Source organism: Tamlana sedimenti (genome assembly GCF_038148895.1).
GTDB lineage: Bacteria > Bacteroidota > Bacteroidia > Flavobacteriales > Flavobacteriaceae > Tamlana.
Map to the genome: position 1 here is coordinate 57672 of NZ_JBBVGQ010000005.1, position 115343 is coordinate 173014.

Consider the following 115343-nt stretch of genomic DNA (forward strand, 5'->3'; position numbering starts at 1 on the left):
ACATCAGCACCGCTTCCTCCTTTTTCAAAATAGTGAATTAAATAAGGCTTGAATAATGGTTGCCAACTGAGCACTTGTTCAAAACTGGCATCTGTACAATCAAAACTGAACCCTCTAGGCGTAAACCCACCTGCATCACTTTCAAGTGCAAAAACATGGTTTTCGCCTTTTCGTTTTGCTTCTTCGGCATATTTATTTCCACCACGCAAACCGTTTTCCTCATTCATAAATAACACTACTCTTATGCTACGTTTTGGTTTTATTCCCGAATTCTTCAACAACCGCAACACATCCATAGATTGAACAACGCCCGCGCCATCATCGTGCGAACCATCCCCTAAATCCCAAGAATCCAAATGACCTCCAACAATCATATATTCGTTTGGGAATTCGCTCCCAGTAATCTCACCAATAACATTATACGATTGTACATCCTTTAACTGTTTGCAACTTTGCTTAAAATAAAATTTGGTTTCCTTATTCAATTTCAACATTGCGCTTAACAACTCTGAATCATTGGTGCTTATTGCCGCTGAAGGAATACGCTTTTCTACCGGTAAGTCCCCATAAGTCATGCTTCCGGTATGTGGTAAATCGTCCAAACGTAAATTCAGAGAACGTACTATCACACCAATTGCTCCATACTTCGTGGCCTCCATAGCCCCTTGGTAGCGTTGGTTGAAACACCCTCCATAAGCCTCAAATGTTTGGATTAAATCGGGTTGCATCGGGCGATTATAAAATACTATTTTGCCTTCTATATTCTCTTTTCCAAGTTTTTCAAGCTCTTCAAAATTCTTAACCTCAACCACATTGGCTTTTATACCCAATGCTGGTGTAGCAACCGAACCTCCCAAAGCGCATATATTCACATTGGTTGTTTTTCCTAGCGCACTTTCAATAAAAGCAAATTCTTTGGCTCCCCTAACCCATCTGGGCACCATTACGGGCTGCAACCAAACCTTATCGAGTCCTAATTTTTCAAGTTCCTCTTTGGTGTAAGCGACGGCTTTTTCTGCTCCTAACGAACCCGACAAGCGACTACCAATCTGATTGGAAAGATAATTTAACCAATCGTAACTTTTGCCATTGGCTAAGGATTGTGTATAAATGGTTTTTAAAACTTCTTGGTCCGTTTGGGCATTACCAATGGATATCAGGGAAAAAGTGAGCAAGGCTATTTTTAAAATCTTCATAAACTTGTTTTAAGCATAAAGATAATATTTCTACATAGTTGCGAAATAGCCTGAACTATAAATTTATGTTAATAGCATTTGGTGGTTGTGTTAACAATTGAATTCCTTCGACTGCGCTCAGGATAAACTCAATCCTTTTTTGAGGCACGAAAAAAAGATACAGTGGAAAGCGTGTTAAAATGCCCAAAAATATCTTTAAACAAATGCTTTACCATTTAAGTAAACATGCTCTATTTGATGATTTCCAAAAGCATAGGGAATAACATGACAAGAATTTATGGGCTTGGTTAAAATTAAATTTGCCCGTTTGCCAGTCGTTATAGAACCCACTTCCTTTTCTAAACCCATGGCATAGGCACCGTTTATAGTGGCTGCATTGATGGCTTCTTCGGGAGTCATTTTCATTTTAATGCACCCGGTTGACACCACAAAATTCATATTGCCCGAAGGTGATGAGCCTGGGTTATAATCTGTAGCTAAAGCCAAGGGTAAACCTACATCAATCATTTTTCGCGCTGGCGTATACGGAATGCCCAAAAAGAAGGAACAACCCGGTAACGCCACGGGCATGGTTTGAGTGCCCTTCAAAGCTTCAATATCTTCTTGTCCCATTTCCTCAAGATGGTCCACCGAAAGTGCGTGGTGCTTTACACCTGCATGCACACCACCAATGGATCTAAATTGGTTTACATGAATTTTTGGTATTAACCCGAACTGTTTCCCAACCTCTAAAATACGTTCAGTTTCATCAACCGAAAAATAACCTTCTTCACAAAATACATCAATATAATCAGCAAGTTTGGCTTCTGCCACCAACGGAATCATTTCATTGACAATGAGTTGTATATAACCTTCTTTATTGTTTTTAAATTCGGTTGGAACGGCATGTGCTCCTAAAAAAGTGGCTTTTATAGGCAGATTGAATTCTTCTTTTAAACGTTTGATAACGCGAAGCATTTTAAGTTCGGATTCTACACTCAAACCGTAACCCGATTTAATTTCGACGGCACCCGTGCCCAATGCGATAATTTCATTTAAGCGGACCTTAGTTTGTTGATATAAATCTTCTTCTGAAGTTTGCTGAAGTTTCTTAGCCGAATTTAAAATACCACCACCTCTTTTGGCAATTTCTTGGTAGGATAAGCCTTTTAATTTGTCTACAAATTCACTTTCACGGTTTCCTGCATAAACTAAGTGTGTATGCGAATCGCACCAAGCTGGCAATATTATTTTCCCTTTAGCATCAATGGTTTCATCAGTTTGAATATTGGGACAATTATCCATAACTCCGAAGTCTGCAATCAAACCATTTTCAACCAAAAGATAGGCATTTTTTACAGTTGGAAGCTCGTTCATAGCCTTTCCTGAAACAAATGCAACCGATTCATCCCGAACCTGAATGAGTTCTTTTATGTTTGTAAATAAGGTTTGCATTAAAATAAATTTTCCAATAAATCGTCTTCCACTAAGTTAGGCAAAGTTACCTTTAAATTGGGAGTGCGTTCCATTTCGCGTTTAATAGCAAATAAGGCTTCTTCATTTCTAGCCCAACTTCTGCGTGCAATCCCATTGTTTACGTCAAAAAACAACATACTTTTTAAACGTTCTTTTGCTTCCTTGGTGCCATCCAGCAACATACCAAAACCGCCGTTAATAACTTCGCCCCAACCAACACCACCGCCATTATGAATGGAAACCCAAGTAGCACCACGAAAGCTGTCGCCAATAACATTTTGTATGGCCATATCTGCGGTAAATTTACTGCCGTCATAAATATTGGATGTCTCTCGGTATGGGGAATCGGTGCCGCTTACATCATGGTGATCACGACCCAAAACAACAGGGCCAATATCTCCAGTTGCCACTGCATTATTAAAGGCTTCAGCTATTTTAGCCCTACCCTCTGCATCAGCATAAAGAATACGCGCTTGAGACCCAACCACCATATTGTTCTTTTTGGCATCCTTAATCCAAGTGATATTGTCTTGCATTTGAAGTTGAATTTCCTGAGGTGCATTTTCCATGATACCTTGAAGCACTTTCATGGCTATGTCGTCGGTTTTATCTAAATCCTCTGGTTTTCCAGAAGTACATACCCATCGGAAAGGACCAAATCCATAATCAAAACACATGGGGCCCAAAATATCCTGCACATAAGAGGGGTATTTAAAATCGATATTGTTTTCTGCCATCACATCTGCCCCTGCACGATAGGCTTCCAATAAAAAGGCGTTTCCGTAGTCGAAAAAATAGGTTCCTCTTTCAGCGTGCTTATTAATGGCTGCAGCATGCCGTCTTAAAGAGGCTTGTACTTTTTCCTTAAAAACTTCGGGGTTTTCACGAATCAATCGGTTGGATGCTTCAAAAGATAACCCAACAGGATAATACCCGCCAGTCCAAGGAATGTGCAACGACGTTTGGTCTGACCCCACATGGATAAAAATGTCTTCGTCATAAAAACGTTCCCAAACCTCTACTACATTGCCGATAAAAGCTATTGAAACGATTTCTTTTTGTTCTTGGGCCTTTTTAACTCGATTAACCAATTCATTCAAATTATCAACCAAAACATCCACCCAACCCTGCTCATACCGTTTTCTGGCTGCCTTTTCATTGACTTCGGCCGCAACAGTAATGCAGCCGGCAATATTCCCAGCTTTTGGCTGTGCCCCACTCATACCACCTAATCCTGCGGTTAAAAATATTTTTCCTGCAGGTGTTTCACCTTTCTGCAATTTCTTCCTAAAAGCATTCATAACTGTTATGGTGGTGCCATGGACAATACCTTGCGGGCCAATGTACATGAATGACCCTGCGGTCATTTGTCCGTATTGCGTAACACCAAGTGCATTGAATTTTTCCCAATCATCTGGTTTAGAATAATTGGGAATCATCATCCCATTTGTTACCACAACTCGTGGTGCGTTTTTAGACGATGGAAATAATCCCATAGGATGACCTGAATACATGTTTAGAGTTTGCTCGTCATTCATCCTTGCCAAATACTGCATGGTTAAAAGATACTGCGCCCAATTTTGAAAAACCGCACCATTACCCCCATAGGTAATTAATTCTTCGGGGTGTTGTGCCACAGCAGGGTTTAAATTATTTTGAATCATAAGCATGATAGCTGCCGCTTGCAACGATTTCGCAGGATATTCTCCGATACCACGAGCATACATTTTATAAGTTGGCTTAAATCGATACATGTAAATTCGACCGAAATCTTGCAATTCTTGAGCGAACTCCGGAGCCAATTCTTCATGCCACTTTTTAGGAAAGTATCTTAAAGCATTGCGAATAGCCAAACGCTTTTCATCGTTCGATAAAATATCCTTACGTTTTGGGGCTCTGTTAGCATCTGCCGGATAATTATATTTTGATGGCAATTCTTTGGGAATGCCTTGTAATATCTGTTCTTGAAACGTCATTTTTACTTTTATCTTAAATTGAAGGCTTTTTTCTTAACAAGCTCAATCATGTTATGGATGTCGTCTTTTAAAATTCTATCATCTTCTAATTTTGGGACTTTTATTCTGATGATTTTATGGTTTTCTTCAATGATATCTGAAAATGTATTTGGTCTTCTAAACTCCAAAGCTTGTGCGCCATACATCAATTCTATAGCCAGAATTTTTTCAAGATTTTCTAAAACCTGATTGAATTTACGCCCCGAAATACTGCCCATAGACACATGGTCTTCTTGCCCCAAAGAGGTGGGAATACTATCGGCCGATGGCGGAAAACACAATGATTTATTCTCAGTTACCAAAGCGGCTGTGGTGTATTGCGGAATCATAAAACCAGAATTCAATCCGCCGCCAGTAGTTAATAATCGCGGTAATCCAAACTTGCCTTCAATGAGTAAATAACATCTTCTATCTGAAATGTTTCCCAATTCGGCTGCAGCAATCGAACAATAATCTAAAGCCATGGCCAAAGGTTGCCCATGAAAATTGCCTCCAGAAATCGCTTCAGTTTCACTCAAAACAATAGGGTTATCGGTAACTGAATTCATTTCAATTTTGGTCAGTTTCAGCAAGTGATGATAGGCATTTCTTGAAGCGCCGTGTACTTGGGGAATGCATCGCATGGAATAAGGGTCTTGCACGCGTTCACAATTTTCATGCGAATCGACATTTTGGGACCTATAAAGCAACATCGTCATGCGCTCCGCAACTTCAATCGTACCTCTAAACGGTCGCAGTCTATGTAATTCGTCACGAAATGGCGCCGAACTTCCTTGATAGCCTTCAATACTGAAAGCACCACAAACATCGGCCAAATCCAATAGGTATTCCATCTTTTTCAAACCAATAATGGCATGAGCCAAAATAAATTGTGTCCCATTAATCAAAGCCAATCCTTCTTTAGCTTGCAATTCGATGGGTTTTAACTGATGTTTTTTTAACACCTCTTTTGCTGGAACAATTTCCTCGCCAACCCAAAATTCGCCTTCGCCAATCAATGGCAAAAACAAATGTGCTAATGGTGCCAAATCGCCAGAGGCACCTACCGAACCTTGCTCTGGCACTACAGGCAACAAATCGTTTTCAACAAAATAGATAATGCGCTCAATAACTTCCAATCGTATACCCGAAAACCCTTTGCTAAGGGCATGCACCTTGCAAATCATCATGAGTTTAGACAGTTGTTTGTCTATGGGTTTCCCAACACCAACCGCATGGGTTATGAGCAAGTTTTTTTGAAGCAGACTGGTTTCCTCTGGAGATATTTTAACATCACATAATGGACCAAAACCTGTATTAATGCCATATACAGGCTTGGTGGCATTTGCTATGGTTTCCACTTTTAGCCTACAATCATTAATGCTTTTAATGGCTTGCTCGGTTAGCGTTGTTTTTAAATCACCATTGGCAATAGCCAACACTTTATCTACCGTTAATTTGTCTATTCCGTATGCGAACATATTTAACTATCTATTTGTGACTGAATTTGATTTCTACAAAATTATTGATAATTTTGATGCTTAATAATACTATTTAATTCAATATTTAATAAGTATGAGTTATCAATTAGAACTACGCCACATAAACTATTTTTTAGCTGTAGCCAATGAATTGCACTTCAGGAAAGCCGCGGAAAAGCTGTTCATTTCACAACCAGGTTTGAGCCGACAAATAAAAGATATGGAAGAAAGTTTGGGTGTTAAGCTTTTTGACCGACACAACAGGCAGGTGAAACTAACCCATGTTGGACAGTACTTAAAAGAAGAACTCACCAAAAACCTAAAAAGTTTGGATGCTATTTTTCATCACGCCAAACTTTTGGAAGATGGTAAGGACGGGCAATTAAACTTTGGCTATGTGGGTTCTGCCATGCAACAAATTATACCCGATTTATTGGTAAATTTCACCAAAGACCATCCCAATATTCTCTTTAGTCTCAAGGAAATGGACAACACTAAACAAATTGAAGGATTACTTTCCCAAGATATAGATATTGGTTTTGTTAGACTAGAACGTGTTCCGAGAGGTTTGCAATTAAGACCTATTTTAAAGGAACCTTTTTGTTTGGTATTGCCTCAAGAACATCCATTAAATGCTTCAAATTTTAAACAGCTTTCTCAACTTAAGGACGAACACTTTATTCTGTTCGACCCCGAATACAGTGCATCCTATTACGAAAAAGTGATAGCCATTTTTGATGACAGCGGATTTTCACCCATCATATCCCACAACACCATTCACGCGGGTTCCATATACAAACTGGTTGAAAATAATTTTGGCGTTTCCATTGTTCCAAAATCCTTAGTAGACGAAAACAATTCTAAAATAAAATTCATTGAACTCAATAAAATTTCTCAAAGAACGGTACTTTCGGTCATCTGGAACAAAGACAACAGAAACCCCATTTTAAACAAAATTTTGACCCTAATTCATAACAAAAACATAAAATAGTCTAATTGACAAATAAAAGATTATCTTTGCCGCTTGAAACTCAAAAATTGAGTTAAATTCCTCAGGGTGAGGATGTGTTACTGGAAGTTTAGGTTTAAGTATGTCGATTCACTTCTTATGTAACACTGCATAACATAATCGAATACTTATACAAAAGAATGAGCACATTCCAAGATTTAGGTCTTAATGACAACCTATTGCAAGCCATTGCCGATTTAGGATTTACAAAACCCAGTGAAGTTCAACAAAAAGCCATTCCTATTCTATTGGAATCTGAAGGCGATTTAGTTGCTTTAGCACAAACTGGAACCGGAAAAACCGCAGCCTTTGGGTTTCCCATGCTTCAAAAAATTGATATTGACAGCAGAACTACTCAAGGTTTAATCTTATCTCCAACACGCGAACTTTGTCTGCAAATCACCAACGAAATGAAGCTTTACGGCAAGTACTGTAATGGCCTAAACGTAGTTGCGGTGTATGGCGGTGCAAGTATTACCGAGCAAGCCAGAGAAGTAAAGCGTGGCGCGCAAATTATTGTGGCTACCCCTGGTAGAATGAAGGATATGATTAGCCGAAATTTGGTTGATATCACTAAAATTGAATACTCCGTTTTAGACGAAGCCGACGAAATGTTAAACATGGGCTTCAAGGAAGACATTGATGATATCTTATCGCACACACCTGTTGATAAAAGCACTTGGTTATTTTCGGCAACCATGCCAAAAGAAGTGGCTGCCATTGCCAAAAACTTCATGTTCAATCCAAAGGAGATTACCGTTGGAAATAAAAACGAAAGTACCAGTCAAGTATCTCACGAATATTATTTGGTAAACGCCAGAGACCGCTACGATGCATTAAAACGATTGGCCGATGCCAATCCAGATATTTTTTCTGTGGTGTTCTGCCGTACAAAGCGAGATACCCAAAAAGTAGCCGAACAACTTATTGAAGATGGTTACAACGCAGGAGCACTCCATGGTGATTTAAGCCAAAACCAACGCGATTTGGTGATGAACGCTTTTAGAAAAAACCAAATCCAGATGTTGGTCGCAACCGACGTGGCTGCCCGCGGTATTGATGTGGATGATATTACCCACGTGATAAACTACCAATTGCCAGACGAAATTGAAACCTACACACACCGTTCAGGACGTACTGGTCGTGCTGGAAAAACCGGGGTTTCCATGGTTATTGTTTCAAAAAGTGAAGTGCGAAAAATTAAGAGTATAGAGCGCATCATTAAAAAGCAATTCGAGAAAAAGGAAATTCCTGATGGTATGGAAATTTGCGAAGTGCAATTAATGTCGCTTGCCAATAAAATCCACAACACGGAAATCAACCACGAAATCGATAAATATTTAACTAGTATCAACGCACTTTTTGCCGATACAACCAAGGATGAGTTAATCAAAAAGTTCTTTTCGGTTGAGTTTACCCGTTTTTACAATTACTATCAAAAAGCCAAAAACTTAAATGTTTCTGAAAATACAAGTGAACGTGATGGCGGTCGCGAATTTAAAGGTGGAGCCGATTCAACGCGCTACTTCATAAATGTTGGTGGAAAAGATGGTTTCGATTGGATGAAGCTGAAAGATTTCTTGAGAGAACAATTGGATTTGGGCAGAGACGATATTTTTAAAGTTGAGACCAAAGACAGCTTCTCATTTTTCAACACCGAAAATGAACTAAAAGAGAAAGTACTCTCCCATTTTACCGACTTTAAGCATGAGGGTCGCTTTGTAAATGTTGAAGTTTCTGAAAACCGAGGTGGTGGTAAAAAACGTGATGGCAAAAAAGGAAGAAAAAGACGCGAGGGTAAAAAAGGCCCAAAAAGAGAAGATTTTAAAGCAGGTTCAGGAAATAGAGGTGAAAGAAGACGTTCTGAAGGTAAATCGAAGCCAAGACGTTCCAATTCAGGTGATTTTGCAGCATCAAGGCCAAGACGTTCCAGAAGATAGTTAAACTTTTTTGTTAATGTTTAGTCAAAATAAACGCAGAAAAACTTTCCAAAGATTTTCTTTAGTAATTTTATCACTAAATTCGCGTTAATAAATGCTATGAAGAAACACCTACTGCTAATAACTTTTATACTTACTTCGGCTTTTGGTTTGGCTCAAGAAGCCGATAAAGTGTTAGGTGTTGTGATAAATGCTTCAGACGATACACCTCTTGAAAGTGTAAATATTGTTAACCTTAACCAGGTTATTGGTACTACAACAAATGCAGATGGTGAATTTCAAATTTCGGCAAAACCCAACGATACGCTTCATTTTTCCTATTTGGGTTTTAAATCCATAAAAGTTAGGGTAACCAATGACTGGCTAAAATTTGGGAGTTCAAAAATTGAATTAACCGAACTTGCCTTAGCGCTTGAAGAAGTGGTTGTTAACCAATTGAGATTAACAGGCTATTTGGAGGTTGACATCAAACAAGTTCCATTACCAAACGACAATTACCGATACAGTATTTCTGGCTTGGAAGGGACAGGTTACGAAGCTGGTAAAAAATCTACGTTGACCAAGGTTGTCGGTTCTATTTTTAACCCGGCCGATTTTCTGCACCGTATGTTTGGCAAAAAACCAAATGAACTGCGTAAGCTGAAAAAAATGAAGGAAGATGACGAAATCAGAAATTTATTGGCTTCACGTTTTGACCGCGAAATGCTGATGGTTTTATTGAATGTAGACCGTGTAGATTTAGATGAAATTGTGAACCAATGCAACTACTCCAAAGGATTTATACAAACAGCCAACGACCTTCAAATTCTCGATGCCATTAGTGAGTGCTATGAAGAATACAAGCTTTTAAATCGAGGGCGAAGCAACAGATTGTAAATAATAAAACAATATAAATGAAAAACGGAATCAAAAATTTTGATTCCGTTTTTTTATGCATTTGAATGTAAGGCTAACCCATTTTACTTTTCTAAAATTATTTTCAGGCTTGCCAACCCTTCCTCAAAATCTTTACCCACGGCCTTATCCATATTAAAAAACATAAAAAATACGTTTGAAGGTGGCTTGCTTTCACCTGAAAAACCCCAAACCACATTTGTTTTATTTAAGCCAAGAGCCTCGACTTTCAAGTAAGCATCCGATTCTGATTTCCAAGGTTTATAGAACCGCAATTTTGTTTTAAGGATATCATTTTCAACAACACCAACAATTTCCTGTTCCCCAGAACCCACATCTTTATTGCCTTCCCATTTTGCAACAAAACCTACCTCTCCATCAACCCCAAAAAACTCCTGTTTCATATTAGGGTCTTTCTTTTTCCACGGCGACCAGTGGTCCTGATTTTTTACATATTTTAAATAGTTATAAACATCTGAAATAGGCATATTGATGGTTATTCTTCTACTAACATCAAACTGCCTTGGCGCCACAAGGATTAAAATGATAAAAACAAAAGCAATTACCAAAAAAACATACAAAAGAATCATCATAACAATGGAGAATTAATTGGACTATTAAAGATAGTCAATTTTTGGCATCGTAATAGCGCTTTACAATGGCATCATAACTTTTTAACGTTTTCTTTATCCAATCCATTTGTTTTTCAAGTCGCTCATTTTCTGATAATTGCCAATGTATTTCAGTTTGCTTCAGTTTGGTGGTAACGTGTTGCAAAATAATGGCTGCCGAAACCGAAATGTTCAAACTTTCCGTAAAGCCAACCATAGGGATTTTCAAATAGCAATCGGCAGCATTCAGAACTTCTTCCGATAGGCCTTCTGTTTCTCTTCCAAAGAAAAAACATGATTTTTTTGTTTCGTCAAACTCGTGCAAAACGCAATCGTTGGTATGCGGTGTTGTGGCCACAATTTGATAGCCCTTTTGTTTTAAGTCTGCAATGCAATCTTTAACCGAATGATACCGATTTAAATCTACCCACTTTTGGGCGCCCATGGCAATTTCTCGGTCAATCCGCTTGGTATTACGTTCTTCGATTATGTTGACTTCCTGAATACCAAAAACGTCGCAACTTCTAATAACGGCACTGGTGTTGTGCAACTGGTACACATCTTCCGTGGCTACGGTAAAATGCTTCGTGCGTTGCGATAAAACATACTTAAAACGGTCAAGCCTTTTTGGGGTTAAATGGGTTTCTAAATGTTCCAGGAGTTTTAAATCTATCATAGCTTCAAAAATAAGAATTGTGTCATTACGAAGAACGAAGTGACGTGGTAATCTTTTTATTTAAAGTTCTATTTAAAAGATTTCTATATCGCACCCATGGCGTGATTCGCAATGACTTTAAAGTTATTATCTTTATGATATGAAACACCTTGTTGTACTTACAGGAGCGGGCATGAGTGCCGAAAGCGGCATTAAAACCTTTAGGGATGCTGACGGACTATGGGAAGGCCATGATGTTATGGAAGTGGCCACGCCCCAAGGTTTTGCGGCAAACCCCAGATTGGTTTTAGATTTTTACAACCAGCGCCGAAGACAACTTTTTGAAGTAAAACCCAACCAAGCCCATTTTGATTTGGCCGAACTTGAAAAAAATTATAAAGTAAGCATCATTACCCAAAATGTAGATGATTTGCACGAACGCGCAGGAAGCACCCAGGTGACCCATCTGCATGGCGAACTTTTAAAAGTGCGAAGTACCTACAACGAAACCGATATTTTGGAATGGAAAACCGATTTACTTTTGGGCGATACCTGTAAACTAGGTTACCAACTGCGCCCACATATTGTGTGGTTTGGTGAAGACGTACCCATGATTGAAAAAGCATTTGATATTTGTGAAACCGCAGATTTGTTGGCCATTATTGGCACCTCCATGCAAGTGTACCCTGCCGCAGGTTTAATGCATTATGTGCCACAAAACACCCCAACTTATTTTATTGACCCCAAACCCAATATTGCAAGCCAAAATAACTTAACCGTTATTTCAGAAACAGCTACTGTTGGGGTTAGACGGATGATGGGGTTGATTTAAAGGGCGCTTGTGAAATCAATCTTTATTCTTTTCCTCAATCCATTTGCCCATAAACTTACTGCTTTGCAAGGTATGGTGCTGTAGCATTTGCCCAGTAAAATTGTTTTGTCGTTTGTCGTCGAGTTGTTGCGATGTTTCTAAAATTGCCTTTAAAAACTTTTCTTGATGTTCGTTTTTATTAAATCGGGCATTGATAATCTCAAATCCGTTTTGCTGTTTTTCAGCCCAAAGTACCTCATTCTTATATAATTGCATTGCTTTTTCTGCAAAGGCTTCTGGCGTGTCTTCTATAAATCCATTGGGCGGTAACGCACTAAACATGCCTTCTGCCGCAATGGGTGTCATAACGCACGGCGTACCGTTTTGCATCGCGTCAACCAATTTGCCTTTTAGACCCGCACCAAACCTAAGCGGTGCTAAACATATTTTTGCACGCTGCATTACTTGGTTGACATCTTCAGCAAAACCTTTTATTAAAAACCCTTCTTTTTCGTTGTGCAGTTGATTCACTTTTTGCGAGGCATAAGCGCCGTAAACATGCAATTCAGCTTTTGGGAGTTGCTTGCGTATCAATGGCCAAATGGTTTCCTTTAAATATAAAACTGCATTATAATTGGGTTCATGCAAAAAATTGCCAATGGTTATAAAATGGCTTCGTTCTTGAAATTTTGGAAGCTTGTTAACATCTTCTTTTAAAATGACATCCAACATAAAAGGTAAATAAAACAACAGATTTTCATCAACTTTAAAATCTTGTTTAAGGATTTCCATTTCAGCTTCAGAAATGATTAAACTCAAATCACTTCGGTAAATACTAGCTATTTCGCGCTTTGCGTGGTCATTAAACAAATACGGCTTGTTGAAGACAACGCTATCTTTAAAAGCTTGCTGCCTGCCTTTTCGTAAACCATGCAAATCTTCAGTGTCTAAAATGCGAATGGCATTTGGGCAATGTTCGGCAACACGCCAACCAAATTGCTCCTCAACCATAAAGCGGTCAAAAAGTACCACATCGGGTTGCAGCCCTTTCAAAAATTCATCAAAACTGTAATGGTTTAATTTTATGGGTACTTGCGAAACCTCAATTGAGGTTAAGTCAAATGCGTTTTCACTTTTCGCACAGGCACTAGCAAAGGATATTTGGTAATTTTGCCCCTTAAAAAATTCAATAAGCTGCATCATTCGGCTACCGGCAGCAGAACTTTTTGGCTCTGGCCATACAAAACCAATAATAAGAAGTTTTTTAGCCACTAATTCAAGAATGTTTTATCTGGCAACAATTGTAAATCACAAAGTTATCTTACACAACGCTTTCACTTCCCCTTTGGGGAAGTATAGGATGGGGCTTCTACTCTGGCTCTGCAGCAATACTGTACTTAAACCGTACCATTTTTGCCCAATCTAAAACAGATTTTATTTGTTCGTCACTTAATCTAGCTTCAGTGTGCGTCCAAGTGTATGAAGGCAATGGCATATCCTTTTCTTCAACCATTTCAATGAGTTCTTCAAATTTATGGTCTTTTCGCTTAATGGAATTATCTACCCAATTAGAAAAATTAAAATGCTTTTTACCGTCCTTAACATGGGCAGCCAACCAATAATTTACAGGGGTAATATTGTTGTACCACGGGTATCGAGTAACATCGCTATGGCAATCGTAACAAGTCTCCTCTAAAATCAGTTTTACATCCTCTGGCGGATTGGTTTCAGCCAAAAAAGGTTCAATGGAACTTAAATCACCCTGATTTTTCTCTGGTCCGAAAAATTGGGCAACTACAAACAAGAGTGCCAATACCAAAAGTATTTTTTTTATCGTCTTCATTTTAATATTTTTAATTGCATATAAAAATAACAAAATCGTTTTGACTACCACCGAACTTTACGATGAATTAAATAACGTAGATCACTCCCACGGTAAAAGGTTGTTTTATGCCAATTTGGTGATTGGAAATCCCGATTTATTGCCCAAACTTTTGGAAATTCTTTTTAAAGTAGAAGATAAAATGTCTGATCGTGCAGCTTGGGTTTTCGAATTTGTTTGCAGGAAAAATATCGAACTTATCATCCCCCTTTTGAACACATTTACAGAAAATATCGCGAAAGTCCGAAGAGATTCCGCAGTGCGCCCAGTTGCCAAAATTTGTGAGCTTGTAGTTTTGGCTTATTATGATAAAGCAGATAACCCCTTAAAATCGGCACTGACCAACACGCACAAAGAGCGCATTATCGAAACCTGTTTTGACTATATGATCAATAACCAAAAAGTTGCTGTCAAGGCCTACTCTATGCAAACTTTATATCTATTGGGCAAAGATTATGATTGGGTTCACCCAGAACTAAGGTTAATTCTGGAACGCGATTTTTACGAACAAAGTGCCGCTTTTAAGGCACGGGCCAGGCATATTTTAAAGAAAGTGAAGAAAGGCTAAAAAGACCAAATACCACTGATGTGAAAAAATAAAATTTCCAATCAAATTAAGGGATCAAACTTACCTCTTCTAGCTTCGTACTTCTAACTTTCTTTCCTATCTTTGCAACCTTAAAATTCAAACCGAATATGTCATTATCACCACTCAACGCCATTTCTCCAATTGACGGGAGATACAGAAGTAAAGTAAGCGAGCTAGCCCCCTATTTTTCTGAAGAAGCTTTAATAAAATATCGTGTTTTAGTTGAAATAGAATATTTTATTGCACTTTGTGAAATTCCGCTAACTCAACTTAAGTCGGTCGACCATGGCATTTTTGATAGTTTGATGGCTATTTACCAAGATTTTTCAAAGGAAGACGCTTTGGCCATCAAAAAGATTGAAAGCATTACCAACCATGATGTTAAGGCTGTTGAGTACTTTATCAAAGAGAAGTTTGATAAGTTAGGTTTGAGCCAGTTCAAGGAATTTATTCACTTCGGGCTTACCTCACAAGACATAAACAACACGGCCATTCCTTTAAGCCTAAAGGAAGCCATGAACAACGTTTATGTACCCGAATATTTGATTGTTTTAAATAAGTTAAAAGATTTATCTAAAGATTGGGCATCAATTTCCATGTTGGCGAGAACGCACGGGCAACCGGCATCTCCTACCCGATTGGGAAAAGAAATTCAGGTTTTTGTAACCCGTTTGGAAGAACAATTCAATCTATTGAACGATATACCAAGTGCCGCTAAATTTGGTGGGGCAACCGGTAATTTTAACGCCCACCATGTGGCATACCCAAATATTGATTGGAAAGCCTTTGGAAGCAAATTTGTTCAAGAAAAATTAGGGTTGCAACATTCTTTCCCAACAACTCAGATTGAGCATTACGACCATATGGCCGCTTTGTTTGATACCTTGAAGCGCATAAATACGATTATCATTGATTTAGACCGAGATATCTGGACCTACGTTTCAATGGACTATTTCAAACAAAAAATTAAAAAAGGGGAAGTTGGCAGTTCGGCCATGCCGCACAAGGTAAACCCTATTGATTTTGAAAATTCTGAAGGTAATTTGGGTATTGCCAATGCTGTTTTTGAGCATCTTGCCGCAAAATTGCCAGTTTCAAGATTACAACGCGATTTAACCGACAGTACCGTTTTACGAAATGTTGGCGTACCATTTGGCCATACTCTTATTGGATTTAAATCTACCCTTAAAGGTTTGAACAAACTTTTATTGAACGAAAGTAAGTTTGCCGAAGATTTAGAAAACAATTGGGCCGTTGTAGCCGAAGCCATTCAAACCATATTGCGTCGTGAAGGTTACTCAAACCCTTATGAAGCTTTAAAGGGATTGACAAGAACAAATTCCAAAATAAACCAGGACTCCATTTCAAATTTTATTGATACCTTAGAGGTATCCAATACAATAAAAGACGAATTAAAACGTATTACACCCAGTAACTACACCGGAATTTAATTTATGTTAAGCGACAAGCAATCTTTAATACTTTCAGGAATAATGGCCATTGGCATTTTTGTTTTTGGAATTTTAGACATCTTAGATAATTTTGTTGTTTTAACACTCATGACCATTGCCTTCTTCACGATTATTCTCAATCTTCTTTACTTGAGCTCTAAATCGGAAGAAGAACCACAGGAGCAAGAATTAGATGAATAAAAAAAGACAACCCATAAAACTGGGTTGCCTTCTCATATCAACATAACTATATATTACTTGAAGAAATTTGTAATGCGCTCAATTTGAGCTTCTTCAAGATTTGCGTTTTGCATGGCGTTTATTAAGGTTATCATTTTATCGGGACTCATGTCGTCTCCCAAAATCCTAACAATGGCAAAGCCTAATTCTTTTGAATTTCCAAAGAGAATAACCTCATCTGCTTCGTCATCCGTTCCTATATACTTCACCTGTATTTTATTGCCTTTATCGCTAAATTCCATTAAATCGTTGTACTTGCTGTCACTCAAAATAGTCTTAACCTTGACAAGTTCGGCTTCGTAAGAAGTGACATCTTTTTCATTGGCTTTGTAGCCTAAAAAATTCAATTTATCCACCGAATCATATGCCTCCTTTTGTTCTTCAGTAAAACCAGATTTATCAATTTCTATCATCGATAATGGAAAATCCTGGGATATGAAGTTCTTGGCTTCTTGATGGTCTACATAATAGCGTTGCAAACTAACTTCATTACCGCAGCTTGATAAAAAAACTGCGGTAATTAAAGTATAAACTAAATATTTAAATGTTCGTTGCATGATTGATGGTTTCTTATTTTCCTTTTTCTAGATGCTCGCCACCAGGAATATTCATTTTTGATGTAAGCTTAGATATTTCGTTCAAATCGATATCGCCAGTTAAAGCAACAACAACGGTTTCAATTTTACGCTCCTTCCCATTAATTTCAATATTGCTTTCTATCTTTTTATCAATACCATTCACAAAAATTAAAAGCTCCTTAACATGGTCGGCATCCCTGCCTTCTTTTACATAAAAGTTAACCTCAGTGCCGTCGTCTCTTACTTCCATAAGCTCCTCTAAACTACTTGAACGCGATTTAACCCATTTGGCAATATCTGTTGATATTACTTTATTATCGGTTACTATGGTTTTAAAGCTGGTAATACTTTTTACCATATCCATGTAAGCCTTGGCTTCGGCATCATCGGTATCAATGCCAATTTTGGCTATCATTTGAAACATTTTTGGTTTAATGTTTACATAAGTTACATCTACATTTTCACTGTATTTTTCGAAGATGTCTTTTTGGGCCATTCCCACTAAAGGCATTAACATAATGGCCATTACGAATACGATTAATTTATTTTTCATTGTTCTTGTTTTTAAGTTGTTTTTTTCTGTTCGTTTCTTTTTTTGATTCATACTGAAACTGGTTCAGTACATGTTAATTTTTAAAAATTATATTTTTTGTGTTTTCGATTTCGTTGAGATACCCCAAAGTTGATGTTCCTTTGTTCATTTCATTTAAGTACCCAACGGTTGATGTGCCTTTGTTAAGTTTTTCAGAAATCATCGCTAACGATCTTGAAACCTCTTCAAAAGCTTTTTCTGGTTCACAGTACGTACCTACTAAATCCGTTTCACAAGAATCGACATTAAAAAGTGGCATCGTAAAATAAACCCCCAACATTAGAACCGCTACGGCTGCGACAGAAATCCATTTGTAATTAAATATACGTTTGGTGTTTAATGGAATGTCTTTAGTAAACTGTTCCTGCTGATTTACCAAAAAATACGCAAACATGGGTTTATAATGCTCTAAATGCGGCGCAACCGTGTCGCTGATAAAATAGTTTTTCAACACTTGCTCTTCTTTTAGGGTGGTTTCACCGTTTTCGTACTTTTCCAGTAATTTTTCTATATTATTTAATACCATAATTATGAGTAATAGTTAATTGTTCACGAATTGTTTTTCTCGCTCTTGATAAGGCTACACGTACCGCTGTATTATTCATATCCAGCATTTTGGCAATCTCATCAAAATCATATTCTTCTATATCCCTCAATTGAATAATCATGCGTTGCTGTTCTGGTAGTTCTTCAATAATTTTCGACACCCAATTTACACTGTCATTCAACTCAACTTGCTTTTGTAATGCTGTCTGCTTATCCTCGTAATTGCTATGTACAATCTTTAAGTTCTGCGCTTGCTTTGATTTTAACTTATCAAAACAATAATTTTTTGTCATCGTCATGGAAAAGGCTTCAACGTTTTTATACTCTTGAATCTTTTTCTTGTTATTCCACAATTTCAACAGAACTTCTTGAGTTGCATCTTCAGCTTCCTCTGTAGATACTAGCAATCGTTTGGCTAAACGAAACACTTTATCCTTAAAGGGCATTACTATATTTAAAAACTCTGTTTGAGTCATTCTGATTGGTTTACTGAAACAGCTTGGTTATTGCTATTTGATATTACGACGAACCACATTCCATTTTGTTACAAAAATTTTTTATATCGCAATAATGTAAGTATTTTTAGAGTTTTATAGACTACTTATATTAAAAATGCTTTATGAAAAATTTAAAAGCCCTAATCCTACTTTTTACAGTTTCTGTTCTGTCTTTCAGTTGTTTTGAAGATAACGATGATGTACCTATTACCACAAGTGAAATAAACGATTTTGTTTGGAAAGGCATGAATCTTTTTTACTTGTATAAAGACAATGTGCCTGATTTGGCCAATGACCGTTTTTCCAGCAATTCCCAATATGCCAACTATTTGGATGGTTTTAACAGCCCGGAAAGTTTATTTGAAAGCTTGATTTACCAAAGGCAAACCATAGACCAATTTAGCTGGATTACTCCAGACTATTTTGCCAATGAAGATCTTTTAAATGGCAAAGGGCTTACTAACGGTATGCAATACACCTTTATTAGTCGTTCAAGCACGGACCCAACAAGATATGGCATTATATTATATGTTTTACCAGATAGTGACGCTGATAACAAGGGTTTAAAACGTGGTGATATTTTTTATGCCGTAAATGGTACAGAGTTATACTATAATTCACCTGCAGACAACAATTATTCTCTATTAAACGATACAAACTACAGCATAGACCTTGGCACATACAACACCAATGGTACTCCTGATACGGCTGATGATTCGGTTACTCCGCTTGGAACATCTGTAGCATTAACCAAAGAGGAACTCACCGAAAACCCAATACACGTTAGCAAGGTTTTAAACGTTGGTGGCAAATCTATTGGCTATTTAATGTACAATGGGTTTAACGGAAGTTCTGCAGAATTAAACAATGTTTTTGCCACATTCAAATCTGCTGGCGTAACAGATTTGGTTATAGATTTAAGGTATAACCCAGGTGGATTTACCAGTAAAGCTATTTTGTTGACTAGTTTAATAACTGGCCAATTTACTGGTGAAGTACTTAATATAGATCAATTTAATAATGCATTACAAGCTGAGTTTGAAGCAAGCAATCCTGAATTTTTGGAAGACAAGTTTATTGACAATGAAAACGGTCTGTCGTTAAATAGTTTAAACCTGAGTAAAGTTTATTTTTTAACGACCAGATGGAGCGCTTCTGCAAGTGAGTTTACCATCAATTCTTTGACTCCATACATTGATGTTGTTCAAATAGGTTCAAATACGCGAGGTAAATATCAAGGTTCTTGGACGTTATATGATTCTCCAAATTTTCTAAAAGAAGGTGCCAATCCAAACCATACTTACGCCCTTCAACCGTTGATATTTAAATACTCAAACATCCAAGGTAATACTGATTTTATTGATGGACTTCCACCCGATACGATGTTAAACGAAACCAGATTGAACTTAGGTATTTTAGGTGATGAAAACGAACCGCTTTTAGCTGAGGCTATTTCGCAAATTACGTCAAGTGGCAAACAAATCAGCACCAAATCTGAAAGCATTGACGCCCATAGTCCATTTGAAGTATTGCAATCGGCCAATGGCAAATTAATAGATGATAGAGAAATTCCTTTGGATATCATTCAACCTATATTTTCTAAATAAGTACAAAATTTTAGATTTTCGTTTTTCATTTTAAACGAATTGTTTCTTAAAACAAAAATCCCCGAGGTATTGCCGCGGGGATTTTTGTTTTAAAATTTAATGAAACACCTTTTTTTAAGGTTTCTATAAATTAATATTTAGACCTAAACTTATGTTTCTTCCTTTGGTTGTGTAGCCCAAAATCTCGAAATAATCTTCATTGAACAAATTGCTAACATTTGCAAAAAACTTTAACCTATTTTCGATTAACCTGTGACTAAAATATAAATCGATTAAAGAAAAAGCGTCCAATTGCACATCTTGGTAGGTTGAAAAATCAGTATCTGTTCTTCTACCAACAAATTGATAGTTTATGGATGCAAATGTATTTTTACAAAAATTATAGCCCAAACTCGCATTGGCTTTATGCTTGGGCACTCGCAAGCGCACGCCATCTTTTACCTCAGTAAAGGTATAATTGGCACTGACCGTTAAACCTTTTATAAAGTTAACTTCTGTTTCTGCCTCAATACCGTGAACCGTTGCTTCTGTGCTAGCATTTTCATAAGCACTGGTATAGATAATCGTGTTCTGTTCCTTTCGGTTAAAATAAACGCCATTTAAACGAAATCCTTGTTTTTTGCTGAATTCAAATCCGCCTTCAATGGTTTTATTCTCTTCTGGTTCCAAGTTAGGGTTAGCGCCAAAAAAACCGAATAATTGAGATAAATTAGGCGCAATAAACGATGTGGCATAAGAGCCAAAAACCTTTGTATAACCATCGTTCACCGAAACGCTGTATGATGGATTTAGACTATACACAAAATGAGAGCCATATTCACTGTAGGTGTTATACCGCGCACCAGTATTAATGTTCAAACCAAAATCAGACACATAAACCATATTGATGTATGGATCTGTGTTGGTAAAGCCTTCCTCATCAACAAACAAACTTTTGTAATTGCCATAATTTACACCCAAAATGGTGTAGAAAGCATCATTAAAAACATATTTATTAAACGCATCCAACACATAACTTTCTGCTTCATGTATTGAAGAAAAATCAGAGATGGTCTCTCGGTCGATCTTGGTGTAAGCTGCATTAATTTGAAAACTTCCGTGTTCGTAGCTAATTTTCGGGGACAAACCTACTCGTTTTTGTCGCGAACTATATTTATAGTCCGTATCTGAAAAGGTGTAAGTTGGCGGAGGGAAACCATCAATATCAGATTTAAAATTATCGTAAGTCGCAAATGCGGTCAATTCAAAAGATTTACAAAACCCATAACCCAATTTCATATTTACGTTATACCTTGAAAAAGGGTCTTTCTCTGGGTTATCTGACTTTGCCCCTGATAACCCATCGGCATATCGGTTTCCAAAACTTGCCAAATAGGTCAGCTTCTTTACCGACCCATTAACCGAAACGTTATTGATAAAACTAGCTCCGTTATAATTTAAATCATCTTGGGTTTGGTTGGTCCCAACAACAGTTAAAAAACTCCCTGAAAAACTATCCTCTGAAACCTTTTTTGTCGTAATGTTTATCACAGCCGTAGCAGCCGCATTTCCATAAAGTGTACTGGCCGCCCCTTTTATGATTTCTATAGATTCAACAGTGTTTAAGTCTAACAGCCTCAAATCATAATCATTAGAAACACTTGAGGGGTCGTTTATTTGAATACCATCAATAAGCACTAAAACTTGTCGGTTGTTTCCACCCCTAATATAATTCCCAAGATTTTGACCTTCAACACCACGGCTTCCGTTAATTTCTATGCCACTTTTTGTATTGATTAATTCGGGAATGGAACGCCCTTGGTTGTTTTCAAGTTCTTTTCTGGAAATCTTAATAACCGTTTTACCTGAATTTTCTCTTTTCAATTCAAAACGGGAATCTGAAACTACAATTTCATCTAGCTGTTCTACCGTTGTTGAATCGATTTGGCTTTGCGAAAAACCAACCATAGACATACCAAAACACAGCACGCCTAAAACACTTGTTTTTTTGTTCATTTTAATGAATAATTACTCGAGAATCGCATGGATTATCATACGCAAACTTTTATCCCGAAAGTTTAACTTATATGTTTTGAAAAAGGCAGGTCTCCTGACTTGCGTATCCGTGCTGGTCTTCCCATTACGCCAAAGCGCAACAGTGACATTGAAGTTAACACGAATCTCTTTTGAAGAGATGCCCAATCAAGTTGGGCACTATGCTTACAGTTGCGGGAACAGTCCTGGAATTACACCAGATTCCCTTTTAATCTATCCACGTGAAATGGACAAAACCAAATTTCAATGCAAAAGTAATTTATTAAAAGAAATTGCACCCACTGAAATTATTTTTTCTTGCTCATTTTATAAACAAGGTAAATAAAGCCTAAAAGAAAATGAGCTATAATGACGCCAGCAACTATGTATAGCGTTAAGTTTGAACCGTCTCGCATAAGATTAGTTTTAGCCAAATGTATTGCTTTTGCATAAGGCAATAAGTTACCTGTGTTACACGTCCGGGCATTAAATTTAGTGTTAGATGTTTCGTGGTTATAACAATTAGTCTTATTTTTGAACTATCAAAAAACATTATCTTATTATGGGTTCTTTATTTAGTAAAAGACAGTTAATCATTATAGCATTTATAGCAGTTGCCATTATATTTCGCCTTGTGCCTCATTTGCCCAATGTTACACCAATTACCGCTGCTGCCCTGTTTTCGGGCGTTTATTTTACTGATAAAAAACTAGCTTTTATAATTCCGTTATTAGCTATGGCCATCTCTGATATCTTTTTAGGTTTCACGCTAACCTCGGTATTTGTTTATACTGCCTTGATTTTGGTTGGATTGATTGGCATCTATTCTAAAAAAATGAACTTTAAAAGTATTTTAATCAGCAGCATAAGCTTCTTCATTATAACCAATTTAGGTGTTTGGCTTATTTGGTATCCGTTAAATTTAAATGGCCTGTTAGAGTGTTATACTTTGGCCATTCCATTTTTTAGAAACTCTTTAATTGGTGATTTCTTTTTTGCTGGTGTGCTATATTTTGGTTTCAATTTTGTATCGAACAGGTATTTGAAAGTAGCCTAATCCTTCAGATTCTTATCTATTAATTAACCCAAATTTTTTGAGGATAACTAAAGCGTTGCGCCTCTTGTTAAAATTTGCTATATTTAAAGGATTGATTTTGCTCCTGATAATCAACCTGATTCAATCATTCTTTTCAATTTTCGTCCCCTTGAATTGATATAGGCTAAAAGTTATGGACTTTTACTAACATTAATCTTGGCATTATGAAAATTAAGCTTGCTATCCTGTTTACATCCATTTTTGTATTGTCTACCCTTCTTTTTAAAATTTCTCCAGAAGAAACTTACGATTATTCAAAAAAGATTGGAGTAAATTCAATAAGCTGTACACCGGCAAATTTTTTGTTAAAAAATGTTGATACCACAAAACAAATTGCGCCATTATTCGAAAATTTAGGCACCCACACGTATAAAGTAAGTACGAACAATGCCCTGGCACAAAAGTTCTTTAACCAAGGTTTGAGGTTAACCTATGCATTCAACCATGCCGAAGCCCACCGTTCGTTTATGGAAGCGGCAAGACTAGACCCCAATTGCGCCATGGCATTTTGGGGACAAGCCTATGTTTTGGGACCGAACATTAACGACCCATTGCCAGATGAAGAACGCAAAAACAAATACAACGAAGCCATTGAAAAAGCTAAATTATTGGCAAAAAATGCTGCACCCAAAGAGCAGGCTTTAATTGAGGCACTTTCCCACAGATACTCCGCTAACCTCGAAGCGGAAGTTGAGGGTTTGAACAAAGCCTATATGGAAGCCATGACAGAAGTCGCCAAAAACCATCCGAATGATGCTGATATTTTAACGCTATACGCTGCCGCGATAATGAATACCGTTCCATGGAATTATTGGGACAAAAAAGGCAATCCTTCCCCAAAAATTCCTGAGGCAAAAGCTGCCCTTGAGGAAGCCATCAAAATAAATCCAAATCATCCTGGGGCTCACCACTATTACATCCATATGGTTGAACTCCCCAAACCCGATTTAGCCGTGCCCAGTGCCGAAAAACTAGGCAATTTAATGCCTGCCGCAGGCCATATAGTCCATATGCCATCACATATTTATATTAGGGTTGGCCGATATAAAGACGCTGTAACCGCCAATCAAAAAGCCATTCTGGCGGACGAGGATTACATCTCGCAATGTTTTTCACAAGGCATGTACCCACTCGGTTATTACCCACACAATATTCATTTTTTATGGTCGGCATCAAGCTTATTGGGCGCAAGTGATATAGCCATAGATGCGGCAAAGAAAACTGCTGAAAAAGTTCCTGTTGGGGAAATGAAAGAACTTCATTTTTTACAAAATTTTGCCTCTACACCGCTTTTGGCCTACACTCGATTTGGTAAGTGGAATGATATTTTAACGTATCCAAAACCCAATGACGAAATAAAGCATTTAAAACTGATCTGGCACTATGCGAGAGGTGTCGCTTTTGTTAGAAAAAATAATATAAAAGAAGCTCAAGAAGAACTTGATGCCATTGCCGCCCTAAAAAAAGACCCAGAAATGGAAACAATAATAGCTACAGGGTTTGATTCTGGCACTACCATAGCCGCGTTAGCTTATGAAGTTGTTGCTGGAGAAATTGCTTCGGCAAAGAACGATTTGGAAAAAGCCATTAAATATTTTGAAAAAGCCGTAGAACTTGAAGATGCACTCATTTATAATGAACCTTCCGCATGGCACATACCGACCAGACAAAACTTAGGTGCCGTTTTATTAAAGGCCAAAAAATATGAAACTGCTGAAAACATTTTCAAAGAAGACTTAGAAATTCTTCGTCAAAATGGATGGTCTTTGATAGGCTTGCATAAAAGTTTGAAATTACAAGGGAAACTAAATGAAGCTGAAGCCATTCTCAAAGAATTCAATAGGGCTTGGGCAGAAAGCGATATAGAAATAAACACCTCAATATTGTAAATAACTTTTTCAAATTACCTGGGCATTGACACGCCTTTCTTGGACTAAAAATTTATCTTTGGAATTATTTTTTATCCTAAATGAGCGATAGCCTTATTCTTATTCTTGCCATTTTAATTTCCGCGGCCATTGGTGGCTATTTAGGAATGCTTTTCACCAAACTTCAAAGCAAAAGCGAACAAAGTACACTTGAAGAGCGCCAAAAACAAATGGGTCTGACCATTGAGGATTTAAAACAAAATTTGACTAAAATTGAATTGGAGCGAGAAGAAATTCGTCGTGAAAAGGAATTATTAAACTCAGAATTGGCGAGGAAAAATACGGAATATGAAAACCTTCAGCAATTAAATTTACAGCGCGATAAAGAACTTGAAGAACGACAAGAACAACTTCGAAAAGATTTTGAACTTTTGGCGAACAAAATTCTAGAAGAAAAGTCCAACAAGTTTACCGAGCAGAACAAAGAAAACATTAAAAATATATTGAATCCACTTCAAGAAAAAATCAAAACCTTTGAAGAAAAAGTAGATTTAAGCCAAAAGGAAAGCATCAGCATGCATTCGGCATTAAAAGAGCAGTTGCTAGGCCTAAAAGACCTCAATCAACAAATGACCAAAGAGGCCAGTAATCTGACCAAAGCTTTAAAGGGAGACAGCAAAATGCAAGGAAATTGGGGAGAGCTCGTCTTGGAACGTGTTCTGGAAAAATCGGGTTTGGAAAAAGACCGCGAATATTTTGTTCAGCAAAGTTTCACTTTGGCCAATGGTTCGCGGGTATTGCCAGATGTGGTTTTACATCTGCCCGACAACAAGAAAATGATTATCGACTCCAAAGTGTCTTTAACCGATTATGAGCGTTTGGTAAATGCTGATGATATCGATAAACCCCAATACCTCAAAGCCCATGTAAACTCGGTAAAAAAACATGTTGACCAACTTTCGGAAAAGAACTACCAAGACCTTTACGATATTGAATCACCTGATTTCGTACTGATGTTTATACCCATTGAGCCGGCTTTTGCCGTAGTGGTAAATGAAGACAATTCCATTTACAATAAAGCTTTCGAAAAAAATATTGTTATCGTTACACCATCAACCCTATTGGCCACATTACGCACCATTGATACCATGTGGAACAATGAAAAACAACAACGAAATGCGATTGAAATTGCACGCCAAGCCGGGGCATTATACGATAAGTTTGAAGGATTGGTAAGCGACTTAACAGGCGTTGGCAAAAAAATTGATGCTGCAAAAAGCGATTATTCCGCTGCTATGAATAAATTGGTCGAAGGTAAAGGAAACCTCATCACAAGTGTTGAAAGACTCAAAAAAATGGGAGCTAAAGCCAAAAAATCGCTTCCAGAAGCTATCATTAAACGATCTCAGGAAGACGAATAAACCCAATAACATGTTTAAATACGCCAAAGAATCACAAGTAACCATAACCCAACTCATGCTGCCATCACATTCCAATTTTAGTGGAAAAATACATGGCGGCCATATTTTAAATTTGATGGACCAAATTGCTTTTGCGTGTGCGTCAAAACACTCGAGGCATTACTGCGTTACAGCATCCGTAAATCGAGTTGATTTTTTAAATCCCATTGAAGTTGGTGATTTGGTTACGCTTAAGGCTTCAGTTAATTATACCGGACGAACTTCAATGGTTATTGGGTTGCGCGTAGAAGCTGAAAACGTTCAAACGGGTCAAGTAAAACATTGCAATTCTTCATATTTTACAATGGTTGCCAAAGATGAAGATGGCAAAAACGTAAAAGTACCGGGGTTAATTTTAGACAGTAAAGATGGTGTAAGACGCTTTGCCAGAAGTATAGCAAGGCAGGAACAAGCCAAAACGAGGAGCAGTAAATTCAAGTCTTCAGAATTTAAAATTGAGGAGCATTTAGACCTTGTTAAGACCCAAAACGTAAAGCTTGAGTTGATGTTGTAATTGGCTATTGGAAGGTCAACCTTAAAACAGCATTAGGCGTAAAACCTAGCGAGCGTTGCACGATTTCATCAACACTTTCATTATCCAAACGGTAATAATTATTCACTTGGTTTTGTCTATCTAAAACATTCCATATGGAAAAACCAAAATAACCAGTGCTAGATTTACCAAGATTAAAATTATAAAGTGCAGACATATCCAATCTCAGGTAATCTTCTAAATTAGAATTGTTGGTTGACTCATAATTTATATTGCCATCAACAATTTCATTACCAAAAATAGGTCGGGTTGTAGGTTTGCCTGAATGCCAGTTCAACCCTGTTGATATTTTTAAATTAGACCATGCATAGGTTGCACCAATAGTAGCCGTATGCGAAATATTATAATTGCTAGGAAAATAATCCGGCTCCAAACCTTCAAACAAATATCTATTGTCCATATACGAATAGCTCAACCAAGTATTAAAACCATCAATATGCTTTCTAACTAGCAAATCCAATCCCTTAACATAATAATTACCACTTTGCCTTTCAAATTCATATTGATTTTGAAACCCTTGACTTTGGGTGGTAATACCCTTTACTTGTTTATAATAACCTTCAAAATTTATAAGCCAACCTTTATGGCTATAACTTAGTCCGCTTGATATTTGCTTACTTCTAATTATTGGAATGGTGCTGTTATTGGACATTTGCCATCTGCGTTTTTCAATACCTAAAAAATCATTTTGCAGATTAATGACCTGCGATGCATTTTGGTTTTTGAACTCACCTAAAACATCTAAAGTAAGGCGTCTGAAAATGCGTTGGTTGAAGCTTAGTCTTGGCTCCCAAATTGACTTTTTAAACTTATCAATATAATTATAGCGCATTCCCAAGTTCATATTGGTTTTTCTATTGGGAGACCTATAGCCTATTTGCGAAAAAACAGCATGGGTCCTTACAACCTCCGATACAAGATTTCTGAACAATGGAATATCAACATCATCCAAATTTGTGATTTCAGTTTCAACAACATGATAGCCGCCCAACAATTGCAAGTTTTCGAATAAATTATAGTCAGCCTTTATTTTTGCACTTGTTTCTGACACTATGTTTTCCTGTAAAAATCTTTGTGAATCCAAAATGTTGGCATTAATGGCCCTGAGTTTATAATCGGTTTCAAACACTTCAAGTGTTGTTTGCAACCTATTGTTCCAAACCCGGTTATAGTGCAGGGCGCCGGCAATACTGTTTTGTTTCAAACTGCTTTCTCGTGTCTCTTCCTTTTGATTTACAATGGCATTTTCATCAAATTGAAGTTGGTTTGACACATTTATAAAATTGAGTCGAAGTTCATCTTTGTCACTTATTTTATAAATCCACCTTAAAGAGGTGTCGTAAAAATCAAATCTTTTATCTGTATTGGTTATAGTGGTTGCATTATTGGCAACCTCTGTATTCTGTGCTATTCTATCAAAAAAAGCAGTGTATGTGGGCGTTTCAACAAAATCGTTTATGGACTTTCTTGCAGCTATTTGAATGGACGATTTGTTACCAAGCGGTGCATCTACAAAGGCATTAGCATCCGTTAAATTAACACCTAATGTTCCTTTAAGTTGGGTGTTTATTTCTTGCTCTGTCTTCATTACTATGGTACCTGAAACACCATCAGTATAGCTTACATCGCTTCCATTTTTTACCAAAGAAACCGTTTGGGTAATCTGCGGATTGTACATAGAAATCAACCCAAAGAAATGACCCGATTGGTACATTTTTATGCCGTCCCAAAGGATAAGGTTTTGATCATGTGTGCCCCCTCGAATATTAATGTTTGAAACTGTTTCATTAATACTTTGAACACCTGGAAAAGCTTGAACCGATTGCAAAACATCGTTATCAATAACCCCAGGCAAAATATCAAAATTTGAAAAATCTATTTCGTAAGACCCTCGGCTTAATTTATTGATACCGCTAGTTATATAATTTGAAATCAAAACTTCAGATAGCGATTGAAAGTAAGGCACCAGAAAAACATCATCACATCCTGATTTTGATATTTGATTTGGAGATATATCAATAGGCCTATATCCTAAAAATCTGATAGTGATTGGTTGCGCAACACTTTCAACCTTAATTTGAAAAAAACCATTTTCATCGGTTATTATAGAATTGTTTCCTGATTGAACGGTAGCGGCCGACAGTGGCTGAAGATTGTCTTTATCTTTCACATAGCCACAGAATTGAAGGTCCATTTTTTTCAACTGAACCAAAATGACACCTTCAGACATCATGGAATAAGACAACTCTGTTTCAGCTTCCAGATACGTTAAAGCTTGAGAAAGTGATAAAGTTTTTTCCGGCGGCATTAGAAAAATGTTTTCTACCGTGTCTTCGGCATAATTAAATTGAACATTGTATTGCTCTTGAAGTATATTCAAGACACGTGAGAGTAATTCTTGTCCATCTTTGTCTTGGGCATTAGCCCCAAGCTGGACAAAAAACAGTAAACTAAAAAAAATAAAAGTTTTTTTAATTTCCTTTCCCATGAATAATTACCAAGTTTGAAGAACTCAATTCGTAGGTCATATTCATTGGTTTTGTGATATAAACAAGGGCCTTTTCAAGGTCATCATGGGGGAAACCACCTGTAAATAATCTGTTTACATCAATATTTTTAAAAGTGACTTGAATATCATATTGTCTTTCCAATTCGGACAAAACCTCCTTTACTGGAATGGCATTAAATTCACTTACATTATTAGTCCATTTTGGCACCAATCCGCTTGTCTTCCCTTCTGTAAATAAACCATTAAGAATTTGATATGTGTCACCGGCCAATAATTTTCTGGTTATAGTATCTGAAACTACTTTTACAATACCCTCAAAACATTTTACCTCAAAATAGTTGTTGCGTTGCTTCACATTAAATTGGGTACCAACAACAGTAACTGTTCCGCTGGTTGTTTTTACATCAAAGGTTTTTCCTTTAGCAACCTTAAAGAATGCCTCTCCGTCCAATTTCAAAGCTCTATTGTCATCCCAGTTTTTAGTATTGTATTCAATGGAAGACAAGGCGTTTAATTCAACTTTAGAATTATCTGGTAATTCAATGGTCGTTTTTTGGCTGGCCAATGTCTCCACATATGTATTGTTATTGAAAAAGAATGTGAAATATAGACCCAAAGCCACAACAATAACGCTCGCTATCCTTAAAAATGGTTTGAACCAGTTTAATTGTTTTACTTGACCTTTTGAAGCTTTATATTTGGTTTTAAAGGTATTAAAGTCTTCCAATTTATTAAAATGGGACGCCTTAAAATGGCTTGCATTTTCAATAATATATTGATTTAGCGCAGCATCATCCAACTTATCAAATGCCTGTTTTTCGGCATCGTTAAGTTCGTCTTTCAACCATTTCTTTATTAAGTTTTCTCTATCCATGTATCCTTAACTTTCTTATATAACAATTTGATAACAAAATCTCCTGATTATTTTATTTTAAATCCTTCCAACTCGTTTCTCAAAGTGTCAAAAGCACTATAAATTCTATATTCTACAACCTTTTGCGTTACCCCTAAAAGGTCGGCAATCTCCTTATGTTTTTTTCCTTCAACCTTGCTTAGCAAAAAAGCCACACGTTGTTCCTCACTTAACTTTTCTAAAACATTTTGATACCGCTGAAGAAATTGCTCCTTTTCCAAAAGAAACTCCGGGTTTTCATTAGTATAGCCTTTTGGTTTTTCCAAATGATATTTTAAAACAACTTTTTGGTGCTTAATTTCATTCAACATCAAATTATTTGCTACGGTAAACAAAAAAGATTTGGCTTTGCTTATGGTTACTTTTTTACAATTGTCCCACAATTTAATAAAGGCATCCTGAGCCTTATCTGTAGGGTTATATTGCTCCCCGTATTTGTAATGCAAAAAATTTTGAAGGTCTTGAGCATACTTGTTATAAATACGCTCAAAAACAGCGTCTTCACAAATATTGTCGTTAAGTTCTTTTGGCAAGGTTTTATTTTTGGCTTAAAGTTATGTAAAAAAAATATTATTCTTTTCAGGAGATTTAATTATTGAATTGTTTCATAAATAAAAAACTATGAAACCCTCGTTAAAAACCCCTCATTCTTCGCAAAAACCGCGTAGAGAAAGCGCAATTAAAGTAAAATATGGCAAAAATTACTATGAGTTTTTGGACCATAGCATCGCTTACATCTATAAAAAAGAAGGTTTACACTTTATAGCGAACAAAGAAAATTTCAAATTCCCGTTTCTCATTAAAGATCTTAATGAAATTTTAATTGACTTAAGTTCTGATGCATTCTTCGCATTGAATGAATCTACAATTTTCAGCAAAGATTCTGTTAGGCTTAAAGAAAATTCTAACGAATGCTACGCCATTGCATTCAATAAAGTCTACAAAGACACATTTATCATTCCTGAAAACCTTCAAAAAAAATTTAAAGCTTGGATGTCTAGGTAAACTACAAGCATAAAACTCAATCTTATTTATCATGAAAAAAACACTTTTTTACATCTGTGTCTTATCAGCATTTGTTTCATTTCAGCTAACTTTTTCCCAAAATGATACCCTCGAAAAAGGAATAGCAGAATCTCAAAACGACCATTTTGAACAAGCCGAATCCATTTTATCGTCAATAAAAAGTATTGATAAAAATGACCAAGCTAAAGTAGCTATTGCAAGAGCTTACAACTTTTCCTGGTGGAAAAAATTTGATAAAGCCATTTCCTTATTTAGTGAAGTTATTGATGAAAATCCACAAAACATCAATGCAAATTTAGGATTGGCTTACACCTATTTATGGCAAGGAAATAATAAAAAAGCCAAAAACCAATTTAAAGCAGTTTTAGAACTTGACAATAACAACCAAGAAGCCAAAAAACAACTGGAACTTTTAACGAATACCAATAAAAAATTTGAATTTGATGCATGGTATGGCTTTGTTTTTTCAGAAAAAAAAGACCAAAATGGATTAAGGCGGTTGGATTTTAAATATGCCCCCGATAACAAAAATCTCTTATTTGTTTATTACGATAATGCCTTAATACTTGAAAACGCCAATTTATCTACTACAGAGCGAAATGCCCCGATTGTTGCCTTGGGTGCAAAACATGATTGGTCTAAAAAATGGTTCACCAAAATTGAGGGCGGCCAAAGATTCTTAACACAGTCTGATGACCAGTTTTTAGTGAATATGGAAAACGGTTACTTTTTTTCATCAAAATTATTAGTGAAATTATTTACGCAGTATGACAGCAGGCAAGATGACGAACTAATCACAATTGCCGGCCTTATTGATTACGAACTAATAAAGAACCTAAGACTGGAGCTTGGTTTTTTCCATTCAGAAAACTTGACTTTTTCGAATACGTTTAATGAACGTGTTATGTTATCGGCAAAAACCAACTTAAATAAAATTGAACTGCTGGCAGGTGTTTATTACGATTCCTTCAACACATCTACAACCACATTAAATCAAATCGGTGGTGGCTTTGGCCTTATTACACTGCCGGTTAACAAAACACTTCGAGCTAAATTCTTTGTTAACCATGATAAGGGATTCAACAACGAAATAACAATTGCCTCAGTAGGAATTAACCAAAAATTTTAAATCATGCGAGAATCCATTCAAATACTACAAAACAAATTAGCCATGAATAACAATATGGTTAAAGCCATACAAGTTTATGAAAACACCAGTTTAATATCCAAAGCCCCAAAACCTTATTTATACCTAACCATAATATTTTTTTGGGCACTTTCGCTTCTCTGGTTCGGACCACGGCTAATTGGCCTTTTAGATATTGCATATAACCTCCCGAGTTATGTGGTTCTAATAGCATTTGTCTTCTTTATTGCTTTAGCTTGGCTATATGGTATTTACAATGTTTGTATAATGCTTTTTGCTTTCCTCTATAAATTCTACAGCAAAAAACCTGAAAAAGAACTAACCAAAATAAAACTGCTGGAAGAACCCAAAGTGGCCATTCTTTACACGACCTGTAATGATTTTTCTGAAACTTCCGTTCTTTCTTGTATTGACCAGGATTATGAAAATTATAAAGTTTATATTTTAGATGACAGTTCTGACCCTGAAATAAAAAATAAGATCAATGCCTTTGCCATAAAACACAAAGACATCGTTCAATTAATAAGAAGAGCCGACAGAAAAGGATTTAAAGCTGGAAATATGAACCATGCTTTGAAAAACTTCATTTCAGAACCATACTTTGCCATTGCTGATGCAGATGAAATTTTACCAAGGGATTTTCTATCAAAGTTGGTTCCAGTTATGGAATCTGACGAAAAATGCGGATTTGTTCAAGCTAACCATAGAGCCAACATTGATGAGAATAGTGCCTTGTCCAAATCTTTGGGCGTAGGAGTGGATATGCATTGGAAATACTACCAACCCTTTAGAAACGACTACGGTTTCGTTATGTTTTTAGGCCACGGTGCGCTTTTAAGAACTAAATGTTGGCATAAAATAGGTGGTTTTCCTGATATTGTGAGTGAAGACTTGGGTTTTGCCATTCAAGCTAGAGAAAAAGGTTATCGCGGTAGGTTTGTTGAAGATGTTGTATGTCTTGAAGATTTTCCGGATGATGTTAGGTCTTTTAGGATTAGACACATGAAATGGACGCGCGGAACTTGTGAATTTCTTTCAAAAAAGTTTTTGTGGTTGGTAAAAGCAAAAAACATTTCATGGACTGAAAAAATAGACATCCTTTTTCCAACCCTCAATTTGCCACTTACGTTGGTCTATTTTCTTTTTATGATTGACGCAAACTTACTTTTACCGTTATATTTTGGCGAGAGCAGGACAATGACTGTAGAAATGGGCTCAACTGATTTAACCCTACCCGTTTACATGCTAAGCAATGGTTTTGAATCCATCTATAGTTTAGACTTTTTCCTTATAACCATTATGACGTTTTTTGCACCCGTACTTTGTTTTTTAATTGGGCTGAGAAAAAGCCCTTTTAAACTTTTAAAATTTGTAAGCCACAGCACAGCTATTTATGCGGCATTGGGGCCATTGTCATCCATTGGTGTGCTGACCTACCTCATTTCTGGTAAAGCTATATTTTTAGTTACTGGAGATAAAAACATATCCAAATCTTTAGGTAACAGTAGTCAAAATATTTACACAAGAGCTACAAATCACTGGAAACAATTTATGCAAAAAAGCCACCCCGATAGTAATCTGGTACGATTTATTGAATTTTCTATTGGTTTAAGCTTTGCACTAGCCAGCTTGTATATGTTTCAAATTTCATTTTTTGGGCTCTGTTTAGCATTTACACTTCTGCCCATTTTACATAAAATAGGCTGGGAATCTAAAATTACAAGAACGCTAGCTCATGTACCATTTATACTTATTGTATTGGGTGTGTTTTTAGCGGGATTGAGCCTTTTCGGTATGCAATCGGTATTTTTTGGCTATGGATTTCATTTTTAACTAAAATTTTTCAGGAGTTTTCAATTAACTGTTGTTTCATTTTAAAAAGCTTCAATTAATCTTTTAAATTTTTGCTATGATTAATCCAACTAACCTATCCGAATTGGTTCATTCGTTAAAAGAAAAAGAAATTATCTACCACAGAATGAAAATTGCACACCTTTCAAAATCAATTATGGAACACCCAGAGGAAAAGTCGTTGTCAATTTTCTTGAAACAATCCCTTGAAAGATTGGAAATTCTTTTAACGGCATAACAAAGGTTCATTCAATTGACAAATGCAAGGCTCCAAAATCTTGAACCAGAAACCAAAAAATATAAACACCCTAATAAGCCTTATTTCACAGATTAAGGAACGAGAAGTAAGACTTTATGAAGAAAAGATTATTTACCTAAAATATTTAATGCGAACACACCCTGAAAATAAAGTTTACGCCCACAGATACCAATTAACGCGGATAAGATTTGAAAACCTAATTGAAACCACGAAAAGATTAAAATATTTGGAAATAGACTCAAAAAATAAAAATTAAAAATTTTTCGGGAGTTTTTAAACTTTAGTTGTTTCATTATAAAATGCCCTATATTCGAAAAAACACAAACATGAAAACGTTAATAAAAAATACTTGGTTCTTTTCCTTCTTAATGCTCGCAGTATTTACATCTTGCAGAACAGAGGAATCAGAATTTATACAAACACCTCCCGAAGAAGGGCTGACATTAAATTCTTCGGTTGCAAGCTTAATGCAAAAAACAGCCATAAATGATGGCTCTAACGACAACATTATTGACTATGCTAACTGTTTCAATGTAAAATTACCTATTACAGTAACTGCAAATGGCACTGAGATGGACATAAATTCTGAAGACGATTTCGATAAAATTGAGTTTATTTTTGATGATTCTGATGATGACGTTGATACCCTAACAATTTCTTATCCCATTCAAATAATCTTTGCTGATTTTACGGAAATTACTATTAATAGTAATAGTGAACTCGTTAATTACGCTAGCCAGTGTAACGGTGAAAATGAAGATGATGACGATATTGAGTGTTTAGATTTTCAATACCCCATAACTGCCTTTCTATATAATTCCAACAATGAAATCATAGACTCTATAACAATAGATTCTGACAGCGCTTTATACAATTTCATTAAGGATTTAGATCAGTTCGATCTGGTATCAATCAACTTTCCTATTGCGGTAGTGCTTTCAGATGGTACCGAAATAATGATCAATGATTTGGTTGAGTTGGAAAATACGATTAAAGCCTATGATAATTCTTGTGACGAAGATGATGATTATGACTATAACGACGACGATTGCAACAACTGTACCCCAAGTGAATTAATCGACTTGCTCACGGGTTGTTCAGGCTGGATTGTAGATAAACTAGAACGTTACGGCAATGACTATGATGATTACTACAAAGATTATCTGTTCAATTTCCATACAGACGGAACCATTTCAGTGTATTATGCTGGAGGAACAGATTATGGTACTTGGTCTGCCACTGGCTCAGGAAGCAACATAACCATTACAATCAATATCCCCGAAATGCCATACTGTAATAATGATTGGATTTTACATGAAATATCGCAGTACTCTGAGTCTAAAATAGATTTAAGAGTTGGTGATAATGATAGAATTCGATATGAAAATAATTGTAAATAACCACCAAATTTTAACCACTTTAAAAATGAAAATTATGAAAACAAAATTTATTTATGGACTACTTACCATGTTATGCTTCTCGCTAATGTCATCTACTTGCTCAACAGATGACGATGGAATGAACTTTAATGACAATAGCGCGGAAATCAGTGAGATCAAAAGCACAGTTGAAAACAACAGTTGGCAGATAACCAGCTTTGTGGACTCTGGAGTTGATGAAACAAGCCACTATACAGGTTACACATTCACCTTCAATTCCAATGGTACGTTAACAGCAAGCAAAGGAAGCGAAACCGTAAACGGAACTTGGTCTGTAACAGACAGCAACGATAGTGACGACGATAGCAATAGCAGTGACGATATTGATTTCAACATCAATTTTGCATCGCCAGCCATGTTTAATGACGACCTAACTGAAGATTGGGAAATTGTAACCCGTAGTGCAACAAAAATTGAATTAATCCATATAAGTGGAGGTAACGGCGGCACAGACACCCTAACCTTCCAGAAAATTTAAGCTAGTGGAAATGCTCAATGTGAAAAAGAAAGATTTCATTTATCAAATCTCTTTTTAAAAAGAGAGAATATTTGGTTGGCTAGCTAAACTGCTCCGGTGTTAATTTGCCGGGGCAGTTTAAAAAACTTTAAAAACAGTAATATGAAAAAATGGCTAATATTGTTTATTGTTATTATTGCAGGAATATGCATATGTAGCTACATAAATAAAAACCATAGAGATATAGCCAGCGAAACATCTAGTTTCAATATCAGCTCAGAAAACTTAATCACAGAGTTTTCTATCAACCCCATAAATTCTGAACAAAAATACCTCAATAAAACTATTGAGGTTTCAGGTTTAATAACAAACCTCAACCCCAACAATCTTACCTTAAACGATAAAGTGTTTTGTCAATTTTCAGATGAAATAACAAAAGCACCATCAAACAATTCCCAAATCATAATTAAAGGACGTTTTATAGGCTATGACGATTTATTAGAAGAAATCAAATTAGACCAATGCACAATAATTAACAATTTATAACACAAAAAATTCATGAAATCAAAATTACCAACTTTCGTTTTAGTCTTATTAGGAATATTGAATATCAATTCCCAAACCACGGAAACTTATCAAATTGATTGGGCCATTGGCACAAATGGTCCTGCAGCCAACAAAACAATTGAAGTTGGAGATACCATAGAATGGGTATGGGCTGATAGTTTCACGCACAATGTGAATTCAAAACCCGGAAGTGCTGAAACTTTTGACAGCGGTTTTAATAGTGGAATTGGATACACATTTCCATACACGTTTACAGTTGTGGGGACAAATGACTATCAATGCGATCCCCATTCTGCATCTATGTTTGGTACGATAACCGTAGTACCAGAAGGCACACTCAGTTCGAATGACTCTTCAATCAGCCAATTCTCAATATCACCAAACCCGGTAACAACTACTATTAATTTAAAATCGCTAAATGATATAGAAATACAAAGTATCTCAATCTTTAATTCTTTGGGGCAAAAAGTTTATTTAAGCAATACCATTAAAAATTCAATTGATGTAGCTCAATTAAACAAGGGTATTTATTTCTTGACACTAAAGTCAGACAAAGCAAGCCACACCAAAAAATTCTTAAAACTCTAAAGCTATTTTATGAAATATATTCTATTCGTATTATTCCCTATTTTGGCATTCTCACAGGATGATTTGCTTAATGAAATAGACACTGACACAGCAAATTCATCAGTTGCTACGGCCGCCTTTAAAGGCCTAAAGATTGTGAATTTTGAGTCGACCAAACTAGTCGCAAAAAAGGAACTTACATTCATCGTATCACATCGTTTTGGGAGCGTTGAAAATGGTATTGACGATTTTTTTGGATTGGACAACGCCGTCACTAGGCTGCAATTTGTTTATGGCATATCTGATTGCTTTAACATTGGTGTATCAAGAAGTTCGCTATTCAAAATATATGATATTACAGCAAAATATAGACTTATACAACAGCGCGAAAATGGCTTTCCCGTTACCATTGTGGGCTTTAATGCCATTGTTATCAATACCGCTTTAGATGAGATTAGCTTACCCCTTTTAGAGTTCAAACATCGTTTGGGCTATGCCACACAGTTGCTTATATCTAGAAAGTTCAATTCCAATTTAACCCTAGAGTTGGCACCTACATTTTTTCATGAAAATTTTGTGGTAATAGATGAGCAAGATAACGCCCAAATGGCACTCGGAATTGGTGGAAGATACAAACTGGGCAAACGGTGGTCCATAAATGCTGACTATGGCTGGCATCTTAATAGAGCAGATAATTCGCCATTTAACAATCCCTTGTCCATCGGGTTTGACCTAGAAACTGGTGGCCATGTATTTCAAATGCATTTTTCCAACGCGCAGTCTATGAACACCAATGGCTTTTTAGGACAAGCTGAAGGCGATTGGGGCGATGGCAACTTTTATTTCGGATTTAACTTAAGCAGAAGATTTTAAAAAATTAATCCCTTAAAAATTGAAAACTATGAAAATCAAAAAATTAATTTATCCAATAATTATGGCATTGATGATTTTTGGCTGTTCAAGCAGTAGCACGGAAGATCTTAATGACCAAAATCCCAATCCTGATCCAGACCCAGATCCAAACCCTATAACAAAGGTTACTTACGATGCTGACATTAAATCAATCATGTCTAGCAGATGTATTGGTTGCCATGGAAATCCGACAACGCAAGGCGCCCCGTTTTCACTTACGACCTATAACGAAGTAAAATCTAGAGTTACTGGTATAATCAGTCGCATTAAAAGTTCATCAAACCCTATGCCACCAACACCCAACAGTCCCTTAACACCAGCCCAAATTGAGCTTATTGAACAGTGGCAAGCAGATGGCCTTTTAGAAAATTAGGAATGAAATTTGAAACATGCCTTTTTAAATATAAAAATGGTACAAAACCCTTTAGAATGAAAAACCTCATTATTATATTATTTTTTCTAGGCTTTAATGCTTTTTCGCAGAATAAATACCTGACAAAAACGGGTTCGGTTACTTTTGAAGCTTCAATTCCCTCATTTGAAGAAGTAAAGGCATCCAACAATTCTGTAACTGCTATTACCAATTTAGAAAATAATGAGTTTGCAGCTTTGGTTTTGGTTAAAGGATTTAGGTTTAAAAATGCCTTAATGGAAGAACATTTTAATGAAAATTATGCCGAATCCAATCAATACCCAAAAGCTACTTTTAAGGGAGAAATCTCAAAGTCATCAAACAAACATCTAATTAATGGCATCTTAACATTCCATGGAAAATCCAAACAACTTAAAGATATTCCTGTTACCTATGTTATGAAAGAAGGCGCCATTACACTTTCAGGTAGTTTTATTGTAAATGTTTCAGATTTCGACATTAAAATTCCGAAGATTGTACAAAACAAAGTTTCTGAAAGTGTTAATGTTTCCTTTGTTTTTGACCTTGTGTCAAAATAGAAAAAGCCGCTAATTGCGGCTTTTTCATTTTATTTACTTAAGTACATTTTTCGTCTTGAATACAGATCATAAAACTGGTCATCTTTCAAGCTATCAATAAATAAGATACTTTCTCCTGTACTCTTCATTTCAGGTCCGAGCGTTTTGTCAACATTCGGGAACTTATTGAACGAGAACACCGGTTGCTTGATGGCATAGCCTTCCAATTGCGGATTGAATGTAAAATCCTTAACTTTATTCACACCCAACATCAATTTAGTCGCATAGTTTACATACGGCTCTTTGTAGGCTTTTGCAATAAACGGTACCGTTCTGGATGCTCTTGGGTTGGCCTCGATAATGTAGACAATATCGTCTTTTACGGCAAACTGAATGTTAATTAAACCGACCGTATTAAGCGCCAAGGCAATCTTTTTGGTATGGTCTTTTATTTGTTGCATAACAAACTCACCCAAGTTGAACGGCGGTAATGTTGAGTTACTATCTCCCGAGTGGATACCACAAGGCTCGATATGTTCCATGATACCAATAATGTAAACCTCTTCACCGTCACAAATGGCATCGGCTTCAGCTTCAATGGCACCTTCTAAATAGTGGTCTAAAAGCAGTTTGTTGTTCGGAATGCTTTGTAGCAAGCTAACAACATGTTTTTCCAGCTCCTTTTCGTTGATTACAATTTTCATGCCTTGCCCACCCAATACGTAAGATGGTCTTACCAAAATTGGAAAATCCAATTCTTTAGCCACTGCTAACGCTTCATCAGCAGTTTCAGCCGTATCAAATTTTGGATAGGGAATGTTGTTATCTTTTAATAAGGTAGAAAAACTTCCTCGGTCTTCAGCCAAATCCAACGACTTAAAACTTGTTCCAATAATCTTTACACCATAGCGATCTAATTTTTCAGCAAGCTTTAATGCCGTTTGCCCACCAAGCTGAACGATAACGCCTTCCGGTTTTTCGTGCTTAATGATATCGTAGATATGCTCCCAGAATACCGGCTCGAAATAAAGTTTATCGGCCGTGTCAAAATCAGTTGAAACTGTTTCAGGGTTACAGTTAATCATAATGGTTTCGTAACCACATTCTTTTGCAGCATAAACACCGTGTACACAGCAGTAATCGAACTCGATACCTTGCCCAATTCGGTTTGGTCCCGAACCTAGAACGATGATTTTTTTCTTATCAGTTACTATACTTTCGTTATGTGCGTATCGGTTGCCATCAGCGGTTTCCATATCACTTTCAAAGGTTGAATAGTAGTATGGTGTTTTGGCCTCAAATTCTGCCGCGCAAGTATCAACCAGTTTATAAACCCTGTTGATGCCCAATTCCTCTCTTTTGTTGTAAACCTGACTTTCCAAACAGCGCAACATATGGGCGATTTGCCTGTCACCATAACCTTTTTGTTTGGCTTCAAGCAGCAAATCTTTTTGAATGGTATCGATATTGAAAGTCGATATTTCCCTTTCAAGAAAATATAATTCTTCATATTGCTTTAAGAACCACATATCGATTTTGGTAATCTCGTGGATTCTACTCAACGGAATACCCATTTTTATGGCATCGTAGATGATGAAAACACGATCCCAAGAGGCATATGTAAGTTTTTCTATAATTTGCTCGTAATTGGTATTTTCTTTACCGTCTGCACCTAAACCGTTACGTTTTATCTCCAACGACTGCGTAGCTTTATGCAGTGCTTCCTGAAACGAACGCCCAATACCCATTACCTCACCAACGGCTTTCATTTGAAGTCCTAAAGTACGGTCGGATCCTTCAAATTTATCAAAGTTCCAACGCGGTATTTTTACGATTACATAGTCTAACGTAGGTTCGAATAACGCCGAAGTTGACTTTGTAATTTGGTTGTTCAATTCATCCAAATGGTAACCCAAAGCCAATTTGGCTGCAATTTTTGCAATCGGGTAACCTGTAGCTTTACTTGCCAGTGCAGAAGAACGCGATACACGCGGGTTGATTTCAATAGCGATAATATCTTCATTTTCATCCGGAGATACCGCAAACTGTACGTTACAGCCACCGGCAAAATCACCGATACTACGCATCATGTGTATGGCCATATCGCGCATTCGTTGGTAAGTTCTATCACTCAAGGTCATGGCTGGCGCTACGGTAATAGAATCTCCAGTGTGAATACCCATAGGATCCATATTCTCGATAGAACAGATAATAACCACGTTATCGTTTGAATCCCTTAACAGCTCAAGTTCATATTCTTTCCAGCCAAGCAATGCCTTGTCTATCATTACCTCATGGATAGGAGAAATTTCCAAACCATTACGCAACAGTTTATCGAAATCTTTTTCGTCATAAACAATGGACGCTCCGGCTCCACCTAAGGTAAACGAAGAACGGATACACAATGGAAAACCAAATTCTTGGGCAATTTCCTTTCCTTTAAGAAATGAAGTTGCGGTGGCTTGGGGCGCCATGGGCACACCAATTTTTTCCATTAAATCTCTGAATTGCTCTCTATCTTCCGTAATATTTATGGCCTCAATATCAACACCTATAATTTCAACTCCAAAATCTTCCCAAATTCCTTTTCCGTCTGCCTCAATGCATAAGTTCAACGCTGTTTGTCCGCCCATAGTTGGTAAAACGGCATCAATTTGTGGGTGTTCCTTTAAAATTTTAATTATTGATTTAGTAGTTAGTGGCAGCAAATAAACATGATCGGCCATCGATGGGTCGGTCATAATCGTTGCTGGGTTGGAGTTGATCAAAACAGTTTCAATTCCATCCTCTCTTAACGACCTAAGCGCTTGAGATCCCGAATAGTCAAATTCGCATGCTTGCCCAATTACAATAGGCCCCGAACCAATAATTAAAATAGATTTTAGTTTTTCGTTTTTCGGCATTTTCTTTAATTATATGTTGGATTTTAATTCGTTACAAAAATAGTGATACGTAGATATAAAAAAAGGCGTTACACTTAAGTAACACCTTTATATTATCAACAATTGTTAATCATTATTTTTTATGTCTAGCTTCAGATGACACAGATAATCTCTTTCTACCTTTAGCTCTTCTACGCGCCAATACCTTTCTACCGTTAGCAGAAGCCATTCTTTCTCTAAAACCGTGCTTGTTTCTTCTTTTTCTTTTAGAAGGCTGAAATGTTCTTTTACTCATTATCTTATATCTTTAAAACTGAATCGTATTTTCTTAATCTATGGCTTCCTTAAAAACCGAGGGCAAATATACAAAGGCTTTATTAGTTTGCAAACCTTTTTTTCAAAATATTTCTTATTTTATTTTCAAACAATTAAACACAGTCTAAGACCTTAATTTAATTGGGGAAATCATTGTTTTTTGTTGTATGGCAATATGCTAAATCTAATAAAAATTTAGTTTCTTTGCAGTCTAAAATCACTTTTAAGGATCTTTTTCAATAAAAACCACCTTAAAAATTATTTCAATTTAGCAGAATTATGTTCAATAAAATCATAAAACTCATCATTGCCGCAGGCATTATCGCCTATGCTATTTATCAATTTACCGAAGGCTATTTAGGTAATGGTATTATGTTCATACTTTTATCATTAATTTTTGTATTTCTCTATTTCAAAAATGAATTTATCCTTTTAGCATTTTTAAGGTTACGAAAGCAAGATTTTGTTGGTGCGAAAAAATGGCTGGATAAAATAAAAAACCCAGAATCTGCATTAGTAAAAAAACAACAAGGTTATTACAACTATTTGCATGGCATCATGGTATCTCAAACCAATATGAATGAAGCCGAGAAATATTTCAAAAAAGCGGTTTCGTTAGGTTTGACCATGGACTACGATTTGGCTATGGCAAAGTTAAATTTAGCTGGCATTGCATTTTCTAAAAGAAGAAAGCAGGAAGCACAAAAATTGCTTTCTGAAGCCACAAAACTTGACAAACGAGGCATGCTTACCGAGCAAATAAAGATGATGAAAGACAATATGAAGCGTGCACAAATGCCCAACCAACATTATGGCGCGGGTGCTTCCTTACGCGCTCAAAAAAGAAGAGGCTAGATAAGAGGTGACCACAACCTACAATACGATTCTTTTAGTTTTTCTAAGTTAGGTCTATCCACCCACTTAACGAGTTCAATTTTTTCGCAGTCTTTTAAATCTTCAAGAAATTGTTGTTTTACGATTTTACTTTGTTCTATGTTATAAATAAAAGCGTTGACTTCAAAGTTTATATTGAAACTTCTATAGTCCATATTTGACGTTCCTACGGTTGAAAAAATATCGTCTACAACCATGGTCTTTGCGTGAACAAAACCTTTTGTATACCGATAAACTTCAATATTGGCTTCCAATAAATGCTCCAAATAGGAGTTTGTGGCATGTTTAACCATCCAAGAATCGGACTCTTTTGGGATAATCACCTTTACCTCAACACCACTTTTTGACGCCACTTGAAGGGCCATGATCATTTGGTCGTTAGGCACAAAATAGGGCGTTGTAATGTAAACATAATCTTCTGCGGTGGTGATGGCCGTAAATATGGCCTCCATAATATAGGCCCAATCCGTATCAGGCCCACTAGCTGCAATTTGAACGGCAACTTTATCATTGCATTCAACTTTAGGAAAATATGATTTGTCAATTTTCAATTTCTGGCCCGAAACAAAATGCCAAGTAGTTAAAAAATTAATTTGCAACGATTTAACAGCCTCACCAACAATTCGAAGGTGTGTGTCACGCCAAAATGATTCATTATACTCATTTACGTACTCATCGGCTATGTTGATGCCACCAACATAAGCAACCTTTCCGTCAATAACAGCAATTTTTCGGTGATTTCGATAATTCATTTTACCTGTGAATCTTGAAAAAATAACAGGCATAAAAGGATAATGTTCTATACCAAAATCATTTAAAGTCTGCTTTGTTTTTGATGACAACTTACTTCCAACATCATCATAGGTCAATCTCACTATAACACCTTCCCTCGCTTTGGCACATAAAATTTCCAAGATTTCCGTCCAAATCTTCCCATCCATCACCACATAATATTCCAAATGAATATGGTGTTTTGCTTCCTTTAAATCTTCTAACAAGTATTCAAATTTGGTGTCTCCATTTTTTAAAACTTCTATTTTGTTACGCAGTGTTAAAGGTGAAGTTTTATCACTATAAAGTAGTTTTACCAATTTCGACTTACCATCAAGGAAATTGTCAACTTTTTTTACCTCTCGTTTATCAAGCTCCAATTCATCATTTATGGACTTAATAACTGATTGATTGAGTACATGTTTTCTACTAAAAATTTTATTCTTGCGATACTCCTGCCCAAAGAGATAGTAAATAAGCAAACCCAGAAAAGGAAAAAAAACCAAAACAACAATATAAGATAGTGTTTTGGTTGGGTTGATATTTTTAAGCACAACCGTTATAACCGCAGATATGGCTATAACATAGTTGAGAACAATTAATATAATCCAGATATGGTTTGTCAGAAATTCAACCACCAAAGATTAGTTATAATAGCCCTTTTCAGGAATATCAATAAAATATTGTTTTCTAGAACTATTATTCAAATGGGGTTCGCGCAACCATGGGTTATGTAGTTTCAGCAATTTGTAGTTGATGCCAAATTGTTGGGCAAATTTTGTGAAATCGGTTACAGCCGTATCAACCTCAACTTTGTAAGTTGGCACCTGGTAATACAAATCTTTCTCCCTAAAATTGAAACCGTACTTTCCTGGGTTTGATAAAATTTCCTTTAAGGCTACTATTCTAAAAACATAGCGACCAGTTTCTTCTCCCAACAACAAATCGTAATAGCCAGAAACAGATTGTTCTTCCAAACGTCTTGACACCCCCGCATTTCCAGCATTGTAAGCCGCCGCCGCAAGCGTCCAAGAGCCTAAATCTTCCTTAGATTTCAAAAGGTATTTGCAGGCCACCTCGGTCGACTTTTCTAAATGATAACGCTCATCAACATTATCATTAACCTCCAAACCATTTTCCCTTCCTGTGGCCGGCATAATTTGCCATACTCCCCTTGCTCCAGCGGGAGAAACAGCATTGGTCAATCCACTTTCAATAACAGCCAAATATTTAAAGTCATCTGGCACCCCGTATTTTGCCAAAATAGGCTCAATAACCGGGAAGTACTTTTTGGCGCGTTTAAACATTAAAAGCCCGTTTGACTGCCAATAAGTGTTAACCAAAAGCTCTCTATCAATTCGTTCTAAAATATCCGGATTTTTAATCGGCATGGGTTCTCCCGCAAAATTTAAATCTTCGGGAACTTGAATCGCATAAACATTATAATCGTTTATGAGTTTTTTTTCAAAGTTTTCATCGGTTGGTGCGTCTTGCAGCGCGTAAATAAATAGGGCACATAAACTTAATAATCCCACCAGCGCCAACGCTTTCTGTACTATCTGCATCTTTAAAAAGTTTTGATAAAGTTAAAAAAAATCAACCTAGTTATCTAAAATTATTCTTGGTAAATTTTCATTGAACCATTTATGCTTGTTAATAATCATAATGTGTGTTCCGTTTTTAACGACAATACAATTATCTATGTATTTAATTGGAAATACAGGGTCCTTGTCGCCATGAATATGCACAATATCCTCTCGGTATATCTTCTGGTTCCAACAAACCATATTTTTGATGGCCCAGCTTAAATATTTATTGTCATTTACAGAAAGGTACTTTTTGTACAGTTCAAAACGTTTGGAAACAGTTGATCCAAAAATATACTTTTCAAAAAGCTCCATCTTGCTAGCCAGTTGTGTTGGAATAATTTTATAGGCACCTGTGTTTTTGGCCAGAATCATTTTTTTGGGCAATTCAGAAGAAGACTTTACACTTGAAATAATGACAAGTTTTCTGGCATTGATGTGCTTATCCATTTCCTGGACTAAAACTCCCCCAAAGGAGACACCCACCAAAACTACATTGTCGTGCTTTATATTTTCGCAAATCCGCGAAGCATAATTGCTAATCGACTCATTTTCAGAAGGTATCATCCACTCCAAGAAATGCATTTCAAAATGACTTTCTGGCAACTTAATATACTCAAAAATTTTAGGGCTCGCTGCCATTCCTGGCATAAAATAAACATGTATTACCTCTTGAATCATAGGGCATTAACCTCCCATTTCCTTTATTTTTCTGATTTTTTTTCGTAATTTTGTACAAAGTTATACAAATAGTATTCACTATCTACATTCCTAAAAATTAAAATAAGTTATCATGGTTGAAACAGCAGAATTAATTGACAATGAATTCTTGCGTCAATATGAAATTAAAATTGACGGTCATTTAGCAAAAATTGAATACTCATTGCAAGAGCGAAAGATTTTTTTAACCAAACTGATTATTCCCGAAGACCTTAAAAACGAGACCTTTAAAAAAGAATTTTTAGCTCTTGTTTTTAACCAAATTGAAGGACGCAACCTAAGTGTAGTTCCTACCAGTCCTGAAATTGCAAAATTTGTGAGAAGCAACAGAAAGTATAAGCGCATGCTTCCTGTTGGTGTTAGAATTTAAATGTTTGATTTAAGAATAAAAAAATCCGAAACAGATTATGTTTCGGATTTTTTTATTCTATATGCTGATTCAAGTCTATTCCACCATAGCATTCACAAAACCAAACCGAACCAATCCATCTGCATCAATTTCAGTAAGCTCAACCTCGTGAAGGGTGTTTACCAACTCAGGGTTCCATGGCGTTTTTACTTTTACATAGTTCTCGGTAAACCCATGTATGTACCCTTCTTTATTTTCGCTCTCGAACAACACCGTTCTTGTAGTTCCCAACTGGCTTTCGTAAAAGGCACGGCGCTTTTTAACCGATAGCCCGCGTAACATTTTACTGCGCTTATTCCTTACGTTTTTTGGAACAACACCATCCATTTTATCAGCCTCTGTATTATCACGTTCTGAATAAGTAAACACGTGTAAATATGAAATATCCAATTCATTTAAAAAATTGTAGGTTTCGAGGAAATGCTCGTCGGTTTCACCAGGGAAACCAACAATAACATCCACACCTATACAGGCATTTGGCATCACCTCTTTAATTTTTGAAACGCGATCTACATATAACTCGCGCATGTAGCGGCGTTTCATTTTTTTCAGGATTTCGTTACTCCCCGATTGCAACGGAATATGAAAATGCGGTACAAATGCCCTAGATTTTGAAACCAAATCGATAGTATCATTTTTTAGCAAATTTGGCTCGATTGATGAAATTCTGAGGCGTTCAATACCCTCAACTTTGTCTAACTCGCTTACCAAATCCAAAAATGTGTGCTCGTGCTTTTTGTTGCCGAATTCGCCTTTTCCGTAATCACCAATATTAACCCCTGTCAATACAATTTCCTTGATGTTTTTTTCTGAAATTTCCTTGGCATTTTTAAGCACGTTTTCCATAGTATCACTACGTGAAATACCTCTTGCCAAAGGAATGGTACAATATGTACATTTATAATCGCATCCATCTTGAACCTTCAAAAAAGCACGGGTTCTGTCTCCTATTGAATAACTGCCAACATAAAAATCAGCCTCTCCAATTTCGCAGGAATGCACCTCACCGTAATCATTTTTTGAAAGGTCATTTAGATAATCTGTAATCTTAAATTTTTCGGTGGCACCAAGCACCAAATCCACTCCATTAACATCGGCCAATTCATTGGGCTTCAACTGAGCATAGCAACCAACAGCCGCAATAAACGCCTCAGGATTAGATTTTTGTGCTTGCTTTACAATGGTCTTAAAACGCTTATCGGCATTCTCCGTAACCGAACAGGTGTTTATCACATAAATATCCGCTTTTTCGGCAAAATCAACCCTATCAAAACCCTCATCCTTAAAGCTTCTTGCAATGGTAGAGGTTTCCGAAAAATTCAGCTTACAACCCAAAGTGTAAAATGCGACTTTTTTGTTCATTATCTTTTGTCATCCTGCGCTTGCTTCAGGATCTTTTAAAATTTATCTTTACCGCTAAAAGATTGCAAATTTACAACTAATAAACCATATGGTAAAACCTATTCTGGGACAAATAATAAGCTATTTATCAATTAGTTGTATTGCCCTATTGCTTTTCTCTTGCGGAAATGACCCAAATGCCAATAAAGACCATCTGGTTTTTCGCTATAACGAATATGCCAATATAAACACCCTAGACCCTGCTTTTTCAAGAACCTTACAAGACAATTCCGTTTGCAACCAATTATTCAATGGCTTAGTGCAATTGGATGATGAATTAAACATCCTGCCTTGTATTGCCAAAAACTGGACGGTTTCAGAAGATGGTTTAACCTATACCTTTAACTTACGAAATGATGTTGTTTTTCATAAGCATGAACTATTCGGAAAAGATTCTACAAGAACTGTAAATGCTTCAGATTTTGAATATAGTTTGAACAGGCTGAGAAATCCAAAAATTGCTGCTCCCGGAAGCTGGGTCCTCAATAAAGTGGATGATTTTAAAGCTCTAAACGATACAATTTTCGAAATCAATTTAACACAACCCTTTCCTGCATTCATCGGACTTTTAACCATGAAATACTGCTCGGTGGTGCCAAAGGAAATTGTGGAGCATTATGGTTCTGAATTTAGGGCAAATCCCATTGGGACCGGTCCTTTTAAATTTAAACGTTGGGAAGAAAATATTAAACTGGTATTTAGGAAAAATGAAAATTATTTTGAAATCGATAAAAACGGCATTCAACTCCCCTATCTGGAAGCCGTTGCACTCACTTTTTTACCCGATAAGCAAAGTGAATTTCTTCAATTTGTTCAAGGCAATTTAGATTTTCTGAATAGTTTGGACGCCTCATATAAAGATGAATTGTTAACAGCAGACGGACGACTAAGGAACAAATATGCTGAAACCGTAAATATGATTCGCGGCCCGTATTTGAATACTGAATATTTGGGTTTTTATCTGGATTCCAAAACGCCCGAAATACAATCGGAACTCATTAGAAAGGCCATAAATTATGGCTTTGACAGAAAAAAAATGATGATTTATTTAAGAAATGGCATTGGTAATCCGGCCAACGACGGTTTTATTCCCATTGGGCTACCAGGTTATGATGAGTCCATCGGTTTTAGCTATCAGCCAGAAAAAGCAAAACAATTGGTTGAACAATTTAAAAAAGAAAGTGGCATAACAAATCCTGAAATTACTTTGGTTACAACCAGTAACTATTTGAGTTTTTGCGAATTCATCCAAAGGGAGCTTGAAAAATCGGGACTAAAAATTAATGTTGACGTGATGCCCGAAGCCACTTTACGAGCCGCTCGCTCCAATGGAAAAGTTGATATGTTTAGAAGCTCATGGATTGCCGATTATTTGGATGCCGAAAATTATTTATCCATTTTTTACAGTGAAAATTTTGCTCCAAAGGGCTCTAACTATTTTCATTACAAAAGCGATAGGTTTGATAGTTTATACAATAAAGCCTTTACCATTACAAACATTGAAAAACGTAAGCATTTATACAAAACCATGGATTCTTTGGCCATGGACAAAGCCATTATGGTTCCGCTTTATTATGACGAAGTGATAAGGTTTACACAAAAAAATGTAACGGGCTTGGGCATAAACCCGATTAATTTATTAGATTTAAGATCTGTTAAAAAAGAAAAAACAAACTAGTCTTATTCCTCAAGCTTTTTACCAATATAATTGATTTCATCCTTAACAACTACAACAGATTTTTTCCATCTGTTTTCAAGCAATGTGTAAAAACCCCAAACGGTAAGTAACCCAATAGGAACTCCCAGTAAACTAAACTACTATCGGCAAATGACCGATAGTAGCAGTTTAGTCATTTTAAAGCAAGCAGTCTATTCCCTTCTATATTTTTTGGTTATTTCAAAAACATGTTCTAAAATGGCTTTGTCTTGTTCCGAAAATTCAACGCTTCTTCTGGACATGACCACTTCAGCTACTTCAAATGCCTTTTTTGTTAGATATGTTGTAAAACCAGAGCTACCCCCCCAGCTGAAACTTGCCACAAAATTTCTTGGAAAACCACTACCAAAAATATTGGTGCTTACGCCAACCACGGTACCTGTGTTGAACATGGTATTAATACCGCATTTACTGTGGTCGCCCATCATAAGTCCGCAAAACTGCAAACCAGTTCTGGCAAAACTTTCAGTTTGGTAGTCCCAAAGACGAACTTCGGCATAATTGTTTTTTAAGTTGGAGTTGTTAGTATCTGCCCCTAAATTGCACCATTCACCCAGTACAGAATTTCCTAAAAAGCCATCATGACCTTTATTAGAGAACCCAAAAATAACCGAATTGTTAACCTCACCCCCAACCTTGCTGTGCGGCCCAACGGTGGTTGGTCCATAAATTTTAGCTCCAAGTTTAATGCCCGCCCCTTCACACAAGGCAAGAGGTCCGCGAATTATAGAACCTTCCATAATTTCAGAATTTCTACCAATATAAATTGGACCATTGCTGGCATTAAGCGTTGTGAATTCTAATTTCGCGCCTTCTTCTATAAAAATATTTTCGGCGGCAATAACATTATTACTTGATGGAATGGGCTTTGATTTTCTTCCTTTGGTAATTAAATTAAAATCTTCCTGAATAGCTTCACCATTTTTTGAAAAAATATCCCAAGTGTGCTCAATCTTCACAATATCTTCGGCAAATTCAATAGGATCAAAGGCATCAAAATTGATATCTTCTTGAGCTTCCTTGGCAAAAAATGCTATGACATCTTCATCTTTAAAAATGGCTTGGTTCTCCTTCAAATCGCGAACCATTTCAACCAATTCAAAATTTGGAAGATAAGATGCATTTATCATCACATTTTCGTCCATTTCCACCATAGGATATTTATCAGACAAATAATCTTCGGTAATTGTGGTGGTTGTGGTATCTAAAAAAGACTCCCATTTTTCCCTAATGGTTAAAATACCAACTCGAATATCGGCAACGGGCCTCGTAAATGTAAAAGGTAACAAATTATTGCGCGATGGGCCATCAAAAAGAATGTAGTTCATAGTGAAGTTGAAAGTTGAAAAGTTTAAAGTTCTTAGACTTTTAGCCGATCCCTTATAACTTTAATTAGCATTACCAAAAATAGAAGAATTGTATAAAACAAAAAAGCCTTTCAACAATGAAAGGCTTTAAAATTATGAACGGGCTAAACTTATTTTTTAAATTTAGCGTATTTGTTTTTGAATTTATCAATACGACCAGCAGTATCTACCAATTTAGATTTACCAGTGTAGTATGGATGAGATGTTCTTGAAATCTCCATCTTAACTAATGGATACTCCACACCGTCAACCTCAATAGTTTCATTAGTATCTGCGGTAGATTTTGTTAAAAAAACATCGTCGTTAGACATGTCTTTAAAAGCCACTACTCTATAATTTTCTGGATGTATACCTTTTCTCATCGCTTTATGCTTTTTGTACTTTCAATTTTGGAAGTGCAAATTTAAGTATTTTTTATAAATGCACAACACTTTTTATTATTTTTTATTTTTAGTGCAAATGTAACGTTTTGCTATCTTTGGATACTAACAGCTAACTAACAAAATTTAATAAAAAACATGGAAAAATCTTTAAAATCTATTGCTTCAAATTATGGATTGTATTTGGGTGTTTTACTTGCCCTAATTACGGTTCTTACATATGCCATCAACATAGAATTGTTAACCAACATGTGGCTAGGCATTTTTATTTTATTAATCATTATTGTAATGGGCATTATATCTGTGGCGAAAACAAAACAAGCGCAAGATGGCTTTGCCAGTTTTAAGCAGTCATTCACTTCGTATTTTATTACGGTTCTAATCGGGTTGTTAATTAGCACTTTTGTTTCTTTTTTATTGTTCAATGTTGTTGATACCGAGGCTGCAGAAGTTTTAAAGGAAAAAACCATAGAGCAAACAGTTCAAATGATGGAAGGTTTTAATGCACCGAGTGAGGCCATTGATGAAGCGGTTAAAAAAATGGAAACACAAAACCAATATTCTTTGGGCAACATCGCAAAAGGTTTGGCAGGGTATCTTGTGTTTTTCAGTATTATTGGTTTAATAGTTGCAGCCGCTATGAAAAAAAGTAATCCAGACGCCGAATAAATTCAGTATTTTTGAAACATCAAATATTGAATTTAACTGAATGAACATATCTGTAGTTATACCACTACTTAACGAACAGGACTCTTTAGCCGAATTGCATGATTGGATTGCAAAAGTGATGCAATCCAATCAATTTTCATACGAAATCATTTTTATTGACGATGGCAGCACCGATGATTCTTGGCAAATAATCTCTAAACTATCCAAACAAAACAACTGTGTTAAGGGCATTAGGTTTTTAAAAAACTATGGCAAATCCCAAGCGCTACATGCAGGTTTTGAAAAAGCACAGGGCGACGTGGTCATAACCATGGATGCTGATTTACAGGACAGCCCCGATGAAATCCCTGAACTTTACAACATGGTTGTTAATGAAGGTTTTGATTTGGTTTCAGGTTGGAAAAAGAAACGTTATGATTCTGTTATCTCTAAAAATCTGCCTTCAAAATTGTTTAATTGGGCTGCCAGAAAAACCTCTGGCGTAAAATTGAATGACTTTAACTGCGGGCTTAAAGCCTATAAAATCGATGTTGTGAAAAACATTGATGTAAATGGCGAAATGCACCGCTATATTCCAGTTCTATCAAAAAATGCCGGATTTATAAAAATTGGTGAAAAAGTAGTGCAACACCAAGCCAGAAAATATGGTGTGACCAAATTTGGCATGAACCGCTTTATTTATGGTTTTTTAGACTTGATTACCATTTGGTTTCTATCGCATTTTGGAAAACGCCCTATGCATCTTTTTGGGGCTTTGGGCGTTATAATGTTTCTTATTGGGTTTGCTTTTTCGGTTTATTTAGGAGTCGACAAACTATTTTTAAATCCTTCAGGCAGATTGATTACCCAACGTCCTCAATTTTACATTGCGCTTGTTACCATGATTATTGGCACCCAATTTTTTGTAGCCGGCTTTTTAGGTGAATTGGTTTTACGCAATAAACAAGACAAAAGTCGCTACTTAATTAAAGAAAAATTGAATTTCAGTTAAAAATTTCCACCTGTTTTAATTACCTTTAAAAGATCAACTAATTACAAATTAATCTATACCAATTGATTAATTTTGAACCAAACTCTTCAAGATATTATGATACACATTGAACCAAAGATTTTAGAAAGAATAAATGCATGGTTAACCCCCGCATTTGATGATGAAACGCAATCAACAATAAAAAATAGTATTGCCAATAGCCCGAAAGATATCCAGGAAAGTTTTTATAAAGATTTAGAGTTTGGCACAGGTGGTATGCGCGGTATTATGGGCGTTGGCACAAACCGAATTAACAAATATACACTTGGTAAAAGCACCCAAGGTTTAAGTAATTATCTGCACAAACAATTTCCGGGAGAAACCCCAAAAGCAGTTATTGCTTACGATTGCCGCCACAACAGTAAAACCTTAGCTAAAGTAGTTGCCGATGTGTTTTCTGCCAATGGCATTGAGGTTTATTTATTTGAAGATTTACGGCCAACGCCAGAGTTATCTTTCGCGGTAAAACATTTAAATTGCCACTGCGGTATTGTTTTAACGGCTTCGCACAACCCACCGGAATATAATGGTTATAAAGTGTACTGGCAGGACGGAGGTCAATTGGTACCACCCCATGATAATGCGGTAATCGACATGATAGATGAATTGGATTATGCCGATATTAAATTTGAAGCAAATAATTCATTAATACATTATATTGGAAAAGATGTTGATCAAGCCTTCATAAAAGCATCAGTTAAAAACGGTTGTGTTGGCGCAACCCAAGCCGCAAAGGACGATTTAAAAATTGTGTTTACTTCGCTGCATGGCACGTCTATAACGGCTGTTCCAGAAACATTGAAACAAGCCGGCTATAAAAACGTTCATATTGTGAAGGAACAGGAAGTGCCGGATGGCGGTTTCCCAACAGTTAAATCGCCTAATCCCGAAGAACCTGCCGCCTTAAAAATGGCCTTGGAACTGGCTGAAAAAGTTGGTGCAGATATTGTTATTGGAACAGACCCTGATTGTGATAGATTGGGTGTTGCGGTACGCAATTCCGAAAACGAATTACAGCTTCTCAACGGCAACCAAACCATGATCATGATGACCGATTTTCTTCTAAAACAATGGAAAGCAGATGGCAAAATAAAAGGAAAAGAGTTTATTGCAACCACTATTGTTTCTACGCCAATGCTAAATAAATTGGCCGATTCGTACGGTGTGGACAACAAAATTGTATTAACAGGTTTTAAATGGATTGCTAAACTAATACATGATTTTAAAGACCTTAGCTTTATTGGTGGTGGTGAAGAAAGCTTCGGGTATTTGGTGGGCGACTTTGTTCGTGATAAAGATGCCGTAACCTCAACCTTATTGGCTTGTGAAATTGCGGCTATAACAAAATCTAAAGGAAGCTCATTTTACGAAGAACTTTTAAAACTTTATGTTGAGCATGGCCTTTACAAAGAAAAATTAGTGTCACTTACCAAAAAAGGCATTGAAGGAGCAGAAGAAATCAAACAAATGATGACCGATGCCCGGAACAATACACTTAAAGTCATTAATGGCACAAAAGTGGTTAAGTTTGAGGACTATGATTTATCTATTCGGAAAAATATGGTCACTGGTGAACAAAGCATGATTGACATTCCAAAATCAAATGTGTTAATTTATTACACAGAAGATGGTAGCCAAGTAGCTTTAAGACCAAGCGGAACCGAACCAAAAATAAAATTCTACGTAAGTGTCAATACCAAATTAGATAGCGTGGCTAATTTCAAAAAGAAGGAAGCCGAGCTTGATGCAAAAGCTGAGGCTATTTTAAAAGACATGAAATTAATTTAATGAATCATTTTTTTAACATTTTAAGGTACGCCAAACCTTATAAAAAATATGCAATAGGACACATTATTTCTAATGTGTTTTTTGCTTTATTTGGCACACTATCATTCATAGCATTAAAGCCCATGCTTGATGTTATTTTTGACAATACCAAAACTCCTCCTGAGACAGAACCTCTGTATTCCGGATTAATGGACATTGGACATTTTGCGGAAGACTACCTTTTATTTCAAATGAATTTGTTCACTGGTGGAGACAAATCTAAAGCCCTAATTTTTGTTGTTGCCTTGATTGTGATTATGTTTTTATTGAAAAACATTTCTGGCTATTTGGCCAACTATTTTTTAGTTTTTTTACGCAATGGCGTTATCCGAGACCTGAGAAATGCCGTGTATAAAAAAACAATGGAATTGCCTCTATCCTACTTTTCAGAACAGCGCAAAGGTGATATTTTGGCAAGGGTAACAGGAGATGTTCAAGATTTGCAATACTCCTTTTTATCCGTGCTCGAGTTTATGGTAAGAGAACCTTTAACCATAATCTTTACCATAGTTGCCATGCTCATCATTAGTCCGCAACTTACGCTTTTCGTTTTTGTTTTTATCCCTGTTATGGGCTTCCTGATTTCAAAAATTGGCAAAAGCTTAAAACGAAAATCAGACCGTGTTCAAAAGGAACAGGGCGTATTTTTATCTACCTTAGAGGAAACACTTACAGGATTGCGAATCATTAAAGGGTTTAATGCGGAAGAAAAATTTAATGAAACCTTTCAAGAGTCTACCAACAGATTTTACCATTTCTCTAATAAATTATTGAACCGCCAAAATTTAGCCTCTCCAGCCAGTGAGTTTTTAGGTATTTGCATGATTTCAGTCATTCTTTGGTACGGTGGAAATTTAGTGCTAAACAGTGGTGCAAATTCAATTTTGGACGGCAGTACATTCTTGGTTTACATGGGGCTATCCTATAACATCCTAACCCCAGCAAAAGCAATTTCCAGAGGACTTTACAACATAAAGAAAGGTGGTGCTGCAGCAGAACGTATTCAAGAAATCATTGACTCGCCAAACAACTTAAAGGATAAACCAAATGCCATTGATATAACAGGATTCGATTCAAAAATTGAATTCAAAAACATTTCATTTAAATATCAAGATGAATATGTTCTAAAAAACTTTTCATTAACCATTCCTAAAGGTAAAACAGTGGCATTGGTAGGGCAATCGGGCAGCGGAAAATCAACCATTGCTAATCTAATCACACGTTTTTACCATGTGAATAATGGAGAAATTTTAATAGACGGTAAAAATATTGAAGATATTACTACAAGCTCTTTACGGAAACAATTGGGCATTGTAACCCAAGATGCCATCCTTTTTAACGACACCATAAAAAACAATTTAAAGCTTGGCAACAACAATGCATCAGACGAAGAAATCATTGAAGCTTTAAAAGTTGCCAATGCATGGGAATTTGTTAAAGATTTACCCGAAGGCATAGAAACCAATATTGGAGATTCCGGAAACAAGCTTTCTGGTGGCCAAAAACAACGTTTAAGTATTGCTCGAGCCGTACTTAAAAGTCCACCTATTATGGTTTTGGATGAGGCTACATCTGCACTCGACACTGAAAGTGAACGCTTGGTTCAAGTTGCCCTAGAAAATATGATGAAAAACAGAACATCCATCGTTATTGCGCACAGGCTTTCTACCATACAAAATGCCGACGATATTGTCGTACTTAGCAAAGGTGAAATAGTTGAGCAAGGCAAACACAACGAACTCATTGCCAAAAAAGGTGTCTACAAAAAACTTGTGGAAATGCAAAGTTTGGAATAAAATTAAGAAACTATTTAAAAAAGAAAAAGGATAGAGTTTGGGGGCGTCTATCCTTTTTTGTTATGCTAGATTTGGGGCCATCTAACAACATAAATAGGTTTCTGATACAAACATAAAGCATAAAAGCATATTTCACAAGAAAAAATGCATTTAATCGTATTTTAATTACACTTCATCGATAAAATGTTTTTTAAATATCTGATTTTCAATATTTTAATTTTTGAATAAAAAACTAAAAATAGGCCTTAAACTTTTAGTATATTTAGTAGTCTAAAAACTAAACATTTTTTGTGACGGACGAAGCACATCTAGTTGAACAATTACAATCCGAAAAACATAAAGAAGAGGCTTTTAGAGTTTTAATTACACTCTATAAAGAACGTTTGTATTGGCAGATTCGAAACATTGTTAAATCGCATGACGATGCCGATGATGTGCTTCAAAACACATTTATAAAAATCTTTAAAAATATTCATAACTTTAAAGGAGACAGCAAATTGTTTTCCTGGATGTATCGTATTGCAACCAACGAATCCATAACATTTATCAATAAAAATGCAAAACGTTTGCAAACCACCAACGAAGAAGTTCAGCAACTGGCCATAAAGAATTTGGCATCAGATGTGTATTTTGAAGGCGACGACATTCAATTGAAATTACAAAAAGCGATTGCTTCACTGCCCGAAAAACAGCAATTGGTTTTCAATATGAAATATTTTCAGGATTTAAAATATAAAGATATGTCCGAAATTTTGGAGACCAGCGAAGGCGCCTTAAAAGCATCTTATCATATAGCGGTAAAAAAAATTGAAGACTATTTAACTAAAGATTAAACCTTTACAAAAAACAACAGTCTTATTAGCAAGATGAATAAAAACAAAATACATAACATTAAAGAAGCTGGTTTTAAAGTGCCTAACAATTACTTTAACAACTTTGAAGATGTTGTTATGAATCAAATAAAACTAACGGAAAAAGTCAGCCATTCTGGTTTTAAAACACCTTATGGTTATTTTGACACTTTAGAAGACCGTATTATTGAAAAAACTTCAGAACAAAATTCATCTAAGGTTATTTCATTATTTAACAAAAGAACCCTCATCTACATATCTGGAGTTGCCGCAGCCGTATTACTCCTTTTCAATTTATCGATATTTGAAAGGGACCCATGGTCATCTTTAGACACCGAAACTGTTGAAAATTATTTATTGGATGAAAATATTCTAGATTCCTATGAACTAGCATCCTTAATGACTGAGGAAGAGCTGGCAGAATCTGATTTTACAGATGTTAATTTTGATGATGAAAACATAGAAACCTACTTGTTAAACCATTTAGATGTTGAAGATTTAATTGCTGAATAAAAATTTAAATAGATGAAAAAAATTATTCTCCCCATTTTGATGTTTTTAGTGTCCTTAAGCACATTTGCCCAAGACAAAAGAGACCAAATTAAAGCGCAGAAAGTGGCCTTCATTACTGAAAGATTGTCCTTAACAGAAAGTGAAGCCCAACAGTTTTGGCCCATTTACAATGCCTATGACGATGTTACCCACAAACTGAGACATGAGGATATTAAAAATATGCGCCGCGAAATAAAAGACAATATCAATACACTTTCAAATGAAAGAGCAAGTCAGCTTTTAAGCGATATGGCTGCTGCCGAAAGTCAATTATGTGAAGAAGAAGCAAAACTGAACAACAAGTTGAAAAAAATTATTTCGCCCAAAAAAATAATCATGCTCAAAATTGCTGAAGAAGATTTTAAAAAGAAATTGTTTGAGCAATGGAAAAAAATGCGGCGCGACCGCCCAAAACCATAATTTCATCGGGAGCAAATCGCTCCCTTTTTTATACCTAAAACTTTCCTGTAATGATAGTTATCGGCTTTAAAGCTTTTAATGTACCTTTGCAACCTTAATTGAACACAATGCGATTACACAGAAATTTATGCTTTGCAGTTATTGATGGATTGACCCAAATTTTTAATGAAGGTGAATATGCCGACAAAGTCATCCAACAACTATTAAAACGGGATAAACGTTGGGGTTCGCGGGATAGAGCTTTTGTTGCCGAAACCACCTATGATATTGTGCGCTGGAAACGCCTGTATGCTGAAATTGCTGATGTAAGAGAACCTTTTAACCGTGATAACCTGTGGCGCATGTTTGCCGTTTGGGCCACACTTAAAGGTATAAAATTACCCGATTGGAAATATTTTGAAAACACACCAACCCGTAAAATAAAAGGACGTTTTGATGAGCTTTCAAAAATTAGAAAATTTAGGGAATCCATCCCAGATTGGATTGACAATGTTGGATTGGAAGAATTGGGTGAAGAACAGTGGAGCAAAGAAATTGCCATGCAAAACGAGCAAGCCGATGTTATTTTGCGTGTTAACACCCTAAAGACCACCAAAGGAAAACTACAAAATATTCTATTTGACGAAAACAGTATTGAAACTGAATTCATCAAAGGCTACTCATCTGCGCTAAAACTAAAAGAACGCGCCAACGTTTTTGTAACCGATGCTTTTAAAAATGGACTTTTTGAAGTTCAGGATGCGTCATCACAATTGGTTGCCGATTTTCTTGACGTAAAACCAGGCATGAAGGTGGTCGACACTTGTGCCGGTGCCGGTGGCAAAACCCTTCACATTGCTTCTTTAATGGAAAACAAGGGGCAAATCGTCGCTATGGATATTTATGAAAGTAAACTCAAAAAACTGAAGGTTCGTGCCCGTAGAAATGGCGTGCATAATATCGATTTAAAAGTATTGGATTCAACAAAGCCCATCAAGAAATTATTCGATAAAGCCGACCGTGTTTTAATTGACGCCCCATGTTCTGGTTTAGGCGTTTTACGCAGAAATCCAGATGCCAAATGGAAGCTGGAACCTGAGTTTTTAGACCGTATTAGAGTTACCCAACAAGAAGTGTTGCAACAATATTCAAAAATGGTAAAGCCCTTAGGAAAACTGGTTTACGCCACCTGTTCGGTATTGCCATCTGAAAACCAAAACCAAGTTGAAGCTTTTTTAAAATCGGAAGCTGGAGCAAACTTTAAGCTGATAAAAGACAAAAGAATATTGGCCCATACTTCTGGTTATGATGGGTTTTATATGGCGTTGTTAGAGCGAAAAGCTAAATAATTTATATCATTCTAAACTAGTTTTGGAATCCCATCTTGCTTATCTTGGTTTTATGAAAACCAAAAACATTGTATTCATTGGCAAAAGCCTTGATGGTTTTATCGCTGGAAAAAATGGTGAGTTAGATTGGTTGGAAATGATTCCCAACCCAGGACAAAATGACATGGGCTACCATGCGTTAATGGATGAGATTAATGCCATTGTTATGGGAAAGACCACCTTTGAAACCGTCATAGGTTTTGATATTCAATGGCCCTACAAAAAGCACGTATTTGTTTTAAGCCACTCCTTAAAAGAAGTTCCAAAAGACTTAAACAATAAAGTTACCCTGTTACAAGGTGATGAAAATGAAATATTAAAAACCATCCACAGCAAAGGGTTTTACAATTTATATATTGATGGTGGAAAAGTGATTCAAAATTTTTTGGCGGAAGATTTAATTGATGAACTTCGTATTTCCACCCTGCCCATACTTTTAGGCGATGGCGTTCCGCTATTTGATGTTCTGCCAAAATCTTTGGAATTTACCCATATAAAAACCGAAGTTTTTTTGAATGAGATTGTTCAGAGTTGCTATAAACGGAAACGTTGAATCGATTTAAATGATTGAGAATTTAAAATCACACATTTCACACATCTTAAACGAAACCATCACCAAAGTTTCACCAGTTCATGGTGGCGATATTTCAACCGCTTATAAAATTGAAACTGAAAAAAACTCATATTTCATTAAAACAAACAAATCTTCAAATGCGTTGCACATGTTTCAAATTGAAGCTAACGGGCTAAATACAATTGGCAACACCAATACCATAAAAACACCAAAGGTTTTAGGCTGTAACCGTTTTGAAAACACTGCTTTTCTGCTGATGGAATTCATTAATAGCAAATCGCCCTCTTCCAAAGATTTTGAAAATTTGGGAAGCCAACTGGCCAAATTGCACCAATGTCCTGCAGAAAACTTCGGTTTAAATCAAGATAACTTTATTGGTAGTTTGCCACAAAGCAACAAACAACACAAAAGTTGGGTTGACTTTTACACAGAAGAACGTTTGTTACCCCAAATTGAACTGGCCAAACAAAAAGGCTTACTTTCAAATGCCGAATGCCACTCTGGTCAAAGCATCCAAATTCAGCTTCAACACTTATTTCAAAATATAAAACCTGCTTTATTGCATGGCGATTTATGGAGCGGCAACTATTTAATTTCAAAAGATGGCACACCATATTTAATTGACCCAGCTGTGTATTATGGTCATCACGAAGTAGATATTGCCATGAGCAAATTATTCGGTGGTTTTGGGATTAGGTTTTACGAGACTTATCAGGATTATTTTCAACCAGATGAAAACACCTCCGCACGAATAGAAATTTACCAATTGTATTACTTGTTGGTTAATTTAAACTTATTCGGGCGCTCTTACCATGGCTCAGTAGTAAACATTTTCAGAAAATACTTTTAAAAAACCGTCTGTTCAAAACCTAGTGCATAACTCTTCTTTTTCCATTTTATATTTAGATAAAATTCCATTAAAAAGACCTAAATTTGCACTTTCTTTTAACACACAAATCCATACCTAATGATTCATTTCTTTGGAAACGTAACCAGCAAAGTTTTTGCAGTGCAAACCACAAAAGAATTATCAACCGAAACCATCTCTAAACTAACATGGCTTTTTGGCAACCAGCCTAAAATAGAACAAGCATCATTGGGTGCTTTTTTTGTTGGTCCACGCGCGGCCATGATTACACCTTGGAGTACAAATGCGGTAGAAATCGCCCAAAACATGGGCATTCAAGATATTATTCGTATTGAGGAATTTGAAGCAGTTGCTGAAGATTTTAAGGATTTCGACCCGATGATTTCAGAGAAATTTAATGGATTGAATCAGGAATCATTCACCATAAACATCAAGCCAGAACCTATTTTGAATATTGAAGATATTGCAGCTTATAATGTGCAAGAAGGTTTATCATTGAGTAATGAAGAAGTTGAATATTTGGAAGGTGTCTCAAAGAAAATTGGCAGACCGCTAACGGACTCTGAAGTGTTTGGATTTTCGCAAGTGAATAGTGAACATTGTCGCCATAAGATTTTCAATGGTACGTTTGTAATTGATGGTGAAGAGAAACCAACTTCACTTTTTAAACTCATTAAAAAGACATCCGAAACAAACCCGAACGATATTGTTTCGGCATATAAAGATAACGTAGCTTTTATAAAAGGCCCACAAGTGGAACAATTTGCACCGAAACGTGCTGATGTTCCAGATTTTTACACGACGCAAGATTTCGACTCTGTGATTTCGTTAAAAGCCGAAACACACAACTTCCCTACCACTGTTGAGCCTTTTAATGGTGCAGCAACAGGTTCAGGAGGTGAAATTCGCGATAGATTGGCTGGTGGGAAAGGCTCTATTCCTCTAGCTGGAACCGCAGTTTATATGACATCTTATTCAAGATTGGAAGAAAATCGCCCTTGGGAAAAAGCATTCCCAGAACGTGATTGGCTATACCAAACCCCAATGGATATTTTGATAAAAGCTTCAAATGGGGCATCAGACTTCGGAAATAAATTTGGGCAACCACTAATTTGTGGTTCGGTTTTAACTTTTGAGCACGAAGAAGATGCTCGCAAACTTGGCTTCGACAAGGTTATCATGCAAGCAGGTGGTATTGGTTATGGGAAAACTTCCCAAGCGTTGAAAGACACACCCAAAAAAGGAGATAAAATTGTGATTCTTGGTGGTGAAAACTACCGCATTGGTATGGGTGGAGCTGCGGTTTCATCAGCAGACACAGGTGAATTTGCTTCAGGCATAGAATTGAATGCCGTACAGCGTTCCAATCCTGAAATGCAAAAACGTGCTGCAAACGCTGTTCGTGGTATGGTAGAAAGTGATGAAAATTTTATCGTTTCCATCCACGACCACGGTGCTGGCGGTCACCTAAATTGCCTTTCAGAATTGGTTGAAGATACTGGTGGTAAAATTGATTTGGATGCGCTTCCTGTTGGAGACCCAACTTTATCGGATAAAGAAATTATTGGTAATGAATCGCAAGAACGTATGGGATTAGTTATTGGTGAAAAACATATTGACTTTTTACACAGAATTGCCGACCGTGAGCGTTCGCCCATGTACACTGTTGGTGATGTTACGGGAGATGACCGATTCACTTTTGAGTCTAAAACCAATGGGCATAAACCCATGGATTTAGCCATGGAAGACATGTTTGGAAGCTCGCCAAAAACGGTAATGACCGACAAAACAATTAATAGAAATTATAGCGATATTGTCTATAACCCTGATGAATTTTACACCTATCTAGACCAAGTATTGCAACTTGAAGCAGTTGCTTGTAAAGATTGGTTGGTTAATAAAGTAGACCGTTGCGTTGGTGGTAAAGTTGCTAAACAACAATGTGCTGGGTCGTTACAATTGCCTCTTAACAATGTTGGTGTTATGGCATTGGATTACAAAGGAAAAGAAGGGATTGCCACTTCTATTGGCCACTCGCCCATCTCTGGGTTGATTAATCCGGTTGCGGGAAGTAGAAATTCCATCACAGAAGCATTGACCAACATTATTTGGGCTCCATTGAAAGATGGTCTAAAATCGGTTTCTTTATCGGCAAACTGGATGTGGCCCTGTAAAAATGAAGGTGAAGATGCCCGTTTATACGAAGCTGTTGAAGCCGTTTCAGCGTTTGCTATTGATTTAGGTATTAATGTGCCAACGGGAAAAGATTCGCTTTCCATGAAGCAAAAATATCCTAATGAAGACGTGATTTCTCCAGGTACTGTCATTATTTCGGCAGCAGCCCATTGCAACGACATTACCAAAGTTGTTGAACCCGTTTTTAATAAAAATGCAGGTGATATTTACTATATCAACCTATCTCAAGATGATTTTAAATTAGGGGGAAGTTCGTTTGCCCAAATTTTAAATAAAATTGGAAAAGAAACACCGACTGTTAAGGATGCTTCGTACGTCAAAAACGCATTCAATACCGTTCAAAACTTAATAAGAAATGGGCAAATTGTTGCAGGGCACGATGTAGCTTCTGGCGGTTTGATTGCTACACTTTTGGAACTATGTTTTGCCGACAACAATCTTGGTGCTGAATTGGATTTATCTGCGTTAAATGAGAAAGATTCCTTTAAACTTTTATTTGCTGAAAATACAGGTTTGGTGATTCAATCGAAAGATAGTTCAATTGAAAGCGTTTTGTCAGAAGCAAACATTGAATTTTTCAACATTGGAAAAGTAACTGAGAGCGATACTTTGAGCATCATTAACCACACCGACGTATTTACTATGACAGTTTCAAGGTTGCGTGATGTTTGGTACAAAACCTCTTTCCTACTCGACCAAAAACAAACCGCAAATGGGTTAGCTCAAGATCGTTTTGATAATTACAAAAGCCAACCGCTAAAATATAACTTCCCAAGTCATTTCACTGGGAAGCTTCCTGTAATTGACTTGAACAAACCAAAACCAAAAGCTGCAATTTTACGGGAAAAAGGAAGTAATTCTGAGCGTGAAATGGCCAATGCCATGTATTTAGCTGGTTTTGATGTAAAGGATGTACACATGACCGATTTAATCTCAGGCAGGGAAAACCTTAAGGATATCCAATTTTTGGGTGCCGTTGGAGGCTTTAGCAATTCTGATGTTTTAGGCTCTGCAAAAGGTTGGGCAGGAGCCATTAAATACAACGAAAAGGCCAACAAAGCTATTCAGGATTTCTTCAATAGAGAAGACACGCTTTCTGTTGGAATTTGTAATGGTTGCCAATTGTTTATGGAATTGGAAGAAATAAATCCAGACCACGAAATCCATGGAAAAATGCACCACAATGATTCCCATAAACATGAAAGTTCATTTACTTCTGTGAAAATTCAGGAGAATAATTCGGTGATGCTTTCAACACTAGCTGGAAGCACTTTAGGTGTTTGGATCTCGCATGGCGAAGGTAAATTCAATTTACCTTATGCTGAGGACAAATACCATATCGTTGCCAAATATGGTTATGAAGGTTATCCGCATAACCCAAACGGGTCTGATTTTAACACTGCTATGATGTCTGATAAAACGGGACGTCATTTGGTAACCATGCCACATATTGAGCGCTCCACCTTTCAATGGAACTGGGCATATTATCCTGAGGGAAGAAAAGACGAAATTTCACCATGGCTGGAAGCCTTTGTCAATGCTCGTTTATGGATAGAGTCTCACTAAACTTAATAGTTGGCTAATAAAAACACAAAAACCTCTTTCTTAAAATAGAAAGAGGTTTTTACTACTATTAATCTAAATAACTAGTAAGCTAGTTTCAATTTTCTCTCCTCAATGCCTTTGTAGGCTTTCAATACCAACCGTTTCATAAGCAGGGAAATTACCAAAGCCACCACAAACAATACTGCAAATACTCCAAGAGTTGCATCCAATGAACCTGTAGCATTTTTAACAACATCATAAATTGTAGGACCTACAACTCCTGCCAATCCCCAAGCCGTTAAAACCATACCGTGAATTGCACCTAATTGTTTAGTGCCAAACAAGTCACCTAAAAACGCAGGCAATGTTGCAAAGCCTCCACCATACATGGTGATTACCGTAAACAGAATAATCAAAAATGTAAGCTCCATAGAAATCTTTGGCAAGAAATAAAAAGCTAAAATTTGAAACACAAAAAATAGAATGTAGGTATTTGCCCTTCCTAAATAATCGGACAAACTAGACCACATAATTCTGCCCAAACCATTAAACACACCTATCAATCCTACAATAGCTGCAGCCTCCATAGGCGTATAATTCAATTTCTCTTGCATCATTGGGCTAGCCGCAGAAATAATGGCTATACCACAAGCAATATTTATAAATATCATAATCCAGATATAATAAAACCGAGTGGTTTTTAATGAGGCATTGGCATCAATATTGGCCATATCAGTTTTTAACGTTTTGCCTTCTCCAGGATTATATCCGGCCGGCATGTAGTTTTCTGGAGGTCTTTCAATATATCTTGCCGATGATAAGATTAATACGGTATAGATGGCTCCTAAAATGTAAAAGGCATTTGAAACACCAACCGAATCAAATAAAGATTGCATGACTGGTCCAAATATCAGAGCAGCAAACCCAAACCCCATAATTGCCATACCTGTAGCAAGACCACGTCTATCAGGAAACCATTTTACCAATGTGCTTACCGGAGTAATGTAGCCGAGTCCTAACCCTATGCCTCCAATAACACCATAACATAGATAAAATAGAATCAATGACTCTAATTGAACGGCCAGACCTGAACCTAAAATCCCAATGCCATAGAATATTCCTGCCGTTGTACCACTTACTTTGGGTCCAACTTTCTCAACCCATCTTCCTAAAAAGGCAGCAGATAGCCCCAATAATAGGATGGCTATTTTAAATGCCCATTTAATGACGCTTCCGTCTACATCAAAAATCTCTTTTACCGGATTGGTCATTACGGAATATGCATATACCGAACCAATTGAAATATGGATTCCTACTGCCGAAGCAGCAATCAACCATCTGTTTTTTAATTTATTTGCATTCATAATTGTTTAATTTTCAGCTACCTAATGCCAACTAGTTTATTCTTACTTCTTTAAAATAGTTCTGTAAAATAGCCGCAGCAGTAGCCAATTCATCTTTTGTGTTTTCTCGGGCATCTTTAAGTTCATAATTCCATCCTAAAGCTTCCCATTTATGTATCCCTAATTTGTGATAAGGTTGTATTTCAATTTTCTCAATGGTATTGTAATCCTTAAAATGTTCGCCCAAAGCATGCAACAATTCCGGCTTGCTTGTTATTTCAGGAATCAACACATAACGCAACCACATTTTTTTTCCGGACAATTCCCTGTGCTCAGCCAAATCAAATGCTATCTGTTTATTTGATTTACCGGTTAAAGTTTCGTAACCTTCGTCGGTCATGTGTTTTATGTCCAACATGATTAAATCGGCATAATCATCCAGTAATTCTTTAGAAAAATGATTCAATATTCTTCCATTGGTATCAAGGTTTGTATGAATACCTTCCTCTTTTAAACTTTTAAAGAATTGTATCAATGCCTTTGCCTGCAATAATGGTTCACCACCTGAGACAGTAACACCACCTTTTTTACCAAAGAAAGGTTTTAGGTTTATAGCCATTTTAACCAATTCTTCAATTTCATATTCCTTACCTCCCGATGTAGCTAAAGCATCAGGATTATGGCAATACAAACATTTTAATTTGCAGCCTTGAAGGAACACCACCATTCTAACTCCTGGACCGTCATGGGTTCCAAAAGATTCAATGGAATGCACCTGTAATATATTGTCTGTAGTTTTGATAACGCAAGGATTTAAAATTAGCACCCGAAAAGAAAGCTTTCGCCTTCTTTTCAGATGCATTCAAAATATTAATAAAAACTAAATGGATTCGTGGAAAGACCGTGTAATGACTTCTTGCTGTTGCTCTCTAGTTAACCTAACAAAGTTAACAGCATAGCCAGAAACACGTATGGTCAATTGAGGGTATTCCTCTGGATGTTCCATGGCATCCAATAAAGTTTCTTTATCCAACACATTTACATTAACGTGTTGCGCTCCTTTAGAAAAATAACCATCTAATATGGTACCTAAATTTTCAATTCTGTCTTCTTCATTGGCCCCTAATGATTTTGGAACAATGGAGAACGTATTTGAAATACCATCCTTTGAATCTGAATACTGAATTTTTGCAACAGAGTTTAAGGAAGCTATTGCGCCATTTGAGTCTCTACCATGCATTGGGTTGGCACCAGGAGCAAATGGAATTCCATAGGCTCTACCATCTGGAGTGGCTCCTGTTTTCTTACCATAAGCAACATTTGATGTAATGGTAAGAACAGACATTGTAGGTTCTGCATTTTTATAAACCGGCAGTTTTTTCAGTTCATTATTAAAATCAGCTACTGCATTTGCGGCTAAGAAGTCTACTCTATTATCATCATTTCCATATTTGGGAAACTCTCCTTCAATTATAAAATCTATTGTCAAACCTTCTTCATTTCTAATAGGTTTAACTTTTGCATATTTGATGGCTGAAAGCGAATCCGCTACAATGGATAATCCTGCAATACCGTAAGCAATACTAATGCTAGGATTGGTGTCTATCAAAGCCATTTGAGCCTTTTCATAATAGTATTTGTCATGCATATAATGAATAATATTCATGGAATCATTATACACGCGTGCCACTTCTTTCATGGCTATTTTGAAATTGGCCATAACTTTATCGAAATCTAAATACTCATCTGTATATTCAGCTACACCATGAATCATTTGTTTACCTGAAAGCTCGCAACGTCCACCATTTATTGCCAACAATAATGTTTTTGCCAAGTTAGTTCGCGCTCCAAAAAACTGAATGGCTTTACCTATTTCCTGATAGGAAACACAACATGCAATACCATAATCGTCTGAACCTCGGCTGGTTCTCATTAAATTATCATTTTCAAATTGAATGGATGATGTATCAATTGCAACTTTGGCGCAATAATCCTTGAAGTTTTGAGGTAAATTCTCAGACCATAACACAGTCATGTTTGGTTCTGGAGATGCTCCCAAGTTGTATAAGGTATTCAAGAATCTAAAGGCTGTTTTGGTTACTTTAGTTCTTCCATCATTAAACATACCACCAATCGCTTCGGTTACCCAGGTTGGATCACCTGCAAATATTTCGTCGTAAGCACCCATTCTAAGATGGCGAACCATTCTTAGCTTCATCACAAATTGATCTATATATTCTTGCGCTTCTTCTTCAGTAATCAAACCTTCCTGTAAATCATGCTCAATATAAATATCTAAGAAGGCAGACACATTACCCAAAGACATGGCAGCACCATCTTGTTCTTTCACGGCTGCTAAATAAGCCATATATGTCCATTGCACTGCTTCTTGTGCATTTTCAGCAGGACGTCCTAAATCCAAATTGTATTTAGCGCCCAATTCAACCATTTCTTTCAAGGATTTTATTTGCTCAGACACCTCTTCACGTAAACGTATTGTGGCTTCTGTCATTGGGCTTTTTATATTTTGTAAATCAGCTTTCTTGGCTTCAATTAGAAAATTGATTCCATATAAAGCTACACGACGATAATCCCCAATTATTCTTCCCCTAGCGTAGTTGTCTGGCAATCCAGTTAAAAATCCTAAAGAACGGAATTTTCTAATTTCTGATGTGTAGGCATCAAACACCCCATCATTATGTGTCTTCACATATTTGGAAAATAATTCTGAAATATTCTCATTTGACTTTAAGCCAAGTTCTGCCAATGCTGTTTCCACTACCTTGAACCCTCCAAATGGCTTCATGGTACGTTTTAAAAGTTCATCTGTTTGCAATCCAACAATCACTTCATTTTCCTTGTCAATATAGCCTGCATCAAATGCACTAACCGTGGAAATGGTATTTGTATCCACCGAACGAACTCCATTGTTTTTTCGTTCTTCTTTGGTAGCTTGTTTACATATTTCCCATAATTTTTGAGTTTTGGCACTTGGTCCCACCAAAAACTCATGAGTACCATAATAAGGTGTGATGTTGTTGATTACAAAATCTCTAACATTTACTTCTTTTGTCCAAGTTCCGTATTTAAATTTCTTTACTTCCATTTTATTAATATTTTGTTTTTTGAAAAGCCATTTCTGGATGCTGTGACAAAATTAGCTGACGTGTAAATCGAAAAACCTGATTAAAGTCATATATCGCCTGTGTTAAAGAAATACTTATTAACGAAAACGTTTGAAATAAAAAAAAGTTGAAAAAATTTTTTTCCTTAGAAATAAGGAGATAAAATGTCCTATCGAAAAAGCAATAATTGCTTCAAAAAACAAAACCCACAAACCGATTTTATCGGTTTGTGGGTTTTGTTTACTTATGAATAAAACATTAACGATTTTTTATGGCTACTCGAGGTGACACCAATTTAGTAATTGGTTTTTCTAAATGTTAAGCAACGCAAATAGTTCCTGACTAACTAAAAACAGAATTTGGTTTACTACAAATTCTAACTTTTTAATAACAACTAAAAAAGTCCCGAGGGGCAAATTTACCTCGGGGCTTTTTTCATAAAAACTAAGAAATATAACCTATCAAATTCTTTCTTTAATCACAGCTTGGGCTGACACCAATCTGGCAATTGGCACTCTAAAAGGTGAACAACTCACATAGTTCATACCGGTGTTATAGCAAAACTCAACAGAACTTGGTTCACCACCATGCTCACCACAAATCCCGACTTTTAAATTTGGTTTAACGCTTCTACCACGTTCAGTCCCCAATTTAACCAATTGGCCAACACCTTCTTGATCCAGAACTTCAAAAGGATCTACTTTTAAAATGCCCTTTTGAATGTAAATTGGCAAAAACTTACCGGCATCATCGCGGGAATAACCAAAGGTCATTTGTGTTAAGTCATTAGTTCCAAAGGAGAAGAAATCTGCTTTTTCCGCAATTTTATCGGCCATTAAAGCAGCTCTTGGAATCTCAATCATGGTACCAACTAAGAATTCAACCTTATCATTTCTTTCTTTAAAAACCGTGTTGGCAGTTTCTCTAATGATTTTTTCCTGAGCCTCAAACTCTTTTAATGTTCCAACCAGTGGCACCATGATTTCGGGAACCACAGTCATACCTTTTTCTTTTAGATTAAGCGCAGCTTCAATGATAGCACGGGTTTGCATTTCGGTAATTTCTGGATATGTGTTACCCAATCGGCAACCACGATGACCCAACATTGGGTTAAATTCTTCCAGTTCGGCTACTTTATTTTTCACGGCCTGAAGTGAAATGTGCATCTCATCTGCCAACTCTTTTTGCGTTGCTAATTGGTGAGGCACAAACTCATGCAATGGCGGATCCAATAATCGTATGGTTACAGGTAGACCTTCCATGGCTTCAAAAATACCTTCAAAATCTTCGCGTTGCATTGGCAATAATTCTTGCAAAGCTAGTTTTCTGCCTTTAACAGTATCTGCCAAAATCATTTCCCGCATCGCTTTAATCCTGTCCACTTCAAAGAACATGTGTTCTGTTCTGGTCAGTCCAATTCCTTGAGCACCAAAGCTTCTGGCAACACGCGCATCGTTTGGTGTATCGGCATTGGTTCTAACTTTCATGACAGCATATTTATCGGACAGCTCCATGATTTCAGCAAACTCACCGGTTAACTCAGGCTCACGGGTGGCAACTTTACCTTCAATAATATTCCCTGTTGAACCATTCAATGAAATCCAATCGCCTTCGTGATATTCGTGTCCATCAACAGTAAGCGTTCTGGCTTTATAATTGATTTTTAAGGCACCAGCACCAGATACACAACATTTACCCATACCGCGCGCAACAACGGCAGCATGTGAGGTCATTCCACCACGAGCGGTCAAAATACCTTTGGCAATATGCATACCTTCCAAATCTTCGGGAGAGGTTTCAATACGAACCAAAATACTGTTTTTGAATTTGTTGGCTTCATCGGCAAAAAATACGATTTTACCCGTTGCAGCACCTGGAGATGCTGGCAATCCTTGCGCTATTACATGTGCCGACTTCAATGCTTTGGGGTCAAAAACAGGGTGTAATAATTCATCCAACTTATTAGGTTCAATACGCAATAAGGCCTCTTTATCATTTATTTTGCCTTCTTTTAAAAGATCGACTGCAATTTTAACCATAGCGGCACCTGTGCGTTTACCATTTCTGGTTTGCAGGATCCACAGTTTTCCATCTTGAATGGTAAATTCCATATCCTGCATATCGCGGTAGTGATCTTCCAGCTTTTGTTGATAGCTATTCAACTCTGCATAAATAGAAGGCATTAATTCTTCAAGAGAAGGATATTTTTCCAAACGTTCGGTTTCTTCAATTTTAGCCAATTCTGCCCAACGTTGTGACCCTAATTTGGTGATTTGTTGTGGTGTTCTAACACCTGCAACTACATCTTCACCTTGTGCATTGATTAAATATTCACCGTTAAAAACATTCTCTCCTGTTCCGGCGTCACGAGTAAAACAAACGCCAGTTCCTGAGTTATCACCCATATTGCCATAAACCATGGCTTGAACATTTACAGCAGTTCCCCAATCTTCCGGATACCCATGCATGTTTCGGTAATAAATGGCACGATCACCATTCCAGCTATTAAAGACGGCAACTATAGCACCCCAAAGTTGATCCCAAGGATTCGATGGGAAATGATGCCCGGTTCGTTTTTTTACAGCTTCCTTAAAATCATAAACCAAATCCTTTAAATCCTGAACTGTAAATTCGGTATCTAATTGAATACCTCTTTTCCCTTTTAGATTTTCCATAATCTCTTCAAAAGGATCGATATCTTCTTTTGAAGCGGGCTTCATTCCTAAAACTACTCCACCATACATTTGAATAAAACGACGATAGGAATCCCAGGCAAAATGTTCATTATTGGTTTTTTTGGCTAAGCCAACAACCACTTCATCATTTATACCAAGGTTTAAAACGGTATCCATCATACCGGGCATAGAAACCCTTGCGCCAGACCTAACGGAAACCAAAAGCGGATTTTCCTTATCCCCAAAAGAAGATTCCATGAGTTTTTCAATATTGTCGATGGATGCCTCCACTTCACTTTTAATCATTTCAACCACCGCATCTTTTCCCAATAAATTGTATTCGGTACAAACTTCGGTCGTAATGGTGAATCCAGGTGGCACTGGAATACCAATTGAACTCATTTCTGCTAAATTGGCTCCTTTTCCTCCCAAAAGATTACGCATTTTGCTATTCCCATCAGCAGACTTGTTACCAAATCTGTACACATGGGTTTTCTCTGCTTCAAGTAATTCCATAATATTTATATTTTTTAATTTTTTGAACGTTTTTAATGTCCCTATAAAAGTAATTTGGTATTTGATGCTTTTCAATGACATAAGTCATATTATATATAGTTTTAAAAGATGAAATATTTGAAGTTCAGGTTATAAAGTACAAATGGGAATCAGCCCTTCAATCTCACTATTTGAAAATCATTTTTAATTTCATATTTTGCAATACTAGACTTTACAAATAAGCATGAAAGAAATAACCAGACTTTTTGATTTTCCTTATTACCAACTAAAAAACCATCCTTTGGAAGCGTGCTTGGTCACAAAATATAACAGCGAATGGGTAAGCACTTCTACGCAGGAATACATCGATAAGGCGAATGCCATTAGCAGGGCTTTGCTAAAACTTGGCATAAAAAAGAATGATAAAATTGCCGTTATTTCTTCTACCAACAGAACCGAATGGAATATTGTTGATATTGGCGTACTTCAAGTTGGCGCACAAAATATTCCCATTTATCCAACAATTAGTGCCGAAGATTACGAGTATATTTTAAACCATAGCGAATCTATCTATTGTTTTGTATCAGATGAAGAAGTTTTGGAAAAAATCAATCAGGTAAAATCCAAAACCCTACTAAAAGGAATCTATACCTTTGACAACATAAAAGGTTGTAAGCACTATTCAGAATTATTGGAACTTGGCAAAGATAATGGTAACCAAAATGAAGTTGAAGACCGAAAAGCGAATGTAAAGCCCGAAGAATTGGCAACCATTATTTACACGTCTGGAACCACGGGCAAACCCAAAGGGGTTATGTTGTCTCACAACAATATTGTATCCAATGTGCTTGCCGCCCGTAAAAGGTTTCCGCTATCTTATGGAGACCGAGCTTTGAGCTTTCTTCCAATCTGCCATATTTTTGAACGTGTTTTTACCTATCTATACCAATATGTAAGCATTGAAACCTATTTTGCTGAAGCTATTGAAAAAATAGGTGATAATGCCAGAGAAATTAAACCTTCAACTATGACGGTCGTACCAAGATTGGTTGAGAAAGTTTACGACAAAATTATTGCCAAAGGAGCTGAATTAACGGGATTAAAAAAGAAAATATTTTTCTGGGCCGTTGAAGTAGGAGCCAATTATAAACCCTATAAACAAAATGGCCCTTGGTATGCTTTTAAACTAGGCATTGCACGGAAGCTGATTTTTAAAAAATGGCAAGAAGCTTTGGGTGGAAACATCGTTTTCATGGCCTCAGGAAGTGCAGCCTTGCAACCTAGATTGGGCAAAATATTCGGAGCGGCAAATATGCCAATCATGGAGTGTTATGGGCTTACTGAAACGTCTCCGGGAATATCAGCAAGCGACAAACGAAACAATAACTGGAAAATTGGTTACGTTGGTAAAGTGATTGACGGCGTTGAAGTAAAAATTGCTGAAGATGGGGAGATTCTTTGCAAAGGCCCAAACGTTATGATGGGTTACTATAAAGACCCAGAAAAAACGGCCAGTGTGATGACTGGAGATTATTTCCATACAGGAGATAAAGGTGAAATTGATGCCGATGGTTTTCTCAAGATTACCGGGCGTAAAAAAGAAATGTTCAAAACATCTGGTGGCAAGTACGTTATTCCAACATTGCTTGAAAACGAATTAAAACAATCACGATTTATAGAACAAATTATGGTCATTGGCGAGGGTGAAAAAATGCCTGCCGCTTTAATACAGCCCAATTTTGAGTTTATCCAAGAATGGATTGCGCAAAAGAAACACAAAATCGGGAAATCTTTTGAAGACATTTCAAACTCTGAAATTATTCAAAAAAGAATTCAAAAAGAGATTGATAAATGCAACCAAAAATTTGGTAAGTGGGAGCAAATAAAGGCCTTTGAATTGACTTCAGAAATCTGGTCCATTGAGTCTGGACATTTAACTCCGACCATGAAAATGAAAAGGGACATCATCAAACAGAAATATGCTAGTTTGATTGAAAAAATATACAGGCCCCAATAGGAAAAACGTCAATTCTTCACGAAAAACAGAAAAACAAAAATTTTCAGAATTTTAGTAAAATTTGTTATGCATGCATAACAAATTTTACTATATTTGGTGCAGTCAGGTCAAATTTAGCCCTATTCTAGTTAAATAGCAAAATAAAACTTAACAGCTAATTACATCTGACAAAGAACGTTACAACCAAAACTATTTGATGAAAGATAAAACCATTGATTACGTATTGCGAACAACTTGGCTTTGTGTTCAAAAAATGTACAACGAAGAAGCCGCAAAATTTGAAAGTACAATGGCAACAGGCTTCACATTATTAAGCATTGACCCCGAAAAAGGTACGCCATCAACTGCCTTAGGACCAAAAATGGGCATGGAAGCCACCAGTTTATCCAGAATATTAAAAACAATGGAAAAAAGGGGACTGATTGAACGTCACCCTAATCCAGATGACGGTCGAGGAGTTATTATTATGCTTACCGAATTTGGTCGTGAAAAAAGAGCCCAATCCAGAGAAAAGGTTTTACAATTCAATGAAACGATTAGAAGTCATATTTCCGAAGAAAAAATCAACCATTTTTATGAAGTCGCTGAAGTGATTAATGATATGGTCAGCAATAAAAAAATATTTAATCAAAACGATTAGTCATTTATAAAATGAGTAAAAGAAGAATTAAAAAAGTAGCTATTGTAGGTTCAGGTATCATGGGAAGTGGTATTGCTTGTCATTTTGCCAATATTGGCGTGGAAGTTCTTTTGTTGGATATTATCCCCAGAGAACTTAACGACAAGGAAAAAGCCAAAGGTTTAACTTTAGAAGATAAAGTGGTAAGAAATCGGTTAGTTAATGATGCTTTGGCTTCTGCACTAAAATCTAAGCCCTCTCCTATTTACCATCAAAAATTTGCCAGTAGAATTACGACTGGTAATTTAGAGGACGACATAGCCAAAGTTGCCCACGTTGATTGGATTATGGAAGTTGTGGTTGAAAGGCTAGACATTAAAAAGCAAGTTTTTGAAAAACTTGAAAAACACAGAACACCAGGAACACTCATAACCAGTAATACTTCTGGTATTCCCATAAAATTTATGAGTGAAGGTCGAACTGAGGATTTTCAAAAACATTTCTGTGGCACGCACTTTTTCAATCCAGCACGATACTTAAAATTATTTGAAATCATTCCTGGGCCTAAAACATCACCAGATGTATTAGACTTTTTAAATGGTTATGGTGAACAGTTTCTTGGGAAAACTTCGGTAGTTGCTAAAGACACCCCTGCATTTATCGGTAATCGCATTGGTATATTTGGCATTCAAAGCTTGTTCCATCAGGTAAAAGAAATGGATTTAACCATTGAAGAAGTAGACAAACTCACCGGCCCTGTGATTGGTCGTCCAAAATCGGCAACGTTCCGCACGGTTGATGTGGTTGGATTGGATACTTTGGTACACGTTGCGAATGGGATTTATGAAAACTGCCCAAATGACGAAGCACACGAATTATTCAAACTACCCGATTTTATTAATACCATGATGGAAAATAAGTGGTTGGGCAGCAAAACAGGACAAGGTTTTTATAAAAAGGTAACTGGAGCAGACGGAAAAAGTGAAATTCTGTCTTTAGACCTGAACACCTCAGAATATAGGGCAAAAAAATCAGCAAAATTTGCCTCCTTAGAACTTACAAAATCGGTTGATAAAGTCATTGACCGTTTTCCAATTTTAATTTCCGGAAAAGATAAAGCAGGCGAATTCTATCGTAAAAATTTCACGGCCATGTTCGCCTATGTTTCCAAAAGAGTTCCTGAAATTTCGGATGAATTATATAAAATTGATGATGCCATGAAGGCAGGTTTTGGATGGGAGCACGGTCCTTTTCAAATTTGGGATGCCGTTGGTGTAGAAAAAGGCCTAGAACTCATGAAAGCAGAAGGTTTGGAACCCGCCTCTTGGGTAAATGACATGTTGGCTTCGGGCAGTTCTTCTTTTTATACGGTAAAAGAAGGAAACACCTATTTTTATGATATCCCATCCAAATCACAACAAAAAGTACCAGGTCAAGATGCGTTTATCATATTGGATAATATCAGGAAATCCAATCAAGTATTCAAAAACGATGGTGTTGTAATTGAAGACTTGGGAGATGGTATTCTTAATTGTGAATTCCAGTCTAAAATGAACACCATTGGTGGTGATGTTTTGGCAGGATTGAACAAGGCAATTGATTTAGCCGAAAAAGATTTTGATGGCTTGGTTATTGGAAACCAAGGAGCCAATTTCTCAGTTGGCGCCAATATCGGTATGATTTTCATGATGGCCGTCGAGCAAGAATACGAGGAATTGAATGGAGCCATTAAGTATTTTCAAGATACGATGATGCGGATGCGCTATTCATCCATACCTACAATTTCAGCGCCGCATGGCATGTCTTTGGGCGGAGCATGCGAACTATCTATGCACGCAGATAAAGTTGTGGCAGCTGCGGAAACTTATATGGGACTTGTTGAATTTGGCGTTGGAGTTATTCCTGGCGGCGGCGGCTCCAAAGAGATGGCCTTGAGGGCATCAGACACTTTTAGACAAGGTGATGTAGAATTGAATGTTTTACGCGAATATTTCCTGACTATTGGTATGGCAAAAGTATCTACTTCGGGCTATGAAGCTTTTGATTTAGGGGTTCTTCAACAAGGAAAAGATATTATTGTGGTCAATAAAGACCGTCAAATTGCCACTGCAAAAGCACACGCAAAATTACTAGCGGAAGCGGGTTACACAAAACCTGTAAAGCGCAACGATGTAAAAGTTTTGGGAAAACAGGCTTTGGGCATGTTTTTAGTTGGAACCGATTCTATGGAGGCATCAAACTACATTAGCGAGCACGACCACAAAATAGCCAACAAACTAGCCTATGTTATGGCTGGAGGCGATCTATCTGAGCCGACATTAGTTAGTGAGCAATATCTATTGGATTTAGAACGTGAAGCTTTCTTAAGTTTATGTACAGAGAGAAAAACATTAGAACGAATTCAGCATATGCTTAAAACCGGTAAACCATTGCGAAATTAGACAGATTAGATTGTTAGGTTTCTAGATATTTAGAAATCTTAACGGTCTAAAATCTAATCATCTAAAAATCTAAAATTATGAAACAAGCATATATAGTTAAAGCGTATAGAACTGCGGTTGGTAAAGCACCCAAAGGGGTTTTTCGTTTCAAAAGAACCGATGAATTAGCGGCTGAAACCATTCAGTATATGATGGATAAGTTGCCCAATTTTGACAAAACCAGAATCGATGATGTTATTGTTGGTAATGCCATGCCCGAAGGTTCACAAGGTTTAAATATGGCCCGTTTAATTTCTTTAATGGGTTTAAATATTGTGGATGTGCCTGGTGTAACCGTTAATCGATTTTGTTCATCAGGTGTGGAAACCATCGCTATAGCTGCCGCTAAAATTCAAGCTGGTATGGCCGATTGTATCATTGCTGGAGGTGCAGAAAGCATGAGTGCCGTGCCGATGACAGGATTTAAACCAGAATTGAACTACGACCTTATAAATTCTGGGCATGAAGATTATTATTGGGGAATGGGAAATACAGCTGAAGCTGTTGCGAATCAATTCAAAGTGTCACGTGAAGATCAGGATGAATTCGCATATAATTCACACATGAAAGCTTTAAAAGCTCAAGCCGAAAATCGTTTTCAAGACCAGATTGCACCCATTAAAGTTGAAGAAACTTATATTGATTCTAATGGAAAAAAGGCAACTAATTCCTATACAGTTACCAAAGATGAAGGCCCGAGAAAAGATACAAATTTGGAAGCCTTGGCTAGATTGAAACCTGTATTCGCTCAAGGTGGAAGCGTAACGGCTGGGAATTCATCTCAAATGAGCGATGGAGCAGCTTTTGTTTTGATTATGAGTGAAGATATGGTAAAAGAATTAAACCTAGAACCTATTGCTAGATTGGTTAATTACGCTGCCGCAGGTGTTGAACCACGTATTATGGGTATTGGTCCAGTGAAAGCCATTCCAAAAGCTTTAAAACTTGCCGGATTAAAACAAAATGATTTAGAATTAATCGAACTTAACGAAGCGTTTGCATCACAATCCTTGGCGGTGATACGGGAATTAAACTTAAATCCTGATATCGTAAACGTCAATGGAGGCGCCATTGCTTTAGGGCATCCACTGGGCTGCACTGGAGCCAAACTTTCGGTTCAATTATTTGATGAGATGCGCAAACGAAACATGAAAGGAAAATATGGTGCCGTAACTATGTGCGTTGGTACAGGGCAAGGTGCTTGTGGCATATTTGAATTTTTGAATTAGAAACCAAGACTTAAAAGAACCAAGATTCAAGACCATGCACAATTTCAAGAAATTAAAGATTTGGACTGAAAGTATGGAACTTGTTTCAGAATCATACAAAATAACAAGGTCTTTTCCTGAATTTGAAACTTATGGTTTAAAAAGTCAAATGAATAGAAGTGCGGTTTCAATCCCTTCAAACATTTCTGAAGGGACTAGTAAAAGTTCGAATAAACATTTAAATAAGTACTTAGAGGATAGTTTAGGCTCTGCTTTTGAATGGGAAACTCAGTTAAATGTAGCATTCAATGAAAATTATATTTCAGAAGAAAAATTTAAAGAATTAGAACAAAAAATAAATCAAATACAAAAAATGATATCAAGGTTTAAATCTGGATTATCCTAGTCTTGATTCCTGATTCTTGAATCTATAAATCCAAAAAACTATGGAAACTAAAGAAAAAAATATTTTACGTGGAGGACAATTCTTGGTAAAAGAAATTGACTGCGAAGACATTTTTATACCCGAAGATTTCAACGAAGACCAGCTTATGATGAAAGAAGCTGTTACAGAATTTGTTGATAGAGAGATTTGGGCTAAAAAAGCACAATTTGAAAAGAAGGATTATGCCCTTACTGAATCTTGCATGCTGAAAGCTGGAGAATTAGGGTTTTTAAGTATTGCTGTTCCTGAAGAATATGGTGGAATGGGCATGGGCTTTATAGACACCGTGTTGGTTTGCGACTATATTTCTGGAGCAACAGGTTCTTTCAGTACAGCATTCGGAGCTCATACGGGTATTGGCACTATGCCTATTACATTATATGGCAACGAGGAACAAAAACAAAAATATGTCCCTAAACTAGCTACGGGTGAATGGTTTGGTTCCTATTGTTTAACCGAACCAAGTGCTGGTAGTGACGCCAACTCCGGAAAAACTAAAGCCGTACTTTCTGAAGATGGAACGCATTATAAAATTACAGGACAAAAAATGTGGATTTCCAACGCCGGATTCTGTAGCCTTATGATTGTTTTCGCCAGAATAGAAGACGATAAAAACATTACTGGTTTTATTGTTGAATACGACCCAGAAAACCCTAACGGTATTACTATGGGTGAAGAAGAACATAAGTTAGGCATACGTGCTTCCTCAACCAGACAAGTGTTTTTTAATGACACTATTGTTCCCGTTGAAAATATGCTTTCAACTAGAGGAAATGGTTTTAAAATTGCCATGAATGCCTTAAACGTTGGAAGGATTAAATTGGCTGCAGCTTGTTTAGACGCCCAAAGACGAACCATCACGGAATCCGTAAAATATGCCAACGAGCGCATTCAATTTAAAACGCCAATTTCAAGCTTCGGCGCCATTCGTCAAAAACTTGCAGAAATGGCCACCAACTGCTGGGTAGGTGAAGCAGCTACCTACCGCGCTTCAAAAAACATTGAAGACCGCATTACAATACGTAAAAACAACGGCAAAGATTCGCATCAGGAAGCTGAATTGAAAGGTGTTGAGGAATATGCCATTGAGTGCTCCATTCTTAAAGTTGCCGTTTCAGAATTTGTTCAAAATTGTACAGATGAAGGTATTCAAATTTTTGGAGGCATGGGTTTTTCTGAAGAAACACCAATAGAATCTGCTTGGCGTGATGCCCGAATTTCCAGAATTTATGAAGGCACTAACGAGATTAACAGAATGCTTTGCATAGGCATGCTTATTAAAAAAGCCATGAAAGGTCATGTGGACTTGTTAACACCAGCCCAAGCAGTAGCTGAAGAATTAGTCGGAATTCCTTCTTTTGAACCACAAGATTTTTCAGAATTGTTTTCAGAAGAAAAAAGCATCATTAAAAACCTTAAAAAATTGTTTTTGATGGTTGCTGGTGCTGCTTTAAAGAAATACGGTGAAAAAATCGAGCAACAACAGCAATTAATGTTGGCGGCTTCCGATATTTTAATCCAAATCTATTTGGCAGAATCAGCTATTTTAAGAGCAGAGAAAATGGCTAGAAAAGAAGGCGAAGAAAATGTTAAAGAGCAAATAGCCATGGCAAAATTAAATTTATTCCATGCTATTGACGTTATAGAAACTGCCGGAAAACATTCAATAATTTCATTCTCCAAAGGAGACGAACAACGCATGATGCTCATGGGATTAAGACGCTACATAAAATATGTAAACATGCCCAATATTATAGAACTTAGACACATTATTGCGCAAAAGGTAATTGATGAAAATAAATACTGCTTCTAAGCAGGTTAAAAGTGACTAACTCAATTTTTAAAAGCGCCTTGAATTTATTTCGGGGCGTTTTTATTTTCAGTATTTTAGATGAAATTTTTAATATGAAAAGATTACTTTTTATAGCTATTTTAAGCTCAACGTTACTGTCTTTTGCTCAGAAAGACCTCCAATTATACGATATTATAAATGCTGTTTCTGCAAATAGAATAGAACAGGACATACGGACCTTGGCAAACTTTGGTACAAGAAATACCTTTAGTGACACCTTATCAAATACTAGAGGTATTGGAGCAGCCCGACGTTGGATTAAACAAGAATTTGAAAACATATCCCAAAATTGCGATGGCTGCATTGATGTGTTTTATCAAAAAGATTTTGTAACCAAAAAAGGAAATGACCGTATACCACATGATGTTTGGGTTGTTAACGTAGTGGCAATTCAAAAGGGAACCAAATACCCAAATAGATATATCATTATGAGTGGTGATATTGATTCAAGAAATAGCGATGGATCAGATTTCACAAAAGATGCTCCTGGCGCGAATGATAATGCATCAGGAATGGCAGGAGCTATTGAAGCGGCCAGAGTGCTTTCGAAGTACGAATTTGAAAGTAGTATTGTGTATGTTGGGCTTTCTGGCGAAGAACAAGGTCTTTTTGGTGGTGCAGGCTTAGCTAAATATGCCAAAGAAAAAGGCTGGGAGATTATTGGTGTTTTAAATAATGATATGATTGGAAATATAAAAGGTGTTGATGGCATAATTGACAATCGAACTTTTAGGATTTTCTCAGAACCTATTCCTCCAAATGAAACAGAAAGGGAACGCACACTGCGAAGGTATTATGGTGGTGAAGTGGATGGTATTTCGCGTCAACTAGCCCGTTATGTTTACAAAAATGTAAAAACCTATATGCCTGAAATGAACCCTATGATGGTTTACAGACTGGACAGATTTGGTCGTGGTGGACATCATCGCCCATTTAATGATTTGGGTTTTGCCGGAATCAGAATTATGGAAGCACATGAAAATTACAATCAACAACACCAAGATATCCGAGAAGAAAATGGCGTTAAATATGGCGATGTTATTGAGCACGTAAACTTTGATTATGCAAAAAAACTAACCGCCGTAAATGCCATAAATTTGGCGAGTTTGGCATCAGCCTCGCCTGCTCCGACTAACATAAGTATTGGTGGTATTGTTGAGCCTTCAGTTAAGTTAAAATGGGACAAAGTTGATGGGGCTAAAGGCTATAAAATTTATTGGCGCGACACCACTTCTCCAACTTGGGATAACAGTAGATATGTAGGAGATGTTTCAGAATTTATGTTGGATGGTATTGTTATTGATAATTACTTTTTTGGAGTCGCTTCGGTTAATGAAAATGGATTTGAAAGCGTCGTTGTATTTCCAAATAAAGTGTTTCGAGATTAAAAAATAAAATAAATGAAGAATCTATTTTGCCTTTTGGCTCTTATTTCAATCCATATTTCTTTTGCCCAGAATTTGCTTTCTGAAAAACCTGCTTTTACAAGACAGGATACCTTAAGGGGAAGCATAACCCCTGAACGCGAATGGTGGGATTTAACATATTATCACCTCGATATTAAAGTTGACCCTGATGAAAAATTTATTTCAGGAAAAAACACCATTCAATACAAAGTTTTAAAAAATCAGTCAGTCATGCAGATTGATTTGCAGCCACCCATGAAACTTTTAAAAGCAATTCAAAATGGCAACGAATTGGAAATAAAACACGATGGCAACGCCCATTTTATAAAACTATCGGAAAATCAAGAAATAGGTGACGTAAAAAGTTTGGAAGTATTTTATGAAGGCCATCCAAAGGAAGCCATAAGAGCACCATGGGACGGAGGCATTTCATGGAAAAAAGACGCCAATGGAAATCATTTTATTGCTTCATCGTGCCAAGGTTTGGGCGCAAGTGTTTGGTGGCCTTGTAAAGATCATATGTACGACGAAGTGGATAGCATGCTCATCAGTGTTAATGTACCTTCAAAACTGATTGATGTTTCCAATGGAAGACTAAGAAAGGTTGAGCAAATTGGTGACACAAAAACATATTCTTGGTTTGTGGGCAACCCAATAAACAACTATGGAATTAATATAAACATTGGCGACTACGTTCATTTTTCTGAAGTCTATGATGGTATGGCTGGAAATCTAGATATGGATTACTATGTCTTAAAAGACAATCTGGAAAAAGCCAAAGAACATTTCAAAGACGCACCTAAAATGATGAAGGCCTTTGAACATTGGTTTGGCCAATACCCATTTTATAAGGATGGCTACAAATTGGTTGAAGTTCCCTATTTGGGTATGGAGCACCAAAGTAGTGTTACTTATGGTAACCAATTTAAAAATGGTTATTTGGGAAATGACCTATCGGGTACAGGTTGGGGTCTAAAATTCGATTTTATCATCATCCACGAATCTGGCCACGAATGGTTTGCTAACAATATTACGACTAAAGATGTTGCCGACATGTGGGTTCATGAAGGTTTCACGGCTTATTCTGAAAATCTCTTTTTGGATTATTACTACGGAAAAGAAGCTTCGGCCGAATACGTTATTGGCACCCGCAGAAATATTGAAAATGAAAGACCTGTAATAAGCCATTATAATGTGAACAGTGCAGGCCCTATAGATATGTATTACAAAGCCTCCAACATGTTGCACACCCTACGTCAACTCATTGAAGACGATGAAAAATGGCGAAAGATTCTTCGTAAAATGAATGTTACATTTTATCACCAAACCGTAACTTCCAAACAAATTGAAGATTTTCTTTCAGCAGAAACAGGTATTGATTTAACCGAATTTTTCAATCAGTATTTAAGAACAACAAAAATTCCAACCTTGGAATATGAAATAAATAAACGCGAGCTTAAATACCGATGGACCAATATTGTGGACAAGTTTGATATGCCCATACAAATCAACATAAATGAAAAAGAACAGTGGCTATTTCCTCAAGCAGAATGGAAAACATTAAAGCTCGATGATAAAATCAATTCATTTAATGTTGATGCCGATTTTTATGTTTATACGAAAAAGATTTAGCCTTGGCGCAATTACCTGAATTATATTTTAAAACGGATATTGAATGGCGCGAATGGTTGCATGAAAACCATCATTCATCAACAGGTATTTACTTGATTTTTTTTAAAGTTGAGCATGAAAACGATAGCATGAGGTGGGAAGAAGCCGTTAAGGTTGCGTTGTGTTATGGCTGGATAGATTCCACCGTAAAAAGTTTGGGCAATGGAAAAAGAAGGCAATACTTCACCCCAAGGAATGAAAAAAGTGTTTGGAGCGCATTGAACAAAAAGTATATTGAAGAATTGATTACCAATGAATTAATGCATGAAAGCGGATTAAAAATTATTGAAATTGCCAAGCAAAATGGAAGTTGGGCTGCTTTGGACGATGTTGAAAATGGCGTGATACCCGAAGATTTACAAATTGAATTCAATAAAAATACCGTAGCTTTTAACAACTACCAAAACTTTGCGCCTTCATACCGAAAAAGCTATCTATATTGGCTAAATCAAGCCAAGCGAGAGGACACACGAAAAAAGCGCATTACCCAAATTATTCAATTATGTGCTGATAATATAAAATCTAGAGACCAGTATTAATCTTATACTGCTAATAAATACTCGATTCCATCGATCTTTGGTTGATTGAACTATTGAAAATTGCTAATATGCGCTTAGCAATACCTGTCCAACCAAAATTACGCCTTGCAAAACGGGCACCTTCAACCGACAGTTCATTTCGCAACCTTGGGTATAGCAACGGCATAGACATCATGGCACCAAATTCCAAAGGTCTGTGCGGATCTGCAAACAAGGCTTGATTTCCAAAATCAATTAAATCATAAAGACCACCATGAACCGTCACTACACTTGGTGTACCACAAGCCATAGCTTCAATGGCAACCATTCCAAATGGTTCGTACCTTGATGGCATAGCGAAAATATTGGCCGATCGATATACATTTGCCAAATCTTTATCTGCCACATAATTTTTCCAGGTTATCTTATCTAAAACCCCAAGTTCTCCGGCAAGCTTTTTTAAACCAGCCACACCTTTATCATCTTGAGCAGATTGGTCGCCACCAATGGCAGCGACTAATCGGGCCTCAGGGCAAAGTTCAAAAACGGTAGGCAATGCCCGCAAAAGCAAATCATACCCTTTGTTATGTGCCATTCTACCTAAAGCCAAAATATCTGTGGGGTGTATATCATATTTTTCACGAATTTTGTCGTTCTCTTTTGACGGTATGGGATAAAATCTGTTTTCATCAATTCCCGGAGGAATCATACCACAATTTCTTGGCAGAACATCGTATTGCTGGGTAAGTAAATCAACTTGCGGCAATGTAGTAGCAATAACATAATTGCACATTTGATAGACAAAATATTCTTTTCTAATGCGTTCCTTAAATCGGTAGTTTTTTTCCATTTCCTCTTCATCCATATCACTTCCCATGGTGTGCTGTTTCCACCAACCCAAAGAATGGGGTGTATGAACATGAGAAATACCCAACTCTTCCGCAATTTTTTGTCCTGCCCAACCGGCATCCCAATAATGACTGTAAACGATGTCGTATTTTTTATTTTCCTTTTTTATGGCTGCCAAACAATTGGTAACAAACTTTTTTAGGTGATCGTGCATATCTTCTTTCCTAATGAACTTTTTACCCCCAAAAGGAATGCGCCATACACTATAATTTTCATCGACATGATCGTATTCTGGTTGGTCTTCAAATTGTCGTGTTACCAAATCTACACGTTTTCCCAATCTACTGAAACGCTCGGCAAGTTCTAAAACATAAACTACTTGTCCTCCTGTGTCTGGTTTTCCTAATTCCGCATTGGCACCTACATATCCGTGCAAAGAAATCATCAATATCGACTTCATTATTTCAAATTTTATTATTTATTAATTATTTTTAAATCATGACAGGCTGAAATATATTGGGCTGCCGACCAAGCTTGATAAGCTTTTCCCATAGCTTTCCCTGTTGTGCCATGTGCCCATTCGGTAAATTCCCATTCTTCAGTTAAACCTTCTTTATTAATTAGAGCCAACTTGTGCAGTTCAGAAATAGCAACATCCTTCAACCCTAATTTATTGATAAACTTCACCCAAAATCCACCAACAAATGGCCAAATGCCTCCATTGTGGTAATGGTTGGGGAGATTTAATAAATTGACCGTATAGTATGGTCTCCAATCCGGGTCTCCCGGTGTAACAACTGGGTATACATTCGAGACCGGAAAAGGATCATTAACACCAACACCCAACATAAATTTCAAGGTTTTATGTGCTTTCTCGACATCTACCGCACCATGTAAAAAGGCCAAAACATTGCCAAAAACATCGCAGCGCCAACTAAAGTCAAAAGGTGTTGTTTGAGCTATCAAATAAGAGGTATCCCCCAATGTAAACTGACGTTCTGCAAAAGAGACCGACTGGAACAATTTTTGTTGCGTCGATGGCCAAAAGTTTTGCAATATCTCCTTTTTTATAACCTGAGACCATCTTATATATTTGCCCGCATCCTCGTAGTCTCCCAATATTTCCAACATACGCCCAAAGCATACATTGGCCCGATACCACAAAATTTCATCGTATAAGATGTTATAGCTTCCACCAAATAAATCCGTCCAATCCCCAGCTTCAGGTATTTCCAACAAAGCATCATTATTGCTATCGTGAGCTCCTAACCAACGCATAGTTTCCTTTATATCGTCAATATATTTTCGAAGAAAATCAATATCCTTGGTAACATGAACATATTCATAGAAAGCGATAACTACCCAAATACCGCTATCTATAGAGCAAATACCGCCAACTCCCGAATAATCGGCCATGTTATCCTTAATTCGAACATTAGAAGGAATTTGACCATTATGAGAAATATGCTCAAGTAAAGTCACTAAGGTTTGTCTCTGGCACTTATGAATTTCTTCATCGCGAATTAAAGGAAGTGAACCAATAACTGTTATTGCGCCATCTCTAGCCCAAACACTGTGATAATTTTCGTCAGTACCACTAGCTTCATTATCTTTTATTGAGCAGGCCGAAAAACCTAAGGGTGTAATATTCTTTTTTAGTGCCTCAATGGCCTTGGTATACCCTTCTTTTATGAGGGCTATTTTTTCATCTTCATCTTCCGAAGCAATATTTATCCTTTCCTGTTGAATAATGAAATCCTCAGAATGGTCCTTTTCTATAACGGACTGCGCTTCTTTTGGTAAAATACCATAGTAGATTAACCCTTCAATAACGCCGTCTCCATGCTCTCCTTCAGCATGATATATTTGTCTGTACTTCGTGAATTTATAAAGCTCTTCATGGGCATTAGCCACTACTATTCCGTTAATATTCTTCAAGTTGAACATAGCAGAATCATTTCCACTATCGCCAGCCACTAAAACATCGCTTGAATCTAAATTGAGCTTTTTAAGCAACCATTGTAGCGCATTGCCCTTGTTTGCCCATTTTGGTAGTATATCCAAAAACTTTTCCCCAGAATAGACTACATTGATGTGCATGTTGGCATTGGCAAAATCCTGTTCTATTTCAGTAATGTGTTCTGGTGTAGCATCATGAAAAAAATAGCTCCTCTTATAAGAATGTTGAAATCTTGACGGTTGCTCACTAATGGGATGGTCTATACTCTGTATGATACTTTCAACGGTTTCCAAATCCCAGCCTTCGTCAAGAACATCATTAAATTCCTTTACCACCGATTGATTGGGGTAATCATATATATGTGTCCCTACACCAGAAATAATATAATCTGGCTCTGGCAAAACGCCTTTTTCAATTAAATTTTTAACATCGTCAATTAATCGACCTGTATTGTAGGTAAGTAAAATATCTGTTCCATTTTTATACTTTTTCCAGATTTTTGGAAAATTACTTTTTAGGGTATGAAACTCAACTAAGGTGTTATCAATATCAAAAGATAAGAGCTTGATGGAACTCTTCTTTGCAAGATTTGCTGCCATAAATTAAAAAACATTCTTTTCTCTTTTTTGATGATTTTCAATTAAAAACCATCAAAAAAGAACCATTATTTGCATAATATACATAAAAAAGACGCCAAAACCTACATTTATGCAAGCTTGTGTCTTTTTTTATCGGAACGCAAAAATTAGATATGTTTTAATATGGATTTAGAAATATTAGAACGTCAAAGTTCTAATTTGCCAATGGAGAAAATGGTTAAATTCCACTGATAAAGCTTCCATAAGGGTCTTTAAATTGCACGCCTTCAGAGAACCTAAATTTACTCAATAACTTAAACTCAACTAAAGCCCAAAGCACAAATTCCTTTACAAAATAACTATCTTGTTTTGATAACTTGGGTTGATATTTACCCAATAAATCGTCAAGAGGTGAAATGGCGCTAAGCAAGTTTTTGTATTCTTTATCATGTAAATCATCCAATAATTCGAAACCTTCCTTTTGATTGAAAAACCATGATACAATATCATCGTACGGCCCAACCTCATCTTGTTTTTGTAGTTTCTCAATTTTCGGAAAAAACTCGGGAAACAAACTTTTTACAGCTTCACCAATTAAATTATATGCTACTACTGCAGCTCCCTCCTGCTCACCTTCATAAACCAATTCCACTTTACCAGTTATGGAAGGAATGATTCCCACAAAATCAGATAACCTCACGGTAGTTTGCCCGTCACCATTTATTAAAGCACGCCTTTCCGCTGTACTCATTAAATTTTCCAAAGCTGTTATGCTTAAACGTGCGCTAACGCCACTTTTGGAATCGATAAATTCACTTTCGCGGGCTTCAAAAACTATTTGCTCCAACAAATCCCTAGCTAAATCTGGAACTATCACGGTAGCTTTTTGGTTTTCAACCACTTTGGCTTCCTGTTCGGTAATTTGTCTGGCTGTTTCAATATTAGCTGGATAATGTGTCAAAATTTGTGAACCAATCCTATCTTTTAAAGGGGTTACGATGCTTCCCCTATTGGTATAATCCTCTGGGTTCGCAGTAAATAAAAATTGAATATCGAGCGGCAACCGCAACTTAAAGCCTCTAATTTGAATATCGCCTTCCTGTAAAATATTGAACAGAGCCACTTGAATTCTAGCTTGTAAATCTGGCAATTCGTTAATCACGAAAATACATCGGTTAGCCCGTGGAATCATACCATAATGAATCACTCGGTCATCAGCATAACTCAATCTTAAATTGGCGGCCTTTATAGGGTCTACGTCACCAATGATATCGGCCACCGTAACATCGGGAGTGGCTAATTTTTCAGCAAATCGCTCACTTCTGTGCAACCAAGATATGGGCGTTTTATCTCCTTTTTCCTTTATCAACTCTATGGCATATCGCGAAATGGGATTGAAGGGGTCATCGTTGATTTCTGAGCCCTCAACATAAGGAATATACTCATCTAATAAATTCAACATTAATCTGGCTAAACGGGTTTTTGCCTGCCCGCGCAACCCCAATAAATTTATGTTATGACGTGATAAAATAGCGCGTTCCAATTCTGGGATTACTGTATTTTCATAGCCGTGCACTCCTTCAAAAGTGGCTTCTTTATTTTTTATCTTTTTGATTAAATTATCCCTAAGTTCATCTTTTATGGATTTACTTTTATATCCTGATGCCTTAAGTTCGCCTAAAGTTTTTATGTTTTCTATTTTCATTTCTTATCCTCTAATTCTTTTTTTTCTGTTTGTTTCATAGTCTTCAAAAATCATTTCACCCAAGCCTTTAAGACCTGTGTAAAATGCTTTGCCTTGGTTAGCATAAGTAAACTCTCTAACAAATTGCATCAAATAATTGTCTTTGGCAATCATAAAGGTTGTGATTGGAATGTGGAGTCTGCGGGCTTGTTGCGCCATCATATAGCACTTGTTCACTATTTTTGGATTTAGCCCAAAGCTGTCCTTAAAATAATCACCATCCGGCAAACGCAAACAACTGGGCTTACCATCTGTAATCATGAAAATTTGTTTATTGGTGTTGCGTTTTCTGCGGAGCAAATCCAAAGCTAATTCCAAACCTGCAACCGTATTGGTATGGTATGGGCCCACTTTTAAATAGGGCAAATCCTTTATTTCAATTTGCCAGGCATCATTTCCAAATACCAAAATATCCAAGGTATCCTTTGGATAGCGGGTAGTAATAAGTTCTGCCAATGCCATGGCCACTTTCTTGGCTGGCGTAATTCTATCTTCACCATACAGAATCATACTATGGCTGATGTCAATCATGAGCACCGTGCTCATTTGTGATTTGTGAAGCGTTTCTTCAACAACCAAATCATCTTCTGATAATGTAAAATCTCCAATACCGTGACTTATTTGAGCATTCTTCAAACTTTCTGTCATCGACACCTTATCTAGAGCATCACCAAATTGGTAATCCCTAAAATCCCCTGTGTGCTCATCACCAATCCCTGGACTTTTGCTTCTATGGCTACCTTGACCGCTTCGTTTAATTTTTCCGAAAATTTGGTCAAGTGCCTGTTGCCGTATGGCCCGTTCGGTTTTTGCCGTAATGGACAAAGAACCATTTCCATCAGAATCTATCTCTTCCCTGAGATAACCTTTTTTCTTTAGGTCTTCAATAAAATCGTCGATGGTATAATCTGGAGTCGTGAGGTTGTACTCTTTGTCCAGCTCACGTAGCCAGTCAATAGCTTCATCAAAATCACCCGAAGTATGGGTAATTAACTCTTTGAAAATATCAAAAAGTTTATCAAAGGGCGATTGATTGGGAGCCTCGTAAGTTTTAAATACAAATCCTTTTCTTGAAGTATTCTTGTGTGTCATAGCTGTATAAAAATACCAATTTTTTATACAACAGTTAAAAGAATATAATTAGATTTATTTATAGCAATAGAAGTAAAGCAAATGAAGGCTACTCGACACGCTTAAGCCCTTCTAGGTCCTCAATTCTAATTTGCTTGCCAACTGTAGAAATAAGCCCTTCTTTTTTAAATTGGGAAAGTACCCTAATGGCAGATTCAGTAGCCGTACCAACAATATTGGCAAAATCTTCACGAGACAATAAAACGCTCAAGGTATTATCTGGATTTACACCAAAACTGTTGTAAATGTATATTAAAGTTTCAGCCAAACGTTGCTTAACAGACTTTTGTGCCATATTAACAATAAAATCGTCGGCTTCCTTTAAATCATGTGCCATTTCTTTGAGCACCTCAAATGAAAATTTTGGGTTTTTTTGAAGGTCAGCTATTATTTCACTTTTAGGAATAAAACACACTTCCATATCATTTAAAGCCACTGCTTGAAGATTTGAACTCTCGTTTGATATTAAAGAACGTTGCCCCAACAAATCTCCTTTAACGACCATTTTAACAATCTGATCCTTTCCGTTTTCACTTAATTTTGAGAGTTTGCAAATTCCATCCTTAACACAATAAACGCCATTTATGGTTTCTCCTTCTTCAAAAATCACCTCTCCCTTTTTGATTGTTCTGGTTGTTTTACAACCTGAAATACGCACCAATTCTTCTTTGGTCAACGCTTTTAAGGAATTGAATTGTTTAATGATACATTGTTCGCACTTACCCATACCTATTTTTTAAGTTCGGTAAAATTAATGAAAACATGATAATTATCATATTAATTTATCCTTTTACTTTGGACTTTTGCCACAGGTATAAATGAGCAAATTTTTTATGGAGCATAAAACATGTTTCCACTGTGGTTTAGACGCTACATCCTCCGAAATTATTTATGATGATAAGCCATTTTGTTGTAATGGCTGCAAGACCGTTTATGAAATTTTTTCGGAAAACGACTTAACCTGCTACTACGATTTACAGCAATCACCAGGTGCTACACCAAAGGATATTGAGGGCAAATACAACTTTTTGGAAAACACCAAAATTATTGAACAATTGCTGGAGTTCAACGGTGATGATACCCAAATTGTGACCCTTTACATTCCGCATATTCACTGTAGTTCCTGTATTTGGATATTGGAAAACCTAAACAAGCTTAACAAAGCCATCAGCGCTTCAACCGTAAACTTTGGCAAGAAAACCGTTAGAGTAACTTTTAACATGGAAGCCTTAACGTTAAAAAGTCTGGTTGGCCTTCTAAGCAGTATTGGCTACGAGCCTTTTATTAGCTTGGACGATTACAGTATTGGGAAAAAGCACGTAAACCGATCTTTGATTTACAAATTGGGTGTTGCCGGTTTTGCCTTTGGCAATGTGATGTTTTTATCGTTCCCAGAATATTTTCAGGTTGGCGAATTTTGGCTCGAGCAATTTAAACCGCTTTTTAGGTGGCTCATGTTTGCCTTTTCCTTGCCTGTGGTTGTTTATTCGGCGCAGGACTATTTTATTTCGGCATATAAAGGCTTAAAATCTAAAATTTTAAATATTGATGTGCCTATTGCCCTGGGCATTATTGTGCTGTTTTTAAGAAGCACTGCCGAAATTATTTTTGATGCGGGCTCTGGCTTTTTCGATAGTCTAACGGGCCTCGTATTCTTTTTGTTGCTCGGAAAGTTTTTTCAGCAAAAAACCTATTCATTTTTATCGTTTGAACGCGATTACAAATCCTATTTCCCCATTGGGATAACAAAAATAACTGAGGATGGCAAAGAGGAATCGATTCAAGTTTATGATATTGAAAAAGGTGATCGACTTTTAATTCGGAACGAAGAACTTATTCCGGTCGATTGCATTTTGATAAAAGGAAATGCGCAAATAGATTACAGTTTTGTAACTGGCGAATCAAAAACCGTATCGAAACAGTCGGGCGATAAACTTTACGCCGGTGGAAAACAACTTTATGGCAGTATCGAGGTTGATGTTTTAAAATCTGTTGAGCAAAGTTATTTGACGCAACTTTGGAGCAATGATGTTTTTAAAAAGGACAAAGAATTAGTGTTTACTAACATTACCAACAAAATAAGCAAGCATTTTACCATTGCCATTTTAAGCATAGCCATTTTGGCCACTGGTTTTTGGTTTTTTGTTGATTCCAGCAAAGCGTTGAACGTGTTCACTTCAGTGCTGATTATTGCGTGCCCTTGTGCTATCGCCCTTGCAGCACCTTTTACTTTTGGCAATATTTTGCGCATTTTAGGAAAGAAGAAATTTTACCTTAAAAATGCAAATGTGATTGAACAATTGGCCAAAATAAACACGGTTATTTTTGATAAAACAGGTACCATAACGGCAAACAAAGAAACTCAAATTGATTATGAAGGTCTAGAACTTTCCGAAACGGAAGAAATACTGCTGAAAAGCACTTTGAGAGGATCCAACCATCCTTTAAGCCGATCTTTATACAACCTTTTAGACCAACACGATATTTTAACCCTGGATACCTACCAAGAACATTTGGGCCAAGGCATTGAAGCCAAGTACAAAAACAAACATATTAAAGTGGGTTCCGCCCCATTTGTTGGAAGCTCCAATGATGTTTCTACTTTAAATACTACAGTACATGTTAGCACGGACAACACCTATAAAGGAAAATTCACATTTTACAATGCGTATAGAAAAGGACTGTCCAAGTTGTTCAATAAACTAAAAAAAGAATATGATTTAGTTATTCTTTCTGGCGACAACTCGGGTGAGAAAGAAAATCTGACTAAGCTGCTTCCTGCAAAAACAAAGCTGCTCTTTAACCAAAAGCCTCAAGACAAACTTGATTATATCAAGTACCATCAAAGTGAAGGCGCCAATGTTTTAATGGTTGGTGATGGTCTGAATGATGCCGGCGCATTGGCACAAAGCAATGTGGGCATTGCCATTTCTGAGAATGTTAATGTGTTCTCACCGGCGTGTGATGCCATTTTGGATGCCTCAAAATTCAATCAGTTGTACCATTATATCAAGGTCTCGAAATCAGCCATCAAAATAATTAAATGGAGTTTTTTGCTCTCGTTTATTTATAACTGTATTGGGCTTTATTTTGCAGTAACGGGGCAATTGTCTCCCGTGGTAGCAGCCATTTTAATGCCTTTAAGTTCCATAAGTATTGTGGCATTTACAACTGTTTGCACCAACATTGTTGGAAAAAAATTGAAATAATGGAATGCACCTAATTGGGCGGATAGGTGCGTTAGGGATTGCAGTGAATAGCTTTTGGCGAGGTGTGCATCGAGCCAAAACTTGAAACGGAAAGCCCGACCTGATAGGGTAACGCCAAAACAAAAAATAAATAAAAAAAGATGAAATATGACAAATGTCATCTTTTGGACAGAAGTATGAAAGTACTTTTGAATCGTAACTTCAAACAGGTATGAGTGTTATATATATTTTATTAGCCATAAGCATTGTTGTGGCCGTATGTTTCTTTTTTGCCTTTGTACTGGCGGTAAAAAAAGGGCAATACGACGATAGCTACACGCCTTCTGTGCGTATGCTTTTTGAAGATGAACTGGTAAAAGAAAAATCCGATAAATCAATACTAACCAAAAAAGATTAACAACTATAATTATGGAAATGCAACAGTTTCATTACGATAACAAAATCGTTAAAAATTTCTTATACGCGACCATGCTTTGGGGCGTTGTGGGAATGCTGGTGGGTTTACTGCTGGCATTTATGTTTTTATTCCCAAATTTAACCGACGGCATTTCGTGGTTAAGTTTCGGTAGATTGCGCCCACTGCACACCAATGCGGTTATTTTTGCCTTTGTAGGTAATGCCATTTTTGCCGGTGTTTACTATTCTGCACAGCGTTTGTTAAAGGCCAGAATGTTTAGCGATGTACTGAGCAAAATTAACTTCTGGGGCTGGCAACTTATTATTGTATCGGCCGCATTAACGCTTCCTTTGGGTATTACCACATCAAAGGAATATGCTGAATTAGAATGGCCTATTGATATTGCCATTGCATTGGTTTGGGTTGTTTTTGGCTGGAATTTAATCGGTACTATTTTAAAAAGAAGACAACGCCATTTGTACGTTGCTATTTGGTTTTACATTGCCACGTTTGTAACAGTTGCCGTACTACATATTTTTAATAGCTTAGAGTTACCTGTAAGTGCACTAAAAAGTTACTCTGTTTATGCAGGCGTGCAAGATGCTTTAGTACAGTGGTGGTATGGCCATAATGCGGTAGCCTTCTTCTTAACCACACCGTTTTTAGGCTTAATGTATTACTTTGTGCCCAAGGCCGCAAATAGACCCGTGTATTCATACAGACTTTCTATAGTCCACTTTTGGTCGTTAATCTTTATTTATATCTGGGCCGGACCTCACCATTTATTATATACCGCTTTACCCGAATGGGCACAAAATTTAGGTACTACATTTTCTATAATGTTATTAATGCCTTCTTGGGGTGGTATGATAAACGGTTTATTGACTCTTCGAGGTGCATGGGACAAAGTAAGAACTGACCCTGTTTTAAAATTCATGGTAGTAGCTATTACCGGATACGGTATGGCAACCTTTGAAGGACCAACACTATCATTAAAAAATGTAAATGCGATTGCCCACTTTACAGATTGGATTATTGCCCACGTACATGTAGGGGCGTTGGCTTGGAATGGCTTCCTTACTTTTGGTATGATTTACTACTTAGTGCCTAGATTATTTAAAACAAAATTATACTCTTTAGCACTGGCAAATCTACATTTCTGGATAGGCACCTTGGGCATTATTATGTATGCATTGCCTATGTACGTTGCAGGATTTACACAAGCAAGTATGTGGAAACAATTTAATCCTGATGGTACGTTAACTTACGGTAACTTTTTGGAAACCGTAACCGAAATTATCCCAATGTACTGGATGCGCGCCATCGGTGGAACCTTGTTTATCACAGGTATGCTTATTATGATATACAACGTAATTGTTACCATAAAACAAGGCAGTAAAGTTGAAAACGAGTTGGCAGAAGCCCCAGCTCTTGAACGTGTTACCAAAAAACGAACTGCAAGCGAAGGATGGCATACATGGTTGGAAAGAAGACCAATTCAATTAACCATCTTGGCTACGGTTGCCATTTTAATTGGTGGTATTGTTCAGATTGTACCAACCATTATGGTAAAATCCAACATCCCAACTATTGCCAGTGTTCAACCATATACTCCACTTGAACTGGAAGGCCGCGACATTTATATCCGTGAGGGCTGCGTGGGCTGCCATTCACAAATGATTCGTCCATTTAGAAGTGAAGTAGAGCGTTATGGCGAGTATTCAAAAGCTGGCGAATATGTTTACGACCATCCGTTCCTTTGGGGAAGTAAACGTACAGGACCCGATTTACATCGTGTTGGAGGCAAATATTCAGACAACTGGCATTTCAACCACATGTACGACCCACAAAGCACTTCTTCTGGTTCTATTATGCCTCGTTATCCTTGGTTGATAAAAAGTGAACTGGACAAATCGCAAACCGAAGCCAAAATGAAAACCATGGTTTCTTTGGGCGTACCTTATTCAGATGAAGACATTGCCAAGGCTCAAGAAAGCATGGCTACCCAAGGAGAGCAAATAGAACAAAACCTTTATAGTGATCCTGATTTCGCAAAAACCTACGAAGCGGACAAAAAATATGCCGCTGAAAACGGCGAACCATTTGTCGAAATGAAAAACAGGGAAATAACAGCGCTTATTGCTTATTTACAGCGATTGGGAACTGATATTAAAGTAGAAGCAACAGCACAAAACTAACCATCAAAACAAAGCATCATGTTAAAATTTGTAAAAAACCATATGGAGAGCATTACGGGGATTGAGATATACCCCATAATTTCCCTACTCATTTTTTTCACCTTTTTTGTGGTTCTTTTTTGGTGGGTATTTACTGCGAAAAAAGACTATATAAAAAAAGTTAGCAACATTCCATTAGACAACCAAAACGACGATATATTATGAGACGATCATTCCCATCTTGGATAAGAGTTCCTGTAACATTCTTTATAATTTTTGGAGCGGTAGAATATTTTATCGATTCAGGCGAAAAACCGGCATTTGTTGAATACCCTGCCGTTATGTTGTTCCTGTTTTTAGTGCTTCTCATATTAATCGCCATTGAAGCCATAGTTAGCGCTTTGGAAAACGTTATGCTCCATAAATTGGATGAAGAAGCCAAAGCCCGCTTTTTGGCCGAGAAAGAGAAAGCATACCAGTTTACTTGGTTGAAAAACATTTACAAGAAACTCTTAGGACAAAAACCAATAGAAGAAGAAGGTGAGATTATTTTAGACCACAATTATGATGGCATAAAAGAATTGGACAATAGTTTACCACCCTGGTGGCTGTACGGTTTTTACGCCAGTATCATTTTTGCCGCCGTGTACCTATTAAGATACCATGTGTTTGATGGCCCAGGTCAGTTTGACGAATTGGAATCTGAACTAGCCCAAGCCAAACTAGACTTGGAAGATTACAAAAAAACAGCCAAGGATTTGGTAGATTTCAATACCGTTGAAGTTTTGGTGGATGCAGCCGATTTAAAAGCTGGCGAAAACATTTTCCAAACCAATTGTATTGCATGCCACAAAGCTGATGGCGGTGGTGGCATAGGGCCAAACTTAACCGATGAATATTGGATTTTGGGCGGAGGCATAAAAAATGTTTTCCACACCATTTCAGAAGGCGGTCGTTCGGGTAAAGGTATGATTGCTTGGAAACAAAGTTTGAAGCCTTACGAAATTGCACAGGTTGCAAGTTATGTGTTGCAATTTCAAGGCACAACGCCAACAGAACCCAAAGAACCTGAAGGCGACCTTTGGACTAACGACGAAGTAAAAGCAGAAAAATCAGAAACATCTGAAATAACAGAAATAGAGGTTACAGAAGTTGACTCTACAGCAACACTTAAGGCTGATTAATAGCAAACAAACAACTTCAAACTAAACCACTAAACCTGTCAGATTATAAAAATCTGGCAGGTTTAAAATGAAAACACACACAGAGTGGAAACCCCAGACAACGAAATATTTAGAGACTCCATTGGAACGATTAACGAAGAAGGTAATCGTGCTTGGGTGTACCCCAAAAAACCCAGTGGAAGATTCTATGACTACCGAAAATGGGTCAGTTATTTCTTGTTGGCGTTTTTGTTCCTTTCACCGTTCATTAAAATAAATGGGAATCAATTTTTAATGTTCAACGTTTTGGAACGCCGGTTCAATATTTTCGGTTTTCCGTTTTGGCCGCAAGATTTTCATTTGTTTGTCATTTCCATGATTATTGGCGTGATGTTTATTACGCTTTTCACAGTGGCCTTTGGCCGTATTTTCTGCGGATGGATTTGTCCACAAACTATTTTTATGGAAATGGTTTTCAGACGCATCGAGTACTGGATTGATGGAGATAGAAACAAACAACGTAAACTGGACCAACAAAAATGGGATGCCGAAAAAATAAGGAAACGACTTTTAAAATGGTTTATTTTTTTGGTGATATCCTTTTTAATTGCCAATATATTTTTGGCCTATTTAATTGGCAGCGACAAACTTATAAGATACATTACCGAAGGTCCGTTAAACCATTTAAGCACCCTGTTCCCACTGCTCATTTTTACGGCAGTATTTTACTTCGTGTTTGCTTGGTTTAGAGAACAGGTATGTGTTATAGCCTGCCCTTACGGAAGGCTGCAAGGTGTTTTATTGGACAACAAATCAATTGTTGTTGCTTATGATCATAAACGCGGTGAAGCAGAAAATGGCAGAAAGAGTTTCAGGAAAAATGAAGACCGCGATGCCCTTGGCTATGGTGATTGTATAGACTGTTTGCAGTGTGTGCATGTTTGCCCAACCGGAATTGACATTAGAAACGGCACGCAATTGGAGTGCGTTAATTGTACCGCATGTATTGATGAATGCGACCATATTATGGAAAGCATCAACAAACCAAAAGGCTTGATTAGATACGCCAGCGAGGATAATATTGAAAAGAAAGCTCCTTTTAGATTAACCGCCCGAATGAAAGGCTATATAGCGGTTTTAACCATTTTAATTGGTTTGTTGACTGGCATGCTTTTCTTGAGAAATGATGTAGAAGCCACTATTTTAAGGTTACCTGGACAATTGTACGAACATAAAGAAAACAACATTATAAGCAACGTATTCACCTATAAATTGGTGAACAAAACAACTCAAGATATTGAGGACGTGAGCTTAAAATTAATATCCCAAAAAGGTGAATTGAAATTGGTATCAACAACTGAAACCATAACCGTGCCGAAACAAGGCTTTGCCGAGGGTACATTGTTCATAGAAATAAACAACTCGGCATTGTCGGGCGATAGAAATAAAATTAAAATTGGTGTTTACCAAGGCGATGAACTTATTGAAACCACAACGGCCAATTTTTTAGGGCCACGTAGTTATAGATAAGAGCGAGGCTTTAGGCTGTAACAAAACTTTCGGCTGTTGCATTAGGGATTGCAGTGGCATCCTTTTTTAAGGTACAAGAAAAAGATATAGCGGAAAGCCCGACCCGAAGCAACGAGGGTAATGCCCTGAAAAACAATAATAAGACCCTGAAACAAGTTCAGGATGACAAAAAAAACAACATTATGAAAATTAATTGGGGAACCGGAATTGTAATAGCCTTTATAGGTTTTATAAGCTTCATCATGTACTTCATCATTACCATGAGCGTTAGCGATAAGTACAATCATGATTTGGTAACGGAAGATTATTATGCCGAAGAGCTCAAATACCAAAATGATATCGATAAGTTGAAAAATGCCAATGATTTGGAAACCAACATCAGTTTTGAAAAAACTGCTGAAGGATTGCTAATTAATTTCCCTGAAGATTTAGAATATAAAAAGATTACTGGAAAAATGTTCCTATATAGGCCATCTAACAAACAACTAGACTTTGAAACTGCAATTTCTCTGTCTAAACCATACTTGCTCATACCTGACAATCGTTTGGTAGATGGCCGCTGGAACATTAAAGTAGATTGGAAATACCAAGATAAATCTTACTTGTACAAAGAAACAATAAATTATTAATATGTTAATTTCAGCATTTGTTTTAGGGTTGCTGGGCAGTTTCCACTGTGTGGGAATGTGCGGCCCTATTGCATTTATGCTTCCGGTTGATAGAACAAATAACTTTAAAAAACTATCACAAATCACCATTTACCATGTTGGCCGGTTGCTTGCCTATAGCATCATTGGGTTGATTTTCGGTCTCATTGGAAAAAGTCTCTATATTTTTGGTTTCCAGCAGCAACTATCAATTATTATTGGCATAATAATGATTTTAATTGTGCTGATTCCACAAAAAACCTTCAACAAATACAACGTTACAAAACCAATTTACAAACTCATTAGCAAAGTAAAGTCCGCTTTGGGCAATGCCCTAAAAAGAAAACGAACCGATACATTTTTAACCATTGGATTTCTTAATGGGTTTTTACCTTGTGGTTTGGTTTACATGGCTATTTTTGCTTCTATTGCCAGTGGCAATGCATTGAACGGCAGCATCTACATGGCTGTTTTTGGTCTTGGAACCATTCCTTTAATGACAACAGCCATATATTTTAGTCAGTTTTTAAAAGGCACTGCTAGACAGCGTATTCAAAAAACCATTCCTGTTTTTGTTGTGCTTATCGGTATCCTATTTATTCTTCGCGGATTGGGATTGGGCATTCCATACATTTCTCCCGAACCTGTTTATGATATGGTTTCAAATGGCATGAGCTGCCACTAGGCGAAACATTTAATTTTTCATCAATAGGCTTTATTGATTCTATATCAATAAAATTGATAGTTTATATTTCATTTTTAATAGTATTACTATTATATTTGCGCTTATATATTTTAATTATGAAAAATTTACTTTCTAATTTAAAAATTTCGGTGCCAGATAAAATCTATGTTAAAGACCCAGAATCTTCAACATTGGGCAAACGCATCATTGAGCAAAGCATCCTTTTAATTGATGAACTAGGTTTTGATAGTTTCACCTTCAAAAAATTGGGAGCAGTTATTGGTTCAAACGAAAGTTCCATTTATCGCTATTTTGAAAGCAAACACAAATTATTGCTCTATTTATCGTCATGGTATTGGGCTTGGATTGAATACCAATTGGTTTTTGAAACCTACAGCCTAAACCCAAACAAAAAGCTTGAAAAAGCCATTGAAGTTGTAACCAGAAGCACCAAGGAAGATTCAAATTTTTCACACATTAACGAAGTTATTCTAAACCGAATTATAATTAACGAAAACTCAAAATCCTTCTTAACCAAAGAAGTAGACCAAGAAAACAAAGAAGGCTATTTTGTTGTTTACAAAAGCATTGTGCACCGCCTAAGAGATATGATAATAGAAATCAACCCCAATTACGAATTTCCATCAAGCCTCGCCAGCACTATTTTAGAGGGCAGCTTACACCAGCATTTTTTGAAGGAGCATTTTATATCAATAACCGACTGTAATGTCGGTATAACCCCAACCCAATTTTACAAAAACCTTGTACTAAAAACTTTGACCGTTTAAATTATGGAGCAATCTAAAATGACACCCTGGAGACGCCTAATTGGCTTACTTCAATTAGAGAAACGAGATATTCGCCAGATTTTCTATTATGCCATTTTTGGAGGTATCGTGGCTCTGTCCTTACCTTTGGGAATTCAAGCTATAATCAATTTAATTCAGGGGGCACAGATTTCAACCTCATGGATTATTTTGGTCATCATAGTAACTGTGGGCGTTGCTTTTTCAGGTTCTCTGCAATTGATGCAATTAAGAATAATTGAAACCATACAGCAACGTATCTTTACACGCTCGTCTTTTGAACTGGCATACCGTTTTCCGAAAATAAAAATGTCGGAGCTTCGAAATTACTACCCACCAGAATTGGCAAACCGCTTTTTTGACACTTTGACCATTCAAAAAAGTTTGTCAAAAATTTTAATCGATGTTCCAACAGCAGTATTGCAAATTTTATTTGCCCTTACGCTACTTTCGTTTTACCATCCATTTTTTATAGTATTTGGTATTTTGCTATTGGGCCTTATTTTTGTCGTGTTTAAATTCACTGCTCAAAGAGGACTGGAAACCAGTCTAAAAGAATCCAAAAACAAATACAAAGTTGCCCACTGGATTCAGGAAATAGCAAGATCGGTCACCAGTTTTAAGCTATCTGGAAGCACTCAACTAGGTATGAAAAAAAATGATGCCTTGGTAGATGAGTATTTAAAATCTAGAGAAAGTCACTTTAAGATACTAATGCAACAATTCATTCAAATGATTAGTTTTAAAGTGATTGTAACGGCAAGCTTATTATTGATTGGTGGTGCTTTGGTGCTGAACCAAGAAATGAATATTGGACAATTTGTTGCTGCCGAAATTATCATCCTTTTGGTTATTGCTTCAGTTGAAAAATTGATTTTAGGATTGGAATCGTTCTATGACACATTGACTTCACTTGAAAAAATCGGGCAAATTGTTGATATGGAAATGGAAATGCAAAACGGCGATAGCCCTTCATTTTCAAAGGGCATGAACATAGAATTAGACCACGTTTGTTATGAGGTTTCCAATAGGGAAAAGCCGATTTTAAAGGACATTTCATTCACCATAAATGCTAAAAGCAGAATTTTGATTCAAGGTGAAAGCGGTGCCGGAAAATCCACATTGCTTCAATTGATTGCAGGGGTGATGAAATCAACATCTGGCCATATTTACATTAATGACATGTCCATTGACAGCCTGCACCTCAACTTTTACAGGTCGCAACTCGGCCTTTCCTTATCGGACGAAACTCCATTTGAAGGCACAATTCGGGAAAATTTAACCTTTGGAAATCCAGAAATTCCTGACGAAAAAATATATGAAATCCTCGATATTGTTGGATTAAAACCATTCATAAAAGACCAAGCCAAAGGGCTAAATACGGTTCTTTATCCTGATGGTAAACAAATGTCTTTTACCATATCTAAAAAACTGGTGTTGGCACGTGCCATTTTGAAATCCCCAAAACTTCTCATTCTTGAGGATGCTTTGGACAGATTCAACCAAGCCGAAACAAACACTATAATAGACTACTTAACCCACAAAGATAGACCTTGGGGACTTATTGTAGTGAGCAGTAGCAGTGCATGGATTGATAAATGTAGCGAACTTATCAATTTAGATAGAGGTGTAATAAAATTTAAACGAGGTTAGTCATGCTGAATATATCCCACAATCAACTAAATAAAAAGATTGACTTAACTACGTTTAAGTCTGGAAAAAGTATAATTGATAAAAAATACTATAAACACTTCAATAGATTTTTATTAGCAGCCGCCATTATTGGAGTGATAGTGCTTTTTCTTCCTTGGACCCAAAACATAACCGGACAAGGTTTGGTTACCACTTTAAAACCAAATCAGCGTCCGCAAACCATCCAATCGCAAATACCTGGGCGCATAGAAGAATGGTTTGTACAGGAAGGCGATTTTGTAAAAAAAGGCGATACCATTTTAAGGATTTCAGAAGTGAAAAGCGACTATTTTGACGACCAACTTGTTGAACGTACAAATGAACAGATTCAAGCCAAATCATCGTCAGTTATGGCCTATGAAGGAAAAGTTGAAGCATTGAACAGACAGATTTTGGCTTTAAAAACAGAGCAAAAGCTTAAACTGGAGCAAGCCAAAAATAAATTGATGCAAGCACAGCTAAAAGTGAAAAGTGACAGCATAGATTTAGAGGCAGCAAAAACCAATATAGCCATTGCAGAGCGTCAGTTTAACCGAACACAAACGTTACAAACAGAAGGATTGATGGCTGTTAAGGATGTTGAGGAAAAACGCCTGAAGCTTCAAGAAACTCAAGCCAAATTAATTTCGCAAGAAAATAAATATTTGGCTAGCCAAAATGAAGCCATAAATGCCAAATTGGAACTATCAAGAACAAACGCAGAATTTGCTGATAAAATATCCAAGGCAGAAAGCGATATGTTTACCGCAAAATCCAGCCAGTTCGACACGAAAGCCCAAGTAACAAAACTTGAAAATGCTTTTAGCAATTACAAAAAACGAAACAGTTTGCTATTTGTAACTGCTCCCCAAGATGGTTATATCAACCGAGCTGTAACTGGAGGTGTTGGTGTTACATTTAAAGAAGGAACAGACCTTGTTGGCATTATGCCTGCCCAGTACGATTTGGCAGTTGAAACCTTTGTGAAGCCGATAGACCTTCCCTTGCTACATATTGGCGAAAAAGTAAGAGTACAATTTGATGGATGGCCCGCCATAGTATTTAGCGGTTGGCCAAATGCGTCCTATGGAACGTATGGTGCAAAAATTGTAGCCATTGAGCGGTTTATAAGTGATAATGGAAAATACAGAGTACTATTAGCCCCAGATGAGAAAGATTATAAATGGCCAAAAGACATTAGGGTTGGCTCTGGAGCAAGAACCATTGCGCTTCTTGAAGATGTGCCCATTTGGTTTGAACTGTGGAGGCAAATCAACAGCTTCCCTCCCAACTACTATCAACCAGAAATGAATAAAACAGCTTCAAAGGAAGATAAAAAATGAGATATTTAATTTTGAGCATCATATTATTCCTAAGTGGCTTGGCTAAGGCACAAGATAGCACCGCAGTCATAACTCTTGCAGAATATTTAGGGTACGTAAAAGCCTATCACCCCATCGTGAAACAGGCCAATTTGGTTATTTCAGAAAGTGAAGCTAAATTGTTAAAAGCCCGAGGTGCATTCGACCCAAAAATTGAAGTTGACTATAACCAAAAGACTTTTAAAAACACGGATTACTACGACAAACTTAATGCCACGTTTAAAATCCCGACATGGTTCGGCATAGAGTTTAAGGGCAATTTTGAGGACAATTCAGGCGCATACCTAAACCCAGAAGCAACTGTTCCAACCGATGGGCTATACAGTGCTGGTGTTTCCATTCCTGTGGCACGTGGTTTATTGACCAACAAACGCATGGCCATGCTGCGTCAATCCAAACTTTATATAAACCAAGCAAAGGCAGACCGACAGTTGATAGTCAATCAAATTTTATATGATGCCACCTTAGTTTACTTCAATTGGTTAAAAACTTACAACGAAAAACTGGTGTACGAAGCCTTTTTAAATAATGCCGAAATAAGATTTAACGGGATTAAAAAGAGCTATGAAATGGGAGACAAACCTGCCATTGACACTTTGGAAGCAAGAATCACCTTGAACACCCGAAAGTTGAATCTGGAGAAATCACGGATTAAGTTTATTAAATCATCTTTGGAACTGTCAAACTATTTGTGGCTAAACAACAATACACCCGTTGAAATTAAGGAAGGCATTGTACCGGACACAAATACCTACAACACCATTGATACAACCCTTAATACATCTGAACTGGATATTGAAACTTTTGATATTGAAAATCATCCCAAGTTGAAATCCTTGGACTATAAATTCAAAAGTTTAACCATTGAAAAACGTTTGCAGCGGAACAACCTACTGCCGCAAATCGATTTACAATACAATTTTTTATCGCAAACCCCAGATATCGCTCGGTCTTTCAACACATCGGCTTATAAAAGTGGCGTAAACATCAATATCCCTCTATTTTTAAGAAAAGAACGTGGCGATTTAAAATTGGCCAATGTAAAACTTCAGAATACAGAATTTGAAATTCAAAACACCAGAATTAGTCTGGAAAATAAAATTGATGCCATAAACCAAGAATTGGATTCTTATGCTTTGCAAAACGACTATACAAACACCATAATTGAAGACTACGGTAAAATGCTTACTGCTGAAGAACGGAAATTCTTTTTGGGTGAAAGTTCACTGTTCTTGGTAAACTCACGAGAATCAAAACTCATTGATGCCAAATTAAAGGCCATAGAATTGGAAAACAACTTTTTCAGCACAAAGGCCTCTTTATTTAATGTATTGGCGAGTTTTGATTTAGAAGCTGCCGAATAAAAAAAGTAGCTTAAAAGCCAAATAATTCATTGACATTTTAAACTACTTTTCATAAAGTTTGGCTAACCAATTTAAACCAACAAAACACGTTACATTTTAAAAGTAATAACTGGAAGGCTTGCATGGTTGGCTATATCTTCGCCTACACTGCCTTCAAAGAAATGTGCCAATCCTTTCTTGCCATGGGTTGGCACGGCAATAATATCTGCCCCAATTTTATTGGCAAAGTTTAAAACGCCATCTTCAATAGTATAGTCTGAAACGTAATGCACATCTTCCATTTTATCTAAATTTCGTTCAGCCTTGGTGAAAAAGTTCACCACACTTTTTTCAATTTCAATTGAGCTTTTAAAACGTTCATTGGGCAAATTCACATAAACCAAATAAACTTTAGATTTCATTTTTTTGAACAAACTGGTCGCCTTTAAATAAGATTCAATGGCTTCCTCAGAAAAATCACAGGCAAAAGCTACCACATCAAAATTAATATCGGTCAAGCTATTTTTCACAACAAGCACTGGAATATCAGAAGAACGCACCACGCGCTCGGTATTGGAACCTACAAAGAATTCTTTAAGCCCCGTAGCCCCATGTGAGCCCATGACAATTAAATCGGCATGATTTTTCATGGCCACATCGTTAACCTCACTAAACACTTTAAAATGCTTGATAATGGGTTTTACTTTTACATCTTTTAGATAATCTCTATTCAAAAATTCTTCAAACTTTTGCTCTGCAAGTTGAAGAAAATACATGGCCTTTTCGTTTTGCAATCCATCTGAAGCAGAAAGCATAATATCAGACATTTCAAGCATGTGCAGGGCCAACACCTCAGCATTATTTCTTCTAGCTAAATTGGCGGCCGTTTTCAATGCAAATTCTGAATGTTCAGAAAAATCTATAGGTACAATAATGGTTTTCATAAATAATTAGGTTTTAAGTGAGACACATGTTAAACAGTCATTGAAAACAACTGTGTATCGGGTTGTTTTCTTTGCAACAACAAATCAAAAGCCATACAAATGTTTCTCACATAGGGCTGGCCTTGTTTGGTAACCTCAATGGCACTGGGCTTTATATTGAGCAATCCATCTTTTTCCATTTCCTTTAACTTAATGAGCACATCTGGAATTTCTTTGAACCACAAATGTTCGTTATCCCAAGAGGTTTTAAATTGACACATCAAGTTAAGAATATGTTTTCGAATAATTAAATCTTCTTCGTTTAAAATATGCCCCCTATATACTGGCAAAGTATTTTCATCCAACAATTGGTAATAATCTTCAATGGTTTTCACATTTTGGGCAAAACCATACCAACTATCACTAATGGCCGATACACCAAGCCCAATCATGGCTTGCGTTTTTGATGCCGTATACCCCATAAAATTTCTGTGCAATTTGCCATTGACCATGGATTGATATAAGCTATCCTTTTTAAGGGCAAAATGGTCCATTCCAACTTCGGTGTAGCCAACTTCGGCTAGAAGTTCTTTGCCCGTTTCATATTGCATGCGTTTTAATTTCGCTGACGGCAAATCTTCATCATTAAAACCACGCTGGCCATTACCTTTTATCCAAGGCACATGGGCGTAACTGTAAAAAGCCAATCGGTCTGGCAACAGTTCCTTTGTTTTTAAGATGGTCTCCCGAACATGCTCTAAAGTTTGGAAGGGAAGCCCGAAAATAATATCATGACCTACAGAGGTGTACCCAATCTCCCTTGCAACTTCAGTTGCTTTCTTTACATTTTCAAATGGTTGAATTCTGTTTATGGCCTTTTGCACCGTTTCATTATAATCCTGTACGCCATAGCTTACTCGCCTAAAGCCAACGTCATACAAAGCCTGAAGATGTTCACGGGTAGTATTGTTTGGGTGACCTTCAAAACTAAATTCATAATTCTTAGCAAGTACGGCATCATTTAATATACCAGATATTAATTGCTTTAAGTTTTGCGGACTGAAAAAAGTAGGTGTACCGCCTCCAAGATGGAGTTCTTTAATAATTGGTTTTTCATCAAATAAGCTCAAGTACAGCTTCCATTCCTTTATAACAGCATTGATGTATGGCGATTCTACACTATGTTGTTTTGTTATGCGCTTATTGCATCCACAAAAGGTACACAGGCTTTCGCAAAAGGGTAAATGAATATAAAGACTGATGCCTTCTTCGGCGTTACTTTCATTAAATGATTTTATCAAGGAATTTTTCCAATTCTCCTGAGAAAACGTGGTTTGGTTCCAATAGGGCACAGTTGGGTAACTCGTATAACGAGGCCCAGCAATATTATATTTATTGACCAAAGATTTTAACATACCTAACATTTATAATTCAAAAGTAAACGAACATACAAATTAAAAATATGACATATGTCAGTTAAGATATTTGCAATTGTTTCATTATTGTTTTAACTTTCCATGAATCAAAAAAAACCTGAATAAAATGAAGAATTTAAGCTATTTAATATTGATATTGGTCCTTAGTTTAACCGCTTGTAAAAAAGTTAAAAAAGAAGTCGAAACCACTACAGAGGATATGGAAGCTGTTGAAGCTGTCGTATCTGAAGCAAAAAAATTAAAAATAGAGTTAGCACCAAAAAGTGAAAGTGATGTTACCGGCACTGTTTTTTTCAAAGAAGAAGATGGTGTAGTGAGCATGACCGCCATGCTGAGTGGTCTGGAACCTGGCGAACACGCCATTCATATTCACGCATCTTCTGATTGCTCTTCACCCGACGGAACATCTGCTGGTGGACATTGGAACCCAACAGCACAACCTCATGGAAAATGGGGCATGGCAGAAGGTTATCACAAAGGGGATATTGGCAATTTTACTGCCGATGAAAATGGCAATGCCACCGTTTCTTTTTCTACTGACGAATGGTGCATTGGCTGTGATGATGAAACCAAAAACATTGTTGGAAAGGGCGTTATTGTACACGCTGGCGCCGATGATTTTACATCACAACCCTCTGGAGCTGCTGGAGCAAGGGTAAGCTGTGCCGGCATTATTGAATAAATATTTTTCCATCAGCCTGTTCAATAATTTTCATTGACATCTAACTTATGCCCAAAACCCAGTATAGCGTTTATGTGGTAGAATTGTCAAAACGTGTTTTTACCGAACATGCCAAGTTTAGAAACGCAAACCCCCAGTTTAATGGTGTGCTGCAATGCCTTTATGTGGGCATGACAAGCAAAACTCCAAAGGAACGCTTTATGCAGCATAAAACAGTTTACACAAATAAAAAAGGGTATAAAATATCATCCAATATTGTTCAAAAGTATGGCATGTATTTGCGCCCTAGTTTATACAATCACCTTAACCCCATTGAAACAAGGGAAGAAGCTATGGATATTGAAGAAAAATTGGCGTTGTATTTAAGACGGCAGGGCTACGCCGTTTGGTACAATTAAAAACAAAAGCCTTTTGACGTTGGAATGAAATTAGCTGATTGTCGCGTTAGGGATTGGAATGGTTAGCTTTTGGCGAGGCGCGCATCGAGCCAAAACTATTAATACAAAGCCCGACCCTTGGGGAACGCCCCAAATATTTAAACCTCCAATCTTTTTAACTCCGCGTAATTTTTATTAAGTCGTTTTAGTAAAAAACCATAAATAAGCTTGTAGAACAACCATATGATGAGAATAAACAAACCTGTGGCCACAACTACTATAATCGTAAATATTATATACTGCTTATCACTAAAATGGGAAATTTGATCGGCTAATTCTGGGTCGTGAGTAAAGGCAAAATAAAAACCAATAATTACAGAAACCCCAGCCATAATTAGATTATACAAGACATAATACTTGACTATTTTTCGGGTCCGCAAAATGCTTTCCATTAATTTTTTTGAACTATCGGTTACCGAAATGGATTTATAGGATTTATAAAGTAGGTAGATGAACAAAATAATGACGGCATAACTAAAAATAGTAAGCCCATTAAACAGCAAATCATTGCCATATACCTCATCAAGCTTTCTTCTGTAAGAATCTGAAGTAAAATACGGAATGGAATTCACCAAAATCCAAAAAACAAGTTCGGCCACACTAATATAAAATAAGGTCTTTACAATAGAAGACGATTTTTTGCGCAGCATGGGGTAAATATCAGCAATAGACAGTTTATTGCGCTCTCCTTGTTTGTTCCAATCTCTTTTTAATATTTCTAATTCATCCATAACTCTACGGATTTAAAATGGTTTTTAGCTTGGTTTTAATTCTGTTCATTTTCACTCGGGCATTCACTTCACTAATACCTAAAGTTTCACTAATTTCTCGGTAATCCTTATCTTCAAGATAAAGAAAAACCAACGCCTTTTCAATATCATTTAGTTGGTGTACTGCTTGATAAAGAACTTTTAACTGCTGCTCTTCTGTATCGTCATACGCTTCAGTTTTTATTTTGAATTCCACACCGTCAAAATCTTGTGTTTTAATGCTGCGTTTTGATTTCCTGTAAAGCGTAATGGCCGTATTTAATGCCACACGATACATCCATGTACTGAATTTGGAATCGCCACGAAATTTGGGGTAGGCTTTCCAAAGTTGAATGGTAATCTCCTGAAACAAATCGTTGTGGGCATCATAATTATTGGTGTACAAACGGCAAACTTTGTGTGCAATATTTTGATGCTTTTCAAGCAATTCAACAAAACTATGTTCTAGTTCTTTATTCAATGATGATGGATTAGTTATTCTGTAAGTAGCTCTTTTTTTTGAAATGTTACAATGGTTTTTAAATAATGTTTTTTAAGACGCATTGTAAGTTTAAAATCTGGTAAGATATCCATACTAAATTTTAGATTTTTTTAGAATTGAAACCAAGATGAAAGAAAAAAAACAGGATTCACGAAAGTTCTGAACAAAAAGTTTAAATAACACTTATAAGATTCTGGATATCATAGTTTAAACTTATTACTATAAATAAAATCTATTGATGGTTTTTTAACAATTATCTATCTCTGATTTAATAATCTTTGAGCTGCAATCCTCGCCTCATCAACATATGGATTACTTAAATCAACTATTTGTTTTAATTCCTCCGTTGTTTTGTCGGCAAACTTCTGCTCGAAACGTTTTATCTTCGCTTCTAACCTGTCTTGCTTCTCATATTCGCTGGTTTTGCTTGTTGAAAACAACCAATAAACTTGGTCAATTAAACTCTTATTGAAGTACAAGAAAATAATCAATAATGCAAATGGAATTGGACTGAAGGAAATAAAGGGAATTTTAAATGCCCCGATGGCAAAGTGAAATCCAACATGATAAAAACCAACTATTCCCGCAGACCCAAGTAGCAATGTTATCCCAAAAATATATACATATACCTTTTTGTTTCGGAAGTAAAAAAACGCCGACAAAACTGTTAAGACTATTGCAAGATGATGTCTTGTGGTAAGCATATATTCTGTGAAACTTGTAATTACGACGGAAACCATTAAAAGAATTACGGCTAGAGATAAAGGGATTATATCTTTCTTAATTTTCATAAACGTCGGAAAGGACAGACTAAGCTAATCTTTATTTTGCATTATCCATTACTGAACGAATATAGACGAAATGTTTTACAAATTCAAACTTCCCAAGCAACAAAATTATCCCCTGTTTTTGTAAGGATTAATTCTTTAAAAACACAAAGCATAACAAAACTGAAATGCTTATCTTTGCAAATTAAATTTCGGCTTTTTGCCATCACATCTTTTGAACATTAAACCATTGATAACAAAGGCTTAACCAAAAAGAAAAAAGTGGCAAGTTGAACACAATAAATTGAACACATGAAATTCAATAATAACTTAGACGATTTTGATGCTTTAGGAAACGAGCATATCGGAACTTCTGAAAATACCCCAATGCGCCGTGATGCCTTTAAACTTTCCAATGAAGAAAAAATAGACATCATCAAGGACGATGTTCGCCATATCATGGAAACACTTGGGTTGGATTTAACCGACGACAGTTTAAAAGGCACACCAAACCGTGTGGCAAAAATGTTTGTAAAAGAAATTTTTGGTGGGTTAGATCCCGACAAAAAACCAAGCGCTTCAACATTTGAAAACAAATACAAATACGGTGAAATGTTGGTTGAAAAAAACATTACGGTTTATTCAACATGCGAACACCATTTGCTGCCCATAGTTGGCAAAGCACATATTGCTTACATTTCGAATGGCACTGTAGTGGGGCTTTCAAAAATGAACCGTGTGGTTGATTATTTTGCCAAACGACCACAAGTACAAGAGCGTTTGACCATTCAAATTGTAAGGGAGCTTCAAGACGTATTGGGCACCAAAGACGTAGCTTGTGTTATTGATGCCAAACACTTATGTGTAAATTCAAGAGGCATTCGAGATATTGAAAGCAGTACGGTGACTTCAGAATTTGGTGGCAAATTTAAAGATATGGCCACACGTCGAGAATTTCTTGATTACATAAAATTAGACACTCAGTTTTAGTTTAAAAACCCCAACAGCCAAGCATAAACTAACCAAAAATGCAATTGTATCAGACTCAAACTTTAAAAATATATAATTCACTAACTGGACAAAAAGAAACCTTCAAACCCATAGACGAGGGCTATGTGGGAATGTATGTTTGCGGCCCAACGGTTTACAGCAATGTTCATTTAGGCAATGTAAGGACCTTTATGTCTTTTGATATGATATTCAGGTATTTGAGGCATTTGGGCTACAAAGTGCGTTATGTTAGAAACATTACCGATGCGGGACATTTGGAAAATGATGCAGATTTAGGTGAAGATAAAATCACCAAAAAAGCACGGTTGGAACAAATTGAACCTATGGAAGTTGTGCAACGCTACACCGTAGATTTCCATAATATATTAAATACGTTCAACTTTTTACCGCCGAGTATTGAGCCAACGGCCACAGGGCATATAATTGAGCAAATTGAACTGATTAACACCATTATTGAAAACGGTTTTGCTTATGAGGTTAATGGCTCGGTTTATTTTGATGTACACAAATTCAATGAAACCAACGAATACGGAAAATTAAGCAAGCGTAAACTTGAAGATTTAATCCACAATACCAGAGAGCTGGATGGGCAAAGCGACAAAAAGAATCCCCAGGATTTTGCACTTTGGAAAAAGGCTGAACCCCAGCACATTATGCGATGGCCTTCACCATGGAGTGATGGCTTCCCTGGTTGGCACTTAGAGTGTACGGCTATGAGCACCAAATATTTGGGTGACCAATTTGATATTCACGGTGGTGGTATGGATTTAAAATTTCCTCATCATGAATGTGAAATAGCCCAAAATGAAGCGGCAAAAGGAAAGTCGCCCGTTAACTATTGGATGCATGCCAATATGTTGCAATTAAACGGACAGCGCATGTCTAAATCTACCGGAAACACAGTGAATCCGGATGAACTTTTATCGGGCAATAACTCGTTTTTCAGCAAAGCTTATTCGCCGAGCGTTATTCGCTTTTTCAATGCCCAATCCTCATACAGAAGTGTTTTGGATTTAACCGATGACGGCCTTTTGGCAAGCGAAAAAGGATTTTATAGGTTAATGGATGCTATCAACTTAATGGCCTCTTTAAAGTCTTCTAAAACGTCTTCAATTGATGTGAAAGCATGGAAACAGAAATGCTATGATGCCATGAATGACGATTTTAATTCACCTATTTTAATTGCACATTTGTTCGAGGCTTGCAAATACATCAATCAAATTAAAGAAGGTTCTGAAACCATTTCTGAGGAAGACTTAAACATGCTGAAAGAAACCATGAACAGTTTTGCTTTTGATGTTTTGGGGCTTGTAAATAGCGCTAAAAATGAAACAGGCACCGATAAATTGGCCGGGGCCGTTGATGTTTTAATAAAGTTAAGACAGGAAGCGAGAGCCAATAAAGATTTTGCCTTATCTGATAAAATTAGGGATAAACTTGCTGAAGTTGGCATTCAACTTAAAGATGGCAAGGACGGAACGACGTTTTCCATAAATTAGTTTGTCGTTTAGTTGTGTGTTGTTAAGTCGTATGTTGTTAAGTTGTTCAGCTTTTTTTCGACTCAACAACTAAACAAAAAACAAATAACAATAAATTGAAAAAACTCCTCATTGCACCGTTTCTTTTTTTAATAAAAGTATATCAAATTTTGATATCGCCTTTATTGCCCGCAACGTGCAGATATACCCCAACTTGTTCACACTACAGCAAGGAAGCACTACAAAAATATGGGTTGTTCAAAGGTGGTTGGTTAGCTTTAAAACGCATTTTTAGTTGTCACCCTTGGGGCGGAAGCGGTTACGACCCTGTACCGTAGAATCCTCATGTATCAACGGAGTTGGCTTCCCTTTAACCAAAAAAGTAATAAACAAGTAAAAAGCATTTATTTAAGTGTTTCTTTTTAGAGGCAGATTTGGGCGCTTACTTTATGTTTCACTTAAAAAATGCTTTTAACAAGTTTTATTTGATGGAATCAAAC

At 36.7% G+C, this 115343-nt stretch carries 101 protein-coding genes and 1 riboswitch (1 of these 102 only partly in view); of the genes, 63 read left to right on the top strand and 38 right to left on the bottom strand.

Going from position 1 to position 115343, the window contains the following annotated elements:
* From WJN01_RS12695 to hutH, 4 genes are all read right to left on the bottom strand, one after another.
* Nucleotides 1-1196, bottom strand: partial view of a M20/M25/M40 family metallo-hydrolase gene (locus WJN01_RS12695; protein WP_445197535.1) — the 5' portion only. 211 nt of this gene lie to the left of the window's left edge; the window shows 1196 of its 1407 coding nt (coding positions 1-1196); the start codon lies at nucleotides 1194-1196; its stop codon lies off the left edge, out of view.
* Between the two features lie 195 nt (nucleotides 1197-1391).
* Nucleotides 1392-2630 carry an imidazolonepropionase gene (gene hutI, locus WJN01_RS12700; protein ID WP_445197536.1) on the bottom strand — a complete coding sequence of 413 codons (1239 nt, stop codon included), beginning with the start codon at nucleotides 2628-2630 and terminating at the stop codon, nucleotides 1392-1394.
* Complete coding sequence (gene hutU, locus WJN01_RS12705) at nucleotides 2630-4627, bottom strand: urocanate hydratase (protein WP_445197537.1); 1998 nt, start codon at nucleotides 4625-4627, stop codon at nucleotides 2630-2632. The genes hutI and hutU overlap by 1 nt, the downstream gene beginning before the upstream one ends.
* An 8-nt stretch (nucleotides 4628-4635) precedes the next feature.
* The gene (hutH, locus tag WJN01_RS12710) at nucleotides 4636-6126 is read right to left on the bottom strand and encodes a histidine ammonia-lyase (RefSeq protein ID WP_445197538.1); all 1491 of its coding nucleotides are present in this window, start codon (nucleotides 6124-6126) and stop codon (nucleotides 4636-4638) included.
* Between the two features lie 94 nt (nucleotides 6127-6220).
* Between hutH and WJN01_RS12715 the strand changes: the two genes are divergently transcribed.
* The 3 genes from WJN01_RS12715 (at nucleotide 6221) to WJN01_RS12725 (ending at nucleotide 9951) form a co-directional block, all read left to right on the top strand.
* Nucleotides 6221-7117: a LysR family transcriptional regulator gene (locus WJN01_RS12715; RefSeq protein WP_445197539.1), complete on the top strand. Its 897-nt coding sequence runs from the start codon at nucleotides 6221-6223 to the stop codon at nucleotides 7115-7117.
* 158 nt (nucleotides 7118-7275) lie between these two features.
* Nucleotides 7276-9075: a DEAD/DEAH box helicase gene (locus WJN01_RS12720; protein ID WP_445197540.1), complete on the top strand. Its 1800-nt coding sequence runs from the start codon at nucleotides 7276-7278 to the stop codon at nucleotides 9073-9075.
* Between the two features lie 99 nt (nucleotides 9076-9174).
* On the top strand, nucleotides 9175-9951 hold the full coding sequence (locus tag WJN01_RS12725) for a carboxypeptidase-like regulatory domain-containing protein (protein ID WP_445197541.1): 777 nt from the start codon (nucleotides 9175-9177) through the stop codon (nucleotides 9949-9951).
* An 83-nt stretch (nucleotides 9952-10034) separates the two neighbouring features.
* On the opposite strand, the gene WJN01_RS12730 is transcribed toward WJN01_RS12725, so the two are convergent.
* Together WJN01_RS12730 and WJN01_RS12735 are read right to left on the bottom strand one after the other, a co-directional pair.
* A complete protein-coding gene (locus WJN01_RS12730) occupies nucleotides 10035-10562 on the bottom strand; it encodes an SRPBCC family protein (RefSeq protein WP_445197542.1) in 528 nt (175 codons plus the stop codon).
* Nucleotides 10563-10596: 34 nt separating this feature from the next.
* On the bottom strand, nucleotides 10597-11256 hold the full coding sequence (locus WJN01_RS12735) for a TrmH family RNA methyltransferase (RefSeq protein WP_445197543.1): 660 nt from the start codon (nucleotides 11254-11256) through the stop codon (nucleotides 10597-10599).
* Nucleotides 11257-11395: 139 nt separating this feature from the next.
* Between WJN01_RS12735 and WJN01_RS12740 the strand changes: the two genes are divergently transcribed.
* Nucleotides 11396-12067, top strand: coding sequence for an SIR2 family NAD-dependent protein deacylase (locus WJN01_RS12740; RefSeq protein WP_445197544.1), 672 nt, complete (start codon nucleotides 11396-11398; stop codon nucleotides 12065-12067).
* Nucleotides 12068-12082: 15 nt separating this feature from the next.
* Here WJN01_RS12740 and WJN01_RS12745 read toward each other — a convergent pair whose 3' ends face one another.
* Entirely contained in the window at nucleotides 12083-13318 is a 1236-nt protein-coding gene (locus WJN01_RS12745) for a glycosyltransferase family 4 protein (RefSeq protein ID WP_445197545.1), read from the bottom strand.
* A 97-nt stretch (nucleotides 13319-13415) separates the two neighbouring features.
* On the bottom strand, nucleotides 13416-13889 hold the full coding sequence (locus WJN01_RS12750; protein WP_445197546.1) for a heme-binding domain-containing protein: 474 nt from the start codon (nucleotides 13887-13889) through the stop codon (nucleotides 13416-13418).
* Between the two features lie 40 nt (nucleotides 13890-13929).
* Between WJN01_RS12750 and WJN01_RS12755 the strand changes: the two genes are divergently transcribed.
* From WJN01_RS12755 to WJN01_RS12765, 3 genes are all read left to right on the top strand, one after another.
* Complete coding sequence (locus WJN01_RS12755; protein WP_445197547.1) at nucleotides 13930-14496, top strand: HEAT-like fold family protein; 567 nt, start codon at nucleotides 13930-13932, stop codon at nucleotides 14494-14496.
* Between the two features lie 128 nt (nucleotides 14497-14624).
* Nucleotides 14625-15968 (top strand): adenylosuccinate lyase, encoded by a 1344-nt coding sequence (purB, locus tag WJN01_RS12760; protein WP_445197548.1) that lies wholly within the window; start codon nucleotides 14625-14627, stop codon nucleotides 15966-15968.
* A gap of 3 nt (nucleotides 15969-15971) precedes the next feature.
* A complete protein-coding gene (locus tag WJN01_RS12765) occupies nucleotides 15972-16169 on the top strand; it encodes a hypothetical protein (RefSeq protein WP_445197549.1) in 198 nt (65 codons plus the stop codon).
* Nucleotides 16170-16222: 53 nt separating this feature from the next.
* On the opposite strand, the gene WJN01_RS12770 is transcribed toward WJN01_RS12765, so the two are convergent.
* The 4 genes from WJN01_RS12770 to WJN01_RS12785 all read right to left on the bottom strand — a co-directional run bounded on the left by WJN01_RS12770 (nucleotide 16223) and on the right by WJN01_RS12785 (nucleotide 18400).
* On the bottom strand, nucleotides 16223-16765 hold the full coding sequence (locus tag WJN01_RS12770) for a GFO_1091 family lipoprotein (protein WP_445197550.1): 543 nt from the start codon (nucleotides 16763-16765) through the stop codon (nucleotides 16223-16225).
* 13 nt (nucleotides 16766-16778) lie between these two features.
* Nucleotides 16779-17339: a GFO_1090 family protein gene (locus WJN01_RS12775; RefSeq protein ID WP_445197551.1), complete on the bottom strand. Its 561-nt coding sequence runs from the start codon at nucleotides 17337-17339 to the stop codon at nucleotides 16779-16781.
* Between the two features lie 73 nt (nucleotides 17340-17412).
* Nucleotides 17413-17904, bottom strand: a complete 492-nt coding sequence (locus WJN01_RS12780; RefSeq protein ID WP_445197552.1) for a PG0215 family putative anti-sigma factor — start codon at nucleotides 17902-17904, stop codon at nucleotides 17413-17415.
* Nucleotides 17891-18400: a GFO_1088 family ECF-type sigma factor gene (locus WJN01_RS12785; protein WP_445197553.1), complete on the bottom strand. Its 510-nt coding sequence runs from the start codon at nucleotides 18398-18400 to the stop codon at nucleotides 17891-17893. The genes WJN01_RS12780 and WJN01_RS12785 overlap by 14 nt, the downstream gene beginning before the upstream one ends.
* Nucleotides 18401-18543: 143 nt before the next feature.
* Between WJN01_RS12785 and WJN01_RS12790 the strand changes: the two genes are divergently transcribed.
* On the top strand, nucleotides 18544-20028 hold the full coding sequence (locus WJN01_RS12790; RefSeq protein WP_445197554.1) for a GFO_1087 family putative carboxy terminal peptidase: 1485 nt from the start codon (nucleotides 18544-18546) through the stop codon (nucleotides 20026-20028).
* A 123-nt stretch (nucleotides 20029-20151) separates the two neighbouring features.
* Here WJN01_RS12790 and WJN01_RS12795 read toward each other — a convergent pair whose 3' ends face one another.
* Complete coding sequence (locus tag WJN01_RS12795; RefSeq protein ID WP_445197555.1) at nucleotides 20152-22023, bottom strand: TonB-dependent receptor plug domain-containing protein; 1872 nt, start codon at nucleotides 22021-22023, stop codon at nucleotides 20152-20154.
* A gap of 67 nt (nucleotides 22024-22090) precedes the next feature.
* A riboswitch (cobalamin riboswitch) is annotated at nucleotides 22091-22318 on the bottom strand.
* Nucleotides 22319-22603: 285 nt separating this feature from the next.
* Between WJN01_RS12795 and WJN01_RS12800 the strand changes: the two genes are divergently transcribed.
* The 4 genes from WJN01_RS12800 to WJN01_RS12815 all read left to right on the top strand — a co-directional run bounded on the left by WJN01_RS12800 (nucleotide 22604) and on the right by WJN01_RS12815 (nucleotide 26979).
* A complete protein-coding gene (locus tag WJN01_RS12800) occupies nucleotides 22604-23098 on the top strand; it encodes a DUF6580 family putative transport protein (protein WP_445197556.1) in 495 nt (164 codons plus the stop codon).
* A gap of 203 nt (nucleotides 23099-23301) precedes the next feature.
* A complete protein-coding gene (locus tag WJN01_RS12805) occupies nucleotides 23302-25026 on the top strand; it encodes a tetratricopeptide repeat protein (RefSeq protein WP_445197557.1) in 1725 nt (574 codons plus the stop codon).
* An 80-nt stretch (nucleotides 25027-25106) separates the two neighbouring features.
* On the top strand, nucleotides 25107-26426 hold the full coding sequence (locus WJN01_RS12810; protein WP_445197558.1) for a DNA recombination protein RmuC: 1320 nt from the start codon (nucleotides 25107-25109) through the stop codon (nucleotides 26424-26426).
* Nucleotides 26427-26436: 10 nt separating this feature from the next.
* The gene (locus WJN01_RS12815; RefSeq protein WP_445197559.1) at nucleotides 26437-26979 is read left to right on the top strand and encodes an acyl-CoA thioesterase; all 543 of its coding nucleotides are present in this window, start codon (nucleotides 26437-26439) and stop codon (nucleotides 26977-26979) included.
* A gap of 4 nt (nucleotides 26980-26983) precedes the next feature.
* Here WJN01_RS12815 and WJN01_RS12820 read toward each other — a convergent pair whose 3' ends face one another.
* Genes WJN01_RS12820 through WJN01_RS12830 form a run of 3 tightly spaced genes read right to left on the bottom strand, consistent with a single transcriptional unit; the run spans nucleotide 26984 to nucleotide 30973 of the window.
* The gene (locus WJN01_RS12820; protein WP_445197560.1) at nucleotides 26984-29506 is read right to left on the bottom strand and encodes a TonB-dependent receptor; all 2523 of its coding nucleotides are present in this window, start codon (nucleotides 29504-29506) and stop codon (nucleotides 26984-26986) included.
* Nucleotides 29490-30401: a FecR family protein gene (locus WJN01_RS12825; RefSeq protein ID WP_445197561.1), complete on the bottom strand. Its 912-nt coding sequence runs from the start codon at nucleotides 30399-30401 to the stop codon at nucleotides 29490-29492. Before WJN01_RS12825 ends, WJN01_RS12820 begins: the two co-directional genes overlap by 17 nt.
* Nucleotides 30402-30448: 47 nt before the next feature.
* A complete protein-coding gene (locus WJN01_RS12830) occupies nucleotides 30449-30973 on the bottom strand; it encodes an RNA polymerase sigma factor (protein WP_445197562.1) in 525 nt (174 codons plus the stop codon).
* Nucleotides 30974-31061: 88 nt separating this feature from the next.
* Here WJN01_RS12830 and WJN01_RS12835 point away from each other — a divergent pair, with 88 nt between their 5' ends.
* The 11 genes from WJN01_RS12835 to WJN01_RS12885 all read left to right on the top strand — a co-directional run bounded on the left by WJN01_RS12835 (nucleotide 31062) and on the right by WJN01_RS12885 (nucleotide 39616).
* Nucleotides 31062-31445 carry a hypothetical protein gene (locus WJN01_RS12835; RefSeq protein ID WP_445197563.1) on the top strand — a complete coding sequence of 128 codons (384 nt, stop codon included), beginning with the start codon at nucleotides 31062-31064 and terminating at the stop codon, nucleotides 31443-31445.
* A gap of 31 nt (nucleotides 31446-31476) precedes the next feature.
* Entirely contained in the window at nucleotides 31477-32595 is a 1119-nt protein-coding gene (locus tag WJN01_RS12840) for a tetratricopeptide repeat protein (protein ID WP_445197564.1), read from the top strand.
* A 3-nt stretch (nucleotides 32596-32598) separates the two neighbouring features.
* Nucleotides 32599-34446 carry a glycosyltransferase family 2 protein gene (locus tag WJN01_RS12845; RefSeq protein ID WP_445197565.1) on the top strand — a complete coding sequence of 616 codons (1848 nt, stop codon included), beginning with the start codon at nucleotides 32599-32601 and terminating at the stop codon, nucleotides 34444-34446.
* Between the two features lie 76 nt (nucleotides 34447-34522).
* Nucleotides 34523-34702, top strand: a complete 180-nt coding sequence (locus tag WJN01_RS12850; protein WP_445197566.1) for a hypothetical protein — start codon at nucleotides 34523-34525, stop codon at nucleotides 34700-34702.
* A gap of 347 nt (nucleotides 34703-35049) precedes the next feature.
* Nucleotides 35050-36123 carry a hypothetical protein gene (locus WJN01_RS12855; RefSeq protein ID WP_445197567.1) on the top strand — a complete coding sequence of 358 codons (1074 nt, stop codon included), beginning with the start codon at nucleotides 35050-35052 and terminating at the stop codon, nucleotides 36121-36123.
* A 34-nt stretch (nucleotides 36124-36157) separates the two neighbouring features.
* A complete protein-coding gene (locus WJN01_RS12860) occupies nucleotides 36158-36640 on the top strand; it encodes a flagellar basal body FlgE domain-containing protein (protein ID WP_445197568.1) in 483 nt (160 codons plus the stop codon).
* 141 nt (nucleotides 36641-36781) lie between these two features.
* Nucleotides 36782-37165 (top strand): OB-fold protein, encoded by a 384-nt coding sequence (locus WJN01_RS12865; RefSeq protein WP_445197569.1) that lies wholly within the window; start codon nucleotides 36782-36784, stop codon nucleotides 37163-37165.
* A 12-nt stretch (nucleotides 37166-37177) separates the two neighbouring features.
* On the top strand, nucleotides 37178-37774 hold the full coding sequence (locus WJN01_RS12870; RefSeq protein WP_445197570.1) for a T9SS type A sorting domain-containing protein: 597 nt from the start codon (nucleotides 37178-37180) through the stop codon (nucleotides 37772-37774).
* Nucleotides 37775-37783: 9 nt separating this feature from the next.
* Nucleotides 37784-38626 carry a DUF5777 family beta-barrel protein gene (locus tag WJN01_RS12875; RefSeq protein WP_445197571.1) on the top strand — a complete coding sequence of 281 codons (843 nt, stop codon included), beginning with the start codon at nucleotides 37784-37786 and terminating at the stop codon, nucleotides 38624-38626.
* 28 nt (nucleotides 38627-38654) lie between these two features.
* Entirely contained in the window at nucleotides 38655-39038 is a 384-nt protein-coding gene (locus WJN01_RS12880) for a hypothetical protein (RefSeq protein ID WP_445197572.1), read from the top strand.
* A 56-nt stretch (nucleotides 39039-39094) separates the two neighbouring features.
* Nucleotides 39095-39616 (top strand): YceI family protein, encoded by a 522-nt coding sequence (locus WJN01_RS12885; RefSeq protein WP_445197573.1) that lies wholly within the window; start codon nucleotides 39095-39097, stop codon nucleotides 39614-39616.
* A gap of 29 nt (nucleotides 39617-39645) precedes the next feature.
* Here WJN01_RS12885 and carB read toward each other — a convergent pair whose 3' ends face one another.
* Nucleotides 39646-42498, bottom strand: a complete 2853-nt coding sequence (gene carB, locus WJN01_RS12890; protein ID WP_445197574.1) for a carbamoyl-phosphate synthase large subunit — start codon at nucleotides 42496-42498, stop codon at nucleotides 39646-39648.
* 112 nt (nucleotides 42499-42610) lie between these two features.
* Entirely contained in the window at nucleotides 42611-42772 is a 162-nt protein-coding gene (gene rpmH, locus WJN01_RS12895) for a 50S ribosomal protein L34 (RefSeq protein WP_188651059.1), read from the bottom strand.
* A gap of 299 nt (nucleotides 42773-43071) precedes the next feature.
* Between rpmH and WJN01_RS12900 the strand changes: the two genes are divergently transcribed.
* A complete protein-coding gene (locus WJN01_RS12900) occupies nucleotides 43072-43647 on the top strand; it encodes a DUF2892 domain-containing protein (RefSeq protein WP_445197575.1) in 576 nt (191 codons plus the stop codon).
* Here WJN01_RS12900 and cls read toward each other — a convergent pair.
* Genes cls through WJN01_RS12915 form a run of 3 tightly spaced genes read right to left on the bottom strand, consistent with a single transcriptional unit; the run spans nucleotide 43644 to nucleotide 46724 of the window.
* Nucleotides 43644-45095 carry a cardiolipin synthase gene (gene cls / locus WJN01_RS12905; RefSeq protein WP_445197576.1) on the bottom strand — a complete coding sequence of 484 codons (1452 nt, stop codon included), beginning with the start codon at nucleotides 45093-45095 and terminating at the stop codon, nucleotides 43644-43646. The two genes, WJN01_RS12900 and cls, sit on opposite strands and share 4 nt — an antisense overlap.
* 6 nt (nucleotides 45096-45101) lie before the next feature.
* Nucleotides 45102-46022 (bottom strand): lytic transglycosylase domain-containing protein, encoded by a 921-nt coding sequence (locus tag WJN01_RS12910; protein WP_445197577.1) that lies wholly within the window; start codon nucleotides 46020-46022, stop codon nucleotides 45102-45104.
* A gap of 36 nt (nucleotides 46023-46058) precedes the next feature.
* The gene (locus WJN01_RS12915; protein ID WP_445197578.1) at nucleotides 46059-46724 is read right to left on the bottom strand and encodes an alpha/beta hydrolase; all 666 of its coding nucleotides are present in this window, start codon (nucleotides 46722-46724) and stop codon (nucleotides 46059-46061) included.
* Nucleotides 46725-46836: 112 nt separating this feature from the next.
* Here WJN01_RS12915 and WJN01_RS12920 point away from each other — a divergent pair, with 112 nt between their 5' ends.
* The gene (locus WJN01_RS12920; protein WP_445197579.1) at nucleotides 46837-47133 is read left to right on the top strand and encodes a GNAT family N-acetyltransferase; all 297 of its coding nucleotides are present in this window, start codon (nucleotides 46837-46839) and stop codon (nucleotides 47131-47133) included.
* A 75-nt stretch (nucleotides 47134-47208) separates the two neighbouring features.
* Here WJN01_RS12920 and mtaB read toward each other — a convergent pair whose 3' ends face one another.
* On the bottom strand, nucleotides 47209-48534 hold the full coding sequence (mtaB, locus tag WJN01_RS12925) for a tRNA (N(6)-L-threonylcarbamoyladenosine(37)-C(2))-methylthiotransferase MtaB (RefSeq protein WP_445197580.1): 1326 nt from the start codon (nucleotides 48532-48534) through the stop codon (nucleotides 47209-47211).
* An 88-nt stretch (nucleotides 48535-48622) separates the two neighbouring features.
* On the opposite strand from mtaB, the gene WJN01_RS12930 reads away from it, so the two are divergent.
* A complete protein-coding gene (locus tag WJN01_RS12930; protein ID WP_445197581.1) occupies nucleotides 48623-50251 on the top strand; it encodes an ABC transporter substrate-binding protein in 1629 nt (542 codons plus the stop codon).
* A gap of 191 nt (nucleotides 50252-50442) precedes the next feature.
* Here the strand turns inward: WJN01_RS12930 and WJN01_RS12935 are convergent, their stop codons facing one another.
* Together WJN01_RS12935 and WJN01_RS12940 are read right to left on the bottom strand one after the other, a co-directional pair.
* Nucleotides 50443-51618 carry a GlmU family protein gene (locus WJN01_RS12935; RefSeq protein ID WP_445197582.1) on the bottom strand — a complete coding sequence of 392 codons (1176 nt, stop codon included), beginning with the start codon at nucleotides 51616-51618 and terminating at the stop codon, nucleotides 50443-50445.
* A gap of 149 nt (nucleotides 51619-51767) precedes the next feature.
* Complete coding sequence (locus tag WJN01_RS12940) at nucleotides 51768-52019, bottom strand: type B 50S ribosomal protein L31 (protein ID WP_167918659.1); 252 nt, start codon at nucleotides 52017-52019, stop codon at nucleotides 51768-51770.
* A gap of 156 nt (nucleotides 52020-52175) precedes the next feature.
* Between WJN01_RS12940 and WJN01_RS12945 the strand changes: the two genes are divergently transcribed.
* The 11 genes from WJN01_RS12945 (at nucleotide 52176) to purL (ending at nucleotide 65753) form a co-directional block, all read left to right on the top strand.
* Nucleotides 52176-52706, top strand: coding sequence for a DUF4199 domain-containing protein (locus tag WJN01_RS12945; protein WP_445197583.1), 531 nt, complete (start codon nucleotides 52176-52178; stop codon nucleotides 52704-52706).
* Between the two features lie 40 nt (nucleotides 52707-52746).
* Complete coding sequence (locus WJN01_RS12950) at nucleotides 52747-53697, top strand: glycosyltransferase family 2 protein (protein WP_445197584.1); 951 nt, start codon at nucleotides 52747-52749, stop codon at nucleotides 53695-53697.
* 96 nt (nucleotides 53698-53793) lie between these two features.
* Nucleotides 53794-55524 (top strand): phospho-sugar mutase, encoded by a 1731-nt coding sequence (locus WJN01_RS12955; protein WP_445197585.1) that lies wholly within the window; start codon nucleotides 53794-53796, stop codon nucleotides 55522-55524.
* Nucleotides 55524-57359: an ABC transporter ATP-binding protein gene (locus tag WJN01_RS12960; protein WP_445197586.1), complete on the top strand. Its 1836-nt coding sequence runs from the start codon at nucleotides 55524-55526 to the stop codon at nucleotides 57357-57359. The genes WJN01_RS12955 and WJN01_RS12960 overlap by 1 nt, the downstream gene beginning before the upstream one ends.
* 290 nt (nucleotides 57360-57649) lie before the next feature.
* Nucleotides 57650-58192, top strand: a complete 543-nt coding sequence (locus WJN01_RS12965) for an RNA polymerase sigma factor (RefSeq protein ID WP_445197587.1) — start codon at nucleotides 57650-57652, stop codon at nucleotides 58190-58192.
* A gap of 33 nt (nucleotides 58193-58225) precedes the next feature.
* Nucleotides 58226-58723 carry a hypothetical protein gene (locus WJN01_RS12970; protein WP_445197588.1) on the top strand — a complete coding sequence of 166 codons (498 nt, stop codon included), beginning with the start codon at nucleotides 58226-58228 and terminating at the stop codon, nucleotides 58721-58723.
* Between the two features lie 12 nt (nucleotides 58724-58735).
* Nucleotides 58736-59182: an ABC transporter permease gene (locus tag WJN01_RS12975; protein ID WP_445197589.1), complete on the top strand. Its 447-nt coding sequence runs from the start codon at nucleotides 58736-58738 to the stop codon at nucleotides 59180-59182.
* A gap of 107 nt (nucleotides 59183-59289) precedes the next feature.
* The gene (locus WJN01_RS12980; RefSeq protein ID WP_445197590.1) at nucleotides 59290-60510 is read left to right on the top strand and encodes an RsmB/NOP family class I SAM-dependent RNA methyltransferase; all 1221 of its coding nucleotides are present in this window, start codon (nucleotides 59290-59292) and stop codon (nucleotides 60508-60510) included.
* A 52-nt stretch (nucleotides 60511-60562) separates the two neighbouring features.
* Complete coding sequence (locus tag WJN01_RS12985) at nucleotides 60563-61102, top strand: dihydrofolate reductase family protein (RefSeq protein ID WP_445197591.1); 540 nt, start codon at nucleotides 60563-60565, stop codon at nucleotides 61100-61102.
* Between the two features lie 10 nt (nucleotides 61103-61112).
* Nucleotides 61113-61973, top strand: a complete 861-nt coding sequence (locus WJN01_RS12990) for a fructosamine kinase family protein (protein ID WP_445197592.1) — start codon at nucleotides 61113-61115, stop codon at nucleotides 61971-61973.
* 117 nt (nucleotides 61974-62090) lie between these two features.
* Nucleotides 62091-65753, top strand: coding sequence for a phosphoribosylformylglycinamidine synthase (purL, locus tag WJN01_RS12995; RefSeq protein WP_445197593.1), 3663 nt, complete (start codon nucleotides 62091-62093; stop codon nucleotides 65751-65753).
* A gap of 80 nt (nucleotides 65754-65833) precedes the next feature.
* Here purL and WJN01_RS13000 read toward each other — a convergent pair whose 3' ends face one another.
* The 4 genes from WJN01_RS13000 to ppdK all read right to left on the bottom strand — a co-directional run bounded on the left by WJN01_RS13000 (nucleotide 65834) and on the right by ppdK (nucleotide 73391).
* Nucleotides 65834-67096: an L-lactate MFS transporter gene (locus WJN01_RS13000; protein WP_445197594.1), complete on the bottom strand. Its 1263-nt coding sequence runs from the start codon at nucleotides 67094-67096 to the stop codon at nucleotides 65834-65836.
* A gap of 31 nt (nucleotides 67097-67127) precedes the next feature.
* Nucleotides 67128-67850 (bottom strand): pyruvate formate-lyase-activating protein, encoded by a 723-nt coding sequence (gene pflA, locus WJN01_RS13005; RefSeq protein ID WP_445197595.1) that lies wholly within the window; start codon nucleotides 67848-67850, stop codon nucleotides 67128-67130.
* 105 nt (nucleotides 67851-67955) lie between these two features.
* Nucleotides 67956-70181: a formate C-acetyltransferase gene (pflB, locus tag WJN01_RS13010; protein WP_445197596.1), complete on the bottom strand. Its 2226-nt coding sequence runs from the start codon at nucleotides 70179-70181 to the stop codon at nucleotides 67956-67958.
* Nucleotides 70182-70661: 480 nt separating this feature from the next.
* Entirely contained in the window at nucleotides 70662-73391 is a 2730-nt protein-coding gene (gene ppdK / locus WJN01_RS13015; protein WP_445197597.1) for a pyruvate, phosphate dikinase, read from the bottom strand.
* Between the two features lie 223 nt (nucleotides 73392-73614).
* On the opposite strand from ppdK, the gene WJN01_RS13020 reads away from it, so the two are divergent.
* The 9 genes from WJN01_RS13020 to WJN01_RS13060 all read left to right on the top strand — a co-directional run bounded on the left by WJN01_RS13020 (nucleotide 73615) and on the right by WJN01_RS13060 (nucleotide 85607).
* Nucleotides 73615-75387, top strand: a complete 1773-nt coding sequence (locus tag WJN01_RS13020) for an AMP-dependent synthetase/ligase (protein WP_445197598.1) — start codon at nucleotides 73615-73617, stop codon at nucleotides 75385-75387.
* 196 nt (nucleotides 75388-75583) lie between these two features.
* Nucleotides 75584-76027 (top strand): MarR family winged helix-turn-helix transcriptional regulator, encoded by a 444-nt coding sequence (locus tag WJN01_RS13025; RefSeq protein ID WP_370478283.1) that lies wholly within the window; start codon nucleotides 75584-75586, stop codon nucleotides 76025-76027.
* An 11-nt stretch (nucleotides 76028-76038) separates the two neighbouring features.
* Complete coding sequence (locus tag WJN01_RS13030; RefSeq protein WP_445197599.1) at nucleotides 76039-78447, top strand: 3-hydroxyacyl-CoA dehydrogenase/enoyl-CoA hydratase family protein; 2409 nt, start codon at nucleotides 76039-76041, stop codon at nucleotides 78445-78447.
* A 77-nt stretch (nucleotides 78448-78524) separates the two neighbouring features.
* Entirely contained in the window at nucleotides 78525-79715 is a 1191-nt protein-coding gene (locus tag WJN01_RS13035; protein WP_445197600.1) for an acetyl-CoA C-acyltransferase, read from the top strand.
* 34 nt (nucleotides 79716-79749) lie between these two features.
* A complete protein-coding gene (locus WJN01_RS13040; protein ID WP_445197601.1) occupies nucleotides 79750-80100 on the top strand; it encodes a four helix bundle protein in 351 nt (116 codons plus the stop codon).
* Between the two features lie 40 nt (nucleotides 80101-80140).
* Nucleotides 80141-81952 (top strand): acyl-CoA dehydrogenase FadE, encoded by a 1812-nt coding sequence (locus WJN01_RS13045; protein WP_445197602.1) that lies wholly within the window; start codon nucleotides 80141-80143, stop codon nucleotides 81950-81952.
* 92 nt (nucleotides 81953-82044) lie between these two features.
* A complete protein-coding gene (locus WJN01_RS13050) occupies nucleotides 82045-83379 on the top strand; it encodes a M28 family peptidase (RefSeq protein WP_445197603.1) in 1335 nt (444 codons plus the stop codon).
* A 12-nt stretch (nucleotides 83380-83391) separates the two neighbouring features.
* The gene (locus WJN01_RS13055; protein ID WP_445197604.1) at nucleotides 83392-85029 is read left to right on the top strand and encodes a M1 family metallopeptidase; all 1638 of its coding nucleotides are present in this window, start codon (nucleotides 83392-83394) and stop codon (nucleotides 85027-85029) included.
* Nucleotides 85030-85031: 2 nt separating this feature from the next.
* Nucleotides 85032-85607 carry a YdeI/OmpD-associated family protein gene (locus tag WJN01_RS13060; RefSeq protein ID WP_445197605.1) on the top strand — a complete coding sequence of 192 codons (576 nt, stop codon included), beginning with the start codon at nucleotides 85032-85034 and terminating at the stop codon, nucleotides 85605-85607.
* Between the two features lie 10 nt (nucleotides 85608-85617).
* On the opposite strand, the gene WJN01_RS13065 is transcribed toward WJN01_RS13060, so the two are convergent.
* The 5 genes from WJN01_RS13065 to WJN01_RS13085 all read right to left on the bottom strand — a co-directional run bounded on the left by WJN01_RS13065 (nucleotide 85618) and on the right by WJN01_RS13085 (nucleotide 92575).
* Complete coding sequence (locus tag WJN01_RS13065) at nucleotides 85618-86895, bottom strand: glycosyltransferase (protein ID WP_445197606.1); 1278 nt, start codon at nucleotides 86893-86895, stop codon at nucleotides 85618-85620.
* A 14-nt stretch (nucleotides 86896-86909) separates the two neighbouring features.
* Nucleotides 86910-88994 carry an HAD-IIB family hydrolase gene (locus WJN01_RS13070; RefSeq protein WP_445197607.1) on the bottom strand — a complete coding sequence of 695 codons (2085 nt, stop codon included), beginning with the start codon at nucleotides 88992-88994 and terminating at the stop codon, nucleotides 86910-86912.
* A 217-nt stretch (nucleotides 88995-89211) separates the two neighbouring features.
* Complete coding sequence (locus WJN01_RS13075) at nucleotides 89212-90678, bottom strand: magnesium chelatase (protein ID WP_445197608.1); 1467 nt, start codon at nucleotides 90676-90678, stop codon at nucleotides 89212-89214.
* Between the two features lie 3 nt (nucleotides 90679-90681).
* Nucleotides 90682-91809 carry a vWA domain-containing protein gene (locus tag WJN01_RS13080; RefSeq protein WP_445197609.1) on the bottom strand — a complete coding sequence of 376 codons (1128 nt, stop codon included), beginning with the start codon at nucleotides 91807-91809 and terminating at the stop codon, nucleotides 90682-90684.
* A gap of 88 nt (nucleotides 91810-91897) precedes the next feature.
* Nucleotides 91898-92575 carry a Crp/Fnr family transcriptional regulator gene (locus tag WJN01_RS13085; protein ID WP_445197610.1) on the bottom strand — a complete coding sequence of 226 codons (678 nt, stop codon included), beginning with the start codon at nucleotides 92573-92575 and terminating at the stop codon, nucleotides 91898-91900.
* A 106-nt stretch (nucleotides 92576-92681) separates the two neighbouring features.
* Between WJN01_RS13085 and WJN01_RS13090 the strand changes: the two genes are divergently transcribed.
* The 12 genes from WJN01_RS13090 (at nucleotide 92682) to WJN01_RS13145 (ending at nucleotide 106879) form a co-directional block, all read left to right on the top strand.
* Nucleotides 92682-95057, top strand: a complete 2376-nt coding sequence (locus WJN01_RS13090) for a heavy metal translocating P-type ATPase (protein WP_445197722.1) — start codon at nucleotides 92682-92684, stop codon at nucleotides 95055-95057.
* Nucleotides 95058-95268: 211 nt separating this feature from the next.
* A complete protein-coding gene (ccoS, locus tag WJN01_RS13095; RefSeq protein ID WP_445197611.1) occupies nucleotides 95269-95454 on the top strand; it encodes a cbb3-type cytochrome oxidase assembly protein CcoS in 186 nt (61 codons plus the stop codon).
* A gap of 11 nt (nucleotides 95455-95465) precedes the next feature.
* Complete coding sequence (gene ccoN / locus WJN01_RS13100; RefSeq protein WP_445197612.1) at nucleotides 95466-97652, top strand: cytochrome-c oxidase, cbb3-type subunit I; 2187 nt, start codon at nucleotides 95466-95468, stop codon at nucleotides 97650-97652.
* Nucleotides 97653-97670: 18 nt separating this feature from the next.
* A complete protein-coding gene (locus WJN01_RS13105; protein WP_370478304.1) occupies nucleotides 97671-97856 on the top strand; it encodes a CcoQ/FixQ family Cbb3-type cytochrome c oxidase assembly chaperone in 186 nt (61 codons plus the stop codon).
* Nucleotides 97853-98815, top strand: a complete 963-nt coding sequence (locus tag WJN01_RS13110; protein ID WP_445197613.1) for a cbb3-type cytochrome c oxidase N-terminal domain-containing protein — start codon at nucleotides 97853-97855, stop codon at nucleotides 98813-98815. Before WJN01_RS13105 ends, WJN01_RS13110 begins: the two co-directional genes overlap by 4 nt.
* An 84-nt stretch (nucleotides 98816-98899) precedes the next feature.
* Complete coding sequence (ccoG, locus tag WJN01_RS13115) at nucleotides 98900-100324, top strand: cytochrome c oxidase accessory protein CcoG (RefSeq protein ID WP_445197614.1); 1425 nt, start codon at nucleotides 98900-98902, stop codon at nucleotides 100322-100324.
* A gap of 53 nt (nucleotides 100325-100377) precedes the next feature.
* Nucleotides 100378-100953, top strand: coding sequence for a FixH family protein (locus WJN01_RS13120; RefSeq protein ID WP_445197615.1), 576 nt, complete (start codon nucleotides 100378-100380; stop codon nucleotides 100951-100953).
* Between the two features lies 1 nt (nucleotide 100954).
* Nucleotides 100955-101656, top strand: a complete 702-nt coding sequence (locus tag WJN01_RS13125) for a sulfite exporter TauE/SafE family protein (RefSeq protein WP_445197616.1) — start codon at nucleotides 100955-100957, stop codon at nucleotides 101654-101656.
* 116 nt (nucleotides 101657-101772) lie between these two features.
* A complete protein-coding gene (locus tag WJN01_RS13130; RefSeq protein WP_445197617.1) occupies nucleotides 101773-102444 on the top strand; it encodes a TetR/AcrR family transcriptional regulator in 672 nt (223 codons plus the stop codon).
* A 3-nt stretch (nucleotides 102445-102447) separates the two neighbouring features.
* Nucleotides 102448-104115, top strand: coding sequence for a peptidase domain-containing ABC transporter (locus tag WJN01_RS13135; protein WP_445197618.1), 1668 nt, complete (start codon nucleotides 102448-102450; stop codon nucleotides 104113-104115).
* A 2-nt stretch (nucleotides 104116-104117) separates the two neighbouring features.
* The gene (locus WJN01_RS13140) at nucleotides 104118-105476 is read left to right on the top strand and encodes an HlyD family secretion protein (RefSeq protein WP_445197619.1); all 1359 of its coding nucleotides are present in this window, start codon (nucleotides 104118-104120) and stop codon (nucleotides 105474-105476) included.
* Nucleotides 105473-106879 carry a TolC family protein gene (locus tag WJN01_RS13145; RefSeq protein ID WP_445197620.1) on the top strand — a complete coding sequence of 469 codons (1407 nt, stop codon included), beginning with the start codon at nucleotides 105473-105475 and terminating at the stop codon, nucleotides 106877-106879. Before WJN01_RS13140 ends, WJN01_RS13145 begins: the two co-directional genes overlap by 4 nt.
* An 89-nt stretch (nucleotides 106880-106968) precedes the next feature.
* On the opposite strand, the gene WJN01_RS13150 is transcribed toward WJN01_RS13145, so the two are convergent.
* Nucleotides 106969-107802 carry a universal stress protein gene (locus WJN01_RS13150; RefSeq protein WP_445197621.1) on the bottom strand — a complete coding sequence of 278 codons (834 nt, stop codon included), beginning with the start codon at nucleotides 107800-107802 and terminating at the stop codon, nucleotides 106969-106971.
* Between the two features lie 29 nt (nucleotides 107803-107831).
* Nucleotides 107832-109196 (bottom strand): oxygen-independent coproporphyrinogen III oxidase, encoded by a 1365-nt coding sequence (gene hemN, locus WJN01_RS13155; RefSeq protein ID WP_445197622.1) that lies wholly within the window; start codon nucleotides 109194-109196, stop codon nucleotides 107832-107834.
* A 127-nt stretch (nucleotides 109197-109323) separates the two neighbouring features.
* Here hemN and WJN01_RS13160 point away from each other — a divergent pair, with 127 nt between their 5' ends.
* The gene (locus tag WJN01_RS13160) at nucleotides 109324-109899 is read left to right on the top strand and encodes a superoxide dismutase family protein (RefSeq protein WP_445197623.1); all 576 of its coding nucleotides are present in this window, start codon (nucleotides 109324-109326) and stop codon (nucleotides 109897-109899) included.
* A 47-nt stretch (nucleotides 109900-109946) separates the two neighbouring features.
* Nucleotides 109947-110297, top strand: coding sequence for a ribose-5-phosphate isomerase (locus WJN01_RS13165; protein ID WP_445197624.1), 351 nt, complete (start codon nucleotides 109947-109949; stop codon nucleotides 110295-110297).
* A gap of 137 nt (nucleotides 110298-110434) precedes the next feature.
* Here WJN01_RS13165 and WJN01_RS13170 read toward each other — a convergent pair whose 3' ends face one another.
* From WJN01_RS13170 to WJN01_RS13180, 3 genes are all read right to left on the bottom strand, one after another.
* Complete coding sequence (locus WJN01_RS13170) at nucleotides 110435-111067, bottom strand: DUF8845 family protein (RefSeq protein ID WP_445197625.1); 633 nt, start codon at nucleotides 111065-111067, stop codon at nucleotides 110435-110437.
* A 4-nt stretch (nucleotides 111068-111071) separates the two neighbouring features.
* Entirely contained in the window at nucleotides 111072-111566 is a 495-nt protein-coding gene (locus tag WJN01_RS13175; protein WP_370478322.1) for an RNA polymerase sigma factor, read from the bottom strand.
* A gap of 278 nt (nucleotides 111567-111844) precedes the next feature.
* On the bottom strand, nucleotides 111845-112378 hold the full coding sequence (locus WJN01_RS13180; protein ID WP_445197626.1) for a hypothetical protein: 534 nt from the start codon (nucleotides 112376-112378) through the stop codon (nucleotides 111845-111847).
* A gap of 288 nt (nucleotides 112379-112666) precedes the next feature.
* On the opposite strand from WJN01_RS13180, the gene folE reads away from it, so the two are divergent.
* The 3 genes from folE (at nucleotide 112667) to yidD (ending at nucleotide 115181) form a co-directional block, all read left to right on the top strand.
* On the top strand, nucleotides 112667-113344 hold the full coding sequence (gene folE / locus WJN01_RS13185) for a GTP cyclohydrolase I FolE (RefSeq protein WP_445197627.1): 678 nt from the start codon (nucleotides 112667-112669) through the stop codon (nucleotides 113342-113344).
* Between the two features lie 38 nt (nucleotides 113345-113382).
* Entirely contained in the window at nucleotides 113383-114864 is a 1482-nt protein-coding gene (cysS, locus tag WJN01_RS13190; protein ID WP_445197628.1) for a cysteine--tRNA ligase, read from the top strand.
* A 95-nt stretch (nucleotides 114865-114959) separates the two neighbouring features.
* Nucleotides 114960-115181, top strand: a complete 222-nt coding sequence (gene yidD, locus WJN01_RS13195) for a membrane protein insertion efficiency factor YidD (protein ID WP_445197629.1) — start codon at nucleotides 114960-114962, stop codon at nucleotides 115179-115181.
* The last annotated feature ends 162 nt before the right edge of the window (nucleotides 115182-115343 follow it).

Coding starts and splice junctions, on each gene's coding strand:
- hutI (WP_445197536.1), bottom strand. CDS start 2,630: ATGCAAACCTTATTTACAAACATAAAAGAACTCATTCAGGTTCGGGAT.
- hutU (WP_445197537.1), bottom strand. CDS start 4,627: ATGACGTTTCAAGAACAGATATTACAAGGCATTCCCAAAGAATTGCCA.
- hutH (WP_445197538.1), bottom strand. CDS start 6,126: ATGTTCGCATACGGAATAGACAAATTAACGGTAGATAAAGTGTTGGCT.
- WJN01_RS12715 (WP_445197539.1), top strand. CDS start 6,221: ATGAGTTATCAATTAGAACTACGCCACATAAACTATTTTTTAGCTGTA.
- WJN01_RS12720 (WP_445197540.1), top strand. CDS start 7,276: ATGAGCACATTCCAAGATTTAGGTCTTAATGACAACCTATTGCAAGCC.
- WJN01_RS12725 (WP_445197541.1), top strand. CDS start 9,175: ATGAAGAAACACCTACTGCTAATAACTTTTATACTTACTTCGGCTTTT.
- WJN01_RS12730 (WP_445197542.1), bottom strand. CDS start 10,562: ATGATGATTCTTTTGTATGTTTTTTTGGTAATTGCTTTTGTTTTTATC.
- WJN01_RS12735 (WP_445197543.1), bottom strand. CDS start 11,256: ATGATAGATTTAAAACTCCTGGAACATTTAGAAACCCATTTAACCCCA.
- WJN01_RS12740 (WP_445197544.1), top strand. CDS start 11,396: ATGAAACACCTTGTTGTACTTACAGGAGCGGGCATGAGTGCCGAAAGC.
- WJN01_RS12750 (WP_445197546.1), bottom strand. CDS start 13,889: ATGAAGACGATAAAAAAAATACTTTTGGTATTGGCACTCTTGTTTGTA.
- purB (WP_445197548.1), top strand. CDS start 14,625: ATGTCATTATCACCACTCAACGCCATTTCTCCAATTGACGGGAGATAC.
- WJN01_RS12765 (WP_445197549.1), top strand. CDS start 15,972: ATGTTAAGCGACAAGCAATCTTTAATACTTTCAGGAATAATGGCCATT.
- WJN01_RS12770 (WP_445197550.1), bottom strand. CDS start 16,765: ATGCAACGAACATTTAAATATTTAGTTTATACTTTAATTACCGCAGTT.
- WJN01_RS12775 (WP_445197551.1), bottom strand. CDS start 17,339: ATGAAAAATAAATTAATCGTATTCGTAATGGCCATTATGTTAATGCCT.
- WJN01_RS12780 (WP_445197552.1), bottom strand. CDS start 17,904: ATGGTATTAAATAATATAGAAAAATTACTGGAAAAGTACGAAAACGGT.
- WJN01_RS12785 (WP_445197553.1), bottom strand. CDS start 18,400: ATGACTCAAACAGAGTTTTTAAATATAGTAATGCCCTTTAAGGATAAA.
- WJN01_RS12790 (WP_445197554.1), top strand. CDS start 18,544: ATGAAAAATTTAAAAGCCCTAATCCTACTTTTTACAGTTTCTGTTCTG.
- WJN01_RS12795 (WP_445197555.1), bottom strand. CDS start 22,023: ATGAACAAAAAAACAAGTGTTTTAGGCGTGCTGTGTTTTGGTATGTCT.
- WJN01_RS12800 (WP_445197556.1), top strand. CDS start 22,604: ATGGGTTCTTTATTTAGTAAAAGACAGTTAATCATTATAGCATTTATA.
- WJN01_RS12805 (WP_445197557.1), top strand. CDS start 23,302: ATGAAAATTAAGCTTGCTATCCTGTTTACATCCATTTTTGTATTGTCT.
- WJN01_RS12810 (WP_445197558.1), top strand. CDS start 25,107: ATGAGCGATAGCCTTATTCTTATTCTTGCCATTTTAATTTCCGCGGCC.
- WJN01_RS12815 (WP_445197559.1), top strand. CDS start 26,437: ATGTTTAAATACGCCAAAGAATCACAAGTAACCATAACCCAACTCATG.
- WJN01_RS12820 (WP_445197560.1), bottom strand. CDS start 29,506: ATGGGAAAGGAAATTAAAAAAACTTTTATTTTTTTTAGTTTACTGTTT.
- WJN01_RS12825 (WP_445197561.1), bottom strand. CDS start 30,401: ATGGATAGAGAAAACTTAATAAAGAAATGGTTGAAAGACGAACTTAAC.
- WJN01_RS12835 (WP_445197563.1), top strand. CDS start 31,062: ATGAAACCCTCGTTAAAAACCCCTCATTCTTCGCAAAAACCGCGTAGA.
- WJN01_RS12840 (WP_445197564.1), top strand. CDS start 31,477: ATGAAAAAAACACTTTTTTACATCTGTGTCTTATCAGCATTTGTTTCA.
- WJN01_RS12845 (WP_445197565.1), top strand. CDS start 32,599: ATGCGAGAATCCATTCAAATACTACAAAACAAATTAGCCATGAATAAC.
- WJN01_RS12850 (WP_445197566.1), top strand. CDS start 34,523: ATGATTAATCCAACTAACCTATCCGAATTGGTTCATTCGTTAAAAGAA.
- WJN01_RS12855 (WP_445197567.1), top strand. CDS start 35,050: ATGAAAACGTTAATAAAAAATACTTGGTTCTTTTCCTTCTTAATGCTC.
- WJN01_RS12860 (WP_445197568.1), top strand. CDS start 36,158: ATGAAAACAAAATTTATTTATGGACTACTTACCATGTTATGCTTCTCG.
- WJN01_RS12865 (WP_445197569.1), top strand. CDS start 36,782: ATGAAAAAATGGCTAATATTGTTTATTGTTATTATTGCAGGAATATGC.
- WJN01_RS12870 (WP_445197570.1), top strand. CDS start 37,178: ATGAAATCAAAATTACCAACTTTCGTTTTAGTCTTATTAGGAATATTG.
- WJN01_RS12875 (WP_445197571.1), top strand. CDS start 37,784: ATGAAATATATTCTATTCGTATTATTCCCTATTTTGGCATTCTCACAG.
- WJN01_RS12880 (WP_445197572.1), top strand. CDS start 38,655: ATGAAAATCAAAAAATTAATTTATCCAATAATTATGGCATTGATGATT.
- WJN01_RS12885 (WP_445197573.1), top strand. CDS start 39,095: ATGAAAAACCTCATTATTATATTATTTTTTCTAGGCTTTAATGCTTTT.
- carB (WP_445197574.1), bottom strand. CDS start 42,498: ATGCCGAAAAACGAAAAACTAAAATCTATTTTAATTATTGGTTCGGGG.
- rpmH (WP_188651059.1), bottom strand. CDS start 42,772: ATGAGTAAAAGAACATTTCAGCCTTCTAAAAGAAAAAGAAGAAACAAG.
- WJN01_RS12900 (WP_445197575.1), top strand. CDS start 43,072: ATGTTCAATAAAATCATAAAACTCATCATTGCCGCAGGCATTATCGCC.
- WJN01_RS12910 (WP_445197577.1), bottom strand. CDS start 46,022: ATGCAGATAGTACAGAAAGCGTTGGCGCTGGTGGGATTATTAAGTTTA.
- WJN01_RS12915 (WP_445197578.1), bottom strand. CDS start 46,724: ATGATTCAAGAGGTAATACATGTTTATTTTATGCCAGGAATGGCAGCG.
- WJN01_RS12920 (WP_445197579.1), top strand. CDS start 46,837: ATGGTTGAAACAGCAGAATTAATTGACAATGAATTCTTGCGTCAATAT.
- mtaB (WP_445197580.1), bottom strand. CDS start 48,534: ATGAACAAAAAAGTCGCATTTTACACTTTGGGTTGTAAGCTGAATTTT.
- WJN01_RS12930 (WP_445197581.1), top strand. CDS start 48,623: ATGGTAAAACCTATTCTGGGACAAATAATAAGCTATTTATCAATTAGT.
- WJN01_RS12935 (WP_445197582.1), bottom strand. CDS start 51,618: ATGAACTACATTCTTTTTGATGGCCCATCGCGCAATAATTTGTTACCT.
- WJN01_RS12940 (WP_167918659.1), bottom strand. CDS start 52,019: ATGAGAAAAGGTATACATCCAGAAAATTATAGAGTAGTGGCTTTTAAA.
- WJN01_RS12945 (WP_445197583.1), top strand. CDS start 52,176: ATGGAAAAATCTTTAAAATCTATTGCTTCAAATTATGGATTGTATTTG.
- WJN01_RS12950 (WP_445197584.1), top strand. CDS start 52,747: ATGAACATATCTGTAGTTATACCACTACTTAACGAACAGGACTCTTTA.
- WJN01_RS12955 (WP_445197585.1), top strand. CDS start 53,794: ATGATACACATTGAACCAAAGATTTTAGAAAGAATAAATGCATGGTTA.
- WJN01_RS12960 (WP_445197586.1), top strand. CDS start 55,524: ATGAATCATTTTTTTAACATTTTAAGGTACGCCAAACCTTATAAAAAA.
- WJN01_RS12970 (WP_445197588.1), top strand. CDS start 58,226: ATGAATAAAAACAAAATACATAACATTAAAGAAGCTGGTTTTAAAGTG.
- WJN01_RS12975 (WP_445197589.1), top strand. CDS start 58,736: ATGAAAAAAATTATTCTCCCCATTTTGATGTTTTTAGTGTCCTTAAGC.
- WJN01_RS12980 (WP_445197590.1), top strand. CDS start 59,290: ATGCGATTACACAGAAATTTATGCTTTGCAGTTATTGATGGATTGACC.
- WJN01_RS12985 (WP_445197591.1), top strand. CDS start 60,563: ATGAAAACCAAAAACATTGTATTCATTGGCAAAAGCCTTGATGGTTTT.
- WJN01_RS12990 (WP_445197592.1), top strand. CDS start 61,113: ATGATTGAGAATTTAAAATCACACATTTCACACATCTTAAACGAAACC.
- purL (WP_445197593.1), top strand. CDS start 62,091: ATGATTCATTTCTTTGGAAACGTAACCAGCAAAGTTTTTGCAGTGCAA.
- WJN01_RS13000 (WP_445197594.1), bottom strand. CDS start 67,096: ATGAATGCAAATAAATTAAAAAACAGATGGTTGATTGCTGCTTCGGCA.
- pflB (WP_445197596.1), bottom strand. CDS start 70,181: ATGGAAGTAAAGAAATTTAAATACGGAACTTGGACAAAAGAAGTAAAT.
- ppdK (WP_445197597.1), bottom strand. CDS start 73,391: ATGGAATTACTTGAAGCAGAGAAAACCCATGTGTACAGATTTGGTAAC.
- WJN01_RS13020 (WP_445197598.1), top strand. CDS start 73,615: ATGAAAGAAATAACCAGACTTTTTGATTTTCCTTATTACCAACTAAAA.
- WJN01_RS13025 (WP_370478283.1), top strand. CDS start 75,584: ATGAAAGATAAAACCATTGATTACGTATTGCGAACAACTTGGCTTTGT.
- WJN01_RS13030 (WP_445197599.1), top strand. CDS start 76,039: ATGAGTAAAAGAAGAATTAAAAAAGTAGCTATTGTAGGTTCAGGTATC.
- WJN01_RS13035 (WP_445197600.1), top strand. CDS start 78,525: ATGAAACAAGCATATATAGTTAAAGCGTATAGAACTGCGGTTGGTAAA.
- WJN01_RS13040 (WP_445197601.1), top strand. CDS start 79,750: ATGCACAATTTCAAGAAATTAAAGATTTGGACTGAAAGTATGGAACTT.
- WJN01_RS13045 (WP_445197602.1), top strand. CDS start 80,141: ATGGAAACTAAAGAAAAAAATATTTTACGTGGAGGACAATTCTTGGTA.
- WJN01_RS13050 (WP_445197603.1), top strand. CDS start 82,045: ATGAAAAGATTACTTTTTATAGCTATTTTAAGCTCAACGTTACTGTCT.
- WJN01_RS13055 (WP_445197604.1), top strand. CDS start 83,392: ATGAAGAATCTATTTTGCCTTTTGGCTCTTATTTCAATCCATATTTCT.
- WJN01_RS13065 (WP_445197606.1), bottom strand. CDS start 86,895: ATGAAGTCGATATTGATGATTTCTTTGCACGGATATGTAGGTGCCAAT.
- WJN01_RS13070 (WP_445197607.1), bottom strand. CDS start 88,994: ATGGCAGCAAATCTTGCAAAGAAGAGTTCCATCAAGCTCTTATCTTTT.
- WJN01_RS13075 (WP_445197608.1), bottom strand. CDS start 90,678: ATGAAAATAGAAAACATAAAAACTTTAGGCGAACTTAAGGCATCAGGA.
- WJN01_RS13080 (WP_445197609.1), bottom strand. CDS start 91,809: ATGACACACAAGAATACTTCAAGAAAAGGATTTGTATTTAAAACTTAC.
- WJN01_RS13085 (WP_445197610.1), bottom strand. CDS start 92,575: ATGGGTAAGTGCGAACAATGTATCATTAAACAATTCAATTCCTTAAAA.
- WJN01_RS13090 (WP_445197722.1), top strand. CDS start 92,682: ATGGAGCATAAAACATGTTTCCACTGTGGTTTAGACGCTACATCCTCC.
- ccoS (WP_445197611.1), top strand. CDS start 95,269: ATGAGTGTTATATATATTTTATTAGCCATAAGCATTGTTGTGGCCGTA.
- ccoN (WP_445197612.1), top strand. CDS start 95,466: ATGGAAATGCAACAGTTTCATTACGATAACAAAATCGTTAAAAATTTC.
- WJN01_RS13105 (WP_370478304.1), top strand. CDS start 97,671: ATGTTAAAATTTGTAAAAAACCATATGGAGAGCATTACGGGGATTGAG.
- WJN01_RS13110 (WP_445197613.1), top strand. CDS start 97,853: ATGAGACGATCATTCCCATCTTGGATAAGAGTTCCTGTAACATTCTTT.
- WJN01_RS13125 (WP_445197616.1), top strand. CDS start 100,955: ATGTTAATTTCAGCATTTGTTTTAGGGTTGCTGGGCAGTTTCCACTGT.
- WJN01_RS13130 (WP_445197617.1), top strand. CDS start 101,773: ATGAAAAATTTACTTTCTAATTTAAAAATTTCGGTGCCAGATAAAATC.
- WJN01_RS13135 (WP_445197618.1), top strand. CDS start 102,448: ATGGAGCAATCTAAAATGACACCCTGGAGACGCCTAATTGGCTTACTT.
- WJN01_RS13140 (WP_445197619.1), top strand. CDS start 104,118: ATGCTGAATATATCCCACAATCAACTAAATAAAAAGATTGACTTAACT.
- WJN01_RS13145 (WP_445197620.1), top strand. CDS start 105,473: ATGAGATATTTAATTTTGAGCATCATATTATTCCTAAGTGGCTTGGCT.
- WJN01_RS13150 (WP_445197621.1), bottom strand. CDS start 107,802: ATGAAAACCATTATTGTACCTATAGATTTTTCTGAACATTCAGAATTT.
- hemN (WP_445197622.1), bottom strand. CDS start 109,196: ATGTTAAAATCTTTGGTCAATAAATATAATATTGCTGGGCCTCGTTAT.
- WJN01_RS13160 (WP_445197623.1), top strand. CDS start 109,324: ATGAAGAATTTAAGCTATTTAATATTGATATTGGTCCTTAGTTTAACC.
- WJN01_RS13165 (WP_445197624.1), top strand. CDS start 109,947: ATGCCCAAAACCCAGTATAGCGTTTATGTGGTAGAATTGTCAAAACGT.
- WJN01_RS13170 (WP_445197625.1), bottom strand. CDS start 111,067: ATGGATGAATTAGAAATATTAAAAAGAGATTGGAACAAACAAGGAGAG.
- WJN01_RS13180 (WP_445197626.1), bottom strand. CDS start 112,378: ATGAAAATTAAGAAAGATATAATCCCTTTATCTCTAGCCGTAATTCTT.
- folE (WP_445197627.1), top strand. CDS start 112,667: ATGAAATTCAATAATAACTTAGACGATTTTGATGCTTTAGGAAACGAG.
- cysS (WP_445197628.1), top strand. CDS start 113,383: ATGCAATTGTATCAGACTCAAACTTTAAAAATATATAATTCACTAACT.